Source organism: Mesorhizobium sp. RIZ17 (assembly GCF_051127865.1).
GTDB lineage: Bacteria > Pseudomonadota > Alphaproteobacteria > Rhizobiales > Rhizobiaceae > Mesorhizobium > Mesorhizobium humile.
The window spans coordinates 2,475,956-2,590,111 of record NZ_CP147861.1; the positions used below are offsets into that span (position 1 = coordinate 2,475,956).

Below are 114,156 nucleotides of genomic sequence, written 5' to 3' on the forward strand. Positions count from 1 at the left end.
CGCGAGATCAGGATGGAGTCGAGCGCGCGTCCGTCCGAGGTGGTGAAGATCTGCGCGTCGACGATGTTGCCGCCGGCCGCGGCGCAGGCGCCTGCAATGATCGAAAGCAGGCGCGGATGGTCCGGCGCCAGCACGGTGATCTCGGTCACCGCTTCGAATTCATGCGTCTTGACCATGGTGGCTAGCTTCTTGCCCGCCGCATCCGCCTCGCGGACGAATTCGGCGTGCCGCAGCTGGTCGTTGAGGTCGACGGCCAAGAGATAATTCTCGTAGTGCTGCGCGACATAGCGCTTGCGCTCCTTGGCCGGCCAGGCCGACAGCGCCTCGGCCAGCCGTTCGCGCGCGGCGGAAGTGCGCTCGGCGCGCGACACTTCGGAGAAACCGCCGGTCAAGAGCAGCTCGGTCTCGAAATAAAGTGTGCGCAACAACTGCCCCTTCCAGCCGTTCCACACACCCGGCCCGACGCCCCGGATATCGCAGACGGTGAGGATCAACAGCAGCTTCAGCCGCTCGACCGATTGCACGATCGAGGCGAAATCCTCGATGGTCTTGCGGTCGTTGAGGTCGCGCGTCTGCGCCGTCATCGACATCACGAGATGGTTCTCGACCAGCCAGGCGACGGTCTCGGTGTCGGCGGCCGACAGCCCCATATGCGGGCAGATGCGCCGCGCGATCCGGGCCCCGGCTTCCGAATGGTCTTCCGGCCGGCCCTTGGCGATGTCGTGCAACAGCACGGCGACATAGAGCGCCTCGCGGCTTTTCTTCAGCCCCGGCATCAACGAGTGCGACAGCGGATGCACCTTGGCGCCGTCGCCGCGCTCGATTTCGGCGAGCACGCCGATGCAGCGGATCAGATGCTCGTCCACCGTATAGTGGTGGTACATCGAGAACTGCATCATGGCGACGATCTTGCCGAAGTCGGGGATCAGCCTGCCGAGCAGCCCCGCCTCGTTCATGCGCCTGAGATTGAGCTCGGCGTTGCGGTCAGACGTCAATATGTCGAGGAACAGGCGGTTGGCTTCTTCGTCGCGCCGGAGCGACTTGTTGACGAGGCCGAGCGAGCGTGTGAGTAGCTTGAGTGCGTCGGGGTGGAACTCCAGCCCGTGCTTGTCGGCGAACCAGAAGAGTCTCAGCAGGTTGACCGGATCGCGCTCGAACACGCCGTCGTCGGCGATGTTGATGCGGTGGTTGTCGACGATGAAGTCCGACGTTCCCGCAAGCTTGCGCTTGCGCCGCGAAAAAGTGAGGAAGATGCGGTTGAAGCCCGGTACGTGCTTGGCCTGCTCTTCCTCGAGCGCCGCGCAGAAGATGCGGGTGAGGTCGCCGACATCCTTGGCGACGAGGAAATAGTGCTTCATGAAGCGCTCGACGGCCGACAGGCCGGGATGCGTCGTATAGCCCAGGCGCTCGGCGATCTCGCGCTGGATGTCGAAATGCAGCCGCTCTTCCGCCTTGCCGGTGAGGAAGTGCATGTGGCAGCGCACCGCCCACAGGAAATCCTCGGCCTTCTGGAACTCGCGGTATTCGGCGTCGGTGAAGACGCCCTTCTCGACCAGTTCCTCGCCGGTGCGCACGCGATAGAAATATTTGCCGATCCAGAACAGCGTCTGCAGGTCGCGCAGCCCGCCCTTGCCGTCCTTGACGTTGGGCTCGACCAGATAGCGGCTTTCGCCGGCCTTGGCATGGCGCTCGTCCCGCTCGGCAAGTTTGGCCTGCACATATTCCGGTCCGGTCGTGCGAACCACTTCATGGTCGAAGCGGGTGAGCAGCTCGTCATAGAGCTTGTGTTCGCCCCACAGGAAACGCGCTTCCAGGATCGAGGTGCGGATGGTGATGTCGCTGCGCGAGAGCCTCAGGCACTCGTCGATATTGCGGGTGGCATGGCCGACCTTCAGCCCCATGTCCCACAGCATGTAGAGCATGTATTCGACGATCTGCTCGCCCCACGGCGTCTGCTTGTAGGGCAGCAGGAAAAGCAGGTCGATGTCGGAGCCCGGCGCCAGCGTGCCGCGGCCGTAGCCGCCGACGGCCACGACAGCCATGCGCTCGGCCACCGACCGGTTCTTGACGCGGTAGACATGGGTGGCGGCGAAGTCATAAAGCGCCCGGATCAGCTCATCCATCAGATGCGAGAGCCGCTCGGCGCAGGCATTGCCGCCGCCATCCTGCTTGAGCATGGCCTCGGCGATCTTTCGACCTTCCGCCATCCGGCCTTTGAGCAACTGGAGGACGGCGGTACGGACGGCCGGGCCCGAGCCGTCGCCGGCGCTTGCCGCCGTCAACGCGGTCAAGTCGCGGCGCAAGGCGTCGCCATCGATGATTTCGTCGAGTTTCAGGGAGATCTTTGCCATTCGGCGGCGTCTATAGCCTGTTTTCGCGGCTCTGTGTATGGGGCGGGCCGCCGCGTTTCCAGCGGCGCGCGACGGACGCCATGCGGGGCCGGATGGCGAAAACCGGAAAAATCCAGACCGCCCCTTGACCTTCCAGTTACTGGAAGCACTACCTCGGCCTCAAGTTCGAAATTCAGAGGCTTGGCCATGACCCATTCAGACCATCACCACCATCATGCGCATGGCGGGGGCTGCTGCTCCGCGAAGGATGCCGCGCCCGCCGCCGAAGCGGTGATTCGCGATCCTGTCTGCGGCATGACGGTCGATCCCGCGGCCGGCAAACCGACGGCCGAGCATGGCGGCCGGACGTTTCATTTCTGCAGCGATCGCTGCCACACGAAATTCCAGGCCGAGCCGGAAGCGTATCTTTCCGCCACCGACCCCGTCTGCGGCATGAGCGTCGACCGTGCGAGCGCGAAGCACTTCGTTCGCCACGAAGGTCAGGGCTTCTACTTCTGCTCCGCCGGCTGCAAGGGCAAGTTCGAGGCCGAGCCGGCAAAGTATCTAGCCGGCCGGCCCGAGCCGCAGCCGATGCCGAAGGGCACGCAATACACCTGCCCGATGCATCCCGAGATCGTCCGCGACAAGCCCGGTTCCTGCCCGATTTGCGGCATGGCGCTGGAACCGATGGGCGTGCCGACAGGCGAGGAAGGCCCGAATCCCGAGCTCGTCGATTTCACGCGCCGCTTCTGGGTCAGCGCGGCGCTCTCCGTGCCGCTCCTGGTCATCGCAATGGCGCCGATGCTGGGCTTCAGCTTCGAAAACCTCATCGACGGCCGCACCAAGACCTGGGTGGAGCTGGCGCTGGCCAGCCCGGTGGTGTTGTGGGCGGCGTTTCCGTTCTTCCATCGCGGCTGGGAATCGATCCTCAACCGCAGCCCCAACATGTGGACGCTGATCTCGCTGGGTGTGGGTGCTGCCTATCTCTTCAGCCTCGTCGCGACATTGTTCCCGGGTGTCTTCCCGCACCAATTCCGCGGTCATGACGGCGCCGTGCCGGTCTATTTCGAGGCTGCCGCCGTCATCGTGACGCTGGTCTTCCTCGGCCAGGTGCTGGAACTCAGAGCCCGCGAGCGGACCGGCTCGGCCATTCGCGCGCTGCTCGACCTTGCGCCGAAGACGGCGCGGCTGATCGGCGCCGACGGCTCCGAGAACGACGTGCCGCTCGACAGCGTCAAGACCGGAGACAAGTTGCGCATCCGCCCCGGCGACGCCGTGCCGGTCGACGGCACCGTGCTGGAGGGACGCTCGGCGATCGACGAATCCATGATCACCGGCGAACCGCTGCCGGTCGAAAAGACCGAAGGCGACGCGCTCACCGGTGGCACGCTGAACAAGAACGGCTCGCTGGTCATGCGAGCCGAGAAGGTCGGCGCCGAGACCACGCTGTCGCGCATCGTCGAGATGGTCGCCAAGGCGCAGCGCTCGCGCGCGCCGATCCAGGGGCTGGCCGACCGCGTGTCCTTCTATTTCGTTCCGGCCGTCGTGCTGGTGGCGATCATCGCCTTCATCGCCTGGGCGGTGTTGGGCCCGCAGCCCAGCCTGATCTTCGCCATCGTCTCGGCTGTGTCGGTGCTGATCATCGCCTGTCCCTGCGCGCTCGGTCTGGCGACGCCGATGTCGATCATGACGGCGACCGGACGCGGCGCGCATGCCGGCGTGCTGATCAAGGAAGCGGCGGCGCTGGAGCGTTTTGCCTCCGTCGACACGTTGATCGTCGACAAGACCGGCACGCTGACCGAGGGTAAGCCGCGGCTTACCGATGTCGTCGCGGCCGGCGGCATCGATGAGAACGAGCTGCTCGGCCTCGCCGCCGCGCTCGAAAAGGGTTCCGAGCATCCGCTGGCCGAGGCGATCGTCGAGGGCGCCGCCGCGCGCGGCCTGAAGCTGGCCGACGCGGTCGATTTCGAAGCCGTCACCGGCAAGGGCGTCTCGGGCACCGTTTCAGGCAGGAAGGTCGCGCTCGGCAATGCGGCGATGATGGTGGACCTCGGCGTCGGGACGTCGGGGGCCGATACCGAGGCGCTGCAGGCCGAAGGCAAGACGGCCATGTTCGTGGCCGTCGACGGCGGACTCGCCGGCATCGTCGCCGTGGCCGATCCCGTCAAGGCAACGACGGCCGAGGCGATCAAGGCCCTGCACGACAAGGGCCTGCGCATCATCATGGCCACTGGCGACAACGAGCGCACGGCAAAGGCGATCGCCGGCAAGCTCGGCATCGACGAGGTCCGCGCCGGATTGCTGCCGGACGAGAAGGGCGCGCTGGTCGAGGAACTGCGTGCCAAGGGCGCCGCCGTCGCCATGGCCGGCGACGGCGTCAACGACGCGCCTGCGCTGGCCGGCGCCGATGTCGGCATCGCCATGGGCACCGGCGCCGATGTCGCGGTCGAAAGCGCCGGCATCACGCTGGTCAAGGGCGACCTCAACGGCATCGTGAGGGCGCGTACATTGGCCCAGGCGACGATACGCAACATCCGCCAGAACCTGTTCTTCGCCTTCCTCTACAACGTGCTCGGCGTGCCGGTCGCGGCCGGCGTGCTCTACCCGCTGACCGGCACGCTGCTGTCGCCGATGCTGGCGGCGGCGGCGATGAGCCTGTCGTCGGTGTCAGTCATCACCAACGCCTTGCGGTTGAGAACATTGAAACTCTGAGCAAAGCCCCCAGATACGCTATCCAACAGAAGGAGACCTGAATGACCTTGGCCAAGAAAATCGTGCTGCTTTTGATGGCGGCTGGAATGCTGCTTGCCGTCTTCCTCGAAAGCGTGCCGGCTTCGTCGGAAGAGATGAAGCATGACATGTCCAAGATGGCGATGGGCGCCCAGAGCCCGGCCACCGTCGGCTACGAGGCGGCGATGAAGAAGATGCACAAGGACATGATGATCAAATACACCGGCAATGCCGATGTCGACTTTGTCCGCGGCATGATCCCGCATCACCAGGGTGCCATCGACATGGCCAAGGTCGTGATCGCCAACGGCAAGGATCCGGAAATCCGCAAGCTCGCCGAAGGCGTCGTCACGGCACAGGAAGCCGAGATCAAGGAAATGAAAGACTGGCTCGCCAAGCATCCGGCGAAATAGCCGCTGCGGGAAATCCGGACAGCCGCGCGGCTTCGGTCTGGATTCCCGACTTTGGCTTGTGCTGCGATCCAGCTTCACGTGGAGGAAGCGATGCCCTCGTCGATCAGAACCCTGAAGCTGCCGTCCGGCGAAACCGTTCCGGTTCTCGGCCAAGGCACTTGGAAGATGGGCGAGGACCGGCGGCGGCGCGCCGACGAGGTCGCGGCGCTGAAGCTCGGGCTCGATCTCGGCATCACGCTCATCGACACGGCTGAAATGTATGCCAGCGGCGGCGCCGAGGAAGTGGTGGGGGACGCCATCGCCGGGCGCCGCGACGAGACCTTCCTAGTCTCCAAGGTGCTGCCCTCCAACGCCTCGCGCGCTGGCGTGAAGCGCGCCTGCGAGAGCAGCCTGAAGCGGCTCGCCACCGACCGCATCGATCTCTATCTGCTGCATTGGCCCGGCAGCGTGCCGCTGTCGGAAACGGTGGAGGCGTTCGAGGCGCTGAAGGCCGAAGGCAAGATACGCCACTGGGGCGTCAGCAATTTCGACACCGACGAGATGGAGGACCTGGTCGGCCTGCGAAACGGCGGCAATGTCCAGACCAATCAGGTGCTCTACAATCTGTCGCGGCGTGGTCCCGACTTCGATCTGGCCCCGTGGTGCGCGGAGCGCGGCATCCCGCTGATGGCCTATTCGCCGGTCGAGCAGGGCGCGCTGGCGCGCAACGCCAGGCTGGAAGTCGTCGCTGCCCGGCACAACGCCACCGCCGCGCAGATCGCGCTTGCCTGGGTGATGGCGCAGGATGGCGTCATCGCCATTCCGAAGGCCGGTCGCCAGGAGCATGTTCGCCAGAACGCCGCCGCGCTCGACATCGAGCTGACAGCGCAGGATTTCGCCGATCTCGACCGCGCCTTCCCGCCGCCGACGCGCAAGCGCGGGCTGGAGATGATCTAGAGCAATTCCAGGAAAAGTGTGAGAGCGGTTTTCCGTCCGGAATTGCGTAAAAACAAGGAGATAGTGCGTTTCACCGCTTCCGTGAAACGGTGAAACGCACTAGCCGAAAACCTCAATCCCGATTTGCGACCGAACGGAAGGCAAGCGGTGGAACGAGTTTCAGACGGGTCTCTTCACGCGACCTACAAAGTCGGCGACATCAAGGTCACCTCGCTGCGCGACGGTTATGTCGACATGCCGGTCCGGCGGCTGCGCCAGCCAGGAGACAAGCCTTTCGGCGACGATCTCCTCTCGCAGGTGCCACTCTTCGACGGCGCGCCGGTGCTACATCTTGGCCGGCAGGCCAAGTCGCATCCGCAGCCGCCGCAATGCCCTTGAAAACACATCAAGGTCATTGGCGGCGCGGGCAAGCGTGAGCGCGCCCTGGATGGCGGCGACGGCTTCCTCGGCCAGTTCGCTGGCCTCGCCCGGCCGGTGCCCGGATCGCTCCAGCGCATCGGCGAGATGTGTGACCCAGCGGCCGAAATAGTCCCTTATCTGGCCGGCGAAGAGGTCGCGCGATTCATCCAGCGCGAACGCGCCGATCAGGCAGACCCGACGCCCCGAGCGGAAATAGCGGTCCGTCGCCGCGAGCATCTGTTCGATCCCGGCCAGCGGATCGGCGCTGTCGCGCAGGGTCGCGAAGACATTGTCCTCGAACCAGCCGTCGATATGGGCAATGACGGCTCTCGCCATCTCTTCCTTGCCGCCGGGAAAGAAGTGGTAGAGGCTTCCCTTGCCCAGCCCCGTCGCCTCGCCAATCAACGCCAGGCTGGCGCCCTCATAGCCATGCTCGCGGAAAACTTCCGCAACGATCCCCAGCAACCGGTCGCGGTCGGGCGCGATCCGTCGCATGCTTAGTATTCTCGTTCGAGCATGATCTTTTCCAACAAAACGCTACACACTTTTTGGGATCATGCTCTATAGCCCGAGCTTCGAAAGGCCGGGATGGTCGTCCGGCCGGCGGCCGAGCGGCCAATGGTACTTCCGCTCGCTTTCGGTGATCGGCAGGTCGTTGATGCTCGCCACGCGCCGGCGCATCAGCCCGGCTTCGTCGAACTCCCAGTTCTCGTTGCCGTAGGAGCGGAACCAATGCCCGCTGTCGTCGCGCCATTCATAGGCGAAGCGTACCGCGATGCGATTTTCGTTCCAGGTCCAGACCTCCTTGATCAGGCGATAGTCCAGCTCGCGCGCCCATTTGCGCTTGAGGAAGTCGACGATCTCGCCGCGGCCCGAGACGAATTCGGCCCGGTTCCGCCAGATGCTGTCCTCGGTATAGGCGAGCGAAACCCGCTCCGGGTCGCGGCTGTTCCAGGCGTCTTCGGCAAGGCGCGCCTTTTGCGCCGCTGTCTCGGCGGTGAAGGGCGGCAAGGGCGGGCGGCTCATGAAAATCTCCTGTCGGTTCCGATCGTCGATAACCGACATTGTACCGATCGGTACAATGAGTCAATGGCCGCAGTGACCGGCGAGACAGCTGTTATCGCTTTGTCGCCAGCCCCTTCAGCCGGTAGAGCGCCTCCAGCGCCTCGCGCGGCGTCATCTCGTCGGGATTGATCGCGCCGAGCGCGTCGCCCAGCGCATCGCTCTTTGCCGGCTTCGACGCTTCGCGCTTCACCGCCACCGAAAACAGCGGCAGGTCGTCGACGAGGCGGTTGGTCTTGCCCGAGACTTCGCCCTCTTCCAGCTGATGGAGAACTTCCCTCGCGCGGGCGACGACCGCCTCGGGCAGGCCGGCCAGCCGCGCCACCTGCACGCCGTAGGACCGGTCGGCGGCTCCCTTGCCGACCTCGTGCAGGAAGACGACGTCGCCTTCCCACTCCTTGACCCGCATGGTGACGTTGTGAAGCCGGGGCAATTTCCCGGCCAACGCCGTCATCTCATGGAAATGTGTGGCGAAGACTGCCCGGCAGCGGTTCTTCTCATGCAGATATTCGACCGCCGCCCAGGCGATCGACAACCCGTCGAAAGTCGCGGTGCCGCGGCCGATCTCATCGAGTATGACCAGCGCCCGCTCGCCCGCCTGGTTGAGGATCGCCGCCGTCTCCACCATCTCGACCATGAAGGTCGAGCGGCCGCGCGCCAGATCGTCCGAGGCGCCGACGCGCGAGAACAACCGGTCGACGACGCCGATATGGGCGCTTTGCGCCGGCACGAAGGAGCCGGTCTGGGCAAGGATGGCGATCAGCGCATTTTGCCTGAGAAACGTCGATTTACCGCCCATATTGGGGCCGGTAAGCAGCCAGATCGCGCCGGCCTTGGCGCCGCCTTCGGGCGACAGGTCGCAATCATTGGCAACGAACGGCCCTTCGCCGGACCGCCTGAGCGCCTGTTCGACCACCGGGTGGCGCCCGCCGGCAATGTCGAAGGCGAGGCTGGAATCCACCAGCGGCCGGCACCAGCCCTCGCTTTCGGACAGCAATGCCAGCGCCGATGAAACATCCAGAGCCGAAAGCGCGTCGGCCCCGGCGCGGATCCGTTCGGCCTCACCCACAACTTCCGCCGTCAGCCGGTCGAAGGCGGCGAGTTCGATGCCGAGCGCCCGGTCGGCGGCGTTGGCGATCTTCGATTCCAGCTCCGCCAGTTCGGTCGTGGTGAAGCGCATGGCGTTGGCCATGGTCTGGCGATGGATGAAGCGCGCCTTGGCGGCGTCGCTGCCGGTCATGATCGAGTGGTGGTTGGCGGTGACCTCGATGTAGTAGCCCAGCACATTGTTGTGCCGGATCTTCAGCGAGCGGATGCCGGTCTCCTCGATCAGCGAGCGCTCCAGCCCGGCGATCACTTTTCGCGATTCGTCGCGCAGCGCCCGCATCTCGTCGAGCTCGGCATTGTAGCTCGACCGCACGAAGCCGCCGTCGCGCTTGATCAGCGGCAGCTCGTCGTCGAGCGCTTCGCTGAGGTGGCGGGCGAGCGCCTCGGGCAAGGCTCGGATTGCGGCAAGCGCGGCGGCGAGCTCGGCGGGCAGGGCCGCCGCCGCGAACAATTCGGCGATCGCGCCCGCCGCTTCAAAGCCGGCGCGCAGCGCGCCGAGATCACGCGGCCCGCCGCGGTTCAGCGCCAGCCTGGACAGCGCCCTCGGCATGTCGGCGACGCCTTTCAGGCTCGCCCGCAACCCTTGGCAAAGCCGCGTCTCGGAGCGGAAGAAGGAGACCGAATCCAGCCTCGCGGAAATCGCGGCCGGATCGGTCAGCGGCGCCATCAGCCGGTCGGCCAGCAATCGCGCGCCGCCGCCGGTCACGGTGCGGTCGATCGCCTTGAACAGCGAGCCGTCGCGGCTGCCGGACAGCGTGCGCAGCAATTCCAGATTGGCGCGTGTCGCCGGGTCGATGAACAGCGTCGAGCCCTGCTCCTCGCGCTCGGGGCGCGACAGCGGCGGCCGCTCGGCCTTCTGCGTCTTCTCGACATAGGCGATGGCGCCGGAGATCGCCGACAGCTCGGCGCGCGAAAACGTGCCGAAACTGTCCGGTGTCGCCACCTCGAAGAAGCGGGCGATGCGGCTTGTGGCCGAAGCCGAATCGAACAGCGACGGCGGTTGCGGGTTGGCGACCCGGCCCAGCACGTCGAAGACCGGCCGGAGCTCCGGATCGTGGAAAACCGGCTCGGCGACGATCAGTTCGCGCGGGTCGACGCGGAAGATGTCGGCAAGCAGCCGCTCGGCGCTCGTTTCGGCAACGCGGAAGGCGCCGGTCGAAATGTCGATCCAGGCCAGCGCGAAGCCGGCCTGGCTGGTCGCGGCGCCGCCGCCTTTCACGCGACCGAGCGCCATCAGGAAGCTCGATTCCGAAGGCGCGAGCAGCTTGTCCTCGGTGATGGTGCCCGGCGTGACCAGCCGCACCACGTCGCGCCGCACCACCGATTTGGAGCCGCGTTTCTTGGCTTCGGCCGGGTCCTCGATCTGCTCGCAGACGGCAACGTGAAAGCCCTGCGCGATCAGCTTCTGCAGATAGTCGTCCGCCGCATGCACCGGCACGCCGCACATCGGGATGTCGTGGCCCTGGTGCTTGCCGCGCTTGGTCAAAACGATGCCCAGCGCCTGGCTTGCCTTCTCCGCGTCGTCGAAGAACAGCTCGTAGAAATCGCCCATGCGGTAGAACAAAAGCGAATCCGGGTTTGCCGCCTTGATCTCGATGAATTGCTCCATCATCGGCGTGACGCCGCCCGTGGCGGGCGCAGGCGTCGTCGTCTCCTGGGCGTCGGTATCCGTCGGCATATGCATGTTCATGCCCGAACGCTAGCAGAAGTGGCAGCCCGGTTTAATGCCGGCGGCGCGAAAAGCAGGGGAAGACCGGCGGCGGCCTGCCGTGACGGGCCGGTTGCGCCGGGCCAGCCTGGCACTCTATGGTTCCCGTGGGGTAAGTGCGGCGGGGACTTCGGTGGATCAGGACAAGCAGGAGACTTTCGACGAGATGGTCGGCCCGGTCGGCTCGGCCGCCGAGCGCCTCTGGCTGCTGGCAACGCGGCGCGCCCATCGAACGGCGAACAAGCTGAGGGTTTCGGCGCGCAAGCGCTTTCCCTATATCCTGCCGGCGCGCGGTCCCTTGTCCGATCTCGACGGCGGCATCGAGATGTCGGCGCACATATTCAGCCGCGACCCGCTGGTGCTGTATATCCCGGTGGGCGGACCCCGTCCGCTGCATCCGCTGGCGGCCGTCGGTCGGCGCCTTGCCGCGCGTCGCGCCACCTTCCTGCTGATGCCGATGTGGACGATGGAGAGGCCGGCCATCGTCGCCCAGATGGGCCGCGATCTCGCCTGGTATGCGGCGCGCTTTCCTCGTCATGAGGTCATCTTCCTCTGCAACAACGAGGCGGAGCGTCGGCTCATCGTCGGCGTCGGCGGCAATGCCATGTTCTCCAATCACAATTTGATGATATCGGAAGATATTTTCCGGCCGCTGCCGGATGTGCCGGTCGTATTCGATGCCGTCTACAATGGCCGCATCTCGCCGATGAAACGCCATTATCTCGCCTTCGAGATCGACCGGCTGGTTCACGTCACCTATTCGATCGGCGAATTGACGCCGCCGGCCGCCCGCGCCTTCATTCGCCGCCTCCAGGCACAATCGCCACGCCATCGCATCGCCAATCCGATCGTGGACGGTCTGCCTGGCCGGTTGACCTCCGCCGAGGTCAACCTTGTCTACAACCAGGCCGCCGTCGGCCTTTGCCTGTCCGCCGCCGAAGGGGCGATGTATTCCAGCATGGAATATCTGATGGCCGGGCTGCCGATCGTCAGCACGCCGAGCCTCGGCGGGCGCGACGTCTATTTCGATCCGGACTATTGCCTGATCGTCGAGCCGGAGCCGACGGCCATTCGCCGCGCCGTCGACCGGCTTCGCGATCGCGCCATACCGCGCGAGGAAATCCGCGGCAGGACACTGGAAAAGGTTCGCGCCCAGCGGCTGGAACTCACCGCGTTCCTGTCGGCGCTTCTGCGGCGCAAGGGCAGCAGCGCTCCCCCGCTGGAGAAATGGCCGTTCTCCGGCACCGAGGGCTTGATGCGCTGGGCCACGGTGCGGGAAATTGCCGCGCTCGTCAGCGAGCCGGACCGCGCCTGACCGCTTGGCCGTTTACAGCGCTGCCGTGTAGCCTTAATCCGAAGAGACATAACACGCACCTGCCTCAAGGGTGCGCGAAGGCGAGGAAACCAAAAGCATCATGGCCAGGAAAACCGAAAGCAGCGGCCCCTCCGTCAGTCCCGAGGAGGCGCTGGAATTCCACGCCATGGGACGGCCCGGGAAGCTGGAGATCGTCGCCACCAAGCCGATGGCGACGCAACGCGATCTGAGCCTTGCCTATTCGCCGGGCGTCGCCGTTCCCGTGCGCGCCATCGCCGAGGATCCGAGCCGCGCTTTCGACTATACGGTGCGCGGCAATATGGTCGCCGTCATCTCCAACGGCACCGCAATCCTCGGCCTCGGCAATCTCGGCGCGCTGGCCTCCAAGCCGGTGATGGAAGGCAAGGCGGTGCTGTTCAAGCGCTTCGCCGACGTCGATTCGATCGACCTTGAAGTCGATACCGAGGATGCCGACGAGTTCGTCAATTGCGTGCGCTTCCTTGGCCCCTCCTTCGGCGGCATCAATCTCGAGGACATCAAGGCGCCGGAATGCTTCATCATCGAGCAGCGGCTGCGCGAGTTGATGGACATCCCCGTCTTTCATGACGACCAGCACGGCACCGCCATCATCTCGGCCGCAGGCCTGATCAACGCCCTGGAGGTCACCGGTCGCGACATGAAGACCACGAAGATGGTCTGCAACGGCGCGGGCGCCGCCGGCATCGCCTGCATCGAGCTGATGAAGGCGATGGGCTTTTCGCCGGAAAACATCACCCTGTGCGACACCAAGGGCGTGGTCTTCCAGGGCCGTACCGAAGGCATGAACCAGTGGAAGTCGGCGCATGCGGTCAAGACCGAGGCGCGCAGCCTGGCCGAGGCGCTGGACGGCGCCGACGTCTTCCTCGGCCTGTCCGCCAAGGGAGCGCTCACCCCCGCCATGGTGCAGTCGATGGCGAAGAATCCGATCATCTTCGCCATGGCCAATCCCGATCCCGAGATCGCGCCGGAGGAAGTGGCCGAGATCCGCACTGACGCCATCATGGCCACCGGCCGCTCGGACTACCCCAACCAGGTCAACAATGTGCTTGGCTTCCCCTATATATTTCGCGGCGCGCTGGATGTGCGCGCCACCACCATCAACGACGAGATGAAGATCGCCGCCGCCAGGGCGCTGGCCGAGCTGGCGCGCCAGGACGTGCCGGACGACGTCGCCGCCGCCTATCAGGGCAACCGGCCGAAATTCGGCCCCAACTACATCATCCCGGTGCCGTTCGATCCGCGCCTGATCTCGGCGATCCCGCTGGCGGTGGCGAAGGCGGCGATGGAATCCGGCGTCGCCCGCAAGCCGATCCTCGACCTCGACCGCTACGCGCAGGAACTGTCGGCCCGCCGCGATCCGATCGCCTCGACCCTGCAGCGCATTTACGACCGCGTGCGCCGCCAGCCCAAGCGCATCGTCTTTGCCGAGGGCGAGGAGGAGCAGGTGATGCGTGCCGCCGTCTCCTATGTGAACCAGAAGCTCGGCACGGCGATCCTGCTCGGCCGCGACGACGTCATCAAGGACAATGCCCGCAATGCCGGCATCGACCTCAACAAGCCGGGGCTGGAGATCATCAACGCCAGGCTGTCGCGCCGCAACGGCATCTACACCGACTATCTCTACGAGCGCATGCAGCGGAAGGGTTTCCTGTTCCGCGATTGCCAGCGCCTGATCAACAACGACCGCAACCATTTCGCCGCCTGCATGGTGGCGCTGGGCGATGCCGACGGCATCGTCACGGGTGTGACCCGCAACTATTCGACGGCGCTCGACGACGTGCGCCGCATCATCGACGCCAAGCCCGGCCACCGCGTCATCGGCGTGTCGATCGTGCTCGCGCGTGGCCGCACCGTGATGGTCGCCGACACCGCCGTGCACGACATGCCGAACGCCGAGCAGATCGCCGACATCGCCGAGGAGGCGGCAGGCTTTGCCCGCCGCATGGGTTATGAGCCGAGAATCGCGATGTTGGCGTATTCCACCTTCGGCCATCCGCAGGGCGAACGCTCCGAGCGTGTGCAGGAGGCGGTGCGCATCCTCGACAAGCGCCGCGTCGATTTCGAGTATGACGGCGAGATGGCGGCCGACGTGGCGCTCAACCCGCGCGCCATGGCGCAGTATCCCTTCATCCGGCTGACCGGCCCGGCCAATGTGCTGGTGATGCCAGCGTTCCACTCGGCCTCGATCTCGACCAAGATGCTGCAGGAGCTCGGCGGCTCGACCGTCATCGGCCCGCTGCTGGTCGGCCTCAACAAGCCGGTCCAGATCGTGTCGTTGAACGCCAAGGACTCGGATATCGTCAACATGGCGGCGATCGCGGCCTATACGGCGGGGAACTAAGGCGCGCCGGCTTTCGCCGATCCAAAAGCAAAGGGCCCGCGGCATCGCCGCGGGCCCTTTCTTTAGGTTTGAAGGCCAGATCAGAAATTGCGCTGGAAGCGGACGATGCCGCCGACGCTGTTCTTCTTGTCCGCCTTTGCGAAGTTAAAATCGCCGGCTTCGCCAAACTTGCCGTCGTGGGCATAGTCAACTTCGGTTGTGATCGTGAAGCCGGGAACGATCGTATAAGCAACGTTTGCCGCGACAGCGACGTTCTTGGCATCGTCGGCCGAAACCTGGAGGTTGAAGGCGGTCTTTGCGTTGAACTTATAGGTGCCACCACCCCAGACAGCCCAGTTGCCGCCCCACGGTTTGTAGAAGCCGCGACCATGCGCGTTAAGAGCATTGGTGGGGTCGTTGAGATTGTCGTCGGTGCCATAGCCGCCCATGATGAACAGCGACAGTTCCTTGGTGACGTTGACGTCCAGGCGAACCTTGCCGGCCACTTCTTCGTAAGCGCTGTCATAGGCAACGACGCCGGTAATCGCACCCCAGTCGCCCTTGTACTTCAGGCCGCCGACGACATGCGGAATATAGCTGTCGATCGTACCGTGAATGCCCTTGTCGTCCGCGCCTTCTTCAAGCGAAACAACGCCCGAGAAGCCACTGCCCGCGTCGAAGTAGTAGCTGACGACATTGGTGTCCTTGATGCCGTACGGGATGATGGTGTCCTGTACGACACTGCCGGCATAGCCGATGAACTGGTCATAAGGTGTCTCGTCCTTGCCGACGCGCAGGCCACCGAGTTGGATCCACGCGAAGTTCAGCGACGTGGTCGTCGGCCCGCCGTTCGGGAAGTTGAAGCGCGTCTCGGTATAAGTCTTCAACGTGCCGAGCTCGGTTTCCTGGCCGGTCCAGGTCTTCAGCGCGAAGCGGGCGTTCTTCTTCCAGCTGTTCTGCGAGTCGCCGTCCAGAACGTCGGTGGTCTTGCGGCCGTCCATCGAGCCGACATCGCCGAAGCCGGCGTCGTAGCGGATATAGCCGCCGATGCGCAGGCAGGTCTCGGTGCCGGGGATGTAGAAATAGCCAGCGCCATAGACGTCGCAGATCTTCACGTATTCGGCCGGTTCCGGCTCGGCGACGGTCACCGCGTCGGCGGCACGGGCGCCCGAAACTGCGATCAGGGCCGCAGCGGAGCCGAGTAGAAGGCTCTTGATGTTCATTTTCTTGAATCTCCAGTCAAAGGTTCAAGACAGGCCTGACATGCCGTTCGGCTTTTGCCACCCCCGTCCCCATCGTTGAAAAAGTGCGCGCACCGGCGCCGCTTCTTCGCCTTGGACATGGCTTAATCGGTCGTCACGTACAACAGAGATTGTGTCGTAAAGGCGGCTTTTCGAATCTTGTGAAGTTCTTGTTGCTCAAATATCACGTCATATATTTGTAAAAATGGGACAGATTGCACAATTTATACAATCGAAACGCGCAGAAAGACATGAGAATGTGCCAAATGTGCCAATATTACAGTTTTATGACGAAAGGTTTGCCAGATAAATTTCTAAAGGAGCGGGCGAGCGTAGAAAAAAGGCTCCGGGTCAGGATAGGCCGCGGGCGGCGCGTACCACGTGCTCGACCACGTCATCCCTCAACATCTCGATGGGGACGCGACCATCCAATTCAGGCGCGGCCCGGCTCAACCAAAACCAGGCGAGCCTCGGATTGGTGATCGCCGAAAGCACCTCGCTGATCCCTGGGACCGGCCTGCCGTCGATGAACTGTGCCAATGGGAAGACATGCTTGCGGCCGCCCTTGCGCAGGGCAACGACCTCGCCGCGTCGTTGCCAGCGATGCAGCGTGGAGCGCGGGATGCGGAGCTTCTCTTCCAGATAGGTCGAGCCGGCGACCTCGCCGGCCCAATCCTCGATCAGCATCGATTGCAGGTCCGCGGCCCGCTCGGCGAGTGGCTGGGCTGTCGGCCCCCCTGTCTGCGATCTCGGCGGCGAGCGCTCGAAGGCGCGGTCGGATATGGCCGAACCGTCGCTCGCAACCTTGTCCGTCACCGCACGAAGAAAGTCGGAGGCAAGGTTGGTCCACTCACCCTTGAAGGACCCGATGGCAAGGCGCTGCGCCGGCGGCAGGAAGGGGAGGGCGGCAGCCACATGGCCGGCGATGTTGCTTGCCGACGTCAGCGCCTCGGCGTCCAGCATGACGCCATGCTGCATCAGCGCCTGTTGCACGGCTTCGGCTATAAGGCCTGCCAGTGCCTCTTGTGAAATCCCCTCGGACGGGTTCTGGAATCTGGTCATGAATCTGTCTTGCGGCCCGCGCTCCTCCCCAGGCGGCGGCGATTGCTGAAATTCTATAGCGGAAAGTAAAATACGCGACGGCAGCGGACGCCATGGCCCGGCAGCTTGCTGGCTTGCATCTTCACACCCCTGGTTTGGCGTGCCGAAATGTCAGTCACGAAACGCCTTATCTTGCATCTTAGAAGTCCAACGTGACAGGTCCGCGACAGCCGGCCTTGTTTGGAGGCTGCCGGCGATGACGCAACGGCATCCTTCACGGGAAGGGTGACTCCGCTCTATCCTTTTGTTTCGATATGCTTTTCAGCCGAAAGGCCACCGCAACGGCGCCGAGCCAGACCGTAGGCCGGTGTTCCTGCAATCGCCCTAGAGAAGCCCGACCTGCTCGGCCTCGCGACGCAGATTCTGGCGCGGGCGCGGGCCGATCTGCTGGATCACCAGCCCGGCCGACAGCGAGCCGAGGTCGCCGCATTCCTTGAGGCTGCGTCCGGTCGTGTAGCCGTAGAGGAAGCCGGCGGCATAGAGGTCGCCGGCGCCGGTCGTGTCGACCAGTTCCTTGATCTTCGTCGCCTGGATGGTGACGGTCTCGTCGCCGCGCACGATGACCGAGCCTTTTTCCGAACGGGTGACGGCGGCTATTCTGCAATCCTTGCGGATGGCGGCGAGCGCCTCCTCGAAGGAGGCGGTCTGGTAGAGCGACTTGATCTCGTGGCTGTTGGCAAAGACGATGTCGACGGTGCCCGAACGCATCAGCTCGAGAAACTCGTCGCGGTAGCGGTCGACGCAGAAGGAATCCGACAGCGTCATCGACACTTCGCGGCCTGCCGCGTGCGCCAGCTTGGCGGTCTGCCGGATTGCCTCCTTGGCACGCGGCGGATCCCACAGATAACCCTCGAAATAGGTCACCTTGGCGCCGGCGGCCTTGTCGGCCTCGACATCCTCGGGGCCAAGCTCGACACAGGCGCCGAGATAGGTGTTCATCGAACGCTCGCCGTCGGGCGTGACGAAGATCATCGAGCGCGCGGTCGGCGGTTCGCCCGCGAGCGGCCTGGTGTCGAAGGCAACGCCCTGAGCGTGAATGTCGTGGATGTAGATGTCGCCCAGCGCGTCGTTCGACACCTTGCCGAAGAAGGCTGCCCGTCCGCCGAGACTGGCGACGCCTGCCGCCGTGTTGCCGGCGCTGCCGCCGGAAGCCTCGATCGCCGGTCCCATGCGGCTGTAGAGCAACTCTGCACGCCTGGCGTCGATGAGGTTCATCGCGCCCTTGATGATGCCGTTGGTCTCGAGAAAAGCCTCGTCGCACTGAGCGATGATGTCGACAATGGCATTGCCGATGCAAAGCACGTCATATTCCGGCATCAAAATCTCCGCCAAGCACTACCCGGCTATCTGGCATGCCGGCCGGGCGCGGGTCTAGCGACTTGGCACTGTTTTGCCTACCCCGAAAATCGCCATTGTCTTCCGTGGCGCCGACCGCCGCATCGATTGTTCGCCGGCTGCGGCAGCGTTCGCATCGAACTGGCCCATATCGACCACCACCTTCGCCGCTATGGTTTCACGGCGATCGAAACATTTCCGCGCCGCCATCGGCTAGAAGCAATTCCAGGAAAAGTGCGTAGCGGTTGGGCTCGGCGCCTTCGCCGTAGCCTTCCGTCCGGAATTGCGTAAGAACAAAGCGGATCGTTCCCGCGACAGAAGGCGCAGAAATGTCCGAGAAGACTGAAATACCCACCGACCTGGCGCTGCTCGGCGTCCTGGCGGTACTGTGGGGCGCTTCCTACACCTTCATCAAGATCGGCGTGGAGACGATCCCGCCCGTGACCTTCATCGCCGCCCGGACGCTGATCGCCGGAGCTGTTCTCCTCACCATCATCCGCTGGCGCGGCCTCGCCATGCCCGCCGACGCGGCGACATGGCGCCGGTTCGCCTTCCAGGCCTGCCTCAACAGCGTCGTGCCGTTCACGCTGATCGCCGCCGCCGAGCGCTCGGTCGATGCCGGTCTTGCCACCATCCTCAACTCGACATCGCCGATCTTCACCTTCCTGCTGACGGCATTGATCACGCGCCATGAGCCCGTCACGGCGCGCAAGCTTGTCGGTGTCGGCGCCGGCATTGTCGGCATCTGTCTCATCATCGGCACGCAGGCGCTTGGCGGACTTGGCCATGAGTCGTGGGCGCAGCTTGCGATCGTCATTGCGACGATCTCCTATGCCGGAGCGGCGATCTTCGGCCGCGGCTTCAAGGGCCTCGACCCGATGATACCCGCCGCGGGATCGATGCTCTGCGGCGCCGTGATGCTTGTGCCGCTCAGCCTGATCGTCGACCGGCCCTGGACGCTCGCGCCGTCGACGGCATCGATCCTGGCCCTGCTCGGCCTGTCGATCTTTTCGACGGCGCTGGCCTTCGTCATCTATTTCCGCCTGATCCACACGCTGGGCTCGGTCGGCACCACTTCGCAGGCCTATCTGCGCGTGCCGATCGGCGTCGGCATCGGCGCCGTCTTCCTTGGCGAAAGCCTGGGGCCTGCGGCCTGGCTCGGCATGGCCTTCGTCGTCGCCGGCGTCGCGGCCATGACGATTCCGGCCAGGCAGGCCAGGCTCGCCCAATAGTTGCGCGAGGGATCGAGCCCGCCTATCTGCGAAGCGTCGTTTCTCGATGAGAGCCTGGACCTGCCGTGATCCTAGACGCCGCCCGCGCCGCCGCCAGCCGGCTGTTCTCGCCTGAATTCCGCTCCGTCTTCCTGAAGACGCTGGGGCTGACGCTGCTTACCCTGGTGGCGCTCTGGCTTGGCCTCGAGAGCCTGCTCGAATGGCTGGCCTGGCCTTGGCTGCAAACGCTGCTGCCGGGCTTGCCGTCCTGGGCCGGATGGCTGGGCGGCATCATCGCCGGCATCGTTCTGGCCGTGGGCCTGGCCTTGCTCATCGCGCCGGTGACGGCGATCGTCGCCGGTCTCTTCCTCGACGATATTGCCGAAGTGGTCGAGGGTACCGACTATCCCAACGATCCGCCCGGCCGCCCAGTGCCGGCGCTGCATTCGCTTGTGCTGGCGATCAAATTCCTCGGCGTGGTGGTCTTCGGCAACATCGTCGCGCTGCTCTTGCTTCTGGTGCCGGGCATCAACATCGCCGCCTTCTTCATCGTCAACGGCTATCTGCTCGGCCGCGAATTCTTCGAGTTCGCCGCCATGCGTTTTCGCCCCGAACCCGAGGCCAAGGCGTTGCGCCGCAAATATGCCGGCACGGTGTTCCTGGCCGGGCTGGTCATTGCCCTGTTCCTCGCCGTGCCGCTGCTCAACCTGCTGACGCCGCTTTTCGCGGCTGCCATGATGGTGCATCTGCACAAGGCGGTTTCCGCCCGGGAGCCGGTCTAGCCCTGCTCCTTGTCCTCCCGGAACAGCGCCTGCAGCTTGCCGAACGGCATCGCCGCGCGGGTGAAGCCGAACGTGCCGTCCTGCTGGATTTCGCGCGCCGCCGTCTCCAGCATGCCATAGGCGAAATTGGTCAGCCACGGTCCAAGCGAAATGCGCTTGACGCCGGCCATGGCAAGGTCGGCGATGGTGAAACCGGGCCGCGCCATCACATTGACCGGCCGGCTCACCGACGAGCAGATCGTGCGCACCATTTCGACGTCGCCGATGCCCGGCGCATAGAGCACGTCGGCGCCGGCTTTCTCGAAAGCCTGCAGCCGCTTGATAGTGTCGTCGAGGTCGCTCTTGCCCCATAGGAAGTTCTCGGCCCGCGCGGTGAAGACGAAATCGTGCTTGAGCGCGCGGGCGGCCTCGACGGCGGCGGCAACGCGCTCGGTCGCCAGCGCGAAATCGTAGATCGGATTGGCGGCGTCGCCGGTGTGGTCCTCGATCGAGCAGCCGGCGAGGCCCGCGGCTTCGGCCGCGAAGATGGTCTCGGCCGCCTGCTCGGGGCTGTCGCCCTTGCCGCGCTCCAGATCGGCCGAAACCGGCAGGTCGGTCGCGGCCGTCACCTCGCGGCAATGATGGATCATGGCGTCGAAGGTCACGGCGCCGTCCGGCAGGCCGCGCGAGAAGGCAAAGCCGGCGCTGGTCGTGGCCAGCGCCTTGAAACCGAAGGATGAAAGAAGCTTGGTCGTGCCGACATCCCAGGGGTTGGGCATGACGAAGGTGGAGGCATGCAGGTCGCGAAAAATCTTGCCCTTGTCCATGGCGGGTCCTCGATCATGAGTGGAGGTCGTGCGGGGAATTTATCGCGGCCGCTCGAACCGGGCAAACGAATGCGTCCGGCTCAGAAGCGTTCGGCGTTTTCTGCTGACAATTTCTCGAAGGCGTCGGAATCCTTGACGTAGCGCGACGCCTTGGCGTCCCAGCGATAGGTAACGGAAATATCGTGCGAGACGGCCTTGGGCACCGGTTCCTCGCAGCTCTCGCCGCTCGGCACGGTGGCGTCGGTCACCGTCGCCTTGATCGCCGCGTAGGGCTTCCCACCGCCGCGCGTTTGGAAAGAAAGATCCTGCGTGCGCTTATAGGCGCAGACATTCTCGTCGAACGTGTTGATCTGGTCGATCGGCTCGAAACGGTCGTTGCGGACCAGGATCAGGATCGTCCCGACATAGCCCTGGTTCGAATTGAAATGCGTGCTCATGGTTATGAGCGCGTTGTCGTCGGCGCTCAAGGCGAGCTTGCCCGGATCGCGAAAATAGGTGCTCCGGTCGGTTCCGACATTGACGGCGTCGAGCAGCTTCGGCTTGCCGGTGAGATCGTAGAGCGCCAGCACGGCAAACCCTTCGGCGCTGTCCTGCGCCTGGCCGAGGTCGAGAAGCATCGTCAGCCGCTCCTTGCCGCCGGCCCTGATGGCAAGCACCGCCGCATTCGGCAGGTTGATCGTTTCGGGTGGCGATCCACCGTCATCACCGCCGAGGATGTCGCGCATCTCGATCGGCGCGCTGCCCTTGTAGAAACCGTCATCGCCGGCGTTGAGATCAGGCACGATCATTTTGGCGAGGTCGAAATAGGTAACGTCCTGATGTCCGGGAACGGCGCTGTTCAGCTCCGGAAAACTGACCGCTTGGGCTAGCGCGGCCGTCCACATGAAAGGCAGCAGCAGGCCTGCAAGCGTGAACCGGCGTAATTTGGAAATCATCGACCGCGCCCCTCGGATGCGCTTAGGCTAGCACGTCGTTTTGCGGTGCGCAGCCGGGTGCGGTCAGCGGATAGGCACCAGCCCTGCCAGTTCGCGCATGTCGTCGAACAGGATGCCGTCGGCCGCCTCCAGGCCGTCGCGGTCGGAGAACGGATCGGCGTAATAGGAAAACACCCGCATGCCGGCGGCAATGCCGGCCTGGGTGCCCGCGACGCTGTCCTCGATGACGATGCAGTCGGCCGGCGCGACGCCCATCGTCCTTGCCGCATGCAGGAAGAGGTCCGGGAACGGCTTGCCGCGCGCGACCATGGTCGAGGAGAACATCGCGTGCTCGAACAGCGACAAAAGCCCGGTCTGCCCAAGCGTGATGTGCATCTTGGAGACCCGCGCCGAAGTGGCGACGCAATAGGCGATGCCGGCTTTGCGCACCGTCTCGATGAACTCGCGCACATGGGGGATAGCCTCGACACCATGCGAGAAAAGGTCCGGCAGGCCGGCATTCCAGCGCTCGACGAAGTCGGCGCCGAGCCTGATCTCGGTCGTCTCTTCGATCTCTTTTTGCACCGAGGCCATGCTGCGGCCGGAGAAGTTCTTGCGGCAATATTCGAATGTGGTGGTAAAACCGGCGGCGGTCAGCCATTCGGCAAGGCGCCTGTTGGCAAGGTTCTCGGTGTCGACCAGGACCCCGTCGCAATCGAAGATAATCAGCTTTGGAACCTGCATTACGCCGTGCCGGTCGACCCGAAGCCGCCTGCGCCGCGAGCCGTGCCGCCCGCCAGCGCTCTTTCCTCGACCGAAACCTGGGTCACGGCCGCGAAGACGATCTGGGCAATGCGCATGCCGCGCGTCACCGCGAAATCCTCGTCGCCGAGATTGATAAGCAGCACCTTCACCTCGCCGCGATAGTCGCTGTCGACGGTGCCGGGCGTGTTGAGGACGGTGAGCCCGTGCTTGAAGGCGAGGCCGGAACGCGGCCTTACCTGTCCTTCCATGCCTTCTGGGATTTCCAGGACAAGCCCGGTCGGCACCAAGGCGCGCTTTCCAGGCAGGATGAGCAGCGGCCGGTCTTCCGGCACCGCGGCACGCAAATCCACGCCCGCGGCGCCGGCGCTCTCATAGGCCGGCAGAGGCAAGCCTTCGCCATGCGGAAGCCTGACGAAACCGACGGTGGGGCCGATGACGGAAGAAGGATAGACAGCGGTGCGCATGAAATCGATCCTATCGGCGCGAGCGGCGATTCGGTCAACTCGCCCGCCATGCTATCAACGGCTTTCTTTCTGGCGTGACTATGACCTGGCCATCTACTTTGGCGATTGGCGAGAAACGCCAATCACGTCGTCATCCACGGGCGGAGCAAGGAGCAAAGCGACGCGCGTAGACCCGAGGATCCATTCCGTGACTTCGACGCACCGCCACGGTGCAGAATTCTGCTCCACTGCGCCCTTCGATCAAGGTAACGGAATGGATCCTCGGGTCTCCGCGTCCGCTTCGCTCCCGCTCCGCCCGTGGATGACGAAGTTGAGAGGCCTTGGCTACCTACCGCAATTCCACCGGAACCACGGTCGTCTCCTTGATCTCCTCCATGACGAAGGAGGCCGATACGTCCGACAGCGCCACCTTGGCGATCAGCCGCTGGTAGAGCCGGTCATAGGCCCTCACGTCGGCGACGCGGGCCCTCAGCACATAGTCGAGGTCGCCCGACATGCGGTAGACGCCGGTGATCTCGGCAAAGCCGGTGACCGCGGCGCGGAATTTCTGCAGCCAGTCCGGGTCGTGGTTGGAGGTGCGGATCAGGATGAAGACAGAGAGGCCGAGGCCCAGCTTCTCGGCGTCGACCAGCGCGACGCGGCCTGTGATGACGCCATCTACCTCCAGCCGCTTGACGCGCCGCCAGCAGGCATTGCGCGACAGCGCCACCCGTTCCGACAGCTGGTCGACCGAAAGCGTGCCGTCGCGTTGCAGTTCGGCCAGCAATCTTCGATCGATCTCATCAATTTCTGGTGACATATTGGGATGAATGTCCCACAAAATAGCAAAAAGCAAGGACGATTTGGGACCGATGAACCGAAGCCTTGTGGCAAGATACTCATCATCGGGACTCATCCCGGCAGGAGGGATCACCATGACGACACGGTTTACGGCGCTCTTCACGTCTCACCCGGAGAAGGTCGGCGAGACCTATTTCGGCCACATGGCCTTCGCCGCCTGGTTCTGTTCGCGCTTGTCGATGGCCGCGGGTGCTGCGCTTGTTCACGCTTTCTTGCCATTTCTGTTCGAAACTACGGCGAGCCGAATCGTTCGCGAGCTCTATGAACGCACGCACAACAGAGGCTCACACGCGGCCAAGGAGCCTCAAGCTCTGATGGATCGCGCCTGATAAAGGTGGAATGCGATGTGCCGGTGGGCGGCCTATCTTGGTGAAGCGGTCTTCCTCGAAGACATCATCACCGCGCCCTGCCACTCACTGATCGCCCAAAGCCACTGCGCGCAGGAAGCCAAGTCGCCGACCAATGGCGATGGCTTCGGCCTTGCCTGGTATGGCGACAGGCCCGAGCCCGGCCTTTACCGCGACATCCTGCCGGCCTGGTCCGATCCCAACCTGAAGAGCCTGTGCCGGCAGATAAAATCCGGCTTGTTTCTGGCCCATGTGCGCGCCTCGACCGGCGGCGCCACCAGCCGCATGAACTGCCATCCCTTCATCTCCGGCCGCTGGTCGTTCATGCATAACGGCCAGATCGGCGGTTTCGAAAAAATCCGCCGCGCGCTGGAAAATTCGCTGTCCGACGCGGTCTTCGACCAGCGCGAGGGCACCACGGATTCCGAGCTCTTTTTCCTGCTGATGCTCGACGAAGGATTGTCCGGCGATCCGCAGGGCGCGGTGTCGCGGGCGACCAGCCGCGTGATCGAGACGTCGCGCCGGGCCGGTATCGAGCCCTCTTTGAAACTCACCGCCGCGTTCTCGGATGGCGAGGCGCTATACGCCGTGCGCTATGCCACCGACGATCATGCGCCCACGCTCTACACCTCTGTCTTCCGCAACGGCGGCCGCTGCATCGTGTCCGAGCCGTTCGACCGCAACGGCGGCGAGTGGCAGGCGATACCTCCGGCGAGCTTCGTCACCATGACGGGGGGCGGCACCGGCATTCGGCCGTTCGCGCCGGCAGTGGCCTCGCTCGCGTTGGTCGGCTGAACCGCAATTTCGATCAAGCGGCGCCGTCTTGCCGATGCTGAACTTGGCTTGAAGCCGTCGCACGATCCTCCATTTTGGTAGCGAGTGGCCGAAGCCGGAGCATTCGCCATGGACCTTGTCTTCTCTTCGATCGCCGAAATCGCCACAGCGATCGCGGCGCGCAGAATATCGGCAGTCGAGGCGCTCGATACGCATCTGGCGCAGATCGACCGGCACAACGAGGCGCTGAATGCCGTCGTCATCCTCGATCGGGAGGGAGCACGCGAACGGGCCAGGCAAGCCGATGCGGCGCAGGCTCGCGGTGACACGCTCGGGCCGCTGCATGGCGTGCCTTTCACCCTGAAGGACGCGCACGAGACGGCGGGCGTGAGGACAACCGCCGGTTTTCCGCCTTTCGCCGACCATACGGCCAGGCAGGACAGTCCGGTCGTCGCGCGATTGAAGGCAGCCGGCGCCATCCTGGTCGGCAAAACGAACGTCGCCACGATGCTGGGCGACTGGCAGTCGGACAATCCGCTCTTCGGTCACACAGGCAACCCCTGGGACCTGTCGCGCACCGCAGGCGGCTCCAGCGGCGGTGCCGCGGCGGCGGTCGCGGCGGGGATGACGCCTTTCGAGGTCGGCACCGACATGCAGGATTCAATCCGCCTGCCCGTCGCCTTCTGCGGCGTCTATGGCCTGAAGCCGACCGAGCATCGCGTCTCGCTCGCCGGAGCTTTTCCCGATCCGGACGGTGCGCCACGCAGCGTCCGGCTGATGTCTTGCGTCGGCCCGCTGGCGCGCAGCGCCGAGGATCTGGCGCTGATTTATCGCATCATCGCCGGGCCGGACGGAGCGGACACTGATTTGCCGCCGGTTTCCGTAGAGATGATGCCGAAGCTCGATCTGAAATCTCTTCGCATTGCCTTTGCTGACGCTTTCCCCGGATTTCCGGTTGCCTCCGAAATCAGCGCGGCGGTGAAGAGGCTGGCCAAGCAACTCGCGTCCGCTGGAGCGAAAGTCGAGGAAGCAAGATTGCCGAAGCTCGATTTGCATGACGACCTCGCCGAGGGTGCCAAGTTGATCGGCATGATGCTTGAGGCCGCGCAGCCGGAGCCGCCCGAACAACCGACACCGGTGTCGCACTGGTTTGCTGCGCTCGCCCGCCGGGATCGGTCTATCCTGGCCTGGGAGCGCTTCTTCGAAGGTTGCGACGCTTTGCTGTGTCCCGTCGCCATGACGACCGCCTTCCCGCATTGCAAGCCGGGAAGCCCGCTCAAGATCGACGGCAAGGACGAGAGCTACTGGATGCTGCCCGCCTATGGCGCAGTGTTCAATTATTCGGGCCATCCCTCAGTCGCGATACCCAGCGGGCAGGACAGCAATGGCTTGCCGATCGGTTTGCAACTGGTCGGCCGCCACTGGTCGGAAGCGCGGCTGCTTGGCATTGCGGCGGCGATCGCGCCGCTCACCGGCGGCTTCCGCCGGCCGCCGGGCTACTGAACGAAGCGCGACAAGGCGTAAGGCGCAAGCAGCGCATCGCGCTCGCCGTCGAGAATTTCGCGGGCGGCGAACAATCCGATAGCCGGCGCCAGCGTGATGCCCGAATGCGTGACGGCGATATAGAGACCGCCGACGCCATCGGCTCGGCTGACGATTGGAAAGCCGTCGACAGGGGTGGGGCGGTAGCCGACCGTGTGGAAGTCGAACTCCAGTCCATCCGCGCCGTGGAGCATCGCCTTCATCCCCGCGAACAGCTCGCGCGCAGTGCCCTCCGGGCTGTCGCCCGGGTCGCCGCCACCGAAATCCGAGCCGGCGATGATCCGGCCCTCCGCAGTCTGCCGCATATGCAGCCTTTCGGCCAGCACCAGGCCGTTGAGCAGCTTCTTGTAGGGGCGCGAATGCACGATCAGGCCCGGCGGCGCCTCGATCGGCACCTTGACGCCGGCCGTCGCGGCGATCGCCGGAGCACCGGCGCCCGCTGCAATCACCACCTCGTCGGCGGAGATGCTCGCGCCCGAAACGACGACGCCCGTGACCTTGCCGTTGACCAGCGCCAAGGCATCGACGGTCTCCGTGACGATCCGCGCGCCGCGCAGTTCGGCATCGGCCAGCAGTGCCGCCGCGGTCGCAACCGGCTCGGCCACGCCTTCCTCGGCGATATGGAGGGCGAAATCGGGAAGCTCTGTAAGGTTGGGCTCAATGCGCGCCGCCTGTTCGCGGTCGACGCGCTCGATGCCGTAGCCCCAGGACGAATGCTCGGCCGCATAGGCTTCGAGCCTGTCCGCCGGCAGGTCCCAGCACAGGCCGCCACACCAAGTGAGCGGCAGTTCCGGCAGATCGGTTGCCAATCTCTTCCATTCGGCCAGCGCGCGGATGCGCAGCCGGAAATAGGTTTCCGGGTTACCCCAACTGGCATTGATCCAGGCGAAGGAATTGGGTGTGGCGACACCGCCGGCCCCACTCTCGGAAACGACCGTCACCCGCGCGCCGGCCTTCGTCAGATGCCAGGCGATCGAAGCGCCGATGATGCCGGCGCCGATGACGATGATTTCTTTTGCCACGTTGTTCTCCATTCTCTTCCCGGTGAGGTCTTCCACCTGCCATTTGCGGGAGCTTTTGCCAACGCAAACTTCTGCGCTTGACACAAATACGTACGTACGTATTATACCGCCATGGCTAGACAATCACTCCGCGAAAACCTTCTCCAGGCCGGCTTCCAGACCATCTGGAATTCCGGCTACACCGCAGCCGGCGTCCGCGACATCGTAGCCGCGGCCGGCGCCCGTCCGGGCTCGTTCACCAACCATTTCGCCTCCAAGGAAGACTTCGCCGGCGAGGTGCTGGAACGCTACTTCGCCTATGTCAGCGGCTTGGTGGAAAGCGCGCTGGCGCGTGACGGCACGCCGCCCGTCGGCAGGCTGGGCCGCTATCTCGACGTCATCACCTCGAAGCTCGAGGCGCATGACTTGGCGCGCGGCTGCATGATCGGCAATCTCAGCCTGGAAACGGCCGTCCACAGCGAACCGCTCCGGCTCAGGCTGGTCGACATTTTCGAGCGCTGGCGCCGGCCCTTCGCGGCCTGCATCGCGGAGGGTCAGGCGGCCGGCGAGATCACCACGGCCTTCGATGCGGAGGACCTTGCCGATTTCCTGCTGTCGTCCTGGCAGGGCGCCATGCTGTGCATGAAGGTCCAGCGCAGCCCGGAACCGCTCGAGCGGTTCAAGAAAATCATCTTCAGCACTGTGTTCGGAAGGGAGTGATACGGATGAATTCGACGACTGATAAACAACCGCTGCGGCGCTCTGAAGTCGCCGTGCTCGATTCCACCATGTCTTATTTGGAGGCCGGGACGACCGGACCGACAGTGCTGTTCCTGCACGGCAATCCGACCTCCTCCTACATATGGCGCAACATCATACCGCATGTCGCGCCGTTCGGTCGCTGCATCGCGCCAGATCTGATCGGTTATGGCCAGTCGGGCAAGCCCGATATCGACTATAGGTTCTTCGATCAGGTCCGCTATCTCGACGCCTTCATCGAGGCACTCGACCTCAAGGAGTTGGTGATCGTCGCCCAGGACTGGGGCACGGCGCTGGCCTTCCATTTTGCGGCGCGGCGGCCACGGCGTGTCCTCGGCCTTGCCTTCATGGAATTCATCCGGCCCTTCGAGCGCTGGGAGGATTTCCACCAGCGTCCGCAGGCGCGCGAGCTGTTCAAGGCGTTGCGCACCCCTGGTGCCGGCGAGAAGCTGGTGCTGGAGGACAATGTCTTTGTCGAAAAGATCCTGCCTGCTTCCGTCCTGCGCAAGATGAGCGAGGAGGAGATGGATGCTTACCGGGCGCCGTTCCCGACCCCGCAGTCGCGCAAGCCGGCCCTGCGCTTGCCGCGGGAACTGCCGATCGAGAACCAGCCAGCGGATGTCGCCGCGATCAGCGCGCATGACCACCGGGCGCTGCGGCTCTCCTCATATCCAAAGCTGCTGTTCGCCGGCGATCCAGGCGCTCTGATTTCGGCCCAGGCGGCAATGGAATTCGCGGCGGGACTGAAGAACTGCCGCTTCATCGATCTGGGGCCGGGCGCCCATTATCTGCAGGAAGACCACCCCGATGCGATCGGCAAGGCCATTGCCGGCTGGCTGCCTCAGATTGCCGTGGCGGAGAGCGCAGCCGAACTCGCTTGAGCCGAAGCGGCAGGCACGAGGCGTGCCCACCCATGTCGACAGGCCGGCGCCACACTGGTAGAAGCGCCGCCTGTCACACGGAACGCCTTAAAAGAAATGCCTGAAACGATACCTGAAGAGGTTGCGCGCCGCCGCACTTTCGCGATCATCGCGCACCCTGACGCCGGCAAGACCACGCTCACCGAAAAGCTGCTGCTGTTCGGCGGCGCCATTCAGCTCGCCGGCGAGGTCAAGGCCAAGAAGGACCGCATCCAGACGCGGTCCGACTGGATGAAGATCGAGCGCGAACGCGGTATCTCGGTCGTCACCTCGGTGATGACCTTCGAATATGGCGACAACGTCTTCAACCTGCTCGACACGCCCGGCCACGAGGATTTCGCCGACGACACCTACCGCACGCTGTCGGCGGTGGATTCTGCCGTCATGGTCATTGACGCCGCCAAGGGCATCGAGCCGCGCACGCTGAAACTGTTCGAGGTCTGCCGCCTGCGCGACATCCCGATCATCACCTTCGTCAACAAGATGGACCGCGAGAGCCGCGATCCGTTCGAGATCCTCGACGAGATCGAGCAGAAGCTGGCGCTGGACACCGCGCCCGTCACTTGGCCGATCGGCCGCGGCAGGACCTTTTCGGGCACCTACCACCTGGCCCAGAACGCGGTGCGCCGCGGCGACGACGAGAAGGAGCGCACGCCGGTCAACGGCCCCGATTCCAACCGCGTCGCCGGGCTTTTGCCGGATAACGAGCGCGAAGCCTTCATCGAGGAACTGGAACTCGCGCGGGAAGCCTGCCGTCCGCTCGACGTGGAAGCGTTTCGCGAGGGCCACCTGACGCCGGTCTATTTCGGCTCGGCGCTGCGCAATTACGGCGTGCGCGACCTGATCGAGGCGCTCGGCGCCTACGGCCCGCCGCCGCGCGCCCAGGAAGCCGATGAGCGTACGGTCGAGGCGACGGAGGACAAGATGACTTCCTTCGTCTTCAAGATACAGGCCAACATGGACCCCAACCACCGCGACCGTATCGCTTTCGTCCGCGTTTGTTCGGGCAAGCTGGAGCGCGGCATGAAGGCCAAGCTGGTGCGCACCGGCAAGCCGATGAGCCTGTCCGCGCCGCAGTTCTTCTTCGCCCGCACCCGCGTCACCGCCGATGAGGCTTTCGCCGGCGACGTCGTCGGCATTCCCAACCACGGCACGCTGCGCATCGGCGACACGCTGACCGAGGGCGAAGAGATCCTGTTCCGCGGCGTGCCGAATTTCGCTCCGGAAATCCTGCGCCGCGTGCGCCTCGGCGACGCTATGAAGGCCAAGAAGCTCAAGGAAGCGCTGCACCAGATGGCCGAGGAAGGCGTCGTTCAGCTGTTCTCGCCGGAAGACGGCTCGCCGGCCATCGTCGGCGTCGTCGGCGCGCTGCAACTCGACGTGCTCAAGGAGCGGCTGAACATCGAATACACGCTGCCGGTCGACTTCGAGATGTCGCGCTTTTCCGTCTGCCGCTGGATCGCGGCCGATGACAAGGCCGAAGTGCAGCGCTTCATCGAGGCCCATCGCGGCGACATCGCCCGCGACCTCGACAATGATCCGGTCTTCCTCGCCCAGCACGCCTTCTCGCTGAATTACGAAGCCGAGCGCTGGAAAGCGATCCGCTTCACCGCGGTGAAGGACTATCAGGTGCGTGATAAAGCTGCGTGATTCTGGTGAATGGTGAGTAGTGAATAGTGAATAGTAGGTAGTTGGTAGGGAAAGGTCAGCTAATCTTCACCACCATTCACCATTCACCATTCACCATTCACCATTCGCTACTCACCACTCACTACCTATGCTCACCCCTTCGCCGCCGCCTCGAGCTTGTCGATCTCGATCTTGCCCATCTTCATCATGGCGTCCATCACGCGCCCGGCCTTGGCCCGGTCCGGATCCTGGAGCAGCCGGGGCAGTTGTTCCGGCACGACTTGCCATGAAACGCCGAACTTGTCCTTCAGCCAGCCGCACGGGCCGGGCTCGCCGCCGCCTTCGGTAAGCCGTGTCCAGAAATGATCGACCTCGGCTTGCGTCTTGCAGTCGATCGACAGCGAGATCGCTTCGGTGAACTTGTACTGCGGCCCGCCGTTCAGCGCCTGGAACGGCACGCCGTCCAACTCGAACGTGGTCACCAGCACTTTACCCTCGTCAGCGTGGCCTTTTGGCCAGCGCATGACGCTCAGTACCCTCGAATTCTTGAAGATGGAGGTGTAATGGTTCATCGCCTCTTCGGCCTGGCCGTCGAACCACAGGCAGGTGGTGATCTTTTGCATGCGTCTTCCTCCGAATGCTTCTTTTTTGCGGTTAAGGTCAAACGGCTGACTGCGTAAATGGTGCCGTCCCGTCTGCCCAAGGACGGCTATGCGGCCCGCGATCCGACACAGGCCTGCGGTTTTTTCGTAAGAATCTGGCGCAGTGCAAAATGGTGGTCATGCCGGGCCGTGATCGCTATAACCGCTGCCGACCAAAATTTAAGCGCCGCCCGCCGCGCATCGGCGCGGCCAGCCAAGCCAAGGACAATCCAATGCCTGCCTATCGTTCCCGCACCACCACCCATGGCCGCAACATGGCCGGCGCCCGCGGCCTGTGGCGCGCCACGGGCATGAAGGACAGTGATTTCGGCAAGCCGATCATCGCGGTGGTCAATTCCTTCACCCAGTTCGTGCCGGGCCACGTGCATCTGAAGGACCTCGGCCAGCTCGTGGCGCGCGAGATCGAGAAGGCCGGCGGCGTTGCCAAGGAGTTCAACACCATCGCCGTCGACGACGGCATCGCCATGGGTCACGACGGCATGCTCTATTCGCTGCCTTCGCGCGAGCTGATCGCCGATTCCGTCGAATACATGGTCAACGCGCATTGCGCCGACGCCATGGTCTGCATCTCCAACTGCGACAAGATCACCCCCGGCATGCTGATGGCCAGCTTACGTCTCAACATCCCGACCGTCTTCGTCTCCGGCGGACCGATGGAGGCCGGCAAGGTGGTGCTGGCCGGCAAGTCGCAGGCGCTCGACCTGGTCGACGCCATGGTCGCGGCAGCCGACGACAAGATCTCCGACGAAGACGTCAAGGTCATCGAGCGCTCGGCTTGCCCGACCTGCGGCTCCTGCTCCGGCATGTTCACCGCCAATTCGATGAACTGCCTCACGGAAGCGCTGGGCCTGTCGCTGCCCGGCAACGGCTCGACGCTTGCCACCCATGCCGACCGCAAGCGCCTGTTCGTCGAGGCCGGCCATCTCGTCGTCGATCTCGCCCAGCGCTATTACGAGCAGGACGACGAAACGGCGCTGCCGCGCAGCATCGCCTCCAAGGGCGCTTTCGAGAACGCCATGGCGCTCGATATCGCCATGGGCGGCTCGACCAACACGGTGCTGCACATCCTTGCCGCCGCCCATGAGGGCGAGGTCGATTTCACCATGGAGGACATCGACCGGCTGTCGCGCAAGGTGCCGGTGCTGTGCAAGGTGGCGCCGGCCAAGTCCGACGTCCACATGGAGGATGTCCATCGCGCCGGCGGCATCATGGCGATCCTCGGCCAGCTCGACCATGCCGGCCTGATCAACCGCGACCTGCCGACGGTGCATACCGCCACGCTCGGCGAAGCGCTCGACCATTGGGATATTTCGCGCACCTCCGCCGAGAACGTCCGTGACTTCTTCCGCGCCGCTCCCGGCGGCGTGCCGACGCAGGTTGCCTTCAGCCAGGACCGCCGCTGGGACGATCTCGACACCGACCGGGAGAAGGGCGTCATCCGCTCGGCCAAGACGCCGTTCTCCAAGGATGGCGGCCTCGCGGTGCTCAAGGGCAATCTGGCGCTCGACGGCTGCATCGTGAAGACCGCCGGCGTCGACGAGTCGATCCTGAAATTCACTGGCCCGGCCCGCGTGTTCGAAAGCCAGGACGCATCCGTCAAGGCGATCCTCGGCAACGAGATCAAGGCCGGCGACATCGTCGTGATCCGATATGAGGGACCGCGCGGCGGCCCCGGCATGCAGGAGATGCTCTACCCGACCAGCTATCTGAAGTCGAAGGGCCTCGGCAAAGCCTGCGCGCTGATCACCGACGGCCGCTTCTCCGGCGGCACCTCCGGCTTGTCGATCGGACATGCCTCGCCCGAAGCCGCCGAAGGCGGCGCGATCGGCCTGGTCCAGGAAGGCGATACGATCGAGATCGACATCCCCAACCGCACGATCCGCCTGGCGGTCAGCGACGCCGAGCTCGAAGCTCGCCGGGCTGCGATGAACGCCAAGGGCGCCGATGCCTGGAAGCCGGCCGAAAAGCGCAAGCGCAAGGTGACGACGGCGCTGCGCGCCTACGCTGCCTTCGCCACCAGCGCCGACAAGGGCGCGGTCAGGAAAGTGCCGGAGTGAGAGATCTTCCCTTCTCCCCTTGTGGGAGAAGGTGGATCGGCGCGATAGCGCCGAGACGGATGAGGGGTGCTCCAGCGGAGCGAGGCGCCGGCATTCCCTGGAACACCCCTCATCCGTCGCCTTCGGCGACACCTTCTCCCGCAAGGGGAGAAGGAGAGGGCGCCGCCGTCACGGCATCAGCTGATATTCGTAAAGCTTCTGGTAGAGCCCGCCCTGCTTGAGCAAGGTCTTGTGCGGGCCGCTTTCCACCACCTTGCCCTTTTCCAGCACTACGATGGTGTCGGCCTGGTGCACGGTGGAAAGCCGGTGCGCGATCACGATGGTCGTGCGCCCGACGGTAAGCTGCTGCAGCGCGTCGCGGAACAACGCTTCCGATTCCGCGTCGAGCGCGCTGGTCGCCTCGTCGAGCAACAGGATCTCGGCGTTGCGCAGCATGGCGCGCGCGATCGAGATGCGCTGGCGCTGGCCGCCGGACAAAAGCGAGCCGTTCTCGCCGACCTCCGTGTCGTAGCCCTTGGCCATGGCGCTGATGAACTCATGCGCGTTGGCGGCCTTGGCGGCGGCGATCACCTCCTCATCCGTCGCGCCCTCGCGGCCGAGGCGGATATTGTGCATGACCGTGCCGGCAAACAGGAACGTATCCTGGCTGACATAGGCGATCTTCTGCCTGAGCGAATCGAGCGTCGCGTACGAGATGTCCTGGTCGTCGAACATCACCTTGCCGGTCTGCGGGTCGTACATGCGCATGATCAGGTTGAGGATCGTCGACTTGCCGCTGCCCGACGGCCCGACCAGCGCCGTCATCTTGCCGGCCTCGAGCGTCAGGTCGAACCCTTCGAACACCGGCGCGCTTTCCGGATAGGCGAAGCTGACATCGTCGAAGCGGATTTCGCCCGGGCCGGGTTGTAGCGGCGTGGCGCCGGGCTTCTCGGCGAGTGTCAGCGGCCGGTCGGCGAGTTGGAACATCATGCGCACGCCGACGATGCCGGTCTCGAGCGAGATGCGTACCCGGGCGAGCCGCTTTGCCGGCTCATAAGCGAGCAGCAGCGACGCGATGAAGGCCATGATATTGCCCGGCATCTGCCCGCCCTGCAGCACCAGGAACCCGCTGACAAAGACCGCGCCGGCGATTGCCAGGCCGGCAATGGTTTCCATCACCGGGCTGGTGGCCGCCTCCAGCGTGGCGATGTTGTTGGCGCGGTTCTCGACGTCGGAGACGGCCTGGTACATGCGTTTGCGCATCGCGCCTTCAAGGTTGAAGGATTTGACAACGCGTACACCGATCGCCGTTTCCTGCATGACATGAACGATCTGCCCAAGCGAGCGGAACTCCATGGCAGCGATGCTGCGGACCCGCTTCAGGATGCGGTTGACGCCGTAGATCGCCACCGGCCCGACGACGAAGCAGATCAGCGAGAGCGCCGGCTGTTGCCAGATCATGACCCCGACCAGGACGACCAGCGTCACCAGGTCGCGCACATAGGACGTGACGACAAGATCGAGCACGCCACGCGCGGCCTGCGCGTTGTTGGTCATGCGGGCGATCAGGTCGGCCGATGAGGTCGAATGATAGAATTCGATGCCTTGCGCCAGGATGCGATCGTAGATCTTGCGTTGCCGGTCGGCGATGATGGCGTTGCCGACACGGCTCATGCAATAGGCCTGCACGAACGTTGCGAAGCCCTTGAGCAGGAAGATCCCCGCGACGCCCGCCGCGATCATGTTGACGCGGTCGAGCCTCTTGAAGACGACGAATTCGTTGGTGATCTCGCGCAGGATCCAGGCACTGGCGCCGGTCATGGCGGCCACCACGAGCATCGAAGCTATGGCGGCGGAATAGCCGAACTTGTGCTCATGGAAGGACTCCCTCACCAGCCTTGCGATGAGGCGCTGGTTTTCCGTCGAGCGGAAGAAGCGAAACAACGGCCGATCCTGTGTCTGGCTGCGAGAAATTCGGATTCGCCACGAGGGCGAGAGGCGGCTTATAGAGCGAGTTGCGGCGCGATGGAACCTTTCGGCTGCCGAGGAAAGAAAAGGCTGCGCCAGCCTGTCTTTTCGGCCACGATGATTTGCCGATTCTTGGGAAAGGGTGACGACGGATGGATTTCGACCTCATCGTGCGCGGCGGCACGCTGCCGGACGGCAGGATTGCCGATATCGGCATTGCCGGCGAAACCATCCGGGCGATCGAGCAGAAACTGCCGGGCACCGCGTCGACCGAGGTCGACGCCCGCGGCAATCTGGTCGCGCCGCCCTTCGTCGATCCGCATTTCCACATGGACGCCACGCTCTCCTACGGCATCCCGCGCATCAACGCGTCAGGCACGCTGCTCGAAGGCATTGCGCTCTGGGGCGAGTTGAAGCCGCTTCTGACGCATGAAGCGGTGCGCGAGCGCGCGCTCGCTTATTGCGATTGGGCGGTGTCTATGGGCCTGCTCGCCATCCGCAGCCATGTCGACGTCTGCGACGACCGGCTGCTCGCGGCGGAAGCGCTGCTCGACGTGAAGAAAACCGTCGCGCCCTATATCGACCTGCAACTGGTCGCGTTTCCGCAGGACGGCCTCTATCGCTCGCCGACAGCGCTGAAGAACACCATCCGCGCGCTCGACATGGGCGTCGACATCGTCGGCGGCATCCCGCATTTCGAGCGCACCATGGCCGACGGCACGCGCTCGGTCACGGAGCTTTGCGAGATCGCCGCCAAGCGCGGCCTGATGGTCGACATGCATTGCGACGAGACCGACGATCCGCTGTCGCGCCATATCGAGCAACTGGCCTATGAAACGCAGCGCCTCGGCTTGCAGGGCAGGGTGGCCGGCTCGCATCTCACCTCCATGCATTCGATGGACAATTATTACGTCTCGAAGCTTTTGCCGCTCATCGCCGAGGCCGGCGTGTCGGCAATCCCCAATCCGCTGATCAACATCATGCTGCAGGGGCGCCACGACACTTTCCCGAAGCGGCGCGGCCTGACCCGGGTCAAGGAGATGCAGGCGCTCGGCATCCGCGTCGGCTGGGGCCAGGATTGCGTGCTCGACCCCTGGTATTCGCTGGGCACGGCCGACATGCTCGACGTCGCCTTCATGGGCCTGCATGTCGCGCAGATGTCGAGCCCGGCCGACATGGCGCGCTGCTTCGACATGGTTACCAACGTCAACGCCGCCATCATGGGCCTGGATCATCTGGGTCTCGCCGTCGGCAAGCGGGCGAGCCTCGTCGTGCTCGATGCCGGCAATGCGATCGAGGCCGTTCGCCTGCGCCCCGAACGCCTCTGCGTCATCGCCAGGGGCAAGGTCGTGGCTGAGCGGACCAGGCAGGAAACGCGGCTGTCGATCGCCGGCCGGCCGGAGAGCGTCAACCGCAGGCATAAAACAGCGTAGGTCTCTGCGTCCGGTTTGACCCGTCGCATTAGCGGCGGAACGCTCGTGACTTCGTCATTCTATGGCGGAGCAAGGAGCGAAGCGACGCAGCGCAGACCATAGAATCCATGCCGTTACCTCCAAGCGTCGCAGCGGTGCAGAAAAGCCCTGCGCCGCCTCTGCCCTTCGCGCGAGGTCACGGCATGGATCCTCGGGTCTGCGCGTCCGCTTCGCTTCCGCTCCGCCCGTGGATGACGAAGTTCCGGCGCCCGGCGCTGGTCTTATGATTTTCCCTCGTCAAACTGGCCGCTTGCGGCTACGGAGCGGCATGGCTCAGACCATCGCCCGCAATTTCACGATCAGGAACATGTTGCTCGCCGGCATTCTGTTGATGCTGGCCGGCGACTTCATGTTCGCGTTGAACGACGCTATGGGCAAATGGCTGGTCGCTTCCTTCTCCGTCGGACAGGTGGTGCTCATCCGCTCGATCGGCGCCTTCATCGTGCTGGGTCCGATGATCGCCAACCAGGGCACGGCCAGGCTGTTTCATATGGACCGGCCGCTCTTGCAGTTCCTGCGCGTCGTGGCCACCACCACCGATACCGGGCTTTTCTACGCTGCGGTCGTCTATTTGCCGCTGGCCGACGTGATGAGCTTCTACATGGCCGGGCCGATCTATGTCGCGGCGCTGTCCCACCTCCTGCTTGGCGAAAAGGTCGGCTGGCGCCGTTGGCTGGCGATCCTGGTCGGCTTCTGCGGCGTGCTGATCATCCTGAAGCCGTCCTCGGCGGCTTTCTCGCTGTCTTCGGCCTTCGCGCTGGTCGGCAGCATCGCCTTCGGCTTCGCCATCATCCTCGGCCGTCTCCTGCGCGGCACCAGCGACACCACACTGGTTACCTGGCAGACGATCGGCACGCTGGTTGTCGGCGGCCTGCTCACCATCGGCGCCTGGAATACGCCGTCGGCGCTCGATTTCGGGGCCATGCTGTTGCTCGGCGTCGTCTCTTGCGCCGCCCATCTGATGATCACAAGGGCGCTGAAACTGGCGCCGGCCTCGACGCTGGCGCCGCTCCACTACACCCTGCTTCTGTGGGCTGTGGTCTTCGGCTTCGTGTTCTTCGGCGATGTCCCGGGGCCACGTATTCTGGTGGGCGCGGCCATCGTCGTGCTTGCCGGCATATTCATCTTCCATCGCCAGAAGGTGGTGGAAACCGTGGTGCCGCCTGAGAACGTGCCGAAGGGCGTGAATTAAGCACTAGCCCAGGCGCACAGCCGCGAGATGACGCGAAAATTCCGCCGTCTCCATCAGCGCCTTGCAGCGCGCGAAGCGGCCGTCGGCATAGGCGCGGAAATCGTCGGCCGGATTGTCGTTGGCGAGCTGTATCAGCCCCCAGAGCGTCCATAAGAGGTCGCACATCGCCTTGTAGATGACGATCCGCCCACGCTCGGCCGGCCGCGCCTCGCCGCCGAAATAGGCGTGCATCAACTCCTCGTCCTGGCCCGCGTCGAAGTTGCCCTCGACCGAAAGGTCGCCGAGATCCCACAGCGGATCGTTCATCCCGGAATACTCCCAGTCGACGATCCACATCCGATCGCCGGTATCGAGGAAATTCTCGCACAGCGGATCGCAATGGCAGGCGGCAAGCGGGATGGCGTGCGCGGCAAGCGCCGCGCGCACCCCGCCTGCCTCGCGCACCACGTCGTGATAGCCGGCGGGCAGCGCCACATCCTTGGTCGACAAAACCTTGAGATAGTCGTCGATCATTGCAAACAGCTCGAAGCGGAAGGGAAACACCGCGCCGGAAGCATGCAGCTTGCGGAAAGCCTCGCCCGCGCGGGCGGGGCTCCCTTTGCGCGTTCTGAACGTCTCGGGCGACATCGTCTCGGCGCCGGCGATAAAGCGCGTCGCCATCAGGCCGGATGCCGGATCGGCATAGAGCACTTCGGGACTGACGCCGGCCCTGGCCGCCTCGCGCGCCGCCACTGCCTCGTTGGCGCGGTTGATATATTCTTGCGTGCCTTTGCCGGGAATGCGCAGGCACGCTTCGCCGGCCCTGTAGACCATGTTGGTCAGGCCACCCAAACGCTGCAGCGGTCCGTCATAGCCCGCCAGCGCCGGAATCGTCGCCAGCGCCGCGCGCAGCTCGTCGGTCATGTCGCGCCCCCTTCACGCCATTGTTCCTGTTCGGACGGTTCCACAGTTTTAACGGCTTGGCTATGATCCTCCGCACATGAATCGGCTTCGGGAGCGACAATGACGGACGGCAAGCACAGCGGCTCGCTAAGCGCGGCCTATGCGGCGAAGCGACCAGAGGAAGTGGCCGCGATCTATGACAGCTGGTCAGAGACCTATGACGCCGACATGTCGGCCGCCGGCTATCGCCACCCGACGATCTGCCTGGCGCTGCTGGCCAGGCATCTGCCGCGCGGCGCCGAACCCTTGCTCGATGCCGGCGCCGGCACCGGCCTGATCGGCGAATGGCTGGCCATCACCGGCTATCCGAGGGTGGAGGCGCTCGACATCTCGCAAGGCATGCTGGACAAGGCAGGCGCCAAGGGCGTCTACGCGGCGCTGCATCGCCTGGCGATGGGCGACGCTTTGCCCTTCGCCGACGGCGCCTATGCCGGCATTATTTCGGCGGGCGTCTTCACCTCGGGCCATGTCGGGGTCGAGGGACTGGACGAACTGATCCGCATCTGCCGTCCAGGCGGCGTCATCGTTCTGACCGTCAAGAACACGCTGTGGCAGGCCGGCTTCGCCGAGCGCATCGCCGGGCTCGAAGCCCAGGGCAGGTTGAAGCGCGTCGAGGAAACGGCGCCCTATGCCTCGATGCCGGGCGAAACCGATACCGTGCCGAGCAGGGGGCTTGTGTTGCGCGTCAGCTGATCCGCTCTGCGCGGATCAGGCCTTTATCCTTGCTCCGGCCGGGTCATACATCGGCTCGATATGGATTTTTGCCTGCGCGCGCTCCATCGCCACCACCAGCTCATAGTCGCCCGAGGCAAGAAAATCGTCACTGATGCCGTCGGCGTTGCGCACATAGCCGTAGCCGATGTTCTTCTCCACCGTGTAGCCGTAGCCGCCGCTGGTGAGGTAGCCGACCGGCTCGCCATTGCGCAGGATCGTCTCGCGCCCGAGCAGCACGATCGCCGGGTCGTCCACCGTGAAGCCGGCAAAGCGTTTCGTCGGCGGCTTGCCGGCTGCTGTCTCCAGCGCCCTGCGGCCGACGAAATCGGTGTTCTTGCGAAGCTTCACGGCCCAGCCGAGCCCCGCCTCCAGCGGCGTGTCGTTCGGCGTGATGTCGGAGCCCCAGGCGCGATAGCCTTTCTCCAGTCGCAGCGATTCCAGCGCCCGGTAGCCGACCGGGCGAATGTCATGCGCCTTGCCCGCCGCCATCAGCGCATCGAAAACCTCGCCGGTGGCGGCGATCGGCACATGCAGTTCCCAGCCGAGTTCGCCGACATAGGTGACGCGCAGCGCCTTGACGGTATGGCCGGCAATCTGGATTTCACGCGCATGGCCGAAGGGGAAGGCGGCGTTCGAGACGTCGGCATCCATCACCGCAGCCAGCACCTCTCGGGCGAGGGGTCCCATCAGCGACAGCGTGCCGTACTCCTCCGTGACGTCCTTCAGCCTCGTGTCGAGGCCGGAGCCGATATGATCGCTTATCCAGGACAGGTCATGCGTGCGGAAGCCGGTGCCGGTGACGATGTAGAACCGGTCCTCGCCGAGCCGCGACACGGTGAGGTCGGCCTCGATGCCGCCGCGCGTGTTGAGAAGCTGCGTGTAGGTCAGCCGCCCAACCGGCTTGTTGACGTCGTTGGCGCAGATCCAGTCGAGCGCCTTCAGCGCGTCGGCGCCGGTCAGCTCGTATTTGGCGAAGGAGGACTGGTCGAAGATGCCGACCTTCTCGCGCACATGCCGGTGCTCGTCGCCGACCGGGCCGAACCAGTTCTGGCGGCCCATCGAATAGACGTCCTCGGCGGCCGTGCCGTCCGGCGCGAACCAGTTCGGCCGTTCCCAGCCCAGCTTGGAGCCGAACACGGCGCGGTGCGTCTTCAGCCGCTCATAGAGCGGCGAGACGATGCGCGGCCGTCCGGTCAGATATTCCTCATGCGGGAAGCCGATCGTGTAGTGCTTGCCATAGGCTTCCAGCGTGCGGTCGCGGACCCAGTCGCGGTCGCGGTGCAGGCTTGAAAAACGCCTTATGTCGACCACCCACAGGTCGAGCGGCGCCTCGCCGTCGACCACCCATTGCGCCAGCACCCAGCCGGCGCCGCCGCCCGACGCGATGCCGAAGGCGTTGAAGCCGGCGCCGACGAACATGTTGGCGCATTCGGGCGCGACGCCGAGGATGAAATTGCCGTCCGGCGTGAAACTCTCCGACCCGTTGATCATCTGCTTGACGCCGGCGGTCTGCAGGGCCGGAACGCGCGCGATCGCCTGGGTCATATGCTGTTCGAAATGATCGTAGTCGTCGTCGAACAGGCGGAATTCCCAGTCGTTGGGGACGTCGCCCGCGGGAAGCCCGGTTGCCCAGGCCTGCGGGTTGGGCTCATAGCCGCCCATCACCAGCCCGCCGACCTCTTCCTTGAAATAGGTGCGGCGGTCGGGGTCGCGGATCGTCGGCGCGTCGTTGGCCAGCCCCTCGATCTTCTCGGTGATGATGTACTGGTGCTTGACCGGCTGCAGCGGCACGTTGATGCCGGCCATCGCGCCGACCTGCCTTGCCCACTGTCCGGCGCAGTTCACCACCTTGTCGCAGGCGATGTCGCCTTTCGAAGTCTTCACCGCCGCGATGCGGCCGTCCTTCATCGTGAAGCCGGTGACGCGCACGTCCTCGAACAGTTTCGCGCCATGCATGCGCGCGCCCTTGGCGAGCGACTGGGCGATGTCGGAGGGGCTTGCCTGCCCGTCGGTGGGCAGCCACGAGGCGCCGACCAGGTCGCCGGTATCCATCAGCGGCCACATGCGCTTCACTTCCGCCGGCGACAAAAGCTGCATATCCAAGCCGAAGCTTTTGGCTGTCGTCGCCAGCCGCTTGAACTCGGTCCAGCGGTCGGCGTTGGTCGCCAGTCGCAGACAGCCGGTCATCTTCCAGCCGGTAGCCAGGCCCGTCTCGGCCTCCAGCCCCTTATAGAGCTCGACCGAATATTTGAGCACGCGCGTGATCGAGGCCGAGGAGCGCAACTGCCCGACCAGGCCGGCGGCGTGCCAGGTCGAGCCCGAGGTCAGCTTGCCCTGCTCGAGCAGCACCACGTCCGCCTTGTGGTCGCGCGCCAGGTGATAGGCGGTGGAGCAGCCGATGATACCGCCGCCGATGACGACGATTTCGGCATGGCTGGGCAAGGTCATGGTTTGGTCCCGTATTTCGTCCGGTAGTTCTCCAGCGCCGCGTCGAGCCGGACGAGGTTCTCCTCGGTATAGGCGACATAGTCGATACCGGGCGCGTCGAGATAGAGCTCGGATACCATGCTCCACATCGCTTCGCGCAGCAGCGAGGCGCATTGCATGGCGGCATGCGAGCGGCGGATTTCGCCGTCCGGCTCCTTCATGAAATAGGCGGTCATGAAGGCGAAGGATTCGTCGTCACTCATGCCGGCATTGGACGCGACGCCGGCGAGGTCGAACATCGCCGTGTTGAAGCCGGCATATTCGAAGTCGATCAGCCACAGCCGCTTGCCGTCGTCGAGAATATTGGCCGGCAAAAGATCGTTGTGACCGAAGACGATCGGCAACAGTTTCTGCGCCCGCTCGAGCTCGTCGGCCAGGGACAGATAGCGCGGCAGCTCGCTCTTCTTGCGGCTGCCGCCTTCGTCCAGCGTGCGCGCATAGTCGCGGATGACGTGGAACACCCAGAACATGAAGCCGGCGCCGGAGACGTGGTTCGGCATCTCCCGATGAAAGCCGCGCAGCAGCGCCGCCACGCGGCCGAGGTTGGCGCGCACATCCTCTCCCAGGAAAGTCTTGGCGCCGAGAAATTCCGTCACCAGGATGCCGGGCTCGGAATAATGCACGGCTGGCGCGAAGCCCGCCGCATACGCCGCCCGCGCCGTCATCACCTCGCGCTCGCGAAAGACGTGGTGGAACGGGAAGTCCTGGCCGAAGCGCACGACATGCCGCCCGGCTGCATCCGTGACGACAAAATTGGCGTTGCTGAGGCCGCCCGGCAGCGGCTCGATCTCGATGCTGCCGTTCCAGCACGGCAGGGCGCGGATGCGGTCTTCGGCGCTCACGGCTTCGCTCCAGCCTCAGCCGGTCCCGCGGAAAACGAGGATGGGAAAATATGAAAAAGCCTCGTCGGTGCGAGACGCCAGGATCGGTATCCCGCACCGCACCGACGAGCCCCTTGGCCAGGCATGGTATCCCGGCATCCGCCCCCGCGGATTCGATAAAAGCTCGCGCCTGGCTGTTTCCAGGCGACATGGTCACTAGGTTGCGGCTCTGCCATCACCCTCCCGTTAGCAGTTCCGAGCCTGTCACTTGCAACCACTCTCATGCCGGTGTGGCGGAACTGTCAATCAAAAGCTGTGACCTTTTTTGGGTGTTTTGCCCGAAAATATAAGCAACTCCTTTCAAAGCGTTGTCAAAGCTTTAAATTCGGGCAAAACCCCGGACATCCACATGATCCACTCGAAACGGCATGGCGAGATCCTGCGGCTCCTCAACGAGGAGGGCACGATCACCATAGCCAGCCTTGCCGAACGTCTCGGAGTCTCGCTGGAAACGGTGCGGCGCGACGTCAAGCCGCTCGCCGATGACGGGTCGGTGCTGAAGATGCATGGCGCCGTGGGCCTTGCCTCGATGGTGGGCGAGGCGCCGTTCGAGCGGCGCATGCGCGAGAATGCCGAAGCCAAGCGCCTGATCGCCAGGATGGTCGCGGCCACGATCCGCGACGGCGAGGCGATCATGCTCGATACCGGCACGACCACGTCCTTCCTCGCGCGCGAGCTGCTCGGCCACCGCCGGCTGACGGTGGTCACCAATTCCTCCGACATTGCCCGCACGCTGGCGACGGTGAACGGCAACAAGGTCTATATGGCGGGCGGCGAGCTGCGCAGCGATTCAGGCGCGGCTTTCGGCATTACGGCGATCGAGTTCGTCAGCCGCTTTTCGGTCGATCATGCCGTGATCTCGATCGGCGCGGTCGATGCCGCCGCCGGCCTCACCGACTACGAGCTGGAGGAGGCGGAGTTCGCTCGCATGGTGCTGTCGCGCGGCCAGCGTTCGCTGGTCGTCACCGACCATACCAAGTTCGGCCGCCAGGGGCTGGTCCGGGTCTGCGGCTTCGACGGCTTTTCCGAGCTCGCCACCGACCAGTCGCCGCCGCCCGACATAACCGCCGCGTTGACCCAGGCCGGGGCGCGCTTGACCATTGCGACGGCCTGATCTCGCCCGGACTAGGTGTATTGAGATTCGGGTCAGGCCGAGACGAAAATGGTGGGTTCCGAGAACCGGCCTACGCCGGCCGTAGCCTTCATGGAGCGAAGACCCTTATGAGGGCTTCGGCCGGCGAAGGCCGGAGCGGAGCGTACTTTTAAGTACGTGAGCACCGGAAGCGCAGGAAGCCGCCATTTGCAGGCCGGCATCACCTGAATATCAACACACCCCTAGCCGAACACCAGCGATTGATGCGCCGCAACCCCGGCCATCGCACCGCCGGACACCGCGAAGGCGATGTTGTGCATCATGCGCGCGGCATCGCCGGCTGCGAACACACCTGGCACCGATGTCTGCTGTTTGTCGTCCACGACGATCGCCCGGCCGAGCGGGCCTTCGTTGAAGGCGCAGCCCAGCTGCTCGGCGAGCGGACTTGCCATTTCGTTGCGCGGCGCGGTGAACAGCGCCCGCACGCTCGCGCTGCGATTACCCTCGAACCTGATGAGCAGGCCGTCGGAGCCGTCGTCCAGCACTTCGCTCACCTTGTCAGGCTCGAACCGTATGTTGCGCTTCTCCAGGGCCCGCGCCTGGTCCGCGTCCGGTTCGAACAAGCCGTCGGCGAACAGCGTGACGTCGCCCCAGTCGGAAATCAGTTCGGCCTGGTGCAGCGACATCGGTCCGGTCGCCAGCACGCCGAGCGGCCCGCCGGCCACCTCGTAACCGTGGCAATAGGGGCAATGCAGTACCGTCTTGCCCCACTGCCCGACCAGTCCGGGGACGTCCGGCAGGATGTCCCGGACGCCGGTGGCGAGCACCAGCCGCGTCGCGCCGAAACCCTCGCCATTGTCCATCTCGACCTCGAAGCCGGTGCCCGTGACGGCGGCCCGCTCGGCGCAGCCGTCGATCACCTTGACGGTGGGATAGGCAAGCAGCTGTGCCCTGGCCTCGTCGAGAATGTCCGACGGCGCCCGCCCGTCCTGACCGAAGAAGCCATGGGAGTGTTCGGCGAAGCGATTCCGCGGCTGTCCGGCATCGATCACCAGCACCTTGCGGCGCCCCCGCGCCGCATACATGGCGGCGGACAGGCCGGCAAAGCTGCCGCCGACGATGATCACATCATACTGCATGGCTGGATACTCCAATCAGGTCATAACGGCGGCGGAAGTCGGCCGTCAGATCGGCCAGCGTGATATGGCTGAGCCGCTCAGTGAGCAGCCTTTCCGCCTCTAGGCGAAAGTCGTCGAGCACGGCGATCACCGCCTGCTCGACCAGGCATCCGGGACTTTCCGGCTCGGTGCTGAACGGCAACAGCGTTTCGCCGAGCGCCGCGCTGATCTCGGCCAGCGAGATCTTGTCCGGCGCGCGGCCGAGCTGCCAGCCGCCGCCATGGCCGCGCGACGAGGTGACGATGCCGGCCTCGCGCAGCCCGGCGATGGTGCGGCGCACGACCACCGGGTTGGTGTGGATGAAGCCGGCAAGCTCTTCGGAGGTCAGCGCCCGGTCGGGCGCATCGGCCATATGGACGAGGATGTGCAGGGTCGAGGACAGTCGGCTGTTGCGTTTCATGTAACTTAGTTAGTTACGAATCATTCCGCTGTCAAATTCCGTTCGACTGCCATCGCAATCGGCCGGATGTCAGGCCGGGAAGATCATCCGGAAACAGGCGCCGCCCGCCGTGCCGTCGAGCACCTCGACCTTGCCGCCATGCAGCTGCATCAGGTCGCGGACCAGGTTGAGGCCGAGGCCGGCGCCATGGTCCTGCGGATGCAAGCGGTAGAAGGGCTCGAAGATGCGCTCGCGTTCGGATGCCGGCACACCGCCGCCTTCGTCGAGCACTTCGATTATCGCGGGCGGGCGTATGCGGATGGTGATGTGGCCGGCCTTGCCGCCGTGGTCGATCGCATTCTGGACGAGATTGGTCACGGCGCGTTCGATCGCCGTGCGGTCGCCGCGCACGATGAGCTTTTCCCTGGCTGGCTCAAACGACATTTCGTAGCCGGCGGCGAAAGCCATCGGCGCGAGGTCGACCACGACGGTGCGTGCAAGGGTGACGAGGTCGACCGGTCCGAAATGCTCGGCTTGGCGGTCGAGCCGCTGCAGGTCGAGCAACTGGTCGGCGAGCGTCGATAGTCGCGCGGCGTCCTGCAGCAGCCTGGCGCGTTCCGGCGTTGCCGGCAACGATGCAAGCCGCGTGTTGAGAATGGCGACCGGCGTTCGGAGTTCATGCGCGGCGTCAGTCAGGAAGCGCTTGTGTCGCTCATAGCCGGCATCGAGCCGCGACAAGGCCGCGTTCACGGCGTCGACCAGCGGCGTGACTTCCTTCGGCACGCCATCCAGCGGCAGTTGCACGCCGCGCTTGTCGATGTCGATCTGGCCTGCCGCGGTGGCCGCGCGCCCGAGGCCGGAAAGCGCGCCGCGCACCACCCAGGGAGTCGCAAACAGCGTCGCCAGCGCCATCAGCCCGGCCAGCGGCAAGATCCCTTGCAGGAAGAGCGCTGGCGCCTGCCCGAGAACGCGCAGCAGCGAGAGCCCGCCCTTGGTGCCGCTCATGATCTGGACATTGCCGGCCGCGGTGTCGGTCCAGCGTATCTTTCCGCCGGGCGGGGCGGCCTCGCCCATCGCAAGGTCGATGCGGGCGTCGCTGATATTGTCCAGCAGTCCCACGAAAGGCTGGTAGGCAACCGGCACGGTCCCTTCCTGAAGCCGGTGCCCTTGCTTGTCTCGGATGATGAACCAGAGGTCCGGGACATCCGAACGCAGCCTAGCCAGACCGGAATTTTCCTTCAGCACCAGCGCGCCATTGGCGTCGCGCGCCACTGCATCCGCCAACACGTCCATCGTGCCGTCCTCATAGTCGTGCGGTATCATGCCGGTGGCGAGCATTGCGCCGATGATTCCGGCGATGAGCAGCGTCAGCATCACGCATTGCAGGATGGCGATGCGCAGCACCAGGCTCCATTTCAGCGAACGCGGCCGGCTGAGACTCATGTGATCTCGCGCAGCAGGTAGCCGACGCCGCGAATACCGTTGATGACGACCCCGCCATCGGCCTCGGCAAGCTTGCGGCGCAGCCGCGAGACATGGGTATCGAGCGCGTTGGACTGGATCTCGTCGTCCAGCCCGAAGACGGCCTCCATCAGGGCCTCGCGCTGCACCATGCGCCCCGTTCGCCGCATCAGCGCTTCCAGCACCAGCAGTTCGCGGCGCGGCAGGGTAAGCGGCTCACCACGGATCGAGGCCTCGCGATGGCCGACATCGAGCGAAAGATGGCCTGCGCGGATGGTCTGCGTCTCGATCGCCGCCGGGCGCCTCAGCAATGCCCTGAGCCGCGCCAGCAATTCCTCGAAGGCGAAGGGCTTGGCCAGGTAGTCGTCGGCGCCCATGTCGAGCCCGTCGACCTTGTCGCCGGTGTCGCCTCTGGCCGTCAGCATCAGCACTGGCGTCATGTTCCTTGCGGCACGAAGCTTAGGCACCAGCGTCAGCCCGTCGCCGTCGGGCAGTTGCCGGTCGAGCAGGATCGCGTCGTAGCCGTCGACGGCGACGAACCCTTCCGCTTCAAGCAGCGAGCCGGCATGGTCGACGACCATGTCGTGCCGCTTCAGCGCCGCCCGCAGCGCCGAAACCATTTCCGGCTCGTCCTCGACCAGCAGGATACGCATTCAAGACCTCTTGCAGTCCCACTTCTTACAATCCATCGCCGGCCGGCTATCGCGCCAAGATTGCGCAAACATGGCGCCAGTTCTCGCCGACGGCGCCAGCCTTTTCTTTCGTGAAGCTCCGCCATGCGCAATGTCCATGCAATCCGCTACCCGCAAACAGCGCCTCGTCGAATGCCGGGCAGTCCCGAATCGCCCGCGCAAGCAATGAGGTCAACATGCCTGCAAGTGATGCTTTGTCTTTCCTGATGGCCTGGACGCTGGCGCCGTTCCGCATGGGTTCGGTCACGCCCTCCAGCCCGAGCCTGGCGGCGCTGATGACGCGCGAGATCGGTCCCGACACAGGTCCGGTGCTGGAACTCGGGCCGGGCACCGGACCCTTCACGCGTGCCTTGCTGCAGCGCGGCGTCCGCGAGAGCGACCTGACACTGGTCGAGTCCGATCCGGATTTCGCCTCGCTACTCAGCCGCCGCTTCCCGGCGGCGCGCATCATCGAGATGGATGCGGTCGGCCTTCGCCATCTGCCGCTGTTCGATGGCCCTGTCGTCGGCGCGGTGGTCAGCGGATTGCCGTTTCGCCTGATATCGCCGCGCAAGTCGTCCGCGATCCTGGAAGGCGTCTTTGCCAGTCTTCGGCCGGGTGCCGCACTTTACCAGTTTACCTTTGGCCGCCGCTGCCCTTTCGATCAGTCGGTCCTCGAAAGGCTCGACCTCGAGGCGGTTCGGATCGGCGGCACCTTCCGCAACTTTCCGCCGGCGACGGTCTATCGCGTTTCCAGGATCAAGAGCCTGAACACCTATGACTGGCGCTTCGCATGACCGATCTCCTGTCGGCGGTGTTGGGGCTAGGCCTGCTCGGCGCCGCCTGCCTCGCTTTCACCGAAAAGATCCTGCCCGCGCCGCCGTCGCATGTGCTGCTGCTCTTTCTCGGCATGACCAGGGCGCCTGATCTTGCGGCGCTCGGCGCCTTGCTGGCGGTGACGACGCTGGCTTCAACGGCTGGTTGCCTGTTCTGGTTTGCTCTGGGCGCCCGGCTCGGGCCGGCGCGCGCCGACGCCCTGGTCGGGCGCTTCGGCCGCTACATGTTCCTGCGCCAGGAAACCTATCTGCGTTTCTCCGGCGCCTACCGCCGCAACCACATGCGGGCCTCGCTGCTGGCGCAGTTCGTGCCGACGGTGCGGAATTATCTGCCGATCGCCGCCGGCGCGCTGCGCCTGCCGGCCTTGCCCTTCGCTTTGGCCACCTTGCTTGGCGCGATGCTGTGGAATGCCGGCTTCCTTCTTGCCGGCTATGCGATGCGCGACAGCGTCCACGATCTGCCCACGGTGGCGTTTCGCATCATGGCCGTCGTGCTCGCGCTGGAAGTCGCGTTCCTCATTGCGCTGCGCTCCCACTGGCGCCGCGTCGAAGCCGCGAGGGGCTAGAAATTGCCGGCGTGAACAAGCCGGCTGCGCCGGCTTTCTTTCCCGCGCACGCCGGTGTTTAGTCCGGCCATGGCTTTCACCATCCGCCAATTGCAGTTCTTCGTCGCTGTCGCCGAGCAGGGCACTGTCTCGGGCGCCGCGCAGAACCTGTCGATTTCGCAATCCTCGGTCACCGAGGCGATCAAGGAATTGGAGAGCGATCTCGGGGTCGAACTCTTCGAGCGCCATCCGCGCGGGTTGAACATCACCCACAAGGGCCACCAGTTCCTGCGCCACGCGACCAAGATCCTGGCCGATGTCTCCGATGCACGCCGTTCCTTTTCGAGCGAGCAGGCCGCGGCGGGCGGCCGGCTTCAGCTCGGCGTCACTTCGCTGGTCGCCGGTTATGTCCTGTCCGACCTGCTCGCCCGCTACCGCCGCGCCTATCCGGGCGTCGAGGTTTCGGCCATCGAGGACAATGGCGACTATCTCGAGCACCTTCTGGTCGGCGGCAAGCTCGATATCGCCGTCATGGTGACCTCCAACCTGCGCGACCGCACCGCGCTGCAGTCGGAAATCCTCGAAGTCTCTGCCTACAGGTTATGGATCCCGCTCAGCCACAGGCTCGCCAGCGCCGACATCATCTCGATCGGCGACATCGCGTCCGAGCCGCTGATCATGCTCACTGTCGACGAGATCGAGGAGAACACCGGCAAGCTGCTGTCGGCGATCGGTGCGAGACCCCATGTCGCCTTCCGCACGCGATCGGTGGAAGCGGTGCGCAGCCTGGTCGCCACCGGCGCCGGCGTGGCGCTGCTGCCCGACCTCGTCTACCGGCCGTGGTCGCTGGAAGGCGACCGCATCGAATCGCGCGACGTTTCCGGCTCGCTGCCGGTGGTTCAGGTCGGCACGGTCTGGCGTCGCGGCTCCGGCCTGCCGCAGGCCGCGCGCGATTTCATCGGCCTCGCGCAGTCGCAGCGTATGGTCCGCCGCTAATGTGGCCTACTCCAGGCTGACCTGGCCAGTCTTGCGCTTGCGCCTTGTTGCGGGAACCGCCTCCGCCTTGAACGGACCGATCGGAGTAACCTCGAAGCGGCCGGCGCCGGCCAGCCTGACGGCGCGCCGGAACGTCGGACACTCCATCGGCCGGGCGGCCGGACATCGGGCAGCGTGCCGCAAGGCCTCTCGGGTCGCGGTCAGGCGCTGGATGGACCGGTCCAGTTCGTCGGCTTTGGCATCCAGCCGCCGTCGATCCATTTTCGTTAGACCGTCGGGCGTCAGCATCGAGGAAATCTCGTCCAGCGCGAATCCACCTGCGCGTCCAAGCGCGATCAAGGCGAGTCGTTCCAGGACGGCCGGGTCGAACAAGCGTCGCAGGCCGCGACGACCGATCGAGGCGATGAGGCCCTTCTCCTCGTAGTAGCGAAGTGTCGAGGCGGGCACGCCGGTGCGGCGCGACACTTCGGCAATGTCCATATCTTTCACACTTGACCTCAAGTCGGCTTGAACTCGTAGAGTGCTCGTGACGATCGATGACGGCAACAGAAAGCGAGGCACGCCATGCCGCAATCCGCGCAGCCAAACGCACAGCAAGCCGCTCTGTGGAACGACGCCAGCGGAAAGGCCTGGGTCGAGATGCAGCCGATCCTCGACGGGGTACTGGCGCCTTTCGAGCGCCTGGTGGTGGATGCAGGCTATCCCGGGGGAGGGAGTAATGTCCTGGACATCGGCTGCGGCGCCGGCGCTACGACGCCGGCGATGGCGCGCCGAATCGGGGACGGCGGACGTTGCGTCGGGCTCGACATCTCGCAGCCTCTTGTCACGCTGGCGGCGGAGCGCGCACGGGCGGACAAGGTGGCAAACGCAAGTTTTGAAGTGGGTGATGCCCAGGCATATGCGTTCGAACCTGGCCACTTCGATGCTGTTGTCTCGCGCTTCGGTGTGATGTTCTTCGATGATCCGGTGGCCGCGTTCACCAACATAAGGCAGGCTGCAAGGCGCGGTGGCAAACTCGCCTTTGTCGCTTGGCGCAGTCCGGTCGAGAATGATTTCATGACGACCGCGGCGCGAGCGGCCGCGCCTTTCCTGCCGCCCGCACCCGCGCCCGACCCCGAAGCCCCGGGGCAGTTTGCCTTTGCCGATGGCGCAAAGGTGAAGCGGATCCTTGAAGCAAGCGGCTGGTCATCGATCAAAGTCGAGCAGGTGGACGTCCAGTGCCGGATCACCGAAGGCAATCTGATGAAGTACGTCACCCGGCTGGGGCCGGTAGGCGCCGCGCTCCGCGAGGTCGACCAGGCAACGGCCGAAAAAATCATCACAGTCTTGCCCGCCGCATTCGCGCCTTTCGTGGTGGCCGGTGAGGCTCGCTTCAATGCCGCCTGCTGGCTGGCGACGGCGCTGGCTTGAAGAGCGGTTTGCCATCGGAAAAACCGATATCGGCTTTCTGATAAATGAATTTGCGAAACCGGATTTTTCACAGCACTTTTCGCTCAGGGAACAAAGCCGCGTCCTGAGAGCGCTGCCGTCGGAGCATGAAGCTCCGACCCTTTGTAGGTTGCGCATGATCCTTTCCGAAAACCGAACTGGTTTTCGGGGTCATGCGCCAAAATGGGAGATCGATGATGAATGCATTCCTGAAGTCGTGCACGGCGCTGACTGTCGCGCTGACTTTTTCCGGTCAGGCCATCGCCCAGGTCAAGGAACTCGGCAAGGGCGAGGGCGAGGTCAACATCGTTGCCTGGCCGGGCTATATCGAGCGCGGCGAGACCGACAAGGGCTATGATTGGGTGACGGCTTTCGAGAAGGAGAGCGGCTGCAAGGTCAACGTCAAGACCGCCAACACCTCGGACGAGATGGTCTCGCTGATGAACGAGGGCGGCTTCGATCTGGTCACCGCTTCGGGCGATGCTTCGCTGCGCCTCGTCGCCGGCAAGCGCGTCCAGCCGATCAACACCGACCTGATCCCGAGCTGGAAGAGTGTCGACGACCGGCTGAAGGACGCGCCATGGTTCACCGTCGACAAGGTACATTACGGCGTTCCCTACCAGTGGGGTCCGAACATCCTGATGTACAACACCGAAGTCTTCAAGGAAGCGCCCAAGAGCTGGAATGTCGTCTTCGAGGAAATGAAGCTGCCCGACGGCAAATCGAACAAGGGCCGCGTCCAGGCCTATGACGGCCCGATCCACATCGCCGACGCCGCCAACTATCTGATGTTCCATAAGCCGGAACTCGGCATCAAGGATCCCTACGAGCTCAACGAAGACCAGTACAAGGCGGCGCTCGCTCTCCTGCGCACCCAGCGCACGCTGGTCGGCCGCTACTGGCATGACGCTGCGATCCAGGTCGACGACTTCCAGAACGAGGGCGTGGTCGCTTCCGGCTCCTGGCCCTATCAGGTCAACACACTGGTCGCCGCCAAGAAGCCGGTCGCCTCGACCGTGCCGGAAGAGGGCGTCACCGGTTGGGCCGACACCACCATGATGGAAGCCGACGCCGCCCATCCGAACTGCGCCTATATGTGGCTCGAGCATTCGCTGTCGCCGAAGGTCCAGGGCGACGTCTCGGCCTGGTTCGGCTCGCTGCCGGTCGTGCCCGCCGCCTGCAAGGGCAACGAGCTGCTCGGCGACGAAGGCTGCAAGACCAACGGCTACGAGAATTTCGACAAGATCAAGTTCTGGAAGACGCCGGTGTCGAAATGCGCCAGCCAGAACGACCAGTGCGTGCCCTATTACCGCTGGGTGTCGGACTATATCGGCGTCATCGGCGGGCGTTAGCGCTCTTACCCTCCCCCTTGGTGGGGAGGGTCGACGCAAAGCGTCGGGGTGGGGCAGTCTGATAGGTTCGCGCTATCACCCCCACCCGCGGCTTCGCCGCGACCTCCCCCATCGAGGGGAAGGTAGGGCGCCGTGCATCCCTTCTAAACCGGCAACGAAACAAACCGACCCATGACCTCCGCCGTTTCCTTCAAACAAGTCTCGCGCCATTTCGGCAGCGTGCGCGCCGTCGACGCGGTGGATCTGGAGATCACGCCGGGCGAGTTCTTCGCCATGCTCGGGCCTTCCGGGTCCGGCAAGACGACCTGCCTGCGGCTGATCGCCGGCTTCGAGCAGCCGACGGCAGGCTCGATCTCCATCTTCGGCGAGCGCGCCGAAGGCGTTCCGCCCTATCGCCGCAATGTCAACACCGTCTTCCAGGACTACGCACTGTTCCCGCATCTGAACGTGCTCGACAATGTCGCCTACGGCCTGATGGTCAAGGGCGTCGGCAAGGCCGAGCGGCTGAAGGCGGCGGAAGAGGCGCTGGCGCTGGTGCGGCTGCCGGGCTATGGCGTGCGCCGCCCCGGCCAGCTTTCCGGCGGCCAGCGCCAGCGCGTCGCGCTTGCCCGTGCGCTCGTCAACCAGCCCAAGGTGCTTTTGCTCGACGAGCCACTCGGCGCGCTTGACCTCAAGCTGCGCGAGAACATGCAGGAGGAGTTGAAGTCGCTGCAGAAGGCGCTCGGCATCACCTTCGTCTTCGTCACCCACGACCAGGGCGAGGCGCTTTCCATGGCCGATCGCGTCGCCGTGTTCAATGACGGCAGGATCATGCAGATCGGCACGCCGGAAGACATCTACCAGCGCCCGAACACACGCTTCGTCGCCGATTTCGTTGGCTCGTCCAACGTGCTGCCGCCGGATTTCGTCCAGCGCTACTCCGGCCAGCATCGCTGGGGAAGCCTGCGCCCGGAATCCATACGCGTTTCAAGCGCAACCAGCGGCGACGGCGTCGCCGCGCGCCTCGTCGGCACCAACTACCTTGGCGCCACCACGAGGCTGGCGCTCGATGCCGATGGGTTGAGGCTGCATGCGGTGGTGCCGGCCGGAACAGCGCTGCCGGCTGAGGGCGGGGCGGTCATGCTGACCTTCAACCGCGACAGCCTGCATCTGATGGACGAGCCGGCATGATGAAGGTTTGCGCGAGGCGCCCCCCTCTGTCCTGCCGGACATCTCCCCCTCTAGGGGGGAGATTGGCTGTCCCTTCGGGTTTCGCCAATCTCCAACGTGGCAGAATGGGCGGGGCCGAGAAACTGCTGATCTCCCCCCTTGAGGGGGAGATGTCCGGCAGGACAGAGAGGGGGGCGAAGGATCTCGGCCTCTCAGGTAATCCCCATCAACACGCGGTGGCGCCATGACCATCGCCGCTGTCCAATCCAACCCCACCCCCGCCATTCTGCCCGGCAGCGGCGGCATGCGCGGCGCGGTCTCCGACCTCTTCTGGCGCCGACCCAGGCTTCTGCTGCTCCTGATGCTTCTGCCGCCGGTGCTGTGGCTGGGCATCGTCTACATCGGCTCGCTGTTCGCGCTGCTCGCCCAAAGCTTCTTCTCCATCGACGAGTTCTCCGGCCTCATCAATCGCCAGTTCACGCTGAAGACCTATGGCGACCTGTTCCAGGCCGCCAATCTCGACATCATCCTGCGCACGGTGACGATGGCGGCGCTGGTCACGCTGGCCTCCGCGATCGTCGCCTTCCCCATCGCCTATTACGCGGCGCGCTATGCGCGCGGCCGCTGGAAGGCGCTGTTCTATCTCGGCGTCATGCTGCCGCTATGGTCGAGCTACCTGGTCAAGATCTACGCCTGGAAGCTGATCCTGGCCAAGGAAGGCATCCTCACTTGGCTGCTCGCCAAGCTGAACCTTCTGTGGCTGCTCGACGCCTGGCTGTCGCTGCCCATCGTTGGCGGCAACTCGCTGTCGGTCTCCTTCACCGGCACCTTCATCGTCTTCGTCTATGTCTGGCTGCCTTTCATGATCCTGCCGGTGCAGGCCGCGCTCGAGCGCGTGCCCGGCAATCTGGTCGAGGCCTCGTCCGATCTCGGCGCCTCGCCCGGCCAGACCTTCCGCAACGTGCTGTTCCCGCTGGCGCTGCCAGGCATCGTCGCCGGCTCGATCTTCACCTTCTCGCTGACATTGGGCGACTACATCATCCCGCAGATCATCGGCACCTCGCGCCTGTTCATCGGCCAGGCCGTCTATTCGCAACAGGGCACCGCCGGCAACATTCCCTTGGCCGCCGCCTTCACCGTGGTGCCCATCGTCATCATGGGCTTCTACCTCTGGGGCGCCAAGCGCATGGGGGCTTTCGATGCGCTCTGATCGTGGCCAATCCGCTCCGCTCGGCCTGAAGATCGCCGCTGCCTGCGGCCTGCTCTTCCTGCACCTGCCGATCCTCCTGATCTTCGTCTATGCCTTCACGACAGAAGAGAAGAGTTTTGTGTGGCCGCCGCCGGGGCTTACCACGCAATGGTTCGCCGTCACCTGGAACCGGCCGGACGTCTGGGACGCGCTCTCGCTCTCCGTGCGTGTCGCCGCCATCTCGACCGCCATCGCGCTGGTGCTCGGCACGCTTTGCGCCGCCGCCGTCTCGCAGACGCGCTTCTTCGGTCGCGAGGCGATCTCGCTGCTGGTCATCCTGCCGATCGCGCTGCCCGGCATCATCACCGGCATCGCGCTGCGCTCGGCCTTCGCGCTTGCCGACATTCCATTCTCGTTCTGGACGATCGTGCTCGGTCACGCCACCTTCTGCGTGGTCGTCGTCTACAACAACGCCGTCGCCCGTTTCCGCCGCACCTCCGGCTCGATGATCGAGGCCTCGATGGACCTCGGCGCCGACGGGTTCCAGACGTTCAGGCATGTCGTGCTGCCGAACATCGCCACGGCGCTGCTTGCCGGCGGCATGCTCGCCTTCGCGCTCTCCTTCGACGAGGTGATCGTTACCACCTTCACCGCCGGCCAGCAGCAGACCGTGCCGATCTGGATGCTGGAGGAGTTGATCCGCCCGCGCCAGCGCCCGGTCACCAATGTCGTGGCCATGGTCGTCGTGCTGGTGACGCTGCTGCCCATCCTCTTTGCCTATTACCTGACCCGCGACGGCGACCAGATCGCCGGCAGTGGAAAATGAAAGCAGTGAATAGTGAATAGTGAATAGAAAAAGCGCGATGGAGATCGTCACTACCCACTAATGACTACTCACTATTCACCATTCACTTCTCTTAAGGAGAAACCCCATGGACACCCAAATGCTCATCGGCTCGAAATTCGAGAAGGGCACCGAAACCGAGGAGCCGATCCTCAATCCGAAGACCGGCGCGACGATCCTCAACCTGCCCGAAGCCAGTCCGGCGCAGATCGAGGCGGCCGTCAGGGCCGCCGAACAAGCATTCGTCGGTTGGTCGCGCACGACGCCCGCACAGCGCTCCGGCTATCTGCTCAAGATCGCCGATCGTATCCAGGCCGAAGCGAAGGAGTTCGCCGCCCTCGAGGCGCTGAATTGCGGCAAGCCGATCAACGCCGTGCTCAATGACGAGATCCCCGCGATCGTCGACTGCTATCGCTTCTTCGCCGGAGCGGTGCGCTCGATGCCGGGCCAGGTGGCGGGCGAATATATTCCGGGCCACACCTCGATGGTCCGGCGCGATCCGATCGGCATCGTCGCCTCGATCGCGCCGTGGAACTATCCGCTGATGATGATGGCCTGGAAGCTGGCGCCGGCGATCGGCGGCGGCAACACGGTGGTCTTCAAGCCTTCGGAACAAACGCCGCTGACCACGCTGAAGCTGGCCAGGATACTCGCGGAGGTGCTGCCCGAGGGTGTCGTCAATGTCGTGCTCGGCCGCGGCGACAGCGTCGGCAACACGCTGATCAACCATCCGAAGATCAACATGATCTCGATCACCGGCGACGTCGCCACCGGCAAGAAGGTGCTGCAGGCGGCCGCCAAGTCGGTCAAGCGCACGCATCTGGAGCTCGGCGGCAAGGCGCCGGTCATCGTCTTCGACGATGCCGACCTCGGCGCTGTGGTCAACGGGTTGCGCGCCTTCGGCTATTACAATGCCGGCCAGGATTGCACCGCCGCCTGCCGCATCTACGCCGGCAAGAAGATCTACGACAAGCTCGTCGCCGATCTCTCGTCGGCGGTTTCGACCATCAAGTACAATCGCCCGGATGACACCGAGAACGAGATCGGGCCGCTGATCTCGCGCCGCCAGCGTGACCGCGTGTCGAGCTTCGTCGAGCGCGCCTCGGAACTGAAGCACATCGAGATCACCACCGGCGGCAAGCCGGGCGAGGGCTCGGGTTTCTATTACCAGCCGACTGTCGTCGCCGGTGCGCTGCAGGAAGACGAGATCGTGCGCCGCGAGGTCTTCGGCCCGGTCGTTTCGCTCACCCGCTTCTCCGACGCCGACGAAGCGGTGAACTGGGCGAACGACAGCGACTACGGCCTTGCCTCGTCGGTGTGGACGAAGGACGTCTCGCGCGCCATGGCGACTGCCGCGCGCCTGCAATATGGCTGCACCTGGATCAACACCCACTTCATGCTGACCAACGAGATGCCGCATGGCGGGTTGAAGCAGTCCGGCTACGGCAAGGACATGTCGCTCTACGCGCTGGAGGATTACACCGCCGTTCGCCACGTGATGGTGGCGCACGGGTAAAGCAGTCCCAGGAAAAGTGCGCGCGGGTTGAGTTCGGCGGCTTTGCCGCCGTCTTCCGTCCGCAATTGCGCAGGAAAACACGTGCTATTTCGGCCGCCGCAACTGACGGCCGAAATTGGCCTTACTGCTACTCCCCGCACCGGCGGCCAGAGCCTATGAGCTACGCCGCCGTCCTGCCCTGCACCGCCGACAAGGCTGGCTTGATGTTCTGGTTGACCCGGAAGACGTTGGACGGGTCGTAAGCGCGCTTCACCTGGCTCAGCCGCTCATAGTTTGCGCCGTAGCTCGCCCGCACGCGTGCTTCTCCTTCGTCGTCCATCATGAAATTGACGTAGCCGCCCTCGCCGTTGTGGGGGTGGATGCTCGCCCAGTAGTCCTTGGCCCACTTGGTGAGGGCGGCGGCCTTGCCTGGATCGGGATCGATGGCGGCGATGACCATTGACCAGGTCGCGTCGCGCGCGTTCCATGCCGTCTCGTTCTTGCCGACACGGCGGACGGCGCCGTCGATCGGGTAAAGATGCATTAGCGACAATTCGCTCGGCGCCTCGGCGGCCTGCGCGACATGGGTGGCGATGGCTTCGTCGGGAAGTGACTTGACGAAATCGCCCTTCCAATACCATTGCAGGCCCTTCGGAAGCAGCGGATCGAATAGCGCCTGCAAGGCCGGGAATGGCATCACGCCCATCCAGTTGAAGATCGGCGGCGGCAGATTGTCGAGCAGCGGCGCCATGGCCTTGCGCCCGTCCTCCTCCGTGCCGTTGTAGCAGGAGATGATGGCGCAGGCGCGCTTGCCCCAATATTCGCGCGGGAAGGGGTCGGTCGAGGGAACCGACTTCAGGCCGACAAAAGCGCCGAGATCTTCCGGTGCCGCCGGCAGATAGTCGCGATAGGCGCGCATGACGGCCGGAGCGTCCTTGGCCTCCCAGAACACCGGGCCGCCGAAGATCATGTTTACAGGATGGGCCTGGAACAGGAAGCTCGTCACGACGCCGAAATTGCCGCCGCCGCCCCGCAGCGCCCAGAACAGGTCGGGGTTCTCGACTTTGCTGGCTGTCACCACGCTGCCGTCGGCCAGCACCAGATCGGCTTCGACCAGATTGTCGATGGTGAGACCGTATCTGCGCGTGAGATAGCCCGTCCCGCCGCCGAGGGTAAGACCGGCAACGCCCGTGGTCGAGACGATGCCGGCCGGAACAGCGAGCCCGAAAGGATGAGTGGCATGGTCCACGTCACCCGAAGTGCAGCCGGGCGCGACCCTCACGGTGCGTGTTTTCGGATCCACATGGACCCCCTTCATCATCGACAGGTCGATGACGAGGCCGTTGTCGCAAATCCCCAGCCCGGCGCCGTTGTGCCCGCCGCCACGCACGGCGATCAGCAGGTCGTTGGCGCGCGCGTATTTCACGGCGGTGATCACGTCGGCGACATCGGCGCAACGTGCAATCAGCAGCGGGCGCTTTTCGATCATGCCATTGTAGACCTTGCGGGCCTCGTCATAGCCGGCATCGTCACGCAGGATCACCTCTCCGCGCAGGCTTTCACGCAGTTTTGCATGGGTTTCGTCGGTCATCGGTTTGCTCCCTTGATTGCGCCCACCGCCATGCGGCGTCGGCGCGACGCATTCGTTGCTTCGTTATGCCGCCTCGACGGGCGGATGCGTTGGATGGTGCAGGAAGATCACATTGCACCAATCCGGTGCTCGCCGCTTCGCCCGAAAGGACCAGCGGGGTATGGCCCGGGAGAGCCATGGTCGCGCAGCCGGTAGCTGCCGTGGAGACTAGCCGCGTCCGACGGCTACGGCATGGTGGAAGGCGGCCGCCGTCGCGGCCACCCATCCATCGTGCCAGCCTCCGCCAATGCCCAGCCGCGGCTATTCGACGATCAAAACTATTCGACGATACGGTAGATCTGCCAGAGGCTGGTGCCCGACACCACATAGGGCTCGATCTCCTTACCCCATTTGGCATGCGCATCGATCTTGCCGATCTTGGCGAAGAACTCCTCCAACTGGGCCAGGCTCTTGACCTGATGATGAGACTCGACCGTCGCCTCGCGCGCGCCGATCGAGCCGGTCATGATCTGGAACTGCAGATCGGCGAGGCCAACCTGTGAGCCGATTTCGCGTTCCCACTTCTTCAACAGCTCGAGCACGGTCTGCTTGTGCCCGAACTTGGCGTCGATCTGCCATCTAGCGCTGAACATGCTGGTTCTCCTCACGATTGCGGCCCGGGCCGCTGTTGATTGTCGGCGGTTGAACTATTCGTCCCAGGCCTGCACGACGGTCTGCTTTGCGATCCGACCGTTCTTCAGCTCCAGCATCGCCGCGCAGTACACTTTTGTGCCGTCCGGATAGGCGCAGGCCTGCATGAAGGCGAGGTTGTCGCCCTCGGCGACGGTGGTGTCGACCTTGTGGGTCATCGCCCTGCTGCAGATGTCGTCCCAGAACGTGCTGATCGCCGCGCGGCCGCGGATTTCGCGCGGCTTGCTCGGCGGGTTGTTGCGGTCGATCACCCGCACCACCGCATCGTCATTGTAAAAGCTCGACAGCAGCTTGCCGTCGCGGCCTTCGATTGCCTTCTTGATCGCGGCGCCGTCCACTGTTTTTGTCTTGGTCAGCATGTCATCCTCCATGTGCCCATCGTCCTGGGCGGTTGATATTCGAAAATGCTGCCCGGCTCGTTGCCGGGCAGGGATTTGTCACTGCGACTTGGCCTTGACGGCCGCGAACACCTCGTCCGTCTGTTTCTTGAAGGTCGCCAGGTCGACCTGGCTGCCGTTGAGCATCGTCGACCAGTGGCGCACGATCGCCGCCATGGCCACCGCCTCCTTGATCTCCTCGTCGCTCGCGCCGTTGAGCTTGGCGGCCTCGGTGTGGAAATAGATGCAGTACTGGCAGGGGATCTGCGCGGCGACCGCAAGGCCCAACAGTTCCTTGGTCTTGCCGTCGAGCGCGGTCTTGGGGTTGAGCTGAACGCCCTTGATCTCGGCCCAGGCGCCGGCGACCGCCACATCGGGCAAAGTCTTGAACATGTCGGGCACCGAGCCGAGGGTGGCCTGGATGTCCTTGTAGGCGGCGGTCGCCGAAGCGTCTTCGGCATGCGCAGGGGTGATGGCCAGCAATGCGCCCGCGGCGAATGCCAGCAATCCGATCTTGCGACTGAGTTTCAGCATTTCATCCTCCATTTCACAGCGCCCTTCCGGCGACATCGCCCGGCCTGCATGGGGAGAATTGATACCGCTTACAGGGCCTCCGCCGCTTCGCCCGAAAGCGCCATGGCTCTCATGGCCCGTCCGGGCCAGCGTGCCGTGCTGAGAAGGCCGCCGCTGCCGCCCGCGACGGCAGGTCTAGCTTGAGCAGGATATTGGCGACGTGCCGCTTGACCGTGTGCTCGCTGAGGTCGAGTTCGGCTGCGATCGCGGCATTGCTCTTGCCGTCGGCGATCAGGCTCACCACCTCGCTCTCGCGCGCCGTCAGCGCGGCCGGCTCGGCGGGCCTTGCCTTGGGCCGGCAGGCCGGCTCCAGATGCTGCTCCGACGTCGCCAGAACCGCCGGCATGGGCTCGTCCAGCTCATCAAGGCTGACACGGCCGGCATCGACGAAATGCAGGCCGGAACCGACCGCGAGATCGGCGACCAATCGGGAGGCGAGGATGTCGCCGCGCCCGGCATGCGCGGCGAGCTGCATCGCCACCCGCGCCGTCAGGCCCACCGGCTGGCCGCGCATTTCGATCTCGCCGACATGCGCGCCTTGCGCGCTCGCCACGCCGATCTGCTGCGCCGCCTCGCGCAATGCCGCGGCGCAGCGTACGGCTCGGGCCGGCCCATCGAAGCGCGACATCATCATTTCGCCATGCGTGCCGGCCGTGCGGCCGCCATGACGGCCGACCAGAAGCCGCCAGGTCTCCTGGAAGCGTTGGCTGCGCTCGCCCCACATGCGATCGCCAAGCTTGGCCGTGTCGTAGATGCGCGTCACCAGCAGCGCCGCCAGCACGCGCTCGGTATCGGCCATCGCGGGTTCGCCGGTGAGGCATTCCTCGATCAGGTCGGCCACGCGATCGACATCGCCGGTCCAGATCGGATGATCGCGCCCGGCTATCTCGACCAGCCGGGCATGCGGGATCTTCTTCGCGAGGAAGCGGCTGGCATCGGGATCGACACGGACGTCGTTGCGGCGATGGATGAGCAGCGTCGGCGCGCTGATCATCGCCAAGATGCCGCGCACGTCGATCCCGGCGTTCATCCGCGCAAGGGCAGCCGCGGCCGTCGGGCTCGCCGACAGCCGCTCGAACCGGGCCCACCACTGGGCAAAATGCGCATCGTCGACCCGGCCGGGCGCGAAATTGGGCAAGGTGGCGCCGGTGCCCCAGGAGGTCTCCGCCGTTTCGATGAAGGCTTCCAGCCGTTCCGGCGGCATCACCCATTTGTGGAAATGCGCATAGGCGCCATAGAGGACAAGCGCGCGCGTCCGCTCCGGATAGGTGGCGGCGAACAGCATCGCCATCGGCGCGCCTTCCGAGGCGCCCAGGATCGCCGCGCGGCCGCTTCCGGCGGCGTCCATCACCGCGCGCACGTCGTCCATGCGGGTCTCTAAGCTGGGCAGATGATGGGTATCGACGCGGTCGGAAAGCCCGGTGCCGCGCTTGTCGAACAGGATCAGCCGCGAGAAGGCGGAGAGCCGTTTCAACAGGCGGCTGTAGCCTTCGTCTTCCCAATGCAGGTCGAGATTGGAGATGAAGCCCGGCACGAAGACGAGATCGAACGAACCCTGGCCGACCACCTGATAGGCGATCCGCACCTCTCCGCTGCGCGCGTATCTGGTCTCGATCGGCCTCACGCAAGCTATCCCGCCCGGCCAGACGATTTCCTGTCGCCGACCATAGCAGAAGCGGGCCGTCTAAGGCAGCATAACTTTAGAGAGGTGAAATACAAGACCTTTGCCGCCGACGGAGCGTGTGGCGCTGTCAGCGTGAAACGGCGCGCGCCGCCTATGCCTGCCTGGCGTAGCCGAGGCTCTTGTCGGCCTGATCCGGTGTCGGTGGCCGCTTGATCCTGGCCGAGGCGGCGATCACGAGGTCGTCGAAATTCTCGGTGCCGGCGTCCAGCATCTCGAAGAACTGGCGCCGCATCCGCGGCTCCCAGAACTTGTTGATGTGCTCGGCAACGCCGGCAATGCCTTCCTCGCGCGGCTTCGAATGGAAGAAGGTGGCGATCTGGTTGGCCATGCGCACCAGCTTTTCCCTGGTGTTGGCGATGTGGTCTTCGTCATGCGACATGCTTGGCAACTCCGGAAACCACCCGTTCAGGGTGGGTGAAAATATCGAAATCGTCGCCGCGAACCAGCGCCACCAGCGTCATGCCGGCGGCCTCGGCGGTGCGGATGGCAAGCGCGGTCGGCGCCGAAACCGCCATGATGATCGAAGCGCCGATGGCGGCCGTCTTCTGCACCATCTCCACCGACACGCGCGAGGTCACGACGACGGCGCCGGCGGCACCATCTATGCCGGCCTTGGCCAGCGCGCCGGCAAGCTTGTCCAGCGCGTTGTGGCGGCCGACATCCTCACGCGCCATCACGATGCCCTTGCCGGGAACGTAGAAGCCGGCTGCATGCACCGCGCCAGTCTCGGCGTGCAGCGGCTGCACCTTCGACAGCAGCCGGACGGCGCTGGTGATGTCCTCCGCCTGAAGCGTAAGCCGCGACGCACCAACTGCGTCGACCGAGCGCATCGCTTCCTCGATGGATTCGATGCCGCACAAGCCGCAGCCGACCGGCCCGGCAAGCCTGCGCCGCCGCGCCTGGAAGCGCGTGTTGGCCTGGTCCTTCAGCCGGATCTGGATATCGATGCCGGCGCCAAGATCCTCGACCTCGATCGCCTCGATCTCTTTCGGGTCGGCGATGATGCCTTCGGTCAGCGAGAAGCCGAGCGCGAAATCCTCGAAATCGGCGGGGCTTGCCATCATCACCGCATGCGTTGTGCCGGCAAAGGAGAACGCCACTGGCGTCTCCTCCGGCACCATGCGGTTCGCGGCCGCGGTGCCGCCGGCGCGATGCGCCAGCCGCGAGATTTGCGTCGTGGCTTTGCGCCGCGCGGCCAAGAACTACTCCGCCGCCGCCAGCGGAGCGATGCGGCGGCTCTGCGTGGCCTGCTTGTTGTAGTCCTTCTGCCAGTCGGTCGGGCCGTTGGACGGCGCCACCTGCACGGCGGTGACCTTGTATTCCGGACAGTTGGTCGCCCAGTCCGAGAAATCGGTCGTGATCACGTTGGCCTGCGTGTCCGGGTGGTGGAACGTCGTATAGACGACACCGGGCGAGACGCGGTCGGTGATCAGCGCGCGCAGCGTGGTTTCGCCTGAACGGCTCGCCAGCCGCACCCAGTCGCCTTCGCGCACGCCACGAACTTCGGCGTCATGCGGATGGATCTCCAGCCGGTCCTCGGCGTGCCACATCGAATTCTCGGTGCGCCTGGTCTGCGCGCCGACATTGTATTGCGACAGGATACGCCCGGTGGTCAGCAGCAGCGGATAGCGCGGGCCGGTTCGCTCGTCCGTCGCCACATATTCGGTGCGGATGAACTTGCCCTTGCCGCGCACGAAGCCTTCGACATGCATGATCGGCGTGCCGAGCGGCGCCTTGTCGTTGCAGGGCCACTGCACCGAGCCGACGCGGTCGAGTAGCTCGAACGAAACATTGGCGAAGCTTGGCGTCGTCTTGGCGATCTCGTCCATGATCTGCGAGGGATGCGTGTAGTTCCAGTCGAGCCCGATGGCGCGGGCGAGTTCCTGCGTCGCTTCCCAGTCGGCATAGCGCGCCTTCGGCTCGATGACCTTGCGCACCATGTTGATGCGGCGCTCGGCATTGGTGAAGGTGCCGTCCTTCTCGAGGAAGGTCGAGCCCGGCAGGAAGACATGCGCGTAGTTCGCCGTCTCGTTGAGGAAGAGATCGTGCACCACCACGCATTCCATAGCCGCAAGGCCGCCGGCGACATGCTTGGTGTCGGGATCGGACTGCAGGATATCCTCGCCCTGGATGTAGATGCCCTTGAACGAACCGTCGACGGCGGCGTCGAGCATGTTGGGGATGCGCAGGCCGGGCTCGTCGTCCAGCTTCACGCCCCACAGGCTCTCATAGATGTCGCGCACCGCCTCGCCCGAGATATGCCGGTAGCCCGGCAATTCATGCGGGAAGGAACCCATGTCGCAGGAGCCCTGCACATTGTTCTGGCCGCGCAGCGGGTTCACGCCGACGCCGGGACGGCCGATATTGCCGGTCGCCATGGCGAGATTGGCGATCGCCATCACCGTGGTCGAGCCCTGGCTGTGCTCGGTCACGCCGAGGCCGTAATAGATCGCGCCGTTGCCGCCCTTGGCATACATGCGCGCGGCGCCCCGGATCAGTTCGGGATCGACGCCGGACAACTGGCCGACAACTTCCGGGCTGTTTTCCGGCAGGGCAACGAAGGACGCCCAGTCCTGGAACTCGGCCCAGTCGCAGCGTTCGCGGATGAAGGCCTCGTCGAACAGGCCCTCGGTGACGATGACATGCGCCAGCGCCGTCAGCACCGCCACGTTGGTGCCGGGCTTCAGGGGCAGGTGGTAGTCGGCCTCGACATGCGCCGACTTGACCATCTCGGTGCGGCGCGGATCGAGCACGATCAGCTTGGCGCCCTGGCGCAGTCGCTTCTTCAGCCGCGAGGCGAACACCGGATGCGCGGAAGCCGGATTGGCGCCGATGATGACGGCGACGTCGGTGAATTCGACCGAGTCGAAATCCTGCGTACCGGCCGAGGTGCCGTAGGTCTGGCCGAGACCGTAGCCGGTCGGCGAGTGGCAGACGCGGGCGCAGGTGTCGACATTGTTGTTGCGGAAGCCCTGCCGCACCAGCTTCTGGACGAGGTAGGTCTCCTCGTTGGTGCAGCGGGACGAGGTGATGCCGCCGATCGCGGTGCGTCCATACTGATACTGGATGCGGCGGAACTCTTTCGCCGTGTGGGCGATCGCCTCTTCCCAGCTCACTTCGCGCCACGGGTCGGTGATCTTCTCGCGGACCATCGGCGACAGGATGCGGTCCTTGTGCGTGGCATAGCCATAGGCGAAGCGGCCCTTGACGCAGGAATGGCCGTGGTTCGCCTTGCCGTCCTTGTAGGGCATCATGCGGATGACCTCGTCATCCTTGACTTCGGCCTTGAACGAGCAGCCGACGCCGCAATAGGCGCAGGTGGTGACGGCCGAGCGCTCCGGCATGCCCTTTTCGAGCACGGTCTTCTCGCGCAGCGCGTCGGTCGGGCAGGCCTGCACGCAGGCGCCGCAGGAGACGCATTCGGAAGCGATGAAATCCTCATGCATGCCGGCGACCATGCGCGACTCGAAACCGCGGCCCTCGATGGTCAGCGCGAAGGTGCCCTGCACCTCTTCGCAGGCGCGCACGCAGCGCGAGCAGACGATGCACTGCGCCGGATCGTAGGTGAAATAGGGGTTGGATTCGTCGCGGGCGATGTAGTCGACCGCCAGCGAGCCATGGCCGGGCGCCACACCGCCTTCTTCCTTGACGTGGTTGCGGCCTTCAACGCCGTAGCGGTTCTCGGAGAGACCGACCGACTTTGCCACCGCGTCGAATTCGCTGGCGCCGGTGCCGGCCTTCTCGTTCCAGCCGGTCGGGTGGTCCGAGACATAGAGTTCCATGACGCCGCGGCGGATGGCGTCGAGCCGGTCCGACTGCGTGCGCACCACCATGCCTTCGCCGACCGGCGTCGTGCAGGAGGCCGGCGTGCCGCCGCGCCCTTCGATCTCGACCAGGCAGACGCGGCAGGAGCCGAAGGAGTCCAGCATGTCGGTGGCGCAGAGCTTCGGGATCTCGACCCCGCCTTCCATCGCCGCGCGCATGATCGACGTGCCTTCCGGCACGGTGATGCTTTGCCCGTCGACGGTCAGCGTGATCTGCTTCGTTGCCTTCGACTCCGGCGTTCCGTAGTCGATCTCTTCGATGAGTGTCGGGAAGTCGGCCTTGATGTTCATCTGCCAGCTCCTATTCAGCCGCCACGCGCGCCGGCGCGGGCTTGAAATCCTCGGGGAAATGCGTGATCGAACTCATCACCGGATAGGGCGTGAAGCCGCCCAGCGCGCAGAGCGATCCGAACTTCATCGTGTTGCAGAGGTCGGTGACCAGAGCGAGGTTCTTCTCCGCCTCGATGCCTGCGGCGACCTTGTCCAGAACCTCCACGCCGCGCGTCGAGCCGATGCGGCAGGGCGTGCACTTGCCGCAGCTTTCGATGGCGCAGAACTCCATGGCGAAGCGCGCCTGCTTCAGCATGTCGGCCGTGTCGTCGAACACCGTGATGCCGGCATGGCCGATCAGACCGTCGCGCTTGGCGAATTCCTCGTAGTCGAAGGGCGTGTCGAACAAAGCGCGCGGGAAATAGGCGCCGAGCGGGCCGCCGACCTGCACCGCCTTGACCGGACGTCCCGAAGCCGTGCCGCCGCCGATGTCGTCGACGATTTCGCCCAGCGTCAGGCCGAAGGCCGTCTCGAACAGGCCGCCATTGCGAACGTTGCCTGCGATCTGGATCGGGATCGTGCCGCGCGAGCGGCCCATGCCGAAATCCTTGTAGTAGGCGGCGCCCTTGTCCATGATTACAGGCACCGAGGCCAGGCTGATCACATTGTTGATCACCGTCGGCTTGCCGAACAACCCTTGAATGGCGGGCAGCGGCGGCTTGGCGCGCACCACGCCGCGCTTGCCCTCGAGGCTGTTCAGCAGCGAGGTTTCCTCGCCGCAGACATAGGCGCCGGCGCCGACGCGGATCTCCATGTCGAAAGCGTTGGGCGAACCCAGCACGTTGACGCCCAGCACGCCCGCCTTGCGGGCGATGGCGACGGCCTTGTTCATCGTCGCCACCGCATGCGGATATTCCGAGCGGATATACACGAAACCCTTGGTCGCGCCGGTGGCGACGCCGGCGATCGCCATGCCTTCGATCAGCACGAAGGGATCGCCTTCCATGATCATGCGGTCGGCGAACGTGGCGCTGTCGCCCTCGTCGGCGTTGCAGACGATGTATTTCTGCTCGCCCGCCGTATCCAGCACCGTCTTCCACTTGATGCCGGTCGGGAAACCTGCGCCGCCGCGACCGCGCAGGCCGGACTCGGTCACCTGCTTGACCACATCGGCCGGCGTCATGGCGACGGCGTTCTGCAGGCCGCGCAAACCGCCCAGCGACTTGTAGGCGTCGAGCGACAGCGGGTCGTTGATGCCGCAGCGCGCGAAGGTCAGCCGCGTCTGCTTGGCGAAGAAGGGGATCTTGTCGGGCGAGCCCAGCCAGCGCTTGTGGTGGCCGCCGGTGAGAAAGCCGCTGTCGAACAGGCTCTTGACGTCGGACGCCTTCACCGGTCCGTAGGCGACGCGGCCGTTGGCGGTCGCGACCTCTACCATCGGTTCCAGGAAATAGGCGCCGCGCGAGCCGTTGCGCACGATCTTGGCCTCGACGCCGCGCTCCTTGAGTTCCTTCTCGATCGCCTTGGCGACCTTTTCGGCGCCGAGCGCCAGCGCGCCGGAGTCTGCCGGGATATAGATGCGCGGGATCATGAACGTACCTCCGCGACGATCTCTTCGATCTTGTCGTCATCGAGCCGGCCGATGACTTCGCCGTCGAGCATCGCCGACGGCGAGCAGGCGCAAAGCCCGAGGCAGTAGACCGGCTCCAGTGTAACCGATCCGTCGCGCGTGGTCTCGTGGAAATCGATGCCGAGCAACTGCTTGACCTTGGCCGCGACGGCGTCCGAGCCCATCGACTGGCAGGCTTCTGCCTGGCAAAGCTTCAGCACGTGCCGTCCGGCTGGCTTGGCGCGGAAATCGTGATAGAAGCTGACCACGCCGTGCACCTCGGCCCGGGAGAGGTTCAGCCCGTCGGCGATCACCGGCAGCGCGTCCTTCGGAACGTGCCCGAACTCTTCCTGTATGCTGTGCAGGATCGGCAGCAGCGGACCTTCCAGGCCCTTCATCTCGTCAATGATCGCCGCCGTGCGCAACGCGATCTCGGTACTTGCGGCCTGCATGATCACGCAGCGCCCTCCCTGGTCGTGGCGGCCAATGTATGTCACCCCTGGATATAGTGCGATTTCGGGGCAACGACATGCATAGGGCGCAATATCGCTAAGTCCTTACGAAATCAGAGGAAACCTCCGAAATCAATAAAGCGCTCCCGTCGCTCGATAGAAAATTTCTATCGAAATCGGGCAGCCCGCATTGTCTAACCTAGCGGTGGGCGCGGAAATCGTCCGCCAGCGCCATCGCCTCGTCCAGCAGCGCCTGCACCAGCGGCGTGTGCGGCTCACCCGGCGCCGCCACCAGCCCGACCGTGTGGCTGGCATCCGGCTCGACGATCGGGATCGCCCGGATCGGTTCGGAAAAGCCGAATGTTTCCGCAAGGTTGAGCGGCATGATCGACGACCATTTGCCGGTACGGATATGCGAGAAGAGCACGATCATCGAATTGGATTCCAGCGTCGGCCGCACCTGCACGCCGGCTTCCGCCAAATGCTGGTCGATGATGCGGCGGTTCTGCATATCCGGCGTGAGAAGACACAGCGGCAGCTGGCTGATCTCGGCCCACGTCACTTTGTCGCGGTCGGAATATGGGTTCCCGACCGCCGTGATCAGCTGGTAGCGCTCGTCATAGAGCGGCACGCTGGTGACGCGCCCGAGCGGCTCGTTGTCGAGATAGGTGATGCCGGCATCGACATCGAAATTGCCGAGCAGCGTCAGCACCTCGATCGAGGTGCGCGACAGCACCGAGAAGGTGACGCCCGGATGCTTTTCGCGGAACGGCGTCGTCAGCCGCGCCACCATGGCCAACGCAGTGGGGACCGCCGCGATGCGGATGCGGCCGGCAAGGCCGTGGCGCGCCGCGCGCATCTCCTCGCGCATCGTCCTTGTGTCGCCGACGATGCGGCGCGCCCAGGTCAGCACCTGCTTGCCTTCCGGCGTCAGGCCCTGGAAGCGCGAGCCGCGCAGCACCAGCATGACGCCGAGCTGCTCCTCGAGCTGCTTGATGCCGGCCGACAAGGTCGGCTGGGTCACGCCGCACACCTCCGCGGCCCGGCCGAAATGCTCCTCCTTGGCCAAAGCGATGAAGAATTCCAGTTTGTCGATCATGCCGTCCGATCCGCAGCGGTTTGCCCAAGGTCGGGGAAATCGCCCCGCTTCGCAAGACGCATGCGCAATCGACCTCGTCCACATTTTTGAGCCGGCTATCTGTTTTCCCGCGCCGCCCATGGCGTTATGTGGGATAGGCGGAAGCAAGGAGGGACGACATGCTGGGCTGGTTTCGCAAGCTGTTGCCGCGCGAGGATCGCTTCTTCGATCTGTTCGAGCGGCATTCGCGCACCGTGGTCGGCGGCGCCGAGGCCCTTGAGCAGCTTCTCCAGGGCAAGGACATCGACCGCTGGTGCCAGAAGATCGTCGATCTCGAAAACGAGGCCGACGGCATCACCGCTGAGGTTCTGCTTGCCGTTCGACGCTCCTTCATCACTCCGCTCGACCGCGGCGACATCAAGGACTTGATCCAGTCGATGGATGACGCCATCGACATGATGCACAAGATGGTCAAGACGGTGAAATTGTTCGAGGTCAGCGAGTTCGACCCGCTGATGCGGGAAATGGGCGGCGTCATCGTCCAGGCCGCCCGATTGGTCGCGGAGGCAATCCCGCTGCTCGGCAAGGTAGGCGCCAACGCAGCGCGCCTCAACGCCATCGCCGAGGAGGTGATGCGCGTCGAGGGCCGCGCCGACGATCTGCACGAGCAGGGCCTGAAGGACCTGTTCAGGCGCCACGGCCGCGGCGACGCCATGGCCTATCTGATCGGCTCGGAGATCTATGGCCAGTTGGAGAAGGTGGTCGACCGTTTCGAGGATGTCGCCAACGAGATCAGCGGCATCGTCATCGAGAACGTCTAGGCGATGGAAGCCACGATCGCTTTTCCCCTGCTGATCGGCCTCGTCGCCGTGGCGCTGTTCTTCGATTTCCTCAACGGCCTGCACGACGCCGCAAATTCGATTGCAACCATCGTCTCCACCCGGGTGCTGAGGCCGCATTACGCGGTGTTCTGGGCGGCTTTCTTCAATTTCATCGCTTTCCTGTTCTTCGGCCTTCATGTCGCCGAGACGGTCGGAAAAGGCATCGTGGACGCCAGCATCGTCACGCCGGCGGTGATCTTCTCCGCGCTCGTTGGCGCCATCGTCTGGAACATCGTCACCTGGGTCGCAGGCATCCCGTCGAGCAGTTCGCACGCGCTGATCGGCGGGCTGGTCGGCGCCGGTGTCGCCAAGGCCGGAACCGGCGCCATCGTCTGGTCGGGGCTCGGCAAGACGGTCGCTGCCATCGTGCTGTCGCCGGCGACCGGATTCGTGCTGGCGCTCGTCCTTGTTCTTATTGTTTCGTGGCTGTTCGTGCGCCAGACGCCGTTCGCCGTCGACAACACGTTCCGCGTGCTGCAGTTCTTTTCCGCCTCGCTCTATTCGCTTGGGCATGGCGGCAACGACGCGCAGAAAACCATGGGCATCATCGCCGTGCTGCTCTATTCGCAAGGCGCGCTCGGCCCGACTTTCTATGTGCCGCTCTGGGTGGTGCTCACCTGCCAGTCGGCGCTGGCGCTGGGCACGCTGTTCGGCGGCTGGCGCATCGTCCACACCATGGGCTCGAAGATCACGCGGCTGAACCCGATGCAGGGTTTTTGCGCCGAGACCGGCGGCGCCTTGACGCTTTTCGCCGCCACCTGGCTCGGCGTTCCGGTTTCGACGACGCATACCATCACCGGCGCTATCATCGGCGTCGGCGCCGCCCGCCGCGTCTCTGCCGTGCGCTGGGGCATCGCCGGCAACATCGTCGTCGCCTGGGTGATCACGCTGCCGGCGACGGCGGCGATCTCCGCACTGACCTATCTCGCGACGCGCTTGGCCGCATGATGCGGCCCGGATCGCGGCTGCGGCATTATTCGCCCACCAGGTTCAGGATGTTGCCGTCGGGGTCCTTGAACCAGGCCACCTTCATGCCGGAGCCGACATGGATGTCGCCTTCGAGCGACAGTCCAGGCATATCGTAGTGCTCGAAGGTGATGCCCTTCGACTTCAGCGACTTGACGATAGGCTCGATCCGGTCGCCCACTGCCCAGGTTGCGGCCGTCGCCTTGTTGGTGCCGGCGAATTGCGAGTGATAGACATTGATGAGAGTATCACCGCTTTTGTAGACGATCAGTTCGCCCTCCATGTCGTCCACTTGGCTGAGGCCCAGCGTTCCTTCGTAGAACGCCTTTGCCTTGGCGATGTCCTTCACCGCGAGATTGGCTGTCACATTGCTGTTTTCGAGCATGGCTGTCTCCTTCCCCGGTTGTCGTGATGGCAATGGAAATAGCGCGGGCGGGTCGTTTGGCCATGACCTGGCCCCGAATCCGCGCCATGGCCCTGGCCAAATCCGACTCCATCCGTCGCTTTCCGGGGCACGCCGGGCGAGCCATTGCGCCACGGCTTGGTTCTGCCGGCAAACTGCACTATCTGGAACGCCAACGCCCCGAGGAAAGATCATGTCCGTTACCAAGGAATCCGTCGTCGAGCGCCTGAAGACGGTGAACGGGCCGGATTTTACCGGCAACATCGTCGATCTCGGCATGGTCTCGGAGATTTTCATCGCCGATTCCAAGGTATTCTTCTCGATCACCGTTCCCGCCGCCCGCGCCCAGGAGCTGGAGCCGTTGCGCGCCGCCGCCGAACGCGCGGTGAAGGCGATCCCCGGCGTCGCCAGCGCCGTCGTCGCGCTGACGGCGGAGAAGAAGGGCGGCGGCATGGAAGCGCCGGTTCCGGCGCGCCCTGCCGCCCCGCGGCCCGCCGCTCCGCCGCCGCAGCGTCCCGCGCCGCACGCGCCCGCATCGCAGAGCCATGGCAAGCGCGGGGTGCCAGGCATCGACGCCATCATCGCGGTCGCCTCTGGCAAGGGCGGCGTCGGAAAATCGACCACCGCCGTCAACCTGGCGCTCGGCCTTGCTGCCAACGGGTTGAAGGTCGGCGTGCTCGATGCCGACATATATGGCCCATCGATGCCCAGGCTGCTCAACATCCACGGCCGGCCGCAGACCGTCGACGGCAAGATCCTGAAGCCGATGCAGAATTACGGCCTCAAGGTGATGTCGATGGGCTTCCTCGTCGATGAGGAGACGCCGATGATCTGGCGCGGCCCGATGGTGATGTCGGCGCTGACGCAGATGCTGCGCGAAGTCGAATGGGGTCCGCTCGACGTGCTGGTCGTCGACATGCCGCCCGGCACCGGCGATGCCCAACTCACCATGGCCCAGCAGGTGCCGCTCGCCGGCGCCGTCATCGTCTCGACGCCGCAGGACCTGGCGCTGATCGACGCGCGCAAGGGCCTCAACATGTTCAAGAAGGTCGATGTGCCGCTGCTCGGCATCGTCGAGAATATGAGCTACTTCCTCGCGCCGGACACCGGCAAGCGCTACGACATTTTCGGCCATGGCGGCGCGCGCCGCGAGGCCGAGCGCCTCGGTGTCACCTTCCTCGGCGAGGTGCCGCTGGAAATGGGCATCCGTGAGAGCTCGGACGCCGGCGCCCCGGTCGTCGCCTCGAAGCCGGAGGGCGCCGAGGCGAAGATCTACCGCGACATCGCATTGAAGGTCTGGGATCGGGTCCAGCAAGAGCGCGGCGCGGCCGAAGCCGCCGTGCCCAGCATCGTGTTCGAATAAACCCTTTCCCTTGAGGGGAGGGTCAGGCGCCGACCTTCTCGCCGAATGTCGAGAAGAACTGCCCGGCCAGTTTCTTCGAAGTCGACTGTATCAGTCGGCTGCCGAGTTGGGCGATCTTGCCGCCGACCTCGGCCTTGGCGGCATATGTGAGCACTGTCGCATCCGGCCCGTCGGCGGTCAGCGTCACGTCGGCGCCGCCCTTGGCGAAGCCGGCAATGCCGCCCTTGCCCTCACCCTGAATGGTGTAGGAATGCGGTGGCTTGAGGTTCTTCAGCGTGACTTCGCCGTTGAAGGTCGCCTTGATCGGCCCGATCTTGAGCACCACGGTCGCCGCCATCTCGGTGTTCGACGTCTTTTCCAGGCTTTGGCAGCCCGGAATCGCCTCCTTCAGGATTTCCGGGTCGTTGAGGGCTTCCCACACTTTCTCGACGGGTGCGGCGATCCGCTCCTCGCCTTCGATCACCAAAGCCATCAAGACCTCCCGCGTTTGCTGATGCCGATTGGTCGTAGCGCGCGGGCCGGGACAAGTCTATCGCACCAAAGTCCGGGTTCTGGCTGCGCCTGCCTCTTGCCTGCATGAGCGCATTGTCCTATCGATTTGTCATACAAATACGGAGACCACCATGGCAGGCGCCCCCACCAAGAAGAAGAAATTTCGCTCGCAGGAGTGGTTCGACAATCCCGACAATCCGGGCATGACGGCGCTCTATCTCGAGCGTTACCTCAATTACGGCCTGACGCGCGCCGAGCTGATGTCGGGCAAGCCGCTGATCGGCATCGCGCAGACCGGTTCCGACCTTTCGCCCTGCAACCGGCATCATCTCGAGCTCGCCAAGCGCGTGCGCGAGGGCATCGTCTCGATGGGCGGCATCCCGTTCGAGTTTCCGTGCCATCCGATCCAGGAGACCGGCAAGCGCCCGACCGCCGCGCTCGACCGCAACCTTGCCTATCTCAGCCTCGTCGAGGTGCTTTACGGCTATCCGCTCGACGGCGTCGTGCTGACCATCGGCTGCGACAAGACCACGCCGGCGCTGCTGATGGCGGCGGCCACCGTCAACATTCCGGCGATCGCGCTGTCGGTCGGCCCGATGCTGAACGGTTGGCACAAGGGCAAGCGCACCGGCTCCGGCACCATCGTCTGGGAATCCCGGCAAAGACTTTCGGCCGGCGAGATCGACTATGACGAGTTCATGGACATCGTCGCCTCCTCGGCACCCTCGACCGGCTATTGCAACACCATGGGCACCGCCACAACGATGAATTCGCTGGCAGAGGCGCTCGGCATGCAGTTGCCGGGCTCGGCCGCCATCCCCGCGCCCTATCGCGAACGCGGCCAGATCGCCTACGAGACGGGCAAGCGCATCGTCGACATGGTGCATGAGGACCTGAAACCGTCCGACATCATGACGCGCGGGGCCTTCGAGAACGCCATCGTCGTCAACTCGGCCATCGGCGGCTCGACCAACGCGCCGATCCACCTCAACGCCATCGCACGCCATCTCGGCGTGCCGCTCGACAATGATGACTGGCAGAAGATCGGCCTCGACATTCCGCTGCTGGTCAACCTGCAGCCGACGGGCGAGTATCTCGGCGAGGACTATCACCATGCCGGCGGCGTGCCGGCCGTCGTTGCCGAACTGATGAAGGGCGGCCTGCTGCCGCATCCCGATGCCATCACCGTCAACGGCAAGTCGATGGGCGACAATTGCAGGGATGCCGTCAACGAGAACCAGGATGTCATCCGCAGCGCCGACAAGCCGCTCAAGGCCAATGCCGGCTTCATCAATCTCAAGGGCAATCTGTTCGATTCCGCCATCATGAAGACCAGCGGCATCTCGCCCGAATTCCGCGAGCGTTATCTCTCCAACCCGAACGACCCTGAGGCTTTCGAAGGCAACGCCATGGTCTTCGACGGGCCGGAGGATTACCACGCCCGCATCGACGACCCGGCGCAGGGCATTGACGAGCACACGATCCTGTTCATGCGCGGCGCCGGTCCGGTCGGTTATCCGGGCGGCGCCGAGGTGGTCAACATGCAGCCGCCAGCCTACCTCATCAAGAAGGGCATCCATGCGCTGGCCTGCATCGGCGACGGCCGCCAGTCCGGCACGTCCGGCTCGCCGTCGATCCTCAATGCCTCGCCGGAAGCCGCGATCGGCGGCGGCCTTGCGCTGCTCAAGACCGGCGACCGCGTCCGCATCGACCTCAAGAAGGGCACGGCCAATATCCTCGTCAGCGACGAGGAGATCGCCAAGCGGCGCGCCGCGCTGCAGGGCAATGGCGGTTATCACTATCCCAAGCACCAGACGCCCTGGCAGGAGATCCAGCGCGGCATGGTCGACCAGTTCTCGGCCGGCATGGTGCTGAAGCCGGCGGTGAAGTACCAGGACGTCGCGCACACCAGCGGCGTGCCGCGCGACAATCACTGATCGTGTAGTCGGCTAAATCATGAGGGCGGCTCGCCGATGGCGGGTCGCCCTTTTCTGTTGCCCTTGTTTCGTCTCGACGGAACCCACAGATAAGCTCGACCTCGGCAGCCTGCGAAGGGGAGAGATATAGTGGCGAAACGGCGTTCTTCCCTCGGCTTCCTCGGCATGTTCGGCCGCTCCGGCGATCTGCGCCAGCTCGACGAGGCGCTGCGTGCGGCCGACCTGCATCCCGCCCTGGTTCCCGAGGGCGTGAAGCTCACCATCGTCAACCTGATGAACGACCGCTGGCCGGACGAACCGCCGGCGGACGCCTATCAATCCGTGGCGCAGCTCTGCGGCTATTGCGTTGCCGGACCGGAGGTGTTCGAGCAGGCCAACGGCCGGGAGCCGACATTGGCGGTCGAGCGCCGCATCGAGGCGGCGCTGGAGGCCGGCGACAGCTTTGATGCGCAGATCGTGCTGATGACGCTGCACGCCAAGCTGATCAATGCCGAAGTCGTCGAGCGCTACCGGCTGACCGTCGAATGATGGAGCTCACCCGCCCATGCCGCTGCGCGGCAGCTTGATCATCTCGCCGAAGCGGGCGCGCAGCTTGTCGTCGAGCAGGCGCGAGACGTGGCGCGGGAAACGCTCGGCAAGCACGCGCTTCTTCTCCGCGATTGCCCGCGACAGGATGTCGGGCCGGCCCTTTTCGTTCCATTCCTTGGGCGAGAAACGGTCGCCGACGGCGGGATAGAAATATTCCGTCTGCATCAGCTTCAACGTCTGGTCGTTGCCGAGATAGTGTCCGGGACCCTTCATGCAGACATCGGCGATGGTGTCGATCGACAGCGCCTCGTCGGTCACCTCGATGCCGCGCACGCAGCGCAGGCAGTGTCCCAGCATGTCGTTGTCGATGATCAGGCTTTCCAGGCAGAAGCCAAGCAGCGAGGCATGCATGCCGGCTGACTCATAGACGAGATTGAGGCCGGCAAGACCGGCCATCACGTCGGTGATGCCCTTTTCATAGCCGGACTGGATGTCGGGCAGTTTCGAATCCGTCATGCCGGCGGCCGAACCACCCGGCAGATCATAATATTGCGCCATCTGCGCGCAGGCCGCGGTCAGCACTGCCTGCTCGGCCGAGCCTCCGGACATGGCGCCGGTGCGGAGGTCCGAGACGAACGGCCAGGTGCCGAAGATCGCCGGATGCCCAGGCTTGATGGCATTGACATAGACCAGGCCCATCAGCACTTCCGCCACCGCCTGCACGACGGCGCCGGCGATCGCGGCGGGTGCCGTAGCGCCCGCCTGGCCGGCGGAGAGCAGCAGGATCGGAATGCCGCCTTCGACGCAGGCTTCGAGCACGCCGCAGGCGTCCTCGGCGAACTTCATTGGCGGCACGACGAAGCAGTTCGAGTTCGACACGAACGGCCGCGCGCGGAAATTCTCCTCGCCGCCGGCGATCGCGTAGAGCATTTCCAGCGCCGGCTTGACGTTCTCGCGCACGGTGAACGAGGTGCCGACATGCTTGGACGTCCCCATCACGCAGGCATAGAGCGTGTTGAAATCCATATCGAGCGGATCGGGAATGTCGCGCGGAACCATGGTGCGCTGGAAGAAATGGATGTTGTCCAGCCCGTCGACGAGACGGGCGGCGTCGTAGAGATCCTGCAGCAGCGATTCGCGGTATTCGCGCTTCTCGACATCGACCAGATGCACCGCCGCGCCCGCCGTGCCGTAGTGCACGCGTTTGCCCTGGATCAGCATGTCGTGCTTCGGATCCTGGCCGTAGAGGGTGAAGTTGCGCGCCGCCTTTTTGATCGTGTCCAGCACCAGCGCGCGCGGCAGCCGGATGCGGCCGTCGTCGCCATAAATACCGCCGACCCGGGTCAGCGCTTCGATGCAGGACGGGATGGCGTTGGCGAAGCCGACCGTCTCGAGGAGCGTCAGCACTGCTTCGTGGATGCGTTCGCGGTCGTTCTGGCTCAACGGACCATAGCTGCCGCCTTCAAGCCCCGCCCGCACCGGACGGATATCGTCGGCCAAAGGCGCCGCCCGCATCGCGCGGCGCGCTTCGCGTCCGCCGGAACGCCGCGAACGCTGGTCCGCTGACGCTTCCTGCTTCTCAAGAGCCACTGACATGGAAGCACTCCACCTTTGTCTTTTATCTGCGAGGCGGTCCGCGGCGGTTGGTCCACCATCGGTCTGCCTCGTCCCCTTCTGGCCCCGACTATGCCGCCGGCATTGGCACAGCCTATGGGCCAGCCATTTCCGTCGAATATGCCAGGGCTCTAAAGCAACAGGTGCGCGCCAAAACAAAAAGAGCCGGCGCTGCGCCGGCTCCTTTTCAGGATGTCTGTGGCGATCAGGCGGCGGCGGGCCTGCGTCCGGCCGCGGTGGCAAGTTCGCGGATGCCCGGCTCGATATGCTGCAGCGAGATCGAGGAGATGCCCAAGCGCATGAAACGAGAGGGCTTTTCGCTGCGGTCGAAGAACCGGTCGCCTGGCTCGATGATGACGCTGCGCGAAGCGGCGGCTTCCGCCAGTCCGCGTGAATCGGTGCCGCGCGGCCCCTCCAGCCAGAGCGATGTGCCGCCCGCCGAGTCGGTCGAGCGCCATTCTGGCAGGAAAGCGGAAATCGCATGGACCAGACGCTTGCGCCGTTCGTCGAAGGCGGTGGAAAGCCTGCGCACCAGCGCCTCGTGATGGCCGAGCGACAGGAACAGCGCGACGGCGCGCTGGTTGTTTGCCGGCGGGTGCCTGAGCATGAAGCGGCGCAGCGCGCGAAGCTCGGCGATCAGCCCCGCCGAGGCGACGATGTAGCCGAGCCTGAGACCTGGAGCCAATGTCTTCGACATCGAGCCGACATAGATGACGCGGCCCGAGCGATCGAGGCTCTTCAGCGCCTGCTGCGGCGCCTCGTCGAGCAACTGGCTGTCATAACCGTCCTCGATGATGATCTGGTTGTTGCGGTTGGCGCGCGCCAGGAGATCCTGCCGCCGCTCCGCCGACAGCGGCACCATGGTGGGGCAATGGTGGCTGGGCGTGACGAAGACGAAGCCGGAATCGCTGGGAATAGAAGACGTTACGATGCCCGACTGGTCGACCGGGACCGGCTGAATATCGGCGCCGGCCAACCGGAAGATCGAGCGCGCGTCCGGGTAGCCTGGGTCTTCCATCGCCACCTTCGAGCCCTTGGTCATCAACAGCGTGGCCAGCATGTAGAGCGCGTTCTGCGCCCCCAGCGTCACGATGATCTCGTCCGGATTGGCGAAGATGCCGCGCCGCGGCAGAAGCCTAGCCTGGATCTGCTCGATCAGCAGCGGATCGTCGCGGTCGACCATGTCGGACGCCCAGTTGCGGATCTCGAGCACCGCCAGCGCCATGCGGTTGCACTCGCGCCATTCGGCGGTCGGAAACAGCGCCGGATCGAACTGGCCGTAGACGAACGGATAGGAGGACTTGATCCAGTTGTCGTGCTTGGCCGGCGGCGGCATGTCGCTTGCGGCGATCTGCCGGCGCGCCTTCCAGTCGATCTCGTTCTGCTGGTCGGGCGCCTTCTGATGCGGCTTGGCGGGGGTGGCCAGCACGTCCGGATTGACGAAATGGCCGCGCCGCTCGCGCGCCACCAGGAACCCCTGGTCGACCAACTGCTGAAAGGCCAGTACCACCGTGCCGCGGGCAACTCCAAGTTTTTCCGCGAGAATTCGGCACGACGGCAACGGCATCGAGGCGGCGATCTGTCGGTCGAGAATGGCCGCGACGATCGCCTGGCGGATCTGCGCCTGGAGGGTCTGGCCGGATTCAGCCGAAATCCGGAACAGGCCGGACCATATGGCCGTGTCATTGCGCTGTGGCATGGGAAATCTTCCTCGGATGGCCAGCTGTTTTCACTTGGCTGGACCAGTGGAGTGTATGGGTGGCATAAGGGGTTGCGCCAATCAATTTTTCTGATCGCTGGGATTTATGCCAGTGATCTATCAGGCGCGACGCACAGCGTCGTCGCCCCGCGTCAAAGCGCGATGCGCAGCATCGTCGCGGCACCGACCCAAGCGCGACGCACAGCGTCGTCGCCCCGCGTCAAAGCGCGATGCAAAGCATCGTCGCGGCACCATAAAGGCGCGATGCGCAGCATCGTCGCCACCGGCGCACGGTACCCCTTCACCGTCCAACACCACCCTCATCAAAGCGTGATGCAGTGCGGCAATCCCACGCTTGAACGAAATGGAAATCGGCTCGATAGAATGACGCGCCGACACGCGCCGGAAACATCCGGCCTGTTAAAATGGTCTAAAAACCCGCCAGGAGCCCGCCAGTGGACCAGTCATCCTTCGACAAGCAACTTGCTGCCTTGCGCGATCAGCGCGCGGCGGCCAAGGGCTCGATGCGCGAGGCCTTCGCCGCCGATCCCAAGCGCTTCGAGACATTTTCCGCCACCGATGGAGACCTTCTGCTCGACTGGTCGAAATGCGCGGTCGACGCGAACACGATGACGATGCTGGAAAAGCTCGCGGGCGCGGCCGATCTCGCGGGACGCCGCGCGGCGATGTTCGAAGGCAAGAAGATCAACATCACCGAGAACCGTGCCGTGCTGCACACCGCGCTGCGCAACCTGACCGGCAAGAGCGTGATCGTCGACGGCCAGGACACCAAGGCCGACGTGATTGCCGTGCTCGACGCCATGGGCGCCTTCGCCGACGCCATCCGCTCGGGCAAGGCGGCCGGCGCCACCGGCAAGAAGATCACCGACATCGTCAACATCGGCATCGGCGGCTCGGACCTCGGCCCGGCGATGGTGACGCTGGCGCTCGCGCCCTATCACGACGGGCCGCGCGCGCACTATGTCTCCAATGTCGACGGCGCCCATATCCATGACACGCTGAAGGGCCTCTCCCCGGAAACGACCTTGTTCATCATCGCCTCCAAGACCTTCACCACGGTCGAGACGATGACGAATGCCGAGACGGCGCGCGATTGGGTGCAGAAGGCGCTGGGCAAGGAAGCGGTCGGCAAGCATTTCGCCGCCGTCTCGACCGCGCTCGACCTCGTGGCCAAATTCGGCATCGAACAAGACCGCGTCTTCGGCTTCTGGGATTGGGTCGGCGGCCGCTACTCGGTCTGGAGCGCCATCGGCCTGCCGGTGATGATTTCCGTCGGCCCGCGCAACTTCCGCGCTTTCCTCGACGGCGCGCATGAGATGGACGAGCATTTCCGTACCGCGCCGATGCAAAAGAACCTGCCGGTGCTGCTCGGGCTGATCGGTTGGTGGCATCGCGTCGTCTGCAAATATCCGGCCCGTGCCGTCATCCCTTACGACCAGCGCCTGTCGCGTCTGCCGGCCTATCTGCAGCAGCTCGACATGGAATCGAACGGCAAGAGCGTCACGCTGGACGGCACCGCGGTCGCCACGCCGACCGGGCCGCTGGTCTGGGGCGAGCCCGGCACCAACGGCCAGCATGCCTTCTTCCAACTCCTGCACCAGGGCACCGACTTCATCCCGGTCGAATTCCTCGCCGCCGCTGTCGGTCACGAGCCCGAATTGAAACACCAGCACGACCTTCTGCTCGCCAACTGCCTGGCGCAGTCGGAGGCCTTCATGAAGGGGCGCACGTTGGAAGAGGCGCGCGCGCAGATGCTGGCCAAGGGAATGAAGCCGGCCGACGTCGACCGCATCGCGCCGCACCGCGTCTTCTCGGGCAATCGCCCGTCGCTCACCATCCTCTACCGCAAGCTCGATCCGCGTACATTGGGTCGGCTTATCGCGCTTTATGAACATCGCGTCTTCGTCGAGGGCACGCTGTTCAACATCAATTCCTTCGACCAGTGGGGGGTCGAACTCGGCAAGGAATTGGCGACGGGCCTGCTGCCTGTCGTTGAGGGCAAGGAGACTGCCGCAAAACGCGACGCCTCGACTGCCGGTCTGGTGGGACACATCCACCACTTGCGCGGTTCGGAGTAAAAGGATTGGCAGACATCAAGGGAATTCTCTTCGACAAGGACGGCACGCTTGTCGACTTCAACACAACCTGGCTCGGCGTCGCCGACTTCATGGCGATGGATGCCGCCGAGGGCGACCGCTGGAAAGCGGATCGGCTGCTGGCCGCCGCCGGCTTCGACTTCGTCACGAAACGCTTCAAGCCCGATTCGATCTTCGCCTCCGGCTCGAACATGGACGTCGTCGAGCTCTGGTTCCCGCGTCTGTCCGACGAGGACCAGATGCACGCCGTTGCCCGCTTCAATGAGATTACCTCGGTGCAAGGGTCGGCCATGGCGGTCGCGCTGCCGGGCGTCATCGACTCGTTGCGGACATTGCACAAACGATCCTATCGCATGGGCGTCGCCACCAACGATTCGACCAGCGGCGCCGAACGGACGCTCGCCACGCTGGGCATCGCGCAGCTCTTCGACGCCGCCTTCGGCTATGACGCCGTCGCCAACTCCAAGCCGGCGCCCGACACGGTGGTCGCCTTCTGCGACCTGACCGGGTTGAAGCCCGGCGAGATCGCCATGGTCGGCGACAACCGCCATGATCTGGAAATGGCACGCGCCGGCGGCTGCGGCCTGGCGGTGGGCGTGCTCTCCGGCACCGGCACGCGCGACTCGCTGGCGCCGATGGCGGACATCGTTCTGGATTCGGTCGCCGACCTGCCGGATTTTCTGGCCGCGCGGGTGAACGTTCCGGCGGGCTAAAGCATGTCTCCCGAAAGTGGTCCCGGTTTCGGGACAAAGACATGCTTAAGATCAAAGACTTAAAGCAGGTTGCGTGAATCCTTTTTCACGCGACCTGCTTTAGAGCGTTTCGCCGTTTCACGGAAACGGCAAACCGCTCTATCTCCTTGTTTTTACGCAATTCCGGACGGAAAACCGTTCACACTTTTCCTGGAATTGCTCTAACCGGATTTCGCAACAAAAGCGAACACGGCGCTTGGCCTGGGCTCGCTGCCGCCGTTTCCGCCGACATCCGGCACCTGGTATTCGCCGAGCAGGCAAAGCCGTGGCCTGGGCAGCCAGGCGCGGCCGGGATCGCCGACCAGCACGTCGATGCCGGCGGCGAGGCAGCGGTCGAGGAACGGCATCATCCGCCGTCCTACGTCCTGCGCGTAGAAGACGTCGCCCGCCAGCACCAGCTCGACCGCCGGCGGCGGACGGGCGGTAATGTCCTTGTCGACGATCTCGATGGCGACACCATTGGCTTTTGCGTTGAGGCGGAGCGCCGCCACGCCGTTGCGGTCGATCTCCGCCGCGATCACCGCGCGCGCTCCGGCTTTTGCCGCCGCGATGCCGACCAGCCCCGAGCCGGCGCCGAGGTCGAGCACGCGCTTACCGGCGACGATCGACGGACGGTCGAGGATATAGCGGGCCAGCACCGCGCCGCCCGCCCAGGCATAGGCCCAGTAGGGCGGCTGCGACTCGGCCTCGTCCACACCGTTGTCGTCGTCCGGTTCGAGCAGCCGCCGCAGGCCGCTGCCGGGATGCGCCTGATAGAGCCGGACCTCCGGCAGCGACGGCACCGGCGCCAGCCGCATGTTCGCCTCGATGAATTCCGCCGGATCGAGCGGCTTGCCTCGCTCCGGTGTCTCGCCGGCGGAATCGCTCAAGCCTGGTCCCGCAGCGCCCGCCGCAGAATCTTGCCGACCGGCGTCTTCGGCAGCTCGGTGCGGAATTCGATGAATTTCGGCCGCTTGTAGCCGGTCAGGTTCTCGCGGCAATAGGCCATCAGCGTCTCGACGGTGAGCGCCGGATCTTTCTTCACCACGAACAATTTAGGCACTTCGCCGGAGTGCTCGTCCGGCACGCCGATCGCCGCCACTTCGAGCACGCCCGGATGATGCGCCACCACCTCTTCCAGCTCGTTGGGATAGACGTTGAAGCCGGAGACCAGGATCATGTCCTTCTTGCGGTCGACGATCTTGGTGTAGCCGCGCTCGTCCATGAAGCCCATGTCGCCGGATTTGAAGAAGCCGTCCTCGGTCATCGCCTTGGCGGTCTCGTCGGGCCGGTTCCAGTAGCCGGCCATCACCTGCGGACCGCGGATGCAGATCTCGCCCACTTCGCCTAGCGGCACGTTGTTGCCGTCGTCGTCGCGGATGGCGATTTCGGTCGAAGGCAGCGGCAGTCCGATCGTGCCGGTGAAGTCGCTGGAGCTGAACTTGTTGGCGGTCGCCACAGGCGAGGTTTCGGAGAGCCCGTAGCCTTCGCTCACCGGACAGCCGGTCAGCGCCTTCCAGCGTTCGGCGACGCCCTTCTGCACCGCCATGCCGCCGCCCAGCGTCAGGATCAGCGGCTTGAAGTCCAGCTTGCGGAACTCCTCATTGTTGAGCAGCGCGTTGAACAGCGTGTTGAGGCCTGGGAAGATGTGCATCGGGTATTTCGCCAGTTCCTTGACGAAGCCCGGAATGTCGCGCGGATTGGGGATCAGCACGTTCTGCGCGCCCTGCTGCATACCCATCAGCGCGTTCACCGTCAGCGCGAAGATGTGATAGAGCGGCAGCGCGCAGATGAAGTTGAGATGCGCCGGCTTCGGCTTCACCGTATAGGCGTCCTCCACCCACAGCGAATTCTGCGCGACGTTCGAAAGCACGTTGCGATGCAGCAGCACGGCGCCTTTCGAGACGCCGGTGGTGCCGCCCGTATATTGCAGGAAGGCGATGTCGTCGCCGGAGACCGTGGGCGGCTTGAAGGCGATGGTCGCGCCGGTCTTGAGCACGGCGTTGAACTTGACATGGCCGGGCAGCGACCACGCCGGAACCATCTTCTTCACCCGCCGCACGACGATGTTGACGATGGCGCCCTTGAGGCCGCCCAGCATGTCGCCCATCGCGGCGACGATGACATGCTTGACCGGCGTCCTGGCGATCACCGCCTGCAGCGTGCCGGCGAAGTTTTCGAGGATGACGATCGCCTGCGCGCCGGAATCCTTCAGCTGATGTTCCAGTTCGCGCGGCGTGTAGAGCGGATTGACGTTCACCACGGTATAGCCGGCGCGCAGTATGGCCATCATCGCCACCGGATACTGCAGCACGTTCGGCATCATCAGCGCCACGCGCGCGCCCTTCTCCAGGCCTCTCGCCTGCAGATAGGCGCCGAACGCGGCCGACAGCCGCTCGAGCTCGGCATAGGTGATCGACTTGCCCATGCACACAAAGGCCGGCTGCCCGCCGAATTGCTTGCAGGCGCCGACCAGGAACTCGCCGATGGACTTGTAGGGCAGGGCGCCGATCTCGGCCGGCATGTTCTTCGGATAGCTTTTCAGCCAAGGCTTTTCCGGCAGGCCGACAGTGAGCGCGGTGATCGCCTTCGGCAAGCTCTTCGAGACAGGCTTGGCGGCGCTCGGCTGGGCAGCCTCCGCTTTTGCGGTTGCCGGTTTGCCCACTTTCGCGGCTACGGCCTTGGTCTTTGTCGCCGCGGGCTTGGCGGCGGCCGGCTTTGCCGCCGCCTTTGCCTTGGGCGTTGCTTTGGTCTTGGCAGCCTTGGGCGCATCGCTTTCGGCGGCGGCCTTGGCCTTTGCTTTCGCCGCGGCTGTCGTCTTGGCTGCTTTTGCCACCTGTCTCTCCCTGTCGCCTTCTATCCGGGCGCGCGCTTCAAGGAAGCGTCCTCCACGCCGGTTGCGGATTTTCCGGGAAATCCCGCCCATCGTCTATGTATTGCCTCTATCGGCGAGCGTGCAAGCCTTGCCCCAGCGGCAGGGCGGGGAAAGATTTGCGGTCAAAATCCTATGCCTCGGCGGCCTCATATATCGTGCCCGGGCAGCAGGCAGACCTCAGGCAGTCAGGCCCCCTGAGCCCATTTCTCAAGGCGAGCAATCAATAAAAAAATGCCGTCGTTAATAATGTCGTGAGCAGAAAAAACTACTCACCTTTTCTACTTTTTGAGCAAAAACTAGATTCTTTTCCTGCTTCCCATGGGGTACGCAAACGGGGTGTTCCAAAGGCGAAGAAACGGTGCTTATATGCGCCCTTCGCGAGCCTGATAGAGGGGCTTGAGAGAACATCAGGGAGTGCTCAATGAAAAAGACAATGACTTTTGCAGCCGCGTTGCTGGCTGCAAGCGTCCTCAGCGGCATGGCCAGTGCTAAGACGCTCGTTTATTGCTCGGAAGCGTCGCCGGCCAATTTCGATCCGGGTACGACGACTGGCGGCAACGACTTCGACGCCTCGTCGCGCACGGTCTATTCGCGACTGGTCGAGTTCAAGCACGGCGGCACCGAGGTCGAGCCGGGTCTTGCCGACAAGTGGGAAATCTCCGACGACGGCCTGGTCTATACTTTCCATCTGCATCCGGGTGTGAAGTTCCAGACCACCGATTATTTCAAGCCGACGCGCGACCTCAACGCCGACGACGTCGTCTTCTCCTTCGATCGCCAGTTCAACAAGGAAAATCCCTGGAACGGCGACAAGTATCTGCCGAACCTGACCTGGGACTATTACACGGGCATGGACATGCCGAAATACGTCGCCAAGTGGGAGAAGGTCGATGACCTCACCGTCAAGCTGACGCTGACCGAGCCGAACGCGCCGATGCTGGCAAACCTCGGCATGGACTTCGCCTCGATCGTGTCGAAGGAATATGCCGACCAGCTCCAGAAGGACGGCAAAATGGCCGACTTCTCGACCAAGCCGATCGGCACCGGCCCGTTCCAGTTCGTCGACTATCAGCTGGATTCGGTCATCCGCTACGCGGCCAATCCGGACTACTTCAAGGGCAAGGAAAAGATCGACGACCTGGTCTTCGCCATCACGCCTGACGCGACCGCCCGCATCCAGAAGGTGCTGGCCGGCGAATGCGATATCGCGCCGTATCCGAACCCGGCCGACATCGCCACCATCAAGGCCAACAAGGACGTGACCCTGATGGATCAGGCCGGCCTGAACATTGGCTATATGAGCTACAACACCACCATCCCGCCGCTCGACAAACCGGAAGTGCGCCATGCGCTCAACCAGGCGATCGACCGGCAAGCGCTGATCAAGTCGCTGTTCCAGGATGCCGGCGCCACGCCTGCCGAAAACCTGATCCCGCCGACCATGTGGTCGTGGAACAAGGACGTGAAGGCCGACGCCTACAATCCGGACGCGGCCAAGAAGGTGCTGGCCGATGCGGGGCTGAAGGACATCCAGCTCTGGGCTTCCGACCGCGTTCGTCCGTACAACCCGAACTTCCAGCGTGCCGCGGAGCTGATCCAGGCCGATTGGGCCAAGGTCGGCGTCAAGGCAGAGATCGTCAACTACGAGTGGACCAAGTATCGCTCGGAAGGCAAGAAGAAGGACCGTCCCGGCGCCTTCCAGATCGGCTGGACCGGTGACAATGGCGATCCGGACAACTTCTTCGCCACTCTCTTCGCCTGCTCTGCCATCGGCGTCTCGAACTACTCAAGCTGGTGCGACAAGGACTTCGAGGACCTGATCCAGAAAGCCAAGAAGACGAGCGACCAGGCCGAGCGCACCAAGCTCTATGAACAGGCCCAGGTGATCTTCGCCAAGGAAGCGCCCGCCTTCCTGCTGGCCCACAGCCAGGTTTACGCGGTCGTTCGCAATAATGTCAGCGGCTTCAAGATGGACCCGCTCGGCATTCATCGCTTCGACGGCGTTGACAAGGCCGAATAATATTGCGAACGGGGCGGCGCAATTCCAGCGCCGCCCCATTCCATTTGACGATGCTCAGATATCTTCTCAACAAAATCGCCCTCCTGATCCCGACTTTGGTCGGCATCACCATCTGCGCCTTCGCGTTCGTGCGGCTGCTGCCCGGCGATCCGATCCTCGCCATGGCCGGCGAGCATGGCGTTGCCCCCGCCCGCTACGAAGAACTCAAGCAGCAGTTCGGCTTCAATCTGCCGATCTGGGAGCAGTACGCGCGTTATGTCAGTGAGGTCGCCACCGGCGATTTCGGCGTCTCGATTTCGTCCAAGCGCCCGGTTCTCGAAGAGTTCAAGACGCTCTTCCCGGCGACGCTGGAACTGTCCTTCTTCGCCATGATTTTCGCCATGGCGCTCGGCATTCCGGCCGGCATCTTTGCGGCGATCAAGCGTGGCTCGTGGTTCGACCAGTCGCTGATGGGCACGGCGCTCGTCGGCTACTCCATGCCGATCTTCTGGTGGGGCCTGCTGCTCATCATCTTTTTCTCCGGCTATCTCGGCTGGACACCGGTCAACGGCCGCATCGACCTGCAGTACTTCTTCAAGCCGATCACCGGCTTCATGACCATCGACACCTTGCTCTACGGCAAATGGGATGCGTTTCGCTCGGTATTGCGCCACCTGGTGCTGCCGACAATTGTGCTCGGCACAATTCCGCTGGCTGTGATAGCGCGCCAGACACGCTCCGCCATGCTCGAGGTGCTGGGCGAGGACTATGTGCGGACTGCCCGCGCCAAAGGCCTTTCGTCGGCCCGAGTCATCGGCGTGCATGCCCTGCGCAATGCGCTCATTCCGGTGGTCACCACCATCGGCCTGCAGGTTAGCACGTTGCTCGCCGGCGCCATCCTTACCGAAACGATCTTCTCCTGGCCGGGCATCGGCAGGTGGATGGTCGAGTCCATATCCAAACGCGACTATGTTGTGGTGCAGTCTGGCCTGCTCCTGATCGCGCTTATCGTCATGGCCGTGAACCTGATCGTCGACGTGCTCTATGCAGTCATCAACCCGCGCATAAGGGCGGCGTGATGAGCCAGTCGACCGAAATCGCCCCGATGGCGGCCGGCAATCCGGACCGTCTCACCGGCCTGAAGACCTTCTGGCATTACTTCTCGGTCAACCGCGGTGCGGTGATCGGCCTGTTCGTCTTCATCCTGCTGGTGCTGGCGGCGCTCTTCGCGCCGCTGCTCGCGCCCTATGCGCCCGATGTGCAGGACAAGACGGCGTTCCTGCGGCCCCCCGCCTGGCAGGACGGCGGCTCGGCGCAGTATCTGCTCGGCACCGACCCAGTCGGCCGCGACATCCTCTCGCGCCTGCTCTACGGCGCGCGCTTCTCGCTGCTCATCGGCGCCGTCGTCGTTACGCTGGCGCTCACCGGCGGCATCACGCTCGGCCTGCTCGCCGGCTATTTCCGCGGCTGGGTCGACGTCGCGATCATGCGCGTCATGGACCTGATCCTGGCCTTCCCGTCGCTGCTTCTGGCGCTGGTGCTGGTCACCATCCTCGGCCCCGGCCTGTTCAATGCGATGCTGGCCATCGCGCTTGTCTTGCAGCCGCATTTCGCGCGGTTGGTGCGCGCCGCCGTCATGGCCGAGAAAAGCCGCGAATATGTCGTGGCGGCGAAGGTCGCGGGAGCCGGTCATACCCGGTTGATGCTGCGCACCATCCTGCCCAACTGCCTGGCACCGCTGATCGTCCAGGGCACGCTGTCCTTCTCCAACGCCATCCTCGAAGCCGCCGCTCTCGGCTTCCTGGGTCTGGGCGCGCAGCCGCCGACGCCGGAATGGGGCACCATGCTTGCCACGGCGCGCGAGTTCATCCTGCGCGCCTGGTGGGTGGTGACTTTCCCGGGTCTCGCCATCCTGATCACCGTGCTTGCCATCAACCTTGTCGGCGACGGCTTGCGCGATGCGCTCGATCCCAAGCTGAGGAGGTCGTGATGGCGCTGCTCGACATCCAGAACCTCGTCGTCGAGTTCCAGACCGCGTCCGGTCCCTTCCGTGCTGTCGACGGCGTCTCGCTCCATGTCGACGAGCGCGAGGTGCTCGCTATTGTCGGCGAATCCGGCTCCGGCAAATCGGTGTCGATGCTGGCCGTCATGGGCCTGCTGCCGTGGACGGCGAGCGTCACCGCCGACCGCATGACCTTCAATGGCCGCGACCTGCTGAAGATCAGCCCGGCCGATCGCCGCAAGATCATTGGCAAGGACGTCGCCATGATCTTCCAGGAGCCGGTCGCCAGCCTCAACCCCTGCTTCACCGTCGGCATGCAGATCGAGGAAGTGCTGCGTTTCCATATGGGCATGGACAAGGCCCAGCGCCGCGCCCGCGCCATCGAGCTTTTCAAGCAGGTCGGCATTCCGGAACCGGCCGACCGGCTCAATTCCTTCCCGCACCAGATGTCGGGCGGCCAGTGCCAGCGCGTCATGATCGCCATGGCGATCGCCTGCAATCCGAAGCTGTTGATTGCCGACGAGCCGACCACCGCGCTCGACGTCACCATCCAGAAGCAGATCCTCGATCTGCTGGTCTCGCTGCAGGCCAAATACGGCATGGGCCTGATCATGATCACCCACAATATGGGCGTGGTGGCCGAAACCGCCGACCGCGTCATCGTCCAGTACAAGGGCCGCAAGATGGAAGAGGCCGACGTGCTGTCGCTCTTTGAATCGCCGAAGAGCAACTACACGCGCGCGCTGCTCTCGGCGCTGCCGGAGAACGCCGTCGGCGACCGGCTGCCGACCGTCTCCGACATGCTGTTCGAACCTGCGCCTTCAGGAGCGGGCGCATGACCAAGGTCGTCGAAGGCAAGGACATCAAACGCGACTACCATGTCGGCGGCGGCCTGTTCCGCGGCGCGCGCACCGTGCATGCGGTGAAGGGCGTTTCCTTCAGTGTCGAGAAGGGCAAGACGCTTGCCATCGTCGGCGAGAGCGGCTGCGGCAAGTCCACGCTTGCCCGCATCATCACGCTCATCGACCCGGCCACCTCCGGCGAGCTTTTCATCGACGGCAACAAGGTCGACATCGCCAGGGACGGGCTCACGAAGGAAATGCGCCGCAAGGTGCAGATCGTCTTCCAGAACCCCTATGGTTCGCTCAACCCGCGCCAGAAGATCGGCGACGTTCTCGGCGAGCCGCTCCTCATCAACACCGACAAGCCGGCCGAGGAACGGCGCGACCTGGCGATGAAGATGCTGAAGAAGGTCGGCCTCGGACCCGAGCACTACAACCGCTACCCGCATATGTTCTCGGGCGGCCAGCGCCAGCGCATCGCCATTGCCCGCGCGCTGATGCTGAACCCGAGCCTCCTGGTGCTGGACGAACCGGTCTCGGCGCTCGACCTCTCGGTGCAGGCGCAGGTGCTCAACCTGCTTGCCGACCTGCAGGACGAGTTCAAGCTGACCTACGTCTTCATCAGCCACGACCTCTCGGTGGTGCGCTACATCGCCGACGACGTGATGGTCATGTATTTCGGCGAAGCCGTCGAATACGGCCCGCGCGACGAGGTCTTCTCCGACCCCAAGCACGCCTACACCAAGACGCTCTTCGCCGCGACGCCGCGCGCCGACATCGCGAGCATCAAGGCAAGGCTGGCGAAGAAGAAGGCGGCTTGACGTCTGCTTCGTCCTCCTAGAGGGCGCTGGCCTAGGGGTCGTCATTCTAGGGCGGAGCGCTGCGAAGCAGCGCGCAGACCCATGCCGTTACCTCACTCGAAAGGCGCAGCGGTGCAGAATTCTGCACCGTGAGCGGCGCTCATACGTCACGGAATGGATCCTCGGGTCTGCGCCGCGTCGCTTCGCTCCTTGCTTCGCCCGTGGATGACGACGCCGAGCTAAGTGCGTCCAGCCTACGACAGCTTCGCAACAATCGCCCGCAGCGCTTCCCCAAACCGGCGCACTTCCTCCACCGTGTTGTAATGCACCAGGGAGGCGCGGATCGCGCCGCTGTCCATCGACAGGTTGAGCCGCTTCATCAGCCTTGGCGCATACATGTGGCCGTCGCGGATGCCGATCTGCATGGCCGCCATCTCCTCGACGATCCTTTGCGGCGACAGCTTGCCGATGTTGAAGCAAAAGGTCGGCACGCGCTCGTGGATGCGCCCCTCGTCGGCGACGCCGTAGATGGTGGCGCCGCAATCCTTCAGCACCTTCATCATCTCGCGCGCCAGCATGAGCTCATAGTCGCGGATGGCGTTCATGCCGGCGACGATGTTGTCGCGGCGCGAGCGGTTGTTTTGGGCTAAGAAGTTGCGGCCGATCGATTCCAGGTAGCGCACCGCCGCATCCATGCCCGACACATTCTCGTAGATGAAGGTGCCGGCCTCGACCTTGTAGGGCGGCTCGTTCGGAATGAAATCCTCGCGGAAGGTCGGCAGCCGCTTCAACGTGTCGAAGCGGCCCCACAGGAAGCCCATATGCGGCGAGAAATTCTTGTAGCCGGAGCAGACGAGATAGTCGCACTGCCAGGCCTGCACGTCCATCAGTCCGTGCGGTCCATAATGCACGCAGTCGAGGAACACTTCTGCGCCGGCGGCATGTGCGATTTTCGCCACCGAGGCGACGTCGACGATCGAGCCGATCGAATGCGCTGTCACCGTGCAGGCGACGAGCCGGGTACGCTCCGACACCAGCGGCTTGAGGTCGTCGACATTGAGATTGCCGTCCTCGCGCATGCGCCACCATTTGAACTTGGCGCCGGCCGATTCCAGCGCCAGCCAGGTGGCGATGTTGGCGTCGTGGTCCATGTCGGTGATGACGATCTCGTCGCGTTCCCCATCACCGTCTTTGGCAAGCATCTGGCCGATGCCGAGGCTGACCAGGCGGATGAACGAGGTGGCGTTCATGCCGAAGCAGATTTCGGACGGGCTGTAGGCGTTGATCAGAAGCGCCACACTCTCCCGCGCCTCGGCGACCGACTGGTCGACGGTGACGCTGCGGCCATAGCGGCCGCCGCGCTGCACATTGTGCGACACCAGGTGGTTGGTCACCGCGTCGAGCACGCTCTGCGGGATCTGCGCGCCGGCGGCATTGTCCATGAAGATGAAGTCGCCGGCCTGCTTGAGCGCCGGAAACATGGAGCGGATTTTTTCGACGGGGAACGCGGCGACGTTCGTGTTGTCGGTCTGATGCTTGTTCACGGGTAAGCTCCTGCGAAGGACTTGGATGGGGACTTGGTGGGCGTCAGCGCGTCTTCTCTGTCTGGAAGCGGCGCTCGAGCAGGCTGACGAGGCGAACCATCGGCCAGAGGAAGATGAGATAGACCAGCGCGGCGCCGATCAGCGGCGAGGGGTTGGCGTAGAGCGACTGCGCATTGGTCGCTTCCTTCAAAAGTTCCGGCAGCGCCACGGTCGAGGCCAGCGAGGTATCCTTGAACATCGAGACGCAGTTGCTGGTCATCGGCGGTATGACGACGCGGATCGCTTGCGGCAGCACCACCTTGCGCAAGGTGAGCATGAACGGCAGGCCAAGCGCCTGCGCCGCCTCGAACTGGCCCTTCGGAATGCTCTCGATACCGGAGCGGAACACTTCGGCCGAATAGGCCGACATGATGATGGCGAAAGCAGTGACGGCCGAGGCCCATGACGACAGGCGGATGCCGAGGAAAGGCAGCGCGTAGTAGATCAAAATCAGCACCACCAGCACCGGCAGGGCGCGGAAGATGTCGGTGTAGCCGATGGCGAGCCAGCGCAGCGGCTTCGGCCCGTAGAGCCGCAGCAGGCTGATCGCCAGCCCGACCGCGATGCCGATGACGATGCTCATCACCCCGAGCAGCAGCGTGTTGAGGAAGCCGCGCAGCAGCGCCGGCAGGCTCGACGCAATGACGTCGGGATTGAAGAAGGTGTCGATCAGCGACATGGGAGCGTTCCCGAACCGTTTGCGTCCTACGACGCTAGACTAGAGCCAGACCCGGGCTACCGGGATCGGCCTAGCCGACCGGATGCGATCCCGGGAGGGGCATGCGTGAAAACGAGACGTGCCGGCCTTCCGAGCCGGCACGTCCCCGTTCTGCCCGTCGCCGCTCATGCCTTGGGCAGCGGCATTTCCTTGACGGTCGAGGAGTCGGCCGGCGCGTCGGTGCCGAACCACTTCTTGTGGATGGCGGCCAGCGTGCCGTCCTTCTTCATCGCCGTCAGCGCATCGTTCAGCTTGCCGAGCAACGGATGGTCCTTGCTCATCATCAGCCCGTACTGCTCGCCGGTCTTGATGCGCTGCTTGACGACGAGGTCCTTCATCTTCTGGAAGGAGTACTGCATGCCGGGAATGTCGCTGACAGCGGCATCGACGCGGCCGGCGCTGAGGTCGAGCAAAAGATTCTGCTGCGTGTCGTAGCCCTTCACGTCGCTGTAGCCGTCGGCCGCCTGGTGGTTCTTGACCCAGGTCTCTCCGGTCGAGCCGGACAGCACGCCGACGATCTTGCCCTTGAGGTCGGCCTCGGTGTTGATCGCGCTGTCGGTCTTGGTGGCGATGCCCATGTCGGAATCATAGTAGGGCTGGGTGAACGACAGCGTTTTCAGGCGCTCCGGTGTGATGGTGATCGAGGAGATCGCGACATCGATGCGGTTGGAGCTGACAGCCGCGAACAGCGCCTGGAAGCCGAGATCGGCGATATCGGTGGTCATACCGATGCGCTTGGCCGCTTCGTTGATGATGTCGACCTCGAAGCCCTCGAAAGTGCCGCTCTCGTTCTTGTATTCGAAGGGCGGATTGGTCGGGTAGGCACCGACATTGAGCACATCGGCGGCATAAGCGGTGGCGGGGCCGGCGGCGATGCCGATGGCGGCGGCCAGAACAAGCAGGTTGCGACGCGTAAAGCTCATTTGGTTTCCCTCTGGGTCTTCCCTCTGGTTGTTGATCGGGCGGGGCTGACCCCGCACGGTTTCTTGCCGTCCCGCCTCCCAGCGGGGCGTCAATTCATGGCGGCGACCATGCGGGTGAGCGCCGTTTCTATCTGGCCGCTGTCGCGACACACGCACATGCGCAGGAACGCTGCGGCCGAATTTCCAAACAGATGACCGGGCGCCAGCCCGACCCGCGCGGTTTCCAGGATCCTGGCGCAGACCTGCCGCGCATCGCTTTCGCCTTCCATGGCAAAGAAGGCATACATGCCGCCGCGCGGTTTGGTCGGCAGGATGATGCCGGGGATTTGCGCCAGCCTGTCATAGGCAAGGTCGAGGCCGGTCCTGATCCGCTGCCTGATTTCCTCGACCAGCGGCTCGCCCTGGCGGATGGCGGCAACGGCGCCCGCCTGGATCGGTGCCGCTGTGCCGCTGTTGATATATTGCGTCATCGCGCCGAGCTGGTCGGCAACGCCCGATGGATGCGTCAGCCAGCCGATGCGCCACCCGGTCATCGCCCAGGCTTTGGAAAAACTGTTGACCGACAGCACCCGGTCGCCGTCCTCGGCGATCTGCAGGATCGAGGGCGCGACGTCGCCGTCGAAATAGAGGCGGCCATAGACCTCGTCGGAGATAATCCAGATGCCGGTGCGCCGGCTGAAGTCGAGCAGCGCCTGCATCTCCGTGCGCGTAGCGGTCCAGCCGGTAGGGTTGGACGGCGTCGACAGGAAGATCGCGCGGGTGCGCGCATCGCAGCTTGCGAACAGCCGGTCGAGATCGAGTTGCCAGTCGCCCTTGAAGTCGAGCGAGAACGGACGCGGCTCACCGCCGATCAGGTGGATGGCGTTGTGGATGTTGGGCCATTGCGGCGCGACATAGACGACGTTGGTGCCGGTATCGACCAGAAGTTCCAGCGCCAGGTACAGCGCCTGCATGCCGCCCGGCGTCACCGTGGTGCGGGCGATCGGGATGGAGCGGCCATGGATGCGGGTCTGGTAGTCCGACAGCGCCTCGTTCAGAGGTCCGTGCCCGCGCATGTTGGGCACGTAGAAGGTCAAGCCCTCGTCGAAAGCGGCCTTCGTCGCATCGCGGATGAAGGCCGGCGTCACCACGTCGCCTTCGCCGTACCAGAGCGCGATGACATCGCCGAGCTCACGTGCGCGGACCGCCAGGTTTGCGATGTTCTCCGTGTGCAGGTCGCGAATTTGCGCCCGCACGCCATCGAAAGCATAGCGCGCGCTGGACGACGACTGGGGCAACACGAACGACAAGGACTGAAACCCCTTCCTCCAACGATGGACCGACCGGAAAAGCCCCTCCGCCACGGCGGTCGCATCAGCTTCGGATGCTATCCAAAGCGCTGCGCTTTTCAAGGCAAAAGTTTTAAGCTTAAAAAGTTTCTTGGCCCGTTGCCTCGCCGATAGGCCCTTTGGCTAGTCTAGCTCGGCGCGCGCGGCGGTAGCGTTCGCCGCCGCGCCGGCGCCAAGAAACATCGTGTCGCTGGCCAGCACGAAGAAGCTCGCGCCCATGGCCGCCCATCGGCCGACATTCTGCGGGCTGGCGCAGAATATGCCGGCGGTCCGGCCCCGCGCGACGGTCGCGGCGATGATCGTCCTGATCGCCTGGGAGAGCTTGTCCGCGCCCGCCGGTCCGACGGCATCGATCGACACCGAGAGATCGCCTGGGCCGACGAAAATCAGGTCGACGCCGTCGACGGCTGCGATCGCCTCGATATTGGCCAGCCCCCCGGCGGTCTCGACCTGAATGGCAACGATAATCCGGTCATTCGCGGCGGCCAGATATTCGGGAATGCGATAGCCATAGCCCGCGGCTCGTCCCGGTCCGACACCGCGCTCGCCGAGAGGCGGATAGCGCGAGGCTTTCACCGCCATCTCGGCCTGCGCGGCGGTCGAGACGCGAGGCACGAGCACGCCTTGCGCGCCACTGTCCAGCGCCGCCTGGATGGCTTCGGGCGCATGGCCGGGAACCCGCACCATGGCCGGCACGCGATGCACGTCGGCGGCGCGCACCATGGCCTCGATCATGTCGCGCGAGATCTGTGCGTGCTCCCAGTCGATGCAGAGGAAATCGAGGCCGGACGATGCCATCACTTCGACCGCGACCGGGTGGGGAATGGCGGCGAAGGACCCTATGAGGTTCGTCTTGCCGATGCATTTCTGGCGGAACTCGCTCATGTCCATCCCCTTTTCCTGTTGCCCAAATGCATATCCGCAAACGACGGTGACGCGAAGCTGTTTCAGGCTTGAAATATTTTTGCCCGGGCCTAGCGTGTGGGTCTTCCGCCGCGAGTTAGAGACATGATCAAAACGCATCCCCTGCACGGCCCGAACAGACTGAAGCTCGGCGTCTTTTCCACCAACGCCGATGGCGGGCTGGCCATCACCGATGTGCCGGAGCGCTGGACGGCAAGCTGGCAGGATAATCTGACGGCGGCGCAGATAGCCGACCGCGCGGGCCTCGAATTCATGCTGCCGATCGCCCGCTGGCGCGGCTTCGGCGGCCGCAACAAGGTGCGCGAATTCTCCTTCGAGACGTTCACATGGGCAGCCGCGCTTGCCGCCGCGACCGAGCAGATCGGCCTGTTCATGACAGTGCATGTGCCGTTGGTGCATCCGCTCTACGCCGCCAAGGCGCTGGCGACGGTCGACCATGTCAGCCAGGGCAGGGCGGGGCTCAACATCGTCTGCGGCTGGAACCCGAAGGAATTCGGCATGTTCGGCACGCCGCTGGTCGAGAAGGGTTATGACCAGGCCGCCGAGTGGATCGAGATACTCGAACGTCTCTATGCCTCAAGCGAGCCGCTCGACTATGAGGGCGCCTATTACCGGCTGAAGGAGGCGGTGAGCCGGCCGGCCAGCTTGCAGGTGCCGGGGCCGGTGACGATGAACGCCGCTTTCGGCGGCCCGGGCCGCGATTTCGCCGCCGCCCGATGCGACTACCTGTTCACGACCTTCTCCGAGATGAGCGATGCCGGCAAGCATGTCGCCGATATCGGCGAGCGTGCCGCCAAGGTCGGCCGCGACGTCGGCGTTTATACCGTGGCGCATGTGGTCTGCCGTCCGACCTTGGAGGAGGCGCAAGCCTATTACACGCGCTACGCCGTCACGATGGCCGACCACGAAGCCGTCGATGCCCATATGGCCGGCAAGAAGGAATTCTCCAAATCGCACGACCCGCACGCCTATGACCGCTACCGCCAGCGTTTCGCCGGCGGCGCCGGCACCTACCCGCTGATCGGCACGCCGGAGACGATCGCCGCCGACATGGCGGAAATTGCCGGACATGGCTACCAGGGCATCGCGCTGTCCTTCGTCAACTACACCCAGGAACTGCCCTATTTCTGCGACCACGTTCTGCCGCTGCTGAGGCAGGCGGGGTTTCGCCAGTAGCTACTCCGGTATCACCGCGGTCGCCTGGATCTCGATCTTGGCCCGGTCCTCGACCAGCGCCACCACCTGCATGGCGGCCATCGCCGGAAAATGCCGGCCGATCACGTCGCGATAAGCCTCGCCGATCCCCTTCAGATTGCCGACATACTCGGCCTTGTCGGTGAAGTACCAGGTCATCGAGGTGATGTGCCGCGGCTCGCCACCGGCTTCGGCCAGCACGGCGACGACGTTGGCCAGCGTCTGGCGCACCTGGCCGACGAAGTCGTCGGTCTCGAATTTGCATTCGGCATTCCAGCCGACCTGACCGCCGATGAAGACAAGCCGGCCACGCGCGGCCACGCCATTGGCGTAGCCGATCGGCTTGGCCCAGCCTTCGGGCTGCAGGATCGTGTGCATGTCTGGCCTCCCCCTATTTCAAATTTGCTTCGCAAGGCATCGCGTCATGCCCCGCCCATCACCTGCCTGGCGATAACCACCTTCTGCACATCCGAGGCGCCCTCATAGATGCGCAGCGCCCGGATCTCGCGATAGAGGCTCTCGACGATGTGGCCTTTGCGCACGCCGTCGCCGCCATGCAGTTGCACCGCCTTGTCGATCACCTCCTGCGCCTTGTCGGTGGCGAACAGCTTGGCCATCGCCGCCTCGCGGGTCACCCGCGCGGCGCCCATGTCCTTGGTCCAGGCGGCACGGTAGATGAGGAGCGCGGCGGCGTCGACATCGAGCGCCATATCGGCGATGTGGCCCTGCACCATCTGCAACTCGGCCATCGGCGCGCCGAACAGTTTTCGTTCGGACGCACGCTTCACGCTCTCGTCCAGCGCGCGCCGCGCGAAACCGAGTGCCGCGGCGCCCACCGTCGAGCGGAAGACGTCGAGCACCGACATGGCGATGCGGAAACCATCGCCGGGCTTGCCGATCAGCGCGGAAGCCGGGATTCGGACGTTGTCGAAGGACAGTCGCGCCAGTGGGTGAGGGGCGACCACCTCCAGCCGTTCGGCGATGCCGAGACCCTTGGTGTCGGCGGGAACGATGAAAGCGGAAATCCCCTTGGCGCCGGGCGCCTCGCCGCTGCGGGCGAACACGACATAGAGATCCGCGATGCCGCCATTGGAGATCCAGGTCTTTTCGCCGGAAAGCACATAGTCGCCGCCGTCGCGCGTGGCCGCCATCTCCATGTTGGCGACGTCTGATCCCGAGCGTGGCTCCGACAGGGCAAAAGCCGAGATCGCCCGGCCGGCCCGGGTCTTTTCCAGCCAGCGCTGCTGGTCCGGCGTGCCGAACAGCGTGATCGCCCCGGTGCCGAGCCCTTGCATGGCGAAGGCGAAATCGGCGAGCCCGTCATGGCGCGCCAGCGTCTCGCGCGTGATGCAGAGCGTGCGCACGTCGAGCGGGCCGGGAGCGACCGGGTCGAGCGCCGTCGGCTTCAGCCAGCCATCGCGGCCGAGTTTCGCCACGAGGTCGCGGCAGGCGGCGTCGACGTCGTGATGATCGACGGGGAGGTTTTTCGCACACCAGGCGTCGAGTTGTTCGGCGAGTTGGCGGTGGCGGTCTTCGAAGAAGGGCCAGTTGAGGAAGGAACGGTCAGGCATTTGTGCCTCCGCAGGTCTGCGAGGTTAGCGCTCTACGGCGCCCCCCTCTGTCCTGCCGGATAGTCCGGCAGGACAGAGGGGGGCTTTCCCGCCTGCGTCTCCAAGAACGCACCCATCCTCAATTCCCCTCGAACACCGGCTTTTCCTTGGCCACGAACGCGTTATACGCCCGCTCGAAATCGCCGGTCTGCATGCAGATCGCCTGCGCCTGCGCTTCGGCCTCGATCGCCTGGTCGAGGCCCATAGACCATTCCTGGTTGAGCTGCGTCTTGGTGATGCCGTGGGCGAAGGTCGGGCCGGAAACGATGCGTGCCGCCATGTCGAGCGCATCGGCTTCGAGCGCGGCGGGCTCGACAAGGCGATTGTAAAACCCCCAGCGCTCGCCCTCGGCCGCGTTCATGGTGCGGCCGGTATAGAGCAGCTCGGCGGCGCGGCCTTGGCCGATGACGCGCGGCAGGATCGCGCAGGCGCCCATGTCGCAGCCGGCGAGGCCGACGCGGGTGAACAGGAAGGCTGTCTTTGCCTCGGGCGTCGCGATGCGGATGTCGGAGGCCATGGCGATGATCGCGCCGGCGCCCACCGCCACGCCGTCGATCGCCGCAATGATCGGCTTGCCGCAATTCAGCATCGCCTTCACGAAGTCGCCGGTCATGCGCGTGAAGGCGAGCAGTTGCTTCATGTCCATCTTGACCAGTGGCCCGATGATGTCGTGAACATCGCCGCCCGAGCAGAAATTGCCGCCATTGGGCAGGAACACCACGGCGTCGACATCGTCGGCATAGACGAGGTCGCGAAAGGTGTCGCGCAGCTCGGCATAGCTGTCGAAGGTCAGCGGGTTCTTGCGCTCGGGACGGTCGAGCCGGATTTTCGCGACCCGACCGTCGACCTGCCAGAGGAAGTGCTTGGGCTTGAGCTTTGCCATGGCGCTCATTCGCGTCCCTCCCAATTGCTGCGGAACGATTTCAGCATGCCGGCCAGCCGCCGTGCCTCGTCCTCGCTGACATTGCCGAGCAGCTCGCCGACCCAGCTCTCATGCGCGGCGGCGATCGCGGCGAAAGATTTCGTGCCGTCGTCGGTCAGCCGCACCATCGAGGTGCGCCGGTCGCCATTGCGCCGCGACCGCGTCACCAGCCCTTCCGAAACGAGCCGGTCGACGATGCCCGTCACATTGCCGTTCGACACCAGCAGGAAGCGCGACAGGTCGCTCATCAGCATGCCTTCCGGCACGCGATAGAGCGCCGCCATCACGTCGAAGCGCGGCAGCGTCGTGTCGAACTCCTTCTTCAGCCGCTCGCGCAGCTCGGCCTCGATGGTGCGCGAGGCGCGCAGCAGGCGTATCCAGAGCCGCAGCCTGTCCTTGCCCGGTCCGGCGGACGTCGGTCCCGCTACCATGTTTCGCCTCCCGACACCGAGATCGCCTGCCCGGTGATCGACCGCGCGGCATCGCTGCACAGCCACAGCACCGCCGTCGCGACTTCTTCCGGCTGGATGAAACGCCCTTGCGGGTTCGTCGTCGCAAGGCTCGCGCGCGCCTCGTCGGTGGAGCGCCCGGTCTTCTCGACGATGTGCTGGACGGATTCCTCCAGCATGTCGGTTTCGACGAAGCCCGGGCAGACGGCGTTGACGGTGACGCCGGATTTGGCGGTCTCCGCGGCCAGCGCCCGCATCAACCCGACAACGCCATGCTTGGCGGCGACGTAAGGCGCGACATAGGCATAGCCTTTGAGGCCCGCGGTCGAAGCGACGAAAACGATCCGCCCCGTCTTCCGCGCGAGCATGCCCGCCAGCGCCGGCTTCACCGTCAGGAAGGCGCCGGTGAGGTTGACTTCGAGCGTACGCTGCCAATCGGCAAGCGCGGTCTTGTGCGCCGGCGCGCTGCCCGCCATGCCGGCATTGGCGACGACGATGTCGAACGGCCCGCGCGCGGCCTCCGCCTTCTGGTACAGGACCGCCATTTCGGCCTCGTTGGTGACGTCGGCGGCGAATCCAAAGATGCGGTCATTCTGCTTCGCGACCTCGGCCAGCGCCGCCTCGCGTCGCCCGCAGATGGTGACGGCTACGCCTGCTTCCGCCAGCGCCAGCGCGATGGCCTTGCCGACGCCGGAACCGCCGCCGGTCACCAGCGCGTGCTTGCCGGCGATTTCGCGCGCGGCGCTCATACCTTGAGCCCCGCTGCGGCTTCGCGCTCGGCCAGCCGGTAGATCTGGTCGCGCCCGGGCAGATAGGGATCGGGCCATTTGACACCGCGGTCGCCGAGCGTCACCGCCGCGTGCAGCGTCCAGTAGGGATCGGCCAGGTGCGGCCTGGCCAGCGCCACCAGGTCGGCGCGCCCGGCCATCAGGATCGAGTTGGCGTGATCGGGCTCGTAGATGTTGCCGACCGCCATTGTCGCCATGCCGACCTCGTTGCGTATGCGGTCGGAAAACGGCGTCTGGAACATGCGGCCATAGACCGGCTTGGCCGCGATCGAGGTCTGTCCGGCCGAGACGTCGCAGAGGTCGACGCCGGCCTCGCGCAGCAGTTTTGCGATCTCGACCGCGTCGGCCGGGGTCACGCCCTCGATCCCCACCCAGTCATTGGCCGAGATGCGCATCGAGATCGGCTTTTCCGCCGGCCACACCGCGCGCACCGCGTGGAAGATGTCCAGCGGATAGCGCATGCGGTTTTCCAGCGAGCCGCCATAGGCGTCGGTGCGGCGGTTGGTCAGCGGCGTGATGAATGCCGACAGCAGATAGCCATGCGCGGCGTGGATCTCCAGCATGTCGAAGCCACAGCGCTCGGCCATCTGAGCCGAGGCGACGAACTGATCGCGGACCAGATCCATGTCGGCGCGATCCATCGCCTTCGGTACCTGGTTCTTCGGCGACCATGGCACGGCCGAAGGTGCCATCACCGGCCAGTTGCCGGAGGGCAACGGCACGTCGGTTCCTTCCCAGCCGACACGGGTCGAGCCCTTGGCGCCGGAATGGCCGATCTGGGCGCAGATCTTTGCCTCGGTCTCGGCGTGGACGAAATCAACCAGCCGCTTCCAGGCGACCTCATGTTCCGGTTTGTAGAAGCCCGGGCATCCAGGCGTTATGCGCCCTTCGGGGCTGACGCAGGTCATCTCGATATAGAGAAGCCCGGCGCCACCCTTGGCGCGCTCGGCATAGTGCGAAAAATGCCAGTCGGTCGGGCAGCCGTCGACGGCCCTGTACTGCGCCATCGGCGAAACGACGATGCGGTTGGCTAAAGTCATGTCGCGCAGCTTGAACGGCGCGAACATCGGCGCGCGGCGCAAGCTGTTGCCGCCGGCGCCGGCCTTGCGCTGGAACCATTCCTCGGCGCCCGCCAGCCATTCCGCGTCGCGCAGGCGAAGGTTCTCGTGGCTGATGCGCTGCGAGCGGGTGAGCAGCGAATAGTTGAACTGAACTGGATCGAGACCGAGATATCGTTCGACTTCCTCGAACCATTCGAGCGAGTTGCGCGCCGCCGACTGCAGCTTCAGCACCTCAGTGCGCCGCGCATCCTCATATTTGCGGAAAGCCGCTTCGAGGTCGGGTTCGGACTCGACATAATCGGCAAGCGCCACCGCGCTTTCGAGCGCGAGCTTGGTGCCGGAGCCGATCGAGAAATGCGCCGAAGCCGCGGCGTCGCCCATCAGCGCCAGGTTCTTGTACGACCAGCGCTCGCACAGCACGCGCGGGAAGTTGATCCAGGCAGACCCGCGAATGTGGTTGGCGTTGGTCATCAGCGGATGGCCGCCGAGATGTTTTGCGAAGATGCGCTCGCAGACGGCGATCGATTCCTGCTGGGTCATCTGGCCGAAGCCGAAGGCTTGCCAGGTCTCTTCGCTGCATTCGACGATGAAGGTCGCGGTCTCGCTGTCGAACTGGTAGGCATGCGCCCACACCCAGCCATGCTCCGTCTTCTCGAAGATGAAGGTGAAGGCGTCGTCGAATTTCTGCGTCGTACCCAGCCACACGAACTTGCATTTGCGGGTGTCGATGTCCGGCTTGAAGACATCGGCGAAGGCCGCGCGCGACTTCGAGTTCAAGCCGTCGGCGGCAACCACCAGGTCATGCGTTTCCATGAACGGCCTGGGATCGGCGATATCGGTCTCGAACTTCAGGTTGATGTTGAGCTCGCGGGCGCGCCGCTGCAGCAGGATCAAGAGCCGCTTGCGGCCGATGCCGCAGAAGCCGTGGCCGGAAGACACGGTGCGCACGCCGTCATGGATGACGGCGATGTCGTCCCAATAGGCGAAATGCTTCTTGATCCAGACGGCGCTGACCGGGTCGTTTTTGGTCAGGTTTTCCAGCGTTTCCGCCGACAGCACCACGCCCCAGCCAAACGTGTCGTCCGGGCGGTTGCGCTCATAGACCGTCACCTCATGCGCGGCGTCGCGCAGCTTGAGCGAGATGGCAAAGTAGAGTCCGGCCGGCCCGCCGCCGAGAACCGCAACCTTCATGTCTTGCGATCTCCTCTAGAGCAATTCCAGGAAAAGTGCGTAGCGGTTTTCCGTGCGGAATTGCGTAAAACGCTCTAAGGGTCTCCGGAGCCGCCGAATGGACCAGCGGCTCCGAATATCAGTATCACGCTCGACGGAAATTATTTCAAGCTTAAAGTTTCATAATTGAACGATGATCGGACGATGGATGCGGTCGGATCATTTTGTCGGGTCTTTTGGGCTCCACAGCACCGTCTCCGCGCCCTTCTCATAGGCCATGCCGGTCGGGTAGCTGATCGCTTCCAGCTGCAGCCCCCACGGTGCCTGGAAATAGAGGATGGTCTGGCCCGCGGCCGGGCCTTCCTTCACCGGTAGCGGCCCCAATCGTGTCTTCACGCCCTTGGCCTCCAGATAGGTCTTCGCGGCGGCGACGTCGTCGACATAGAAGGCGATGTGATAGCCGCCGATATCGCTGTTCTTGGGCGTTGCATCCTTCTGGTCGGGCGCGGTGTATTTGAACAGCTCGATGTTCGAGCCGTAGCCGCAGCGCACCATGGTGATCTCCTCGATCACTGCCTTCGGATCGACGCCGAGCAGGTCCTGCATGAAGGTGCCCTTGTCGTCGGCGAACGGCCCGAAGGACATCGCCTTCTTGCAGCCGACGACATTGGTGAAGAAGTCGACGGCCTGCTTCATATCGGGCACGGTGATGCCGGTATGGTCGTGTCCGCGCATGCCGGGAATCGAATCCGCCGAGGCGGCTCCCATTGCGCCGAACAAGGAGGCAGCGAAGACCGCCGCCTGGATTGCGTATTTCATGTCACCCTCCGTTGGCGGGCCGACTTGTCCCTGCGCACATCCGAGGCCCGCTGGTCGGCGTGCGGATAGTCAAAACTCACCTCATGCCGGCGCCCGAGGCTGCAGCCAGTCCGGATCGATCTCCGGCAGCGGAATGGCGGCGAGCAGGTCGCGCGTGTAGGTTTCCTTCGGGTTGTCGAACAGCGCGTCGGTGGCACTGGCCTCGACGATCCTGCCTTCGCGCATGACGATGACCTGCTGGCAGAGCCGCCGGATCACCGACAAATCGTGGCTGATGAAGGCGACGGTCAGCCCCATCTCGGCCGCCAGCTTCTCCAGCAGCGTCAGGATTTGCGCCTGCGTCGAGACGTCGAGACCGGAGACGATTTCGTCGGCCAGCACGAATTTCGGCGACAACGCCAATGCTCGCGCGATGCCGACGCGCTGCCGCTGGCCGCCTGACAGTTCGTGACGGTAGCGGCTGGCAAAGCTCTGCGGCAGGCCGACGCGCTGCAGGGCTTCCGCGACGCGTTCCTTCAGCCGGTCGCCAAGCCCGTTCTGCCTCAAGGGGGCGGCGATGATGTTGAAGATCGTATGCCGCGGATTGAGCGACGACATCGGATCCTGGAAGATCATCTGCAGGTCGCGGCGTAGCGGCCTTAGCTCAGCTTCCGAAAGACGGCTGATGTCGCGCCCCTCGAAACCGATCGAGCCGGCGCTCGGCTCGAGCAGCCTGACCAGCGCGCGTCCGAGCGTCGACTTGCCGGAGCCGGACTCGCCGACGATGCCGGTGACCGATCCCTTGGGCAGATCGAAGTCCAGCCCTTTCAGGATTTCTGCCAACGGCGCGCGGCCGATCAGCGGCTTGCGCGTCATGTCGGGCAACGCCACCTTCAGCCCCCGCACGGAAAGCAGCGGCTCAGCCATGGCCGGGCCTCCACTCCTTGTCGGCCGCTGCAATCTCGGCCGCCAGCCCCGCAAGCACGCTCTCGTCGACGGGCTTCAGCGAGGCGTAGGGATCGGTGTAGCGCGGCGTCGCCGCGATCAGCGCCCGCGTGTAGGGGTGTTGCGGGGCCGCGAAGAGGGCTGCGGTTTCGGCCTCCTCGACCATCTTGCCGGCATAGAGCACCGACACTTTCTGGCTGATCTTGGCGACGACGCCGAGATCGTGGGTCACGAACAGGATCGCCGTGCCATGGTCGCGCTGCAGTTGCGCGATCAGCCGCAGGATCTGTTTCTGCACCGTCACGTCAAGCGCCGTCGTCGGCTCGTCGGCGACGATCAGCCTCGGCTCCGCCGCGAAGGCCGCCGCGATCAGCACGCGCTGGCGCATGCCGCCGGATAATTCGTGCGGGTAACTTTTCAGCACGCGTTCCGGGTCGCGGATCTGCACCTCGTCGAGCAACTGCCGGATACGCTTGTCGGCTCTTTCGCCACTCCAGCCGAGGATGCGCACCAGCCGGTCGGTCATCTGCGCGCCGATGCGGCGCGAGGGGTTGAGCGCGGTGAGTGGATCCTGCGGGATCAGCGCCGTGCGCGCTCCGATCAGATTGCGCCGCGCCTTGGCATCGAGCCGACCCAGGTCCTCGCCCTCGATCAGCATCTCGCCTTCGACGATCCGCACGCTTTTCGGCAGCACGCCGAGCACCGCCTTGCCGATCATCGTCTTACCCGCGCCGCTTTCGCCGACCAGCGCCCGCACTTCGCCCGGCCGGACGGCAAGCGACACGGAGCGCAGCACGCGCTGGCCGTTGGGCAGCACAGCGCTCAAGCGGCGGATGTCGAGGCACGCGCTCATCGCAGCACCGGATCGAAGCGCGCCTTCAGCGCTTCGCCGAACTGGCTGAAGGAAAGCACGGTGAGGATCAGCGTGATCAGCGGGAACACCAACACCCACCAGGCCTGATGGATCGACAGCCGGCCCTCGGCGATGATGCTGCCCCAGGTCGGATCGTCGGTCGAGATCGACAGATTGACGAAGGAGAGGATCGCCTCGACGATCATGGCGATGCCCATTTCGAGCGACAGGAGCGCCACCACCGACGGCAGCACATTGGGCAGCACTTCGCGCAGCATGATGCCGATCCGGCCATAGCCGGCGATGCGCGCGCTCTCGACATAGTCCATGCGCGCCTGGCTCATCGCCTCGGCTCGGATCACCCGGCAGAAGCGCGTCCAATCGATGATCGCGATGGCGAGGATGACGGAACTGAGGCCTGTGCCCAGCACCGCGACCAGGAGGATCGCGAACAGCACCGGCGGGAAGGCCATCCAGACATCGACGATGCGCGAGATGATGCGGTCGGCCCAGCCGCCGAAATAACCGGCGATCAGCCCGAGCGCCGAACCGATGAGGCAGGCGGACGTCGCGGCGGCGAAAGCGACGATGAAGGCGATGCGTCCGCCGAAGATCAGCCGCGAGAGAAGATCGCGTCCCAGGCTGTCGGTGCCCAGCCAATAGCCGGGCTCGGCGCCATCCAGCCAGAAGGGCGGCAGGCGCTCCAGCATCAAATCCTGCGCCAGCGGGTCCTGCGGCGCGATCAATGGCGCGAAGATCGCCGCCAGCAGCGCCAAGAGCAGCCAGCCGCCGGCCAGCCACAGCCGCGGGCTCAGGCCGCGTCGGGCAATGCGCGCCTCATCCATGGCGCAGCCTCGGATTGAGCAGCGCATACATCATGTCGACGGCAAGGTTGATCAGCGCGAAGAGCAGCGCGAACACCAGCACGATGCCTTGGATCAGCGGCAGGTCGCGATTGATGACGGCATCGATCGCCATGTTGCCGAGGCCCTCGTAGGAGAACAGCCGTTCGACGATGACGGTGCCGCCGATGAGGAACGTGAACTGTACGCCGACCAGCGTCAGCGTCGGCAGCGCCGCGTTCTTCAGCGCCTCGCGCAGGATCACCTGCGTTTCGGAAAAGCCTTTGACCCGCGCCAGCACGACATAGTCGAGGTCCAGCACTTCCTTCAGCGACTGCTTCAGGAGCTGAGCGATGATCGCCGCCAACGGCAGCGCCAGCGCCACTGCCGGCATCAGCATGTGCTTCAGCAGGTCCCAGGTGAGGTCGAAGCGGAGCCGAAGGATGCTCTCGACAAGATAGAACTGGGTGACGAAAGGCAGGTCCAGCTGCGGCGAAACTCGCCCTGAAATGTCGAAGACAGGCACCAGCACGCCGAACAGCAGGATCAGTACCAGGCCCCAGAGGAAATCGGGAATGGAAAGCGTAGCGCCGCTGGCGATGTCGATGCCCGCTTCGACAGCCGTGCCGCGCGAGCGCGCGCCAAGGATCGCGGCCGTGGCGCCGATCGCGATCGCCATCAGCAGCGCCACGGTCGCAAGCTCCAGCGTCGCCGGCAGCCGATTGAACACCAGGCCGAGCACGTCCTGGCGCAGCGAGATCGAGGTGCCGAAATCGCCATGCAGCACGCCGCCGAGCCAGATGAAGAACTGCTGCACGATCGACTTATCGAGCCCGTAGAGCGCGCGCAGCCGCGCAATGTCGTCATTGCTGGCGCCGGGCGGCAGCATCATGGCGATCGGGTCGCCCGGCGCCACGCGGATGACCACGAAGACGACGATGGCGACGCCGAACAGCGTCACCAGCATCGTCAACAGGCGAACGAGAAATCTCTGCAGCAGCATGCGCCCATATGTCCGAATGAAAATGCGCGCCGTCTTGCGGACGGCGCGCGTGGTAATCCAGGACCGAGGATCAGGCGGCCGGGGTCATCAGCGCCGGCAGCAGCGCGCCGGACACATGCTGCACGACATTGACTTTCTTCGAGTGCACGATCGGCTGCGCATATTGCATCAGCGGCAGCACATAGGCCTGCTCGGCGATGTACTTGTCGACGGCCTTCCAGCCGGCGATGCGCTTGGCCTCGTCCTTCTCGCCCCAAAGCGGGTTGATCATGTCGATCAGGTCCTGGCTGTCCCACACCGAGTGCGGGCTTGGGCCGTACATGGCGAAACCGGTCGAGGTGGTCGGGTCGCCGATCGAGTTGCCCCAATTGTAGAAGGCCGCCGGCGCCAGCTTGTCGGCGGCGCGCAGCTCGTAGTGCTTGGCGATCTCGTAGACCTCGATATTGGCCTCGATGCCGACCTTGCGCCACATGCCGACGATCGCCTGGATCATCTCATAGTCCTTGGGCTTGAAGCCCTTGGTGGTCTGTATAGTGAATTTCACCGGCTTCTTGGTCGAATAGCCGGAAGCGGCGAGCAGTTCCTTGGCCTTTTCCGGATTGTGCTCGACCTTGATCGACGGATCGAAGGCCGTGTATTCCGGCGTCTCCAGCGTGGCGATCGGCTGGCCGTAGCCGCGCAGCAGCCGCTTGACCAGCAGCTCCTTGTCCACCGCCATCACGGCCGCCTGGCGCACGTTCTTGTCCAGCATCGCCTCGATGTCGTTGAAGAAGATCATGCCGATGTCGGAGACGTTCTTGATCGAGCCGGCCAGCCCGTCCTTCTTGATGAGGCGGTCATATTCCTCATAGGGAATTTCGAGCGTCACCTGCGAGGAGCCGGATTCGATCTCGGCGACGCGGCTCGCCGCGTCGGTGACGAACTTGATCGTCACATTCTCGAAGGCGGGCTTCGTGCCCCAATAGTGCGGATTGGCCTTCAGCCGCAGGAAGGCGTTGCGCTCGAACTTGTCGACCATATACGGACCGGTGCCGATTGGCGCCTTCTCGAAGCCCTCGGCGCCGACCTTCTCGTAATAGGCCTTCGGCAGGATGTAGCCGGTCAGGAACGACATCCACTTGAAATAGACCGGGTCGAACTGCACGACATCGCCGGTGATCTTGTTGCCGTCGATCTTGAAGTTGTTGACGTTCTTCCAGACGAACTGGATCGGGTTGCCGGTCTTCTCGTCGCCGGCGCGCTGCAGCGACCAGACCACGTCTTCCGCCGTGAAGGGCGAGCCGTCATGCCATTTCACGCCGTCGCGCACCGTCATCGTCACCTTGGTGCGGTCGTCGTTCCAGCCCCATTCGGTGAGCAGTCCGGGCGTGAAGGAAAGGTCCGGCTTCTGCCCGATGATCTGGTCGAACACCGACTGATAGAGCCCCTGGATGGTCGGGTTCACGGCCGAGGGTCCGGTCGTCGGGTCCCATGAGGGCAGGTTGACGTTGTAGGCGATGGTGAGCTCGTCCGCCGCCTTTGCCGCCTTCGGCAGGCCCAGCGTCGCCGCACCGATCGCCACGGCGCCATACCCAAGCAAGTCACGTCTGTTGATGGTCATGGTCGTTCCCCTTGTTGGTTGTCATTTGTCCGCGCGGCTTTTTCATTCGGTGTTGGGCAACCGCGCCTTGTCCATCCCGGAATTCTAGTTCACCGTTTCACGGAAACGGCGAAACGCCCTATCTCTTTGTTTTTACGCAATTCCGGGCGGAAAACCGCTCACACTTTTCCTGGAATTGCTCTAGTTCCCTCCCAGCTGTTGGGCGAGCATGAAGCCGGAGCCTGCGCCCGTCCCGGCGCCGGGCCATGTCGCGGCGCCGGTGAGGAAGAGGTTCGAGACCGGCGTGTTCCAGCGCGCGAAGCCACGCGCCGGACGGAAGAGGAAATTCTGCGCCAGATGGTGGCTGCCGCAGATCTGGTCGCCGCCGACGAGGTTCGGGTTCTCGCGCTCGAGGTCGAGAGGCGAGAAGATCGCACGGCCAAGGATCTTTTTGCGCAATCCCGGCGCGTAGCTCTCGATGATGTTGAGCACGCGCTCGGCATAGGCGTCCTTGACCGCGTCCCAGTGAGCGGGGGCGATCGTGCCGGCCGCATCGCCGAGGATCTCCGCCGGCAGCATGCGCACCTGCACCCACAGCACATGCTTGCCTTGCGGCGCGCGCGACGGATCGACGGCCGTCGGCTGGCCGACCACGAGCACCGGCTGGTTGGGCAGCAGCCCGGCGATCGCCTGCTGGTAGACATGTGACATGGCGTCGAGCGACGGCGCCAGATGCACATAGGCGAATTGGCGAAGCTCGGCGCCGGCGCTCCAGTCCGGCAGATCGTCCAGTGCCAGATGGATCATCATCGTGCCCGGCGCATGGCGGAATGTCTTCATCGCCGCATCGAAGCCGGCGTCGCCGGAGCCATTGGGCAGCAGCCTGCCCGGCAGCGCTTTCGGCGCCACGCCGGCAATCACAGCCTTGCGCGCGACATGGGTTTCGCCGGATGCCAGCCGCACCCCGGTCGCCTTGCCGCCCGAAACCATGATTTCGGCGATTTCCGCGCCGGTGGCGATCTCACCGCCGGCCGCGGTGACCATGCCGGCCAGCGCGCGGATGATGGTGTCGGCGCCGCCTTTGCCCAGCACCATGCCAAAACTCTGGTTGGCCATCGATTCCAGGTAGGGAAACACGGCGCCGCCGGCGATGTCGGGCGCGAAGTCGAGATGCATGCCCCAGGCCGCCAGCGTCGTGCGCACATGCGGCGTCTCGAAATTCTCTTCCAGCCAGGCGCGCGGCGATGACAACAGCAATCGAACCGTATCGAGCGCGCCGGCCAAGCCCTTCTTGCGCCACAGGTTCCAGCCCGTGCCGGCCAGCGCCCATGCGCTCATCGGCGAGCCCAGCAGGCGGAACAGGTGTTCGGCCTCGCCCGGAAAGGCGCCGACCAGCCGGCGCCATGCGGCTGCATCGGCGGCGGAGAAGGCAGCCAGCCGCGCCGCCGTCTTTTCGAGGTCGTTGCTGACGCCGAACCATGTCCCGTCCGGGAAAGCGCTGGCGAAGCAATCGGCCACGGGCGCGAATTCCAGCCCGTGGCTGTTCAATTCATTTGCATATTTCCGGTGGAAGGCGGAGCCGGCGAACAGGCTCAGATTCATCGCGCCGAAATCGTGCCGGAAACCGGGAAGCGTGTATTCGGCGGTCCGCACCGCGCCGCCGATTGCCGCGCTGCGCTCGAAAACCGCTATTTTCCAGCCTTTGAGCGCCAAATGCGCGGCGCATGCCAGACTGTTGTGGCCCGCCCCGACAAAGATGGCGTCGAACTCGCTCACGCCCCGCCCCAAAAATGCTTTATGCTTAAAGATAATTGCAGATGCATATGTTTTCGTCTAGTAGGTATATTAAGGGCCGCAACGAGCCTTGATGATCACCGACAAGAGGGAACGAAAGACCATGGACACGCAGAAACTCCTCGGCGAGGTCGCCGGCCAGCTGCTCTCGGGCGCCATCAAGGTGGTCGACCTTACGGCGCCGCTCGGGCCGAACACGCCGCTGATCAAGCTGCCGCCGGAACTCGCCGTCGACACGCCGAAGGTCGAGATCCACGAGATCTCCAAATACGACAAGAACGGTCCGTGGTGGGCCTGGAACTGGCTGAAGCTCGGCGAGCATTCGGGCACGCATTTCGACGCGCCGCAGCACTGGATCACCGGCAAGGACTATCCGGACGGCGCCACCGACACCATTCCGGCGCAGAATTTCATCGGCCCGGTCAACGTCATCGACTGCTCCAAGGAGTCGGCGGCCGACCACGATTTCCTGCTCACCGTCGACCACATCAAGGCCTGGGAAGCCAAGCATGGCGCCATCAATCCCGGCGAGTGGGTGGTGATGCGCACCGACTGGTACAAGCGCAATGGCTCGGAAGCCGAGTTCCTCAACGCCAACGAGACCGGCCCGCATACGCCCGGCCCGACGGCGGAAGCCATCCAGTTCCTGATCAGCAAGGATATCAAGGGCTGGGGTTCTGAGACGATCGGCACCGATGCCGGTAAAGCAGGAGGGATGGAGCCGCCATTCCCTGCGCACACGCTGATGCACAAGGCCAACCGCTATGGCCTCGCCAGCCTGTGCAACCTCGACCAGCTGCCGCCGAAGGGGGCGATCCTGATTGCCGCCCCGCTCAAGATCGAGCGCGGCACCGGCAGCCCGATCCGCGCGCTGGCGCTGGTGCCGGGCAAGTAAGGCAGGGTGGCGGTCTTCGGGAGAAGATCATGCTCGAGGGCAATGGAATGATGGAGTCGAGGCGGCCGTCTTGGAGCATCGGTGCTCTACGGCGCCCCCCTCTGTCCTGCCGAACATCTCCCCCTCAAGGGGGGAGATTGTATGTCACGCCGGCCTTCGCCAACCTCCAAGATTGCAGGACGGCGCGGGGCGCCGAAGCTGCCAATCTCCCCCTCAGAGGGGGAGATGCCCGGCAGGGCAGAGGGGGGCGCGAAGGAACTCGGCATGGAGCGATTGACGCTCCCTTACCCGGGAGCCCCCAATGACCGCCCCCGATCACATCGTCGTCGGCAGCGGTATCAACTCCCTGGTCTGTGCGGCGATGCTTGGCGCCAAGGGCGCCAAGGTGCTCGTGCTCGAGCGCAACGACCGCATCGGCGGCTGCATACGCACCGAGGAGATCACGGCGCCGGGCTTCGTCCATGACGTGATGGCCACGACCTTCGTGCTGTTCATCACCTCGCCGGCCTTTGCCGCGCTCGGCAAGGACCTTGCGCGGCACGGGCTGGAGTTCTGCCACACCGCCACGCCGACAGGCGTGCTCACGCCCGACGGCAGCCATGCCGTCATCACCACGGACCGCGCCGCCAACATCGCGGCGCTGAACCGGACCGCGCCCGGCGACGGCGACCGTCACGGCGGCGATGTCGGCGGCATCGAGCGCAATGCCGGGCTGCTGTTCGGCCTGCTCGGCGGCGCGCTCTGGTCCTATCCGACGACGAAGCTGCTCGCCGGCGAGGCCTGGCGGCGCGGCCCGCGCGACCTTGCCGCCTTCATGGGCGAGGCGCTGGTGCCCGCGCGGGGTTGGTTGGAAACGACTTACAGTTCCGACCTCGTCCGCGCGCTCTGGGCGCCCTGGGTGCTGCATGCCGGGCTCGGACCGGAAGACGCCTTCTCCGGTCAGATCGCCAAGGTCATCGCCTTCGCGCTGGAGGCCGCCGGCGCGCCGATCGTCAAGGGCGGCGCCAGGAACCTGCTCGCCGCCTTCGAGGCGCTGATCAAGGAACGCGGCGGCGAGATCCGCGTCAATGCCGACGTCGCCTCGATCGTCCAGAGCGGCGGCCGGGCCCGCGGCGTGCGGCTCGCGTCCGGCGAAACGCTGAACGCCACGAAGAGCGTCATCTGCTCGGTCACGCCGACGCAGCTCTACGGCCGCCTGCTCGGCAGGGATGCGCCTGAACGCGACGTCGAGGCGACGCGCGTTTATCGCTACGGCAAGGGCAACTTCCAGATCCACTATGCGCTGAGCAAGCCGCCGGCCTGGCGCGGCGAGGGCCTCGACAAGGTGGCCCTGCTGCATCTGACGCCGGGGCTCGATAGCGTGTCGAAGGCCTGCAACGAAGCAGTGCGCGGCCTGCTGCCGGAGGTGCCGACGATCTGCATCGGCCAGCCGCATGCGCTTGATCCGACGCGCTGCCCGGACGGCAAGGCGATCCTCTGGCTGCAACTGCCCGAGGCGCCGCGCCACATCAAAGGCGATGCCGCCGGCAAGCTCGAAGCGCCCGCCGACGGCCGCTGGAGCGAGGCGCTGCGCGAGGCCTATGCCGACCGTGTCGAGGCGATCCTCGCTAATCACATCGACGG

Annotated in this window: 101 protein-coding genes (2 of these 101 only partly in view); 43 read left to right on the forward strand and 58 right to left on the reverse strand. The window is 64.7% G+C overall.

Annotation, left to right across the window (positions count from 1 at the left end):
• Positions 1–2,351, reverse strand: the 5' portion of a protein-coding gene (locus WDX12_RS12140; RefSeq protein WP_434725025.1) for a [protein-PII] uridylyltransferase. 451 nt of this gene lie to the left of the window's left edge; only the first 2,351 of its 2,802 coding nucleotides appear in the window; it begins with the start codon at positions 2,349–2,351; its stop codon lies off the left edge, out of view.
• 186 nt (positions 2,352–2,537) lie between these two features.
• Here WDX12_RS12140 and WDX12_RS12145 point away from each other — a divergent pair, with 186 nt between their 5' ends.
• From WDX12_RS12145 to WDX12_RS12160, 4 genes are all read left to right on the forward strand, one after another.
• On the forward strand, positions 2,538–5,042 hold the full coding sequence (locus WDX12_RS12145) for a heavy metal translocating P-type ATPase (protein ID WP_434725026.1): 2,505 nt from the start codon (positions 2,538–2,540) through the stop codon (positions 5,040–5,042).
• Positions 5,043–5,083: 41 nt separating this feature from the next.
• Positions 5,084–5,473, forward strand: a complete 390-nt coding sequence (copM, locus tag WDX12_RS12150) for a CopM family metallochaperone (RefSeq protein WP_320294340.1) — start codon at positions 5,084–5,086, stop codon at positions 5,471–5,473.
• A gap of 90 nt (positions 5,474–5,563) precedes the next feature.
• Entirely contained in the window at positions 5,564–6,409 is an 846-nt protein-coding gene (locus tag WDX12_RS12155; protein ID WP_434725027.1) for an aldo/keto reductase, read from the forward strand.
• 147 nt (positions 6,410–6,556) lie between these two features.
• On the forward strand, positions 6,557–6,787 hold the full coding sequence (locus tag WDX12_RS12160; RefSeq protein WP_434725028.1) for a hypothetical protein: 231 nt from the start codon (positions 6,557–6,559) through the stop codon (positions 6,785–6,787).
• On the opposite strand, the gene WDX12_RS12165 is transcribed toward WDX12_RS12160, so the two are convergent.
• The 3 genes from WDX12_RS12165 to mutS all read right to left on the reverse strand — a co-directional run bounded on the left by WDX12_RS12165 (position 6,734) and on the right by mutS (position 10,667).
• Positions 6,734–7,303 carry a TetR/AcrR family transcriptional regulator gene (locus WDX12_RS12165; protein ID WP_434725029.1) on the reverse strand — a complete coding sequence of 190 codons (570 nt, stop codon included), beginning with the start codon at positions 7,301–7,303 and terminating at the stop codon, positions 6,734–6,736. The two genes, WDX12_RS12160 and WDX12_RS12165, sit on opposite strands and share 54 nt — an antisense overlap.
• 66 nt (positions 7,304–7,369) lie before the next feature.
• Positions 7,370–7,834 (reverse strand): DUF1348 family protein, encoded by a 465-nt coding sequence (locus WDX12_RS12170; RefSeq protein WP_434725030.1) that lies wholly within the window; start codon positions 7,832–7,834, stop codon positions 7,370–7,372.
• Between the two features lie 91 nt (positions 7,835–7,925).
• Complete coding sequence (mutS, locus tag WDX12_RS12175) at positions 7,926–10,667, reverse strand: DNA mismatch repair protein MutS (RefSeq protein ID WP_434725031.1); 2,742 nt, start codon at positions 10,665–10,667, stop codon at positions 7,926–7,928.
• A gap of 151 nt (positions 10,668–10,818) precedes the next feature.
• Here mutS and WDX12_RS12180 point away from each other — a divergent pair, with 151 nt between their 5' ends.
• A complete protein-coding gene (locus WDX12_RS12180) occupies positions 10,819–12,000 on the forward strand; it encodes a glycosyltransferase (protein ID WP_434725032.1) in 1,182 nt (393 codons plus the stop codon).
• Between the two features lie 100 nt (positions 12,001–12,100).
• Positions 12,101–14,380 (forward strand): NADP-dependent malic enzyme, encoded by a 2,280-nt coding sequence (locus tag WDX12_RS12185; RefSeq protein WP_434725033.1) that lies wholly within the window; start codon positions 12,101–12,103, stop codon positions 14,378–14,380.
• Positions 14,381–14,460: 80 nt separating this feature from the next.
• Here the strand turns inward: WDX12_RS12185 and WDX12_RS12190 are convergent, their stop codons facing one another.
• The 3 genes from WDX12_RS12190 to WDX12_RS12200 form a co-directional block, all read right to left on the reverse strand.
• A complete protein-coding gene (locus tag WDX12_RS12190; protein ID WP_434725034.1) occupies positions 14,461–15,582 on the reverse strand; it encodes a porin in 1,122 nt (373 codons plus the stop codon).
• Positions 15,583–15,951: 369 nt separating this feature from the next.
• Entirely contained in the window at positions 15,952–16,662 is a 711-nt protein-coding gene (locus tag WDX12_RS12195; protein WP_434725035.1) for an antitoxin Xre/MbcA/ParS-like domain-containing protein, read from the reverse strand.
• A 363-nt stretch (positions 16,663–17,025) separates the two neighbouring features.
• A complete protein-coding gene (locus tag WDX12_RS12200; protein WP_320294350.1) occupies positions 17,026–18,018 on the reverse strand; it encodes an adenosine kinase in 993 nt (330 codons plus the stop codon).
• Positions 18,019–18,365: 347 nt separating this feature from the next.
• Here WDX12_RS12200 and WDX12_RS12205 point away from each other — a divergent pair, with 347 nt between their 5' ends.
• Together WDX12_RS12205 and WDX12_RS12210 are read left to right on the forward strand one after the other, a co-directional pair.
• Entirely contained in the window at positions 18,366–19,268 is a 903-nt protein-coding gene (locus WDX12_RS12205; RefSeq protein ID WP_434725036.1) for a DMT family transporter, read from the forward strand.
• A 65-nt stretch (positions 19,269–19,333) separates the two neighbouring features.
• Positions 19,334–20,029, forward strand: a complete 696-nt coding sequence (locus WDX12_RS12210) for a sulfate transporter family protein (protein ID WP_434725037.1) — start codon at positions 19,334–19,336, stop codon at positions 20,027–20,029.
• Here the strand turns inward: WDX12_RS12210 and WDX12_RS12215 are convergent.
• The 5 genes from WDX12_RS12215 to WDX12_RS12235 all read right to left on the reverse strand — a co-directional run bounded on the left by WDX12_RS12215 (position 20,026) and on the right by WDX12_RS12235 (position 23,777).
• Complete coding sequence (locus tag WDX12_RS12215; protein ID WP_434725038.1) at positions 20,026–20,835, reverse strand: isocitrate lyase/PEP mutase family protein; 810 nt, start codon at positions 20,833–20,835, stop codon at positions 20,026–20,028. The two genes, WDX12_RS12210 and WDX12_RS12215, sit on opposite strands and share 4 nt — an antisense overlap.
• Positions 20,836–20,915: 80 nt before the next feature.
• Positions 20,916–21,770, reverse strand: a complete 855-nt coding sequence (locus WDX12_RS12220; RefSeq protein ID WP_434725039.1) for a hypothetical protein — start codon at positions 21,768–21,770, stop codon at positions 20,916–20,918.
• 63 nt (positions 21,771–21,833) lie between these two features.
• Positions 21,834–22,493 (reverse strand): HAD family hydrolase, encoded by a 660-nt coding sequence (locus tag WDX12_RS12225; RefSeq protein WP_320294355.1) that lies wholly within the window; start codon positions 22,491–22,493, stop codon positions 21,834–21,836.
• Positions 22,493–22,978 carry a dUTP diphosphatase gene (gene dut / locus WDX12_RS12230; protein WP_320294356.1) on the reverse strand — a complete coding sequence of 162 codons (486 nt, stop codon included), beginning with the start codon at positions 22,976–22,978 and terminating at the stop codon, positions 22,493–22,495. Before dut ends, WDX12_RS12225 begins: the two co-directional genes overlap by 1 nt.
• A gap of 328 nt (positions 22,979–23,306) precedes the next feature.
• Complete coding sequence (locus tag WDX12_RS12235; protein ID WP_320294357.1) at positions 23,307–23,777, reverse strand: Lrp/AsnC family transcriptional regulator; 471 nt, start codon at positions 23,775–23,777, stop codon at positions 23,307–23,309.
• 115 nt (positions 23,778–23,892) lie between these two features.
• On the opposite strand from WDX12_RS12235, the gene WDX12_RS12240 reads away from it, so the two are divergent.
• The 3 genes from WDX12_RS12240 to WDX12_RS12250 all read left to right on the forward strand — a co-directional run bounded on the left by WDX12_RS12240 (position 23,893) and on the right by WDX12_RS12250 (position 26,442).
• Positions 23,893–24,147: a DUF6356 family protein gene (locus WDX12_RS12240; RefSeq protein ID WP_320294473.1), complete on the forward strand. Its 255-nt coding sequence runs from the start codon at positions 23,893–23,895 to the stop codon at positions 24,145–24,147.
• A gap of 15 nt (positions 24,148–24,162) precedes the next feature.
• Entirely contained in the window at positions 24,163–24,960 is a 798-nt protein-coding gene (locus WDX12_RS12245; protein ID WP_320294358.1) for a class II glutamine amidotransferase, read from the forward strand.
• 108 nt (positions 24,961–25,068) lie between these two features.
• A complete protein-coding gene (locus tag WDX12_RS12250) occupies positions 25,069–26,442 on the forward strand; it encodes an amidase (RefSeq protein ID WP_434725040.1) in 1,374 nt (457 codons plus the stop codon).
• On the opposite strand, the gene WDX12_RS12255 is transcribed toward WDX12_RS12250, so the two are convergent.
• Positions 26,436–27,503 carry an NAD(P)/FAD-dependent oxidoreductase gene (locus tag WDX12_RS12255; RefSeq protein ID WP_434725041.1) on the reverse strand — a complete coding sequence of 356 codons (1,068 nt, stop codon included), beginning with the start codon at positions 27,501–27,503 and terminating at the stop codon, positions 26,436–26,438. The two genes, WDX12_RS12250 and WDX12_RS12255, sit on opposite strands and share 7 nt — an antisense overlap.
• A gap of 111 nt (positions 27,504–27,614) precedes the next feature.
• Between WDX12_RS12255 and WDX12_RS12260 the strand changes: the two genes are divergently transcribed.
• The 3 genes from WDX12_RS12260 (at position 27,615) to WDX12_RS12270 (ending at position 30,811) form a co-directional block, all read left to right on the forward strand.
• Complete coding sequence (locus tag WDX12_RS12260; protein ID WP_434725042.1) at positions 27,615–28,202, forward strand: TetR family transcriptional regulator C-terminal domain-containing protein; 588 nt, start codon at positions 27,615–27,617, stop codon at positions 28,200–28,202.
• 68 nt (positions 28,203–28,270) lie between these two features.
• On the forward strand, positions 28,271–29,122 hold the full coding sequence (locus tag WDX12_RS12265; RefSeq protein WP_434725043.1) for a haloalkane dehalogenase: 852 nt from the start codon (positions 28,271–28,273) through the stop codon (positions 29,120–29,122).
• Positions 29,123–29,218: 96 nt separating this feature from the next.
• A complete protein-coding gene (locus tag WDX12_RS12270) occupies positions 29,219–30,811 on the forward strand; it encodes a peptide chain release factor 3 (protein ID WP_434725044.1) in 1,593 nt (530 codons plus the stop codon).
• A gap of 131 nt (positions 30,812–30,942) precedes the next feature.
• Here WDX12_RS12270 and WDX12_RS12275 read toward each other — a convergent pair whose 3' ends face one another.
• The gene (locus tag WDX12_RS12275; RefSeq protein ID WP_434725045.1) at positions 30,943–31,413 is read right to left on the reverse strand and encodes a VOC family protein; all 471 of its coding nucleotides are present in this window, start codon (positions 31,411–31,413) and stop codon (positions 30,943–30,945) included.
• Between the two features lie 251 nt (positions 31,414–31,664).
• Between WDX12_RS12275 and ilvD the strand changes: the two genes are divergently transcribed.
• Positions 31,665–33,509, forward strand: coding sequence for a dihydroxy-acid dehydratase (ilvD, locus tag WDX12_RS12280; protein WP_434725046.1), 1,845 nt, complete (start codon positions 31,665–31,667; stop codon positions 33,507–33,509).
• A gap of 168 nt (positions 33,510–33,677) precedes the next feature.
• Here ilvD and WDX12_RS12285 read toward each other — a convergent pair whose 3' ends face one another.
• Entirely contained in the window at positions 33,678–35,432 is a 1,755-nt protein-coding gene (locus tag WDX12_RS12285) for an ABC transporter ATP-binding protein (RefSeq protein WP_434725047.1), read from the reverse strand.
• Positions 35,433–35,608: 176 nt separating this feature from the next.
• Here WDX12_RS12285 and WDX12_RS12290 point away from each other — a divergent pair, with 176 nt between their 5' ends.
• Together WDX12_RS12290 and WDX12_RS12295 are read left to right on the forward strand one after the other, a co-directional pair.
• Positions 35,609–36,889 (forward strand): amidohydrolase family protein, encoded by a 1,281-nt coding sequence (locus WDX12_RS12290; RefSeq protein ID WP_320294367.1) that lies wholly within the window; start codon positions 35,609–35,611, stop codon positions 36,887–36,889.
• Between the two features lie 307 nt (positions 36,890–37,196).
• Complete coding sequence (locus WDX12_RS12295; RefSeq protein ID WP_320294368.1) at positions 37,197–38,120, forward strand: DMT family transporter; 924 nt, start codon at positions 37,197–37,199, stop codon at positions 38,118–38,120.
• A 3-nt stretch (positions 38,121–38,123) separates the two neighbouring features.
• Here the strand turns inward: WDX12_RS12295 and WDX12_RS12300 are convergent, their stop codons facing one another.
• Positions 38,124–39,023, reverse strand: a complete 900-nt coding sequence (locus tag WDX12_RS12300) for a phosphotransferase (protein WP_434725048.1) — start codon at positions 39,021–39,023, stop codon at positions 38,124–38,126.
• Positions 39,024–39,122: 99 nt separating this feature from the next.
• Between WDX12_RS12300 and WDX12_RS12305 the strand changes: the two genes are divergently transcribed.
• Positions 39,123–39,755: a class I SAM-dependent DNA methyltransferase gene (locus tag WDX12_RS12305; RefSeq protein WP_434725049.1), complete on the forward strand. Its 633-nt coding sequence runs from the start codon at positions 39,123–39,125 to the stop codon at positions 39,753–39,755.
• A gap of 15 nt (positions 39,756–39,770) precedes the next feature.
• Here the strand turns inward: WDX12_RS12305 and WDX12_RS12310 are convergent, their stop codons facing one another.
• Positions 39,771–42,224: a GcvT family protein gene (locus tag WDX12_RS12310; protein ID WP_434725050.1), complete on the reverse strand. Its 2,454-nt coding sequence runs from the start codon at positions 42,222–42,224 to the stop codon at positions 39,771–39,773.
• Positions 42,221–43,105 carry a phosphotransferase gene (locus WDX12_RS12315; RefSeq protein WP_434725051.1) on the reverse strand — a complete coding sequence of 295 codons (885 nt, stop codon included), beginning with the start codon at positions 43,103–43,105 and terminating at the stop codon, positions 42,221–42,223. The genes WDX12_RS12310 and WDX12_RS12315 overlap by 4 nt, the downstream gene beginning before the upstream one ends.
• A gap of 388 nt (positions 43,106–43,493) precedes the next feature.
• On the opposite strand from WDX12_RS12315, the gene WDX12_RS12320 reads away from it, so the two are divergent.
• The gene (locus tag WDX12_RS12320; protein WP_434725052.1) at positions 43,494–44,258 is read left to right on the forward strand and encodes a DeoR/GlpR family DNA-binding transcription regulator; all 765 of its coding nucleotides are present in this window, start codon (positions 43,494–43,496) and stop codon (positions 44,256–44,258) included.
• Positions 44,259–44,479: 221 nt separating this feature from the next.
• On the opposite strand, the gene WDX12_RS12325 is transcribed toward WDX12_RS12320, so the two are convergent.
• The 4 genes from WDX12_RS12325 to WDX12_RS12340 form a co-directional block, all read right to left on the reverse strand.
• Positions 44,480–45,376: an NAD(P)/FAD-dependent oxidoreductase gene (locus WDX12_RS12325; RefSeq protein WP_434725053.1), complete on the reverse strand. Its 897-nt coding sequence runs from the start codon at positions 45,374–45,376 to the stop codon at positions 44,480–44,482.
• The gene (locus WDX12_RS12330; protein WP_320294375.1) at positions 45,366–45,815 is read right to left on the reverse strand and encodes an RrF2 family transcriptional regulator; all 450 of its coding nucleotides are present in this window, start codon (positions 45,813–45,815) and stop codon (positions 45,366–45,368) included. The genes WDX12_RS12325 and WDX12_RS12330 overlap by 11 nt, the downstream gene beginning before the upstream one ends.
• A gap of 69 nt (positions 45,816–45,884) precedes the next feature.
• Entirely contained in the window at positions 45,885–47,237 is a 1,353-nt protein-coding gene (locus WDX12_RS12335) for a sensor histidine kinase (protein ID WP_434725054.1), read from the reverse strand.
• On the reverse strand, positions 47,234–47,908 hold the full coding sequence (locus WDX12_RS12340; RefSeq protein ID WP_320294377.1) for a response regulator transcription factor: 675 nt from the start codon (positions 47,906–47,908) through the stop codon (positions 47,234–47,236). Before WDX12_RS12340 ends, WDX12_RS12335 begins: the two co-directional genes overlap by 4 nt.
• A gap of 215 nt (positions 47,909–48,123) precedes the next feature.
• Between WDX12_RS12340 and WDX12_RS12345 the strand changes: the two genes are divergently transcribed.
• From WDX12_RS12345 to WDX12_RS12355, 3 genes are all read left to right on the forward strand, one after another.
• Positions 48,124–48,723, forward strand: a complete 600-nt coding sequence (locus tag WDX12_RS12345) for a class I SAM-dependent methyltransferase (protein ID WP_434725055.1) — start codon at positions 48,124–48,126, stop codon at positions 48,721–48,723.
• A complete protein-coding gene (locus tag WDX12_RS12350; RefSeq protein WP_434725056.1) occupies positions 48,720–49,328 on the forward strand; it encodes a DedA family protein in 609 nt (202 codons plus the stop codon). Before WDX12_RS12345 ends, WDX12_RS12350 begins: the two co-directional genes overlap by 4 nt.
• Positions 49,329–49,397: 69 nt before the next feature.
• The gene (locus tag WDX12_RS12355; protein WP_320294380.1) at positions 49,398–50,303 is read left to right on the forward strand and encodes a LysR substrate-binding domain-containing protein; all 906 of its coding nucleotides are present in this window, start codon (positions 49,398–49,400) and stop codon (positions 50,301–50,303) included.
• A 6-nt stretch (positions 50,304–50,309) separates the two neighbouring features.
• On the opposite strand, the gene WDX12_RS12360 is transcribed toward WDX12_RS12355, so the two are convergent.
• The gene (locus tag WDX12_RS12360; RefSeq protein ID WP_434725616.1) at positions 50,310–50,783 is read right to left on the reverse strand and encodes a helix-turn-helix domain-containing protein; all 474 of its coding nucleotides are present in this window, start codon (positions 50,781–50,783) and stop codon (positions 50,310–50,312) included.
• 84 nt (positions 50,784–50,867) lie between these two features.
• Between WDX12_RS12360 and WDX12_RS12365 the strand changes: the two genes are divergently transcribed.
• From WDX12_RS12365 to WDX12_RS12390, 6 genes are all read left to right on the forward strand, one after another.
• The gene (locus WDX12_RS12365; protein ID WP_434725057.1) at positions 50,868–51,713 is read left to right on the forward strand and encodes a class I SAM-dependent methyltransferase; all 846 of its coding nucleotides are present in this window, start codon (positions 50,868–50,870) and stop codon (positions 51,711–51,713) included.
• A gap of 215 nt (positions 51,714–51,928) precedes the next feature.
• The gene (locus WDX12_RS12370) at positions 51,929–53,083 is read left to right on the forward strand and encodes an ABC transporter substrate-binding protein (RefSeq protein ID WP_320294474.1); all 1,155 of its coding nucleotides are present in this window, start codon (positions 51,929–51,931) and stop codon (positions 53,081–53,083) included.
• A gap of 171 nt (positions 53,084–53,254) precedes the next feature.
• Positions 53,255–54,253 carry an ABC transporter ATP-binding protein gene (locus WDX12_RS12375; protein ID WP_434725058.1) on the forward strand — a complete coding sequence of 333 codons (999 nt, stop codon included), beginning with the start codon at positions 53,255–53,257 and terminating at the stop codon, positions 54,251–54,253.
• A gap of 223 nt (positions 54,254–54,476) precedes the next feature.
• A complete protein-coding gene (locus tag WDX12_RS12380; protein WP_434725059.1) occupies positions 54,477–55,442 on the forward strand; it encodes an ABC transporter permease in 966 nt (321 codons plus the stop codon).
• Positions 55,432–56,247, forward strand: a complete 816-nt coding sequence (locus WDX12_RS12385) for an ABC transporter permease (RefSeq protein ID WP_127227748.1) — start codon at positions 55,432–55,434, stop codon at positions 56,245–56,247. Before WDX12_RS12380 ends, WDX12_RS12385 begins: the two co-directional genes overlap by 11 nt.
• A gap of 106 nt (positions 56,248–56,353) precedes the next feature.
• Positions 56,354–57,781, forward strand: coding sequence for a gamma-aminobutyraldehyde dehydrogenase (locus tag WDX12_RS12390; RefSeq protein WP_434725060.1), 1,428 nt, complete (start codon positions 56,354–56,356; stop codon positions 57,779–57,781).
• A 160-nt stretch (positions 57,782–57,941) separates the two neighbouring features.
• Here WDX12_RS12390 and WDX12_RS12395 read toward each other — a convergent pair whose 3' ends face one another.
• The 11 genes from WDX12_RS12395 to WDX12_RS12445 form a co-directional block, all read right to left on the reverse strand.
• Positions 57,942–59,351 carry an FAD-binding oxidoreductase gene (locus WDX12_RS12395; protein WP_320294387.1) on the reverse strand — a complete coding sequence of 470 codons (1,410 nt, stop codon included), beginning with the start codon at positions 59,349–59,351 and terminating at the stop codon, positions 57,942–57,944.
• Positions 59,352–59,668: 317 nt separating this feature from the next.
• Positions 59,669–59,983, reverse strand: a complete 315-nt coding sequence (locus WDX12_RS12400; RefSeq protein WP_320294388.1) for a hypothetical protein — start codon at positions 59,981–59,983, stop codon at positions 59,669–59,671.
• Positions 59,984–60,037: 54 nt separating this feature from the next.
• Positions 60,038–60,400 carry a nuclear transport factor 2 family protein gene (locus WDX12_RS12405; protein WP_320294389.1) on the reverse strand — a complete coding sequence of 121 codons (363 nt, stop codon included), beginning with the start codon at positions 60,398–60,400 and terminating at the stop codon, positions 60,038–60,040.
• Positions 60,401–60,478: 78 nt separating this feature from the next.
• Positions 60,479–60,952 (reverse strand): carboxymuconolactone decarboxylase family protein, encoded by a 474-nt coding sequence (locus tag WDX12_RS12410; protein ID WP_434725061.1) that lies wholly within the window; start codon positions 60,950–60,952, stop codon positions 60,479–60,481.
• 109 nt (positions 60,953–61,061) lie between these two features.
• Positions 61,062–62,615 (reverse strand): alpha/beta fold hydrolase, encoded by a 1,554-nt coding sequence (locus WDX12_RS12415; protein ID WP_320294391.1) that lies wholly within the window; start codon positions 62,613–62,615, stop codon positions 61,062–61,064.
• 151 nt (positions 62,616–62,766) lie between these two features.
• Positions 62,767–63,054: a formate dehydrogenase subunit delta gene (locus WDX12_RS12420; protein WP_320294392.1), complete on the reverse strand. Its 288-nt coding sequence runs from the start codon at positions 63,052–63,054 to the stop codon at positions 62,767–62,769.
• Complete coding sequence (fdhD, locus tag WDX12_RS12425) at positions 63,044–63,874, reverse strand: formate dehydrogenase accessory sulfurtransferase FdhD (RefSeq protein ID WP_434725062.1); 831 nt, start codon at positions 63,872–63,874, stop codon at positions 63,044–63,046. Before fdhD ends, WDX12_RS12420 begins: the two co-directional genes overlap by 11 nt.
• A 3-nt stretch (positions 63,875–63,877) precedes the next feature.
• Positions 63,878–66,790, reverse strand: a complete 2,913-nt coding sequence (gene fdhF / locus WDX12_RS12430; protein ID WP_434725063.1) for a formate dehydrogenase subunit alpha — start codon at positions 66,788–66,790, stop codon at positions 63,878–63,880.
• A gap of 10 nt (positions 66,791–66,800) precedes the next feature.
• Positions 66,801–68,357 carry a formate dehydrogenase beta subunit gene (locus WDX12_RS12435; protein ID WP_434725064.1) on the reverse strand — a complete coding sequence of 519 codons (1,557 nt, stop codon included), beginning with the start codon at positions 68,355–68,357 and terminating at the stop codon, positions 66,801–66,803.
• Positions 68,354–68,833, reverse strand: coding sequence for a formate dehydrogenase subunit gamma (locus tag WDX12_RS12440; protein ID WP_434725065.1), 480 nt, complete (start codon positions 68,831–68,833; stop codon positions 68,354–68,356). Before WDX12_RS12440 ends, WDX12_RS12435 begins: the two co-directional genes overlap by 4 nt.
• 193 nt (positions 68,834–69,026) lie before the next feature.
• Positions 69,027–69,926: a LysR family transcriptional regulator gene (locus WDX12_RS12445; protein WP_320294397.1), complete on the reverse strand. Its 900-nt coding sequence runs from the start codon at positions 69,924–69,926 to the stop codon at positions 69,027–69,029.
• A 158-nt stretch (positions 69,927–70,084) separates the two neighbouring features.
• On the opposite strand from WDX12_RS12445, the gene WDX12_RS12450 reads away from it, so the two are divergent.
• Positions 70,085–70,726, forward strand: coding sequence for a DUF47 family protein (locus WDX12_RS12450; protein ID WP_434725066.1), 642 nt, complete (start codon positions 70,085–70,087; stop codon positions 70,724–70,726).
• Between the two features lie 3 nt (positions 70,727–70,729).
• Complete coding sequence (locus WDX12_RS12455; RefSeq protein WP_320294399.1) at positions 70,730–71,734, forward strand: inorganic phosphate transporter; 1,005 nt, start codon at positions 70,730–70,732, stop codon at positions 71,732–71,734.
• Positions 71,735–71,759: 25 nt separating this feature from the next.
• Here the strand turns inward: WDX12_RS12455 and WDX12_RS12460 are convergent, their stop codons facing one another.
• The gene (locus tag WDX12_RS12460) at positions 71,760–72,137 is read right to left on the reverse strand and encodes a VOC family protein (protein WP_320294400.1); all 378 of its coding nucleotides are present in this window, start codon (positions 72,135–72,137) and stop codon (positions 71,760–71,762) included.
• A 211-nt stretch (positions 72,138–72,348) separates the two neighbouring features.
• On the opposite strand from WDX12_RS12460, the gene WDX12_RS12465 reads away from it, so the two are divergent.
• Positions 72,349–73,518 carry an Mrp/NBP35 family ATP-binding protein gene (locus WDX12_RS12465; RefSeq protein WP_320294401.1) on the forward strand — a complete coding sequence of 390 codons (1,170 nt, stop codon included), beginning with the start codon at positions 72,349–72,351 and terminating at the stop codon, positions 73,516–73,518.
• A gap of 22 nt (positions 73,519–73,540) precedes the next feature.
• Here the strand turns inward: WDX12_RS12465 and WDX12_RS12470 are convergent, their stop codons facing one another.
• Positions 73,541–73,990, reverse strand: coding sequence for an SRPBCC family protein (locus WDX12_RS12470; RefSeq protein ID WP_434725067.1), 450 nt, complete (start codon positions 73,988–73,990; stop codon positions 73,541–73,543).
• Positions 73,991–74,141: 151 nt separating this feature from the next.
• Here WDX12_RS12470 and WDX12_RS12475 point away from each other — a divergent pair, with 151 nt between their 5' ends.
• Both WDX12_RS12475 and WDX12_RS12480 read left to right on the forward strand, forming a co-directional pair.
• Positions 74,142–75,947: an IlvD/Edd family dehydratase gene (locus WDX12_RS12475; RefSeq protein WP_320294403.1), complete on the forward strand. Its 1,806-nt coding sequence runs from the start codon at positions 74,142–74,144 to the stop codon at positions 75,945–75,947.
• 129 nt (positions 75,948–76,076) lie between these two features.
• Positions 76,077–76,475 carry a hypothetical protein gene (locus tag WDX12_RS12480; RefSeq protein ID WP_320294404.1) on the forward strand — a complete coding sequence of 133 codons (399 nt, stop codon included), beginning with the start codon at positions 76,077–76,079 and terminating at the stop codon, positions 76,473–76,475.
• A 6-nt stretch (positions 76,476–76,481) separates the two neighbouring features.
• Here WDX12_RS12480 and WDX12_RS12485 read toward each other — a convergent pair whose 3' ends face one another.
• Positions 76,482–78,071: a trimethylamine methyltransferase family protein gene (locus tag WDX12_RS12485; RefSeq protein ID WP_434725068.1), complete on the reverse strand. Its 1,590-nt coding sequence runs from the start codon at positions 78,069–78,071 to the stop codon at positions 76,482–76,484.
• A gap of 223 nt (positions 78,072–78,294) precedes the next feature.
• Positions 78,295–79,788, reverse strand: a complete 1,494-nt coding sequence (locus WDX12_RS12490; RefSeq protein ID WP_140647084.1) for a PLP-dependent aminotransferase family protein — start codon at positions 79,786–79,788, stop codon at positions 78,295–78,297.
• Between the two features lie 491 nt (positions 79,789–80,279).
• Between WDX12_RS12490 and pgi the strand changes: the two genes are divergently transcribed.
• Positions 80,280–81,887, forward strand: coding sequence for a glucose-6-phosphate isomerase (gene pgi, locus WDX12_RS12495; protein ID WP_434725617.1), 1,608 nt, complete (start codon positions 80,280–80,282; stop codon positions 81,885–81,887).
• 5 nt (positions 81,888–81,892) lie between these two features.
• Positions 81,893–82,618 carry an HAD family hydrolase gene (locus WDX12_RS12500; RefSeq protein WP_320294407.1) on the forward strand — a complete coding sequence of 242 codons (726 nt, stop codon included), beginning with the start codon at positions 81,893–81,895 and terminating at the stop codon, positions 82,616–82,618.
• A 200-nt stretch (positions 82,619–82,818) separates the two neighbouring features.
• Here WDX12_RS12500 and WDX12_RS12505 read toward each other — a convergent pair whose 3' ends face one another.
• Together WDX12_RS12505 and WDX12_RS12510 are read right to left on the reverse strand one after the other, a co-directional pair.
• Positions 82,819–83,526 carry a class I SAM-dependent methyltransferase gene (locus WDX12_RS12505; RefSeq protein ID WP_434725069.1) on the reverse strand — a complete coding sequence of 236 codons (708 nt, stop codon included), beginning with the start codon at positions 83,524–83,526 and terminating at the stop codon, positions 82,819–82,821.
• On the reverse strand, positions 83,523–85,472 hold the full coding sequence (locus tag WDX12_RS12510; RefSeq protein WP_434725070.1) for a long-chain fatty acid--CoA ligase: 1,950 nt from the start codon (positions 85,470–85,472) through the stop codon (positions 83,523–83,525). Before WDX12_RS12510 ends, WDX12_RS12505 begins: the two co-directional genes overlap by 4 nt.
• A 460-nt stretch (positions 85,473–85,932) precedes the next feature.
• Here WDX12_RS12510 and WDX12_RS12515 point away from each other — a divergent pair, with 460 nt between their 5' ends.
• From WDX12_RS12515 to WDX12_RS12535, 5 genes are read left to right on the forward strand one after another with little or no spacing between them, the layout of a single operon-like run.
• Positions 85,933–87,531, forward strand: a complete 1,599-nt coding sequence (locus WDX12_RS12515; RefSeq protein ID WP_320294409.1) for an ABC transporter substrate-binding protein — start codon at positions 85,933–85,935, stop codon at positions 87,529–87,531.
• Positions 87,532–87,581: 50 nt separating this feature from the next.
• Positions 87,582–88,589, forward strand: coding sequence for an ABC transporter permease subunit (locus WDX12_RS12520; protein WP_320294410.1), 1,008 nt, complete (start codon positions 87,582–87,584; stop codon positions 88,587–88,589).
• Positions 88,589–89,500, forward strand: coding sequence for an ABC transporter permease subunit (locus WDX12_RS12525; RefSeq protein WP_434725071.1), 912 nt, complete (start codon positions 88,589–88,591; stop codon positions 89,498–89,500). The genes WDX12_RS12520 and WDX12_RS12525 overlap by 1 nt, the downstream gene beginning before the upstream one ends.
• Positions 89,500–90,351 carry an ABC transporter ATP-binding protein gene (locus WDX12_RS12530; protein WP_434725072.1) on the forward strand — a complete coding sequence of 284 codons (852 nt, stop codon included), beginning with the start codon at positions 89,500–89,502 and terminating at the stop codon, positions 90,349–90,351. Before WDX12_RS12525 ends, WDX12_RS12530 begins: the two co-directional genes overlap by 1 nt.
• The gene (locus tag WDX12_RS12535) at positions 90,348–91,175 is read left to right on the forward strand and encodes a dipeptide ABC transporter ATP-binding protein (protein WP_434725073.1); all 828 of its coding nucleotides are present in this window, start codon (positions 90,348–90,350) and stop codon (positions 91,173–91,175) included. Before WDX12_RS12530 ends, WDX12_RS12535 begins: the two co-directional genes overlap by 4 nt.
• A gap of 233 nt (positions 91,176–91,408) precedes the next feature.
• Here WDX12_RS12535 and WDX12_RS12540 read toward each other — a convergent pair whose 3' ends face one another.
• From WDX12_RS12540 to WDX12_RS12560, 5 genes are all read right to left on the reverse strand, one after another.
• Positions 91,409–92,698 (reverse strand): cysteine desulfurase-like protein, encoded by a 1,290-nt coding sequence (locus WDX12_RS12540; protein WP_434725074.1) that lies wholly within the window; start codon positions 92,696–92,698, stop codon positions 91,409–91,411.
• Positions 92,699–92,741: 43 nt separating this feature from the next.
• Positions 92,742–93,416 carry an amino acid ABC transporter permease gene (locus WDX12_RS12545; RefSeq protein ID WP_434725075.1) on the reverse strand — a complete coding sequence of 225 codons (675 nt, stop codon included), beginning with the start codon at positions 93,414–93,416 and terminating at the stop codon, positions 92,742–92,744.
• Positions 93,417–93,580: 164 nt separating this feature from the next.
• Positions 93,581–94,378, reverse strand: a complete 798-nt coding sequence (locus WDX12_RS12550; protein ID WP_320294415.1) for an ABC transporter substrate-binding protein — start codon at positions 94,376–94,378, stop codon at positions 93,581–93,583.
• Positions 94,379–94,467: 89 nt separating this feature from the next.
• Positions 94,468–95,667, reverse strand: a complete 1,200-nt coding sequence (locus WDX12_RS12555; protein ID WP_434725076.1) for a pyridoxal phosphate-dependent aminotransferase — start codon at positions 95,665–95,667, stop codon at positions 94,468–94,470.
• A gap of 162 nt (positions 95,668–95,829) precedes the next feature.
• The gene (locus WDX12_RS12560; protein WP_434725077.1) at positions 95,830–96,591 is read right to left on the reverse strand and encodes an HpcH/HpaI aldolase family protein; all 762 of its coding nucleotides are present in this window, start codon (positions 96,589–96,591) and stop codon (positions 95,830–95,832) included.
• 123 nt (positions 96,592–96,714) lie between these two features.
• Between WDX12_RS12560 and WDX12_RS12565 the strand changes: the two genes are divergently transcribed.
• Positions 96,715–97,806 (forward strand): LLM class flavin-dependent oxidoreductase, encoded by a 1,092-nt coding sequence (locus tag WDX12_RS12565; RefSeq protein ID WP_434725078.1) that lies wholly within the window; start codon positions 96,715–96,717, stop codon positions 97,804–97,806.
• Here the strand turns inward: WDX12_RS12565 and WDX12_RS12570 are convergent, their stop codons facing one another.
• The 13 genes from WDX12_RS12570 to WDX12_RS12630 form a co-directional block, all read right to left on the reverse strand.
• Positions 97,807–98,202, reverse strand: coding sequence for a RidA family protein (locus WDX12_RS12570; RefSeq protein ID WP_320294418.1), 396 nt, complete (start codon positions 98,200–98,202; stop codon positions 97,807–97,809). It lies immediately after the preceding gene.
• A gap of 44 nt (positions 98,203–98,246) precedes the next feature.
• Positions 98,247–99,395 carry an acyl-CoA dehydrogenase family protein gene (locus tag WDX12_RS12575; RefSeq protein WP_434725079.1) on the reverse strand — a complete coding sequence of 383 codons (1,149 nt, stop codon included), beginning with the start codon at positions 99,393–99,395 and terminating at the stop codon, positions 98,247–98,249.
• Positions 99,396–99,513: 118 nt separating this feature from the next.
• A complete protein-coding gene (locus WDX12_RS12580) occupies positions 99,514–100,326 on the reverse strand; it encodes an enoyl-CoA hydratase family protein (RefSeq protein ID WP_434725080.1) in 813 nt (270 codons plus the stop codon).
• Positions 100,323–100,787 carry a MarR family winged helix-turn-helix transcriptional regulator gene (locus WDX12_RS12585; RefSeq protein WP_434725081.1) on the reverse strand — a complete coding sequence of 155 codons (465 nt, stop codon included), beginning with the start codon at positions 100,785–100,787 and terminating at the stop codon, positions 100,323–100,325. The genes WDX12_RS12580 and WDX12_RS12585 overlap by 4 nt, the downstream gene beginning before the upstream one ends.
• Positions 100,781–101,554, reverse strand: coding sequence for an SDR family NAD(P)-dependent oxidoreductase (locus tag WDX12_RS12590; protein WP_434725082.1), 774 nt, complete (start codon positions 101,552–101,554; stop codon positions 100,781–100,783). The genes WDX12_RS12585 and WDX12_RS12590 overlap by 7 nt, the downstream gene beginning before the upstream one ends.
• The gene (locus WDX12_RS12595; protein WP_434725083.1) at positions 101,551–103,845 is read right to left on the reverse strand and encodes a bifunctional salicylyl-CoA 5-hydroxylase/oxidoreductase; all 2,295 of its coding nucleotides are present in this window, start codon (positions 103,843–103,845) and stop codon (positions 101,551–101,553) included. Before WDX12_RS12595 ends, WDX12_RS12590 begins: the two co-directional genes overlap by 4 nt.
• Before the next feature lie 198 nt (positions 103,846–104,043).
• Complete coding sequence (locus WDX12_RS12600) at positions 104,044–104,643, reverse strand: VOC family protein (protein WP_320294424.1); 600 nt, start codon at positions 104,641–104,643, stop codon at positions 104,044–104,046.
• A gap of 81 nt (positions 104,644–104,724) precedes the next feature.
• Positions 104,725–105,549: an ATP-binding cassette domain-containing protein gene (locus WDX12_RS12605; protein WP_434725084.1), complete on the reverse strand. Its 825-nt coding sequence runs from the start codon at positions 105,547–105,549 to the stop codon at positions 104,725–104,727.
• Positions 105,542–106,420, reverse strand: a complete 879-nt coding sequence (locus tag WDX12_RS12610) for an ABC transporter ATP-binding protein (protein WP_434725085.1) — start codon at positions 106,418–106,420, stop codon at positions 105,542–105,544. Before WDX12_RS12610 ends, WDX12_RS12605 begins: the two co-directional genes overlap by 8 nt.
• Complete coding sequence (locus WDX12_RS12615) at positions 106,417–107,265, reverse strand: ABC transporter permease (RefSeq protein ID WP_434725086.1); 849 nt, start codon at positions 107,263–107,265, stop codon at positions 106,417–106,419. The genes WDX12_RS12610 and WDX12_RS12615 overlap by 4 nt, the downstream gene beginning before the upstream one ends.
• Positions 107,258–108,265 (reverse strand): ABC transporter permease, encoded by a 1,008-nt coding sequence (locus WDX12_RS12620; RefSeq protein WP_434725087.1) that lies wholly within the window; start codon positions 108,263–108,265, stop codon positions 107,258–107,260. Before WDX12_RS12620 ends, WDX12_RS12615 begins: the two co-directional genes overlap by 8 nt.
• Before the next feature lie 70 nt (positions 108,266–108,335).
• Complete coding sequence (locus tag WDX12_RS12625; RefSeq protein WP_434725088.1) at positions 108,336–109,865, reverse strand: ABC transporter substrate-binding protein; 1,530 nt, start codon at positions 109,863–109,865, stop codon at positions 108,336–108,338.
• 180 nt (positions 109,866–110,045) lie between these two features.
• Positions 110,046–111,620, reverse strand: a complete 1,575-nt coding sequence (locus WDX12_RS12630) for a phytoene desaturase family protein (protein WP_434725089.1) — start codon at positions 111,618–111,620, stop codon at positions 110,046–110,048.
• A gap of 121 nt (positions 111,621–111,741) precedes the next feature.
• Between WDX12_RS12630 and WDX12_RS12635 the strand changes: the two genes are divergently transcribed.
• Together WDX12_RS12635 and WDX12_RS12640 are read left to right on the forward strand one after the other, a co-directional pair.
• Positions 111,742–112,533 (forward strand): cyclase family protein, encoded by a 792-nt coding sequence (locus WDX12_RS12635; protein WP_434725618.1) that lies wholly within the window; start codon positions 111,742–111,744, stop codon positions 112,531–112,533.
• A 301-nt stretch (positions 112,534–112,834) separates the two neighbouring features.
• Positions 112,835–114,156, forward strand: partial view of a phytoene desaturase family protein gene (locus WDX12_RS12640; protein WP_434725090.1) — the 5' portion only. Its footprint extends 250 nt past the window's final position; 1,322 of the gene's 1,572 nt are visible here — the first part of the coding sequence; it begins with the start codon at positions 112,835–112,837; its stop codon lies beyond the right edge, outside the window.

Bases quoted from the DNA above. Each gene is read 5' to 3' on its own strand.
- WDX12_RS12145 (WP_434725026.1), top strand. From the start codon at position 2,538: ATGACCCATTCAGACCATCACCACCATCATGCGCATGGCGGGGGCTGC.
- copM (WP_320294340.1), top strand. From the start codon at position 5,084: ATGACCTTGGCCAAGAAAATCGTGCTGCTTTTGATGGCGGCTGGAATG.
- WDX12_RS12155 (WP_434725027.1), top strand. From the start codon at position 5,564: ATGCCCTCGTCGATCAGAACCCTGAAGCTGCCGTCCGGCGAAACCGTT.
- WDX12_RS12165 (WP_434725029.1), bottom strand. From the start codon at position 7,303: ATGCGACGGATCGCGCCCGACCGCGACCGGTTGCTGGGGATCGTTGCG.
- WDX12_RS12170 (WP_434725030.1), bottom strand. From the start codon at position 7,834: ATGAGCCGCCCGCCCTTGCCGCCCTTCACCGCCGAGACAGCGGCGCAA.
- mutS (WP_434725031.1), bottom strand. From the start codon at position 10,667: ATGAACATGCATATGCCGACGGATACCGACGCCCAGGAGACGACGACG.
- WDX12_RS12185 (WP_434725033.1), top strand. From the start codon at position 12,101: ATGGCCAGGAAAACCGAAAGCAGCGGCCCCTCCGTCAGTCCCGAGGAG.
- WDX12_RS12190 (WP_434725034.1), bottom strand. From the start codon at position 15,582: ATGAACATCAAGAGCCTTCTACTCGGCTCCGCTGCGGCCCTGATCGCA.
- WDX12_RS12195 (WP_434725035.1), bottom strand. From the start codon at position 16,662: ATGACCAGATTCCAGAACCCGTCCGAGGGGATTTCACAAGAGGCACTG.
- WDX12_RS12200 (WP_320294350.1), bottom strand. From the start codon at position 18,018: ATGCCGGAATATGACGTGCTTTGCATCGGCAATGCCATTGTCGACATC.
- WDX12_RS12205 (WP_434725036.1), top strand. From the start codon at position 18,366: ATGTCCGAGAAGACTGAAATACCCACCGACCTGGCGCTGCTCGGCGTC.
- WDX12_RS12215 (WP_434725038.1), bottom strand. From the start codon at position 20,835: ATGGACAAGGGCAAGATTTTTCGCGACCTGCATGCCTCCACCTTCGTC.
- WDX12_RS12220 (WP_434725039.1), bottom strand. From the start codon at position 21,770: ATGATTTCCAAATTACGCCGGTTCACGCTTGCAGGCCTGCTGCTGCCT.
- WDX12_RS12225 (WP_320294355.1), bottom strand. From the start codon at position 22,493: ATGCAGGTTCCAAAGCTGATTATCTTCGATTGCGACGGGGTCCTGGTC.
- dut (WP_320294356.1), bottom strand. From the start codon at position 22,978: ATGCGCACCGCTGTCTATCCTTCTTCCGTCATCGGCCCCACCGTCGGT.
- WDX12_RS12235 (WP_320294357.1), bottom strand. From the start codon at position 23,777: ATGTCACCAGAAATTGATGAGATCGATCGAAGATTGCTGGCCGAACTG.
- WDX12_RS12240 (WP_320294473.1), top strand. From the start codon at position 23,893: ATGACGACACGGTTTACGGCGCTCTTCACGTCTCACCCGGAGAAGGTC.
- WDX12_RS12245 (WP_320294358.1), top strand. From the start codon at position 24,163: ATGTGCCGGTGGGCGGCCTATCTTGGTGAAGCGGTCTTCCTCGAAGAC.
- WDX12_RS12250 (WP_434725040.1), top strand. From the start codon at position 25,069: ATGGACCTTGTCTTCTCTTCGATCGCCGAAATCGCCACAGCGATCGCG.
- WDX12_RS12260 (WP_434725042.1), top strand. From the start codon at position 27,615: ATGGCTAGACAATCACTCCGCGAAAACCTTCTCCAGGCCGGCTTCCAG.
- WDX12_RS12265 (WP_434725043.1), top strand. From the start codon at position 28,271: ATGTCTTATTTGGAGGCCGGGACGACCGGACCGACAGTGCTGTTCCTG.
- WDX12_RS12270 (WP_434725044.1), top strand. From the start codon at position 29,219: ATGCCTGAAACGATACCTGAAGAGGTTGCGCGCCGCCGCACTTTCGCG.
- WDX12_RS12275 (WP_434725045.1), bottom strand. From the start codon at position 31,413: ATGCAAAAGATCACCACCTGCCTGTGGTTCGACGGCCAGGCCGAAGAG.
- ilvD (WP_434725046.1), top strand. From the start codon at position 31,665: ATGCCTGCCTATCGTTCCCGCACCACCACCCATGGCCGCAACATGGCC.
- WDX12_RS12290 (WP_320294367.1), top strand. From the start codon at position 35,609: ATGGATTTCGACCTCATCGTGCGCGGCGGCACGCTGCCGGACGGCAGG.
- WDX12_RS12295 (WP_320294368.1), top strand. From the start codon at position 37,197: ATGGCTCAGACCATCGCCCGCAATTTCACGATCAGGAACATGTTGCTC.
- WDX12_RS12300 (WP_434725048.1), bottom strand. From the start codon at position 39,023: ATGACCGACGAGCTGCGCGCGGCGCTGGCGACGATTCCGGCGCTGGCG.
- WDX12_RS12305 (WP_434725049.1), top strand. From the start codon at position 39,123: ATGACGGACGGCAAGCACAGCGGCTCGCTAAGCGCGGCCTATGCGGCG.
- WDX12_RS12310 (WP_434725050.1), bottom strand. From the start codon at position 42,224: ATGACCTTGCCCAGCCATGCCGAAATCGTCGTCATCGGCGGCGGTATC.
- WDX12_RS12320 (WP_434725052.1), top strand. From the start codon at position 43,494: ATGATCCACTCGAAACGGCATGGCGAGATCCTGCGGCTCCTCAACGAG.
- WDX12_RS12325 (WP_434725053.1), bottom strand. From the start codon at position 45,376: ATGCAGTATGATGTGATCATCGTCGGCGGCAGCTTTGCCGGCCTGTCC.
- WDX12_RS12330 (WP_320294375.1), bottom strand. From the start codon at position 45,815: ATGAAACGCAACAGCCGACTGTCCTCGACCCTGCACATCCTCGTCCAT.
- WDX12_RS12335 (WP_434725054.1), bottom strand. From the start codon at position 47,237: ATGAGTCTCAGCCGGCCGCGTTCGCTGAAATGGAGCCTGGTGCTGCGC.
- WDX12_RS12340 (WP_320294377.1), bottom strand. From the start codon at position 47,908: ATGCGTATCCTGCTGGTCGAGGACGAGCCGGAAATGGTTTCGGCGCTG.
- WDX12_RS12345 (WP_434725055.1), top strand. From the start codon at position 48,124: ATGCCTGCAAGTGATGCTTTGTCTTTCCTGATGGCCTGGACGCTGGCG.
- WDX12_RS12350 (WP_434725056.1), top strand. From the start codon at position 48,720: ATGACCGATCTCCTGTCGGCGGTGTTGGGGCTAGGCCTGCTCGGCGCC.
- WDX12_RS12355 (WP_320294380.1), top strand. From the start codon at position 49,398: ATGGCTTTCACCATCCGCCAATTGCAGTTCTTCGTCGCTGTCGCCGAG.
- WDX12_RS12360 (WP_434725616.1), bottom strand. From the start codon at position 50,783: ATGGACATTGCCGAAGTGTCGCGCCGCACCGGCGTGCCCGCCTCGACA.
- WDX12_RS12365 (WP_434725057.1), top strand. From the start codon at position 50,868: ATGCCGCAATCCGCGCAGCCAAACGCACAGCAAGCCGCTCTGTGGAAC.
- WDX12_RS12370 (WP_320294474.1), top strand. From the start codon at position 51,929: ATGAATGCATTCCTGAAGTCGTGCACGGCGCTGACTGTCGCGCTGACT.
- WDX12_RS12375 (WP_434725058.1), top strand. From the start codon at position 53,255: ATGACCTCCGCCGTTTCCTTCAAACAAGTCTCGCGCCATTTCGGCAGC.
- WDX12_RS12380 (WP_434725059.1), top strand. From the start codon at position 54,477: ATGACCATCGCCGCTGTCCAATCCAACCCCACCCCCGCCATTCTGCCC.
- WDX12_RS12385 (WP_127227748.1), top strand. From the start codon at position 55,432: ATGCGCTCTGATCGTGGCCAATCCGCTCCGCTCGGCCTGAAGATCGCC.
- WDX12_RS12390 (WP_434725060.1), top strand. From the start codon at position 56,354: ATGGACACCCAAATGCTCATCGGCTCGAAATTCGAGAAGGGCACCGAA.
- WDX12_RS12395 (WP_320294387.1), bottom strand. From the start codon at position 59,351: ATGACCGACGAAACCCATGCAAAACTGCGTGAAAGCCTGCGCGGAGAG.
- WDX12_RS12400 (WP_320294388.1), bottom strand. From the start codon at position 59,983: ATGTTCAGCGCTAGATGGCAGATCGACGCCAAGTTCGGGCACAAGCAG.
- WDX12_RS12405 (WP_320294389.1), bottom strand. From the start codon at position 60,400: ATGCTGACCAAGACAAAAACAGTGGACGGCGCCGCGATCAAGAAGGCA.
- WDX12_RS12410 (WP_434725061.1), bottom strand. From the start codon at position 60,952: ATGCTGAAACTCAGTCGCAAGATCGGATTGCTGGCATTCGCCGCGGGC.
- WDX12_RS12420 (WP_320294392.1), bottom strand. From the start codon at position 63,054: ATGTCGCATGACGAAGACCACATCGCCAACACCAGGGAAAAGCTGGTG.
- fdhF (WP_434725063.1), bottom strand. From the start codon at position 66,790: ATGAACATCAAGGCCGACTTCCCGACACTCATCGAAGAGATCGACTAC.
- WDX12_RS12435 (WP_434725064.1), bottom strand. From the start codon at position 68,357: ATGATCCCGCGCATCTATATCCCGGCAGACTCCGGCGCGCTGGCGCTC.
- WDX12_RS12445 (WP_320294397.1), bottom strand. From the start codon at position 69,926: ATGATCGACAAACTGGAATTCTTCATCGCTTTGGCCAAGGAGGAGCAT.
- WDX12_RS12450 (WP_434725066.1), top strand. From the start codon at position 70,085: ATGCTGGGCTGGTTTCGCAAGCTGTTGCCGCGCGAGGATCGCTTCTTC.
- WDX12_RS12455 (WP_320294399.1), top strand. From the start codon at position 70,730: ATGGAAGCCACGATCGCTTTTCCCCTGCTGATCGGCCTCGTCGCCGTG.
- WDX12_RS12460 (WP_320294400.1), bottom strand. From the start codon at position 72,137: ATGCTCGAAAACAGCAATGTGACAGCCAATCTCGCGGTGAAGGACATC.
- WDX12_RS12465 (WP_320294401.1), top strand. From the start codon at position 72,349: ATGTCCGTTACCAAGGAATCCGTCGTCGAGCGCCTGAAGACGGTGAAC.
- WDX12_RS12470 (WP_434725067.1), bottom strand. From the start codon at position 73,990: ATGGCTTTGGTGATCGAAGGCGAGGAGCGGATCGCCGCACCCGTCGAG.
- WDX12_RS12475 (WP_320294403.1), top strand. From the start codon at position 74,142: ATGGCAGGCGCCCCCACCAAGAAGAAGAAATTTCGCTCGCAGGAGTGG.
- WDX12_RS12485 (WP_434725068.1), bottom strand. From the start codon at position 78,071: ATGTCAGTGGCTCTTGAGAAGCAGGAAGCGTCAGCGGACCAGCGTTCG.
- WDX12_RS12490 (WP_140647084.1), bottom strand. From the start codon at position 79,788: ATGCCACAGCGCAATGACACGGCCATATGGTCCGGCCTGTTCCGGATT.
- WDX12_RS12515 (WP_320294409.1), top strand. From the start codon at position 85,933: ATGAAAAAGACAATGACTTTTGCAGCCGCGTTGCTGGCTGCAAGCGTC.
- WDX12_RS12520 (WP_320294410.1), top strand. From the start codon at position 87,582: ATGCTCAGATATCTTCTCAACAAAATCGCCCTCCTGATCCCGACTTTG.
- WDX12_RS12525 (WP_434725071.1), top strand. From the start codon at position 88,589: ATGAGCCAGTCGACCGAAATCGCCCCGATGGCGGCCGGCAATCCGGAC.
- WDX12_RS12530 (WP_434725072.1), top strand. From the start codon at position 89,500: ATGGCGCTGCTCGACATCCAGAACCTCGTCGTCGAGTTCCAGACCGCG.
- WDX12_RS12535 (WP_434725073.1), top strand. From the start codon at position 90,348: ATGACCAAGGTCGTCGAAGGCAAGGACATCAAACGCGACTACCATGTC.
- WDX12_RS12545 (WP_434725075.1), bottom strand. From the start codon at position 93,416: ATGTCGCTGATCGACACCTTCTTCAATCCCGACGTCATTGCGTCGAGC.
- WDX12_RS12550 (WP_320294415.1), bottom strand. From the start codon at position 94,378: ATGAGCTTTACGCGTCGCAACCTGCTTGTTCTGGCCGCCGCCATCGGC.
- WDX12_RS12560 (WP_434725077.1), bottom strand. From the start codon at position 96,591: ATGAGCGAGTTCCGCCAGAAATGCATCGGCAAGACGAACCTCATAGGG.
- WDX12_RS12565 (WP_434725078.1), top strand. From the start codon at position 96,715: ATGATCAAAACGCATCCCCTGCACGGCCCGAACAGACTGAAGCTCGGC.
- WDX12_RS12570 (WP_320294418.1), bottom strand. From the start codon at position 98,202: ATGCACACGATCCTGCAGCCCGAAGGCTGGGCCAAGCCGATCGGCTAC.
- WDX12_RS12575 (WP_434725079.1), bottom strand. From the start codon at position 99,395: ATGCCTGACCGTTCCTTCCTCAACTGGCCCTTCTTCGAAGACCGCCAC.
- WDX12_RS12580 (WP_434725080.1), bottom strand. From the start codon at position 100,326: ATGAGCGCCATGGCAAAGCTCAAGCCCAAGCACTTCCTCTGGCAGGTC.
- WDX12_RS12585 (WP_434725081.1), bottom strand. From the start codon at position 100,787: ATGGTAGCGGGACCGACGTCCGCCGGACCGGGCAAGGACAGGCTGCGG.
- WDX12_RS12590 (WP_434725082.1), bottom strand. From the start codon at position 101,554: ATGAGCGCCGCGCGCGAAATCGCCGGCAAGCACGCGCTGGTGACCGGC.
- WDX12_RS12595 (WP_434725083.1), bottom strand. From the start codon at position 103,845: ATGAAGGTTGCGGTTCTCGGCGGCGGGCCGGCCGGACTCTACTTTGCC.
- WDX12_RS12600 (WP_320294424.1), bottom strand. From the start codon at position 104,643: ATGAAATACGCAATCCAGGCGGCGGTCTTCGCTGCCTCCTTGTTCGGC.
- WDX12_RS12605 (WP_434725084.1), bottom strand. From the start codon at position 105,549: ATGGCTGAGCCGCTGCTTTCCGTGCGGGGGCTGAAGGTGGCGTTGCCC.
- WDX12_RS12610 (WP_434725085.1), bottom strand. From the start codon at position 106,420: ATGAGCGCGTGCCTCGACATCCGCCGCTTGAGCGCTGTGCTGCCCAAC.
- WDX12_RS12615 (WP_434725086.1), bottom strand. From the start codon at position 107,265: ATGGATGAGGCGCGCATTGCCCGACGCGGCCTGAGCCCGCGGCTGTGG.
- WDX12_RS12620 (WP_434725087.1), bottom strand. From the start codon at position 108,265: ATGCTGCTGCAGAGATTTCTCGTTCGCCTGTTGACGATGCTGGTGACG.
- WDX12_RS12625 (WP_434725088.1), bottom strand. From the start codon at position 109,865: ATGACCATCAACAGACGTGACTTGCTTGGGTATGGCGCCGTGGCGATC.
- WDX12_RS12635 (WP_434725618.1), top strand. From the start codon at position 111,742: ATGGACACGCAGAAACTCCTCGGCGAGGTCGCCGGCCAGCTGCTCTCG.